Here is a 115343-nt window from a genome sequence, read left to right as displayed (position 1 = left end):
GCAATAATGGGAGAAGCAAAGGCAATTAACGTTGCAATCGTTGCAACGGTCATAGCTGGCACAATACTGACAGACTCATGATGTGTATTACTTACATCATCGAATCCTGATTCTAATTGTTCAAGATTTTGTTTATGTGTACCAGTAAAACCGCTTACTTTTTTTGCCATGCATAAACCAGCATCTAAAGCAGTGGCCAACACGGATGCATGTGGTAAATCACCACCATGACAATATTGATATTGTGAGAGTCCAACTTTAATCGCATTATCAACATCTGCTGCACTATCAAAGCCAACAATATTTAAAATTTCATTTAATGCAGTTGGTCGAGTCTCAGCCATATGATTCACACTGTCAAAACCAGCTTCACCATTTTTATAAAAATAGTTTTGGCATTGTGTAGTAGCTGCTAATTGCGCTTGATAAAGTGCACTTTGAGGATCAGATAAAACTGACATTTTTTTCACCTTTGAAATAGGTTTTTGAAAATTGATAACCTAATTTCGCATGTTGAAAAATGTCGAATTTATGGAGTTCCAATAGCAAATTAAGAAATGATAAAAATAAAAAAAGTCCATCATGATTGATGGACTCATATAAGTAGTAATTTGTTGATTATCCAGACACACCACTAGAAACATAAATTTCTACATCGGTACCAGCCATGACGACAAATCGCAATTTATCCCACGCATGTTGCCGAAAAGGTTCCGTATCTGGAACACCTGCGGTAATTGTTACTATTGGGGACCAGTGTTCCTCATTATCAATACTTGGACTAGGATGATTACTACCGAAAAAATCAACCACTGCACCAGCACCAAGCACCTGGTAATTAAAAATGGCTGACGTACATTGTCCAACCATTTCCTTATCACCTGTACTTTTCCCTGTTTCATTGAAAACTAAATAGGTCATTGTCTTTATTACTTCAAACGATTTGATATGGATATTTTCAAAGAAAAATCTAATTTTATTCTTATCAGTTCCGAAACACTATTAAGGATTAACTAAACGCCCAATTGGGGTTGGATTAAATGCAATCCATCCACCAAATGAATTAAATGTAACGGGCAGCTTTAAATATAAGTCAGTATTTAACACATAGAACATTGCCAATGAATTTGTGTTAGTAGGAGCATTACCTGGATTACTCCAATAAATATTAGCGTTGCATACTGCAACTTGTGACTCAGCTCCAAAAATATTAGTCAAGTGTTGTTCAACCATATAGCCAGCATTTGAAATATTGAAAAACTTAGTTGATGGCTGCGTTGTACCTGAAACATATAAGCAGCCACAAATCCAAAGCATCCCATCTTTTTTTGCAAATTTTAATGATCTGTGCTGAACCGGTGCCGTCAAAGTGAGTCCAGATATTTGATCCGCATTGACCCAATTAAAACCACTGCTTCCATTCCCTATATTCTTAATTTGTGCTTGGATTTTTCCAAGCATTTGCCCAAGCGTATCCGAAGCAGATATTTCAGCATTCGAACCTAAGGCGTAAGTATTGAATATCACATCAAAGATTTTGTTTTGACTTGCTAAGCTGGAAAATAGCCCTGTTAATGCGACTGTTGCGACATCTGCACTCTGTAAAGCACTATCAGCTTTTGAACCTTGGGCAGCTGTAGCTGCGCCTAAGCTTTGTGCTGTGATTTGACTAACCAGTTCCTGAGCTGTCCCAAGCTTTTCTGCACCAATATTTGTACGCGCATTTTGCTTTTGAAGTTCAGTTAGCGCTTGCGTCGCAATATCAAATCGAATGCGATTCGCTACTGATAGATTGAGTGTATCAATTATGCTTTGATTATTTTGTATAGCAGCTGCAAGCTCGTAAACTGTGTTTAAAGCTTCTGGAGCTGACCCAACTAGATCAGCAATCTGCTGATTAACATATGCTTGATCTGCTTTTGTATCAACTAATTGAGTCAGTAACGCTAAAGCTTGAATATCAGCTTTCGTGAGTATAGCTAAACGATTATTTTCAATTTGAACTTGTGTCGTTTCTAAATCAATTTGATCTGCTTTTGTACCAATTTTTAGCTCGTTCGTTTGAGCCAAAGCTTGTACTTGATTTAAGTTTTCAGCTAATGCAGTTGTTTCTTCTTGACCTGTTTTGCCTTGTAAGGCTTCCTTTAAATCTGTCTGATCAGATAAATTGCCTTTCACTGCCCCCCAACGATTCGGACGATCACCAGATAAATTAATATGAGCTGCTGTTTTCATGGTTACACCACTTTGAAAGGCAATATATGTTCGCCTATGACGACATCATTTTGCTTAATTGTGACTTCTAACTGGGCATAATCTAACGGCCATTGGCTACTATCTGCTATTGATTCCACCCAAACACGCCCGATTTGATCACTATCTTTTTGAACATCCAACGTAGCAATCAGTTGACCAGCATTTGATTTCACTTGAGCTGTGATCTGCATATCATCAGTAAGTTCAAGACTTTGATTATTTTCTTTGTCAGTAAAGCTAATTCCTGTGTTAAAAACTTCGCCTCGTCTGAACTCTATTAGATCTCTTAACACTTTGATGGCCACCCTTAACTCTACTTCGCTCTGAATCGGATCAATACCTAACTCATCACGGCGGTTTAAAACATACTTTTTACCAAAGTCTGACATCAAGGTTTGCCCAGTAATTCCAACGATTTCAAACCATACAATGAATCCTTCATAGATCATCAAAGCCAGCAAATCACCCTCTTGAAATTGCGTATCTGGTATCTCATTAATCTGCTCTGTCAAAGTATCTAAATCAGCATTGTAAGCAGCAATTTGAACAATTAAGGTCAAATCACTTGGGTTATTCATACTGTTATTTTTATGAATCATCCCCCCGTTAAACTTGTCTGCAAGAACATAGGCAAAACCTAAATGATCATATTCATAATTGGGTTCATCTTGGATTGATAAGGCATTCGCTTCGAATGAAAGCGGATCTACAGGTAGACCAGCATCTGCTGGATTGCTATACACAATTCGCTTACGCCATACTTGGCTTGGAATACTCCCTAGCGTATTCATGACAACACGTCTTGCAGCTAAATGACGGCCATTTGCTACTCGATTGACTGCACTATTTAGCATTAGTTTTTACCTCGTTGAGCCATCATGTTTGTAATGTATGCCTCTACTGCTACAAGTTCTTGTTCAGATAACCCTTTTCCTAAAGCTTGCTGCCTTGCTTGTAACTGCTTGGATTGCATATCAGTAACATCAGATAATTTATCAGTGAGTTTTTTGAGTTCTTTTAAATCCTTAGCCCAATGTTTTTTTGCCATCTCTTGTGATTTACGCATCATTCGCCGCTCAGCAGCAGCATGATCTGCTTTGATTGTTCGAGGGCTACCTTGTTGATCAAGCTGATCTTGAATCTGTACATCGGTTGAATATTGACGTTCTTCATCTTGTTTTGTTGTTTTCTTAATTCGCGCCTTTTCTATTTGTTTTGATATATAAGCAATACCCATTGGTGAGCGAATATAGTCCATTACACGCAATACATGCTTACATGCAACGCCAACTAAAAGCTCGTTACGGATTTTGGGATAGCCATGTTCTGGTCGACCATAGCCATAACCACCAATCGTTGCAATATAGCGATATCCAAAAAAATCATGTCGCTCACAATCACATTCAAATTTTAATCGACCAAAATTAAGTAAGTTTTTGGCATTTTGTGCTGTATATCCTATTGTGTTTTTTAAATTTTGAAACGCAAGAAATTCAACATGCACATGATGATTTTGAACTTTGCTTTGTGGACCAGCATTTGTTAAAAAATGAACTACACCATTTTTTTGACTTAATGGCGCAGCTATATAAATCTGTTTATTTGCACGATCTACATCATCAGGATGACTAGCATCAATAATTTGCTTGGCTGTGATTCCTTTACTAACAACACCTTTTTTACCCTTCTTTTTATATAGGGATTCAATAAATTCAATATTCTGCTTAAATGCACGTAAATCCTGAGTATCCAACTCAATGATGCCACCTTGATTACCAAGGGTCAGTCTTAGGATTTGTCCTGCATCATAGTTCTTAACATCATCAATATCATTAGTGGTTAGAAACTTTGGAGCTGGTCGTTTAAAATCGCGATTAAACTCCTTATTTCGTTGCGATTCATTGCGACTAAACTGATTATTAGCATATCGACGCAATTTGCCGTTTTTAAGTGCTTCTTGCATTTGATTGTATGCATCTTGAAATACTTCATTATTCGACATGCTGACACCTACATCTGGTATTCACGGCGTAAGCGCATTACGTCAGAGATTAAAGGTACTGCAATTCGTTTTTCAGGTAACTTTTCCCAAATTCCAGACACACCACAAGCGACCTGAATCACATCTGTGTGATTACGTGAACCATAAATCCTGAAGCTCAATAATGTTGGATCTTGTGCTTCATCTGATTTGACATCCCAGACAATAAGACTATTCAGCTTTCCCTGCTGAATGTTCTTATTGATTAGGTCTCTGATCGCATTTCGATATTCATTAATCATTGTAGATTACCTGTAATACACGTAATTAAATGAGTTCAGGCTATTCGTAGCCACATACCTACAACCTTAGAAGGTTGAACGTTATTGTGAGGTTGATCTCCACCAGCGGAACTCGTTTTAAATCTATTCCCATTATCGCTCGTATTAGTTACCGCTGAGTTATCGTAGTTATCTTGTTGTTGTGATGGGAACTCATGCTCATGCTTTGGCATTTCATCAATTGTTAGCTTGTGTGTATATTCACCATATTCTGTACCAACAATTCTTGTCCAACTAGGATCACTTAGGTTAGTTGACAAACCGACTAAGGTCTTACCTTCAGCAATTCGTCCCCATTTTCCATACTTTTTGTGCGCTGCAACTTCATCACTATTAGCAAAATTGTTCGTTGTTACGTAAATATCCCCAATTTTAATATCTTCTACAATTCTATTTTCTAATACTTCTATACGGTCTAATGCATTCTTTAATGCTGAAATAAGAGCATATTGAGGATGTGGATTATTATGTTCTAAGTGCTGATTCATTAAGGCGACCATGATCGGCGTAGATGGATCAATACTTATCTTTAAATTTGAAATATCAATATTCGTTAGTAACATTCCAAGCGAAATTATTGAAACAATATTCGCAACTAATCGAATTAATGGAGTATTGAAAGTTGTAGCTGCAATAGCAAATAAAACACCCTGATCAGTAATTAGCCCTATTTCATAACCATCTGCTGTTTGAGATGGTTCAATATTTGCAATAAATCTTAAAGTTTGAGAATTAGGCTCTACACTTCCTCCATTTAAAGGATAGCGCTCAATTTCAGATACAAGTGCCGTATTGGTTAATGACATAGGATTTGAAGGATCATATTTACCTGAACCAATAGCGATATGCCTCAATGAAACATTTAAACCTATACTAGCAGCATTGAGAACTGCGTTTTTCCCTGCATTAGTTAAATAAAACTGAATAGCCATAGATCACCTATTTATCACTATAGCTATTTTGGTATTTTAGAATTGCTTCTTAGGTATTCAGTTCCAATCAATCAATGTTCTTCGCTGCCTCTTTCAACTTGTCAAACCTAGATTTACGCTCTGCACGTTCCTGTGCTTCAGGACTATCATCTGCAATGACGACATTCTCAAAGGCTTCTGTATAGAACACATTTTCTAAGAATAAGAATGCAAAAACATCACCAAGATCGGGCGATTTAATCCCTTTCCGTTTCATTTCATCTTTACTTAGAATCTTGTAACGACTGTGCTCATCAAAAGTGTAAGGTATCTTGATAATCTGCTCTTGAACCTTCACTAAGAATTTCTTAGTTTTGACTTTGAAACGACCAGTTTCAATCGCGCGTTTCAGACAAACATAAGCCAATGCACGTTTGTTCACATACTCTTTTCGATTGTCATTATTGAAGCAAGCACCGCCCCAATAAACAGGCATGTACCAAATACCATGCTTCTTAAGCAGTTGCCCTAAACCTTTACCAGCGCCATTATCATCAACAACCAAGGTTGCGTTCGGATATTTCAAAATACATTCATTGATTTTGGCAAATAGCTCTGTGATGTCATCCTTGTTCTTACAGAGTGGAACATCTACAACCTCAACACGGCGTGCTCTATCTCCCCATTGAGCCTCACCCCAAACTTTAGACACTGCAATAACAGAATCATCTCGACCAACACCACCGCCCACGTCGACCGTAATCACGTATCCAAAAATGTGTTCCTCAAAAATCGATGCACCGACATACATTTCTTCGGCTTGTCGTTTTGTGATCAGGAATTCATCGGCACGGTCTGGGAATTGTCCTAAAACACGGATTTGGTATTGTGGATCGTCACGGCTCCCGTATTTTTGTCGTTGTTCTCCTAATGATTGCTTACTTACAAGTGGTGATTCTTCACCATTGAACGTTAAAGCAATCCATATTCCACCAGCTCTATGGCTTAATTTATGATGCGTTTCATAGAATAAACCTGCGTTACGTGTCGGCTGTGAAGTTAAAACAGCTCTGTTATCCTCATGCGTCAATGCGCCAAGGACAACATCCATAACCTCATCAGGAATACCACTTGCCTCATCACCCCAAAGCAAGTAATTATCAGCATGGTTCCCTGCCAAGTTAGTTGGCTGATGCTTAGGTGCTGTTTTGGCAAAGACATACCACTTTTCTTTATAGCCTTTGATATAGACCAATTCAGACTGATAACCGACATAATCTGCAAGCCAACCAAGTGGGCCAGCCTTAAGACGTGACAGGTTTATACTGATTTCTTTCCAGACTTGTTTTTTTAACTGCCCGATTTGAGGAGCAGTGAACATCGTAATGGATTCATCAAAGAACAATAGATGCCATAAAGCAACGATACCAGCCGATGCAGTTTTACCCGTGTTATGGTGAACCATGCCATCCGCGGTTAGAAAAGTTGCATCACCATCAAGGACAAAGCCGTAATAATCACCCTCTCCCAAGGCTGTGACATTGTTAATTTTTACAGGCTGGAATTTTCTATGTTTTAGTTCATATGCAGCAAATTGGCGCTTGGTTTCTTCAGGCCATTCAAGGTATTTCGATACCAGGACTTCAATGGTATCGCCAGCTTTCCAACCGTTTTTTGTTTCAAGAGAAACTAAACAAAGAATGTGAGATTTGTTATAGATATGCTTTGAACCATTGGCATATTCAAACTGGTAAAGCTCTTGGTATCCCTGAACAACTTTAATGACCTCCCGTGGTGAGAAGCCATCCGTGCCCATAACCGCATCATTTATTGTTATTTCTTCAACACGTTTCCACTTTCCATTGGCTAAACGTATTTTTGTGCCTTTACCAAAGCAACCATGACCTGAAGCTACAGATGTTCGACTACCATCAAACTGGATTGATTCGAAAAGTAACTCTTGCTGCCATGTCGGTGTAACACCTAATGCCTCTACTGCAAAGGCATAAATGTCATAACGATAACGTGCGCAGAGTTCCCACCATTCTGGGATGTCTTTAAGCGGTTTTAAGGCCATTAAACTAGATGAAATTGGATTTTATTTTTCATTCTAAGTTTCTAAATTTATTGTTATTTTGAATTGTTCCAATTATTTGTCAAATTTAAAACAACCTCATATGAGGAGTATTATTTTTATCTTCAACTCATATAATATTTATTTGGAGTTAGTTTTAGGAGACACATTATGGGATTTTTTAAACAATTAATTTTAGGTGCGTTATCTACTTTAATTTTCTTTAGTCCAGCTGCTCAAGCAGAAGTCCGAGGTGCACCTGGTAGTGTTGTTAAACTGATCGATATAGAGAGAATGAATAGCTGGAATGATGGTTATAGATATTGGAATGTTATCGTTAAAAACCCAAATAACTTTAAAGCAGCCTGTTATGTACCATTTTTAACAACTAAAGATGATGATAGTACGCCTACTGCACGACATGGTACACCAGTCTATATCAATGCTAATGATACAAATGTTGGGATCGTTACCATTAAGAAAACTTTCAAGTTTGACTCGTTAGGTGATGTTAAGTGTGATGAATTAAGACCAGATGCTATTATCGAACAAAAAAAGCTAGCTTAAGAAACGCTTCAATTTAACAAGGTATGAGTGCCTTGTTAAATACTAAAAGGCAACATGGTTCTATCGATGTATTCTTCTTTAACTTCCTCTTTTGATGTGACTGCATGAGAAATAGCGATTTTATGACTTGCCCATATCGAAATCAGTGCAGCAATATGTCCGTTATCTAGTGAGCTACTATCAAACTCTTGCTGTGGTCCGTTTTTATCAATCTTACGCACCTGTAAAATATTCATTGGGTTATAACGTTCTAATGACTTCTCAAACTCAACCAAACCAGCTCTAAAGCTTGCCTGATAGACCTTGATCACTTCTTCTAAATGCTGCTGTGCGTCAAATTTTAATTGCCAATTTTGGATTAAATTCGGTGAATCCGTCACTACGATCGTGTCTGCTTGTTGATCTGGACGTAAAGGTAAAGCCGTGAAAATATCTGTTTTTTGGACAAGTATTTGACCAGAATCTGCAAAACAAAGACTAATCAATCGTATTTCATCATTAGAGAATCCAGTTACACGCGCATCAATCTTAATAATTTCAGTCATCGATACGCTCCACTGTAATATCGCCAGTTTCACGATCTGCTAAAACACGTGCATGGCCATCACTTGAGAATTGATCAGCCTGAATGACAACTAGATCCTGAATTGGCTTATCAACTACTGAACCGTCCGGATTGTAGCCGTTGTCCGTCGTATTATCGTTAGGACCACCAAGTCCTATAATTTGTGGTGCATAGCCTACTAATTGAGCATCAATCGTGAAGATAGACAGGTTAATTGCTTCGCTAGGCACAGGCGAAGGAAACAATTGATTCTCAACTATGGTAAATGTGCTTTTTTCAATATGATTCATGCCCATATCAAAAGGCACTTGGAAACGGCGTTTATCTTCATCTTGTACATAAGTGCAAAATTGATCGCATACAGAACGCGCATCGTGTGCATTGGTTGCGTAGAAAGCTAGTTGTGCTCTAACTGTTTTGGCGATGAGTCGGATTTTTACTTGCTTATCGCCGATCACTACAGGCACAAAATAAGGCATTGGTAAAAGCTGCATCGTATCAGGCGGTTGATCTAACATCGCTGTAGCAGTCAACATAATAGGCATGAATGCCGTTGCTCCAGCTACAACTTCTGCATTTTGGCTTTTGCGATATTCTGCAAGCATTGCTTCTGAGTCATCCATCATTCGAGACGGGCAACTCTTGATTGCTGTTCGAATATCTCGCTTTTTCCATTCTTCTGTCTGAATGGTTTCAGGCATATACCATGCCCGAAAATCGACTAAAAGCTTATACCAAGCATCTTGAATACATTTGAGTGAGTCTTTAGGTAATGACATAAGTGATTACCCTCCAAATCCAAACATACTCTTAAAAATGCGTGGTCTTGCTTTGTTGTTTTTAGGTGTTTCACCGCTGATTCGCATACGTGCTAAATCACTTGCTGTAAGACGTTCTTCAGCTTCAGCGCAAACAGAATCAAATGATCGTACTTCACCAACTAAGCCAGAACATAAATCTTGTTCCCGTTGATCTTGAATCGCTTGTCGTTTCTCTTTACGTGCTATTTGATCAGCTAATTCCTCAATTTGGTCTAGTGCTTGACCATTCATTTGTAAAAGCTGTAGTTGAGCGTGGATATTGTCAAAGTCACGTACAATTTGCTGTTCTAGTAAATGAGCAATCATTGCCTCTGACGGCGAAAGTAAATTAACGTCCGTGGTGCTATCAAACGCTGCAATTAATCCATCCTGTTCAACTGGAATGGCTAAGCCATCAAATAATTGACCATCACCAACATTGGTTGTGTAGTTCGGCTGTGTCACATAATCAAAGCCATAAAACCCCACGGGGATTAAACCTAAGCCAGCTCGCTTATAGTTTTGTGCCGAACTAAATCCACCTACACGCGCAAGATATTGTTTCCGCGCATATTCACCCGATTCGTTATCTAAGAACTCAGTAACATGAGTAACATTGCCGTTTTTATCTGCATGAGCTTCGATTGTTCTAAATGAGCGTTCTAAATAAACCACCTTGCCATCAATAATGACTGAATCAGGCGGATTCATCCCATAACGTTTGCGAATTTCATGACCGTTATAGCCGTACAAAGTCCCTGTTTTAACCATTTCTTGTACTTGTGGACTATTGATCTGTCTGATCATTTCATTCATATCAACATTGCTGCGGTCCTTCCCCAAATGACTGCGACCACGTTCATGAAGATTGTATGTAATCCTTTTCGTTTTTCGACCCGTTTCAGACATGAAAAAGCCCCAATAGATTATGTATTAGGGCCATTTTTGCAGTCTGGTTAAGGCTAAATTTTGTTGTGTTCCAACACTAAAAGCTTTTCAATATCTGCGGTTTTAATTGTCATATTTAAAGAATGACCACTTTTGAGTCCAATCATTACACTGGAATATTCACTTTTTCCATATGTATAACCACCACGGCCATAATCTGAGTCTGAAACTTCGATTGAATCAATTTCCGCTAAATCTACATATTGCGAGGTTTGGTGTTTACTACAGTAAATTCTAGTTAGCATTATCTTCACCACCTAAAAGATCAAATTTCTCATCAAAATCAGATTGTTTAATAACTTCCAATGAGTTATTGCAATGATTCAAAATTACGTGTTCCACTCTTGCCCAATGATTAAATCCTTTAGCACTGACCAATATCTCTTTAGCACCTATTAGAATATTTCCTTGCTGGAAGTGTTTTTTAAACCATCCAGGTAATTTACTCCAATCATTTTTAGACAACTCAAGTGCGTTCAATACGCTAATAGCTTGTACAGTAATTTGTTTAGATTGATATTGATTCATTTAAAATTACCTCTATTACCTAACTTTAATAATAGGAAGTTCATTAGAAGCTTTAACCTTCGGCAGTTCAGTAAAAGGATGGATCTTCACAGGCTCCATATTTTTAAGTGCTTCTGCCAGTAAAGGTTTAAACTCTTTGGTTATTTCCTCATCAATTACTATTTCTTCAATGTCCAAATAATTTTGAACTTGATATGAAGCAATAATGGCAACGATCCAAATGCTACAAGTTGCTATAAATACAAGACCTAATAAAAATGAAACTATCCAACTCATCCTTATACCCCTTTATTTATGCCCCTTACGGCGTGCATTCATACGGCGTTTCTTTTGACTAACTTTGTTTGGTTTGCTGCCGACTGCTTTAGTCTCAAACATGAATGGAGAAACAGAACCTCCTAATAAAGGAGTCGCTTCAACTGCCGAACCAATCCTACTTGCCATCATTCCAATAGCACTAGCTATCATTATTCTGCTCATACGCATTTCAATATCCTCAGTAAGAAAAAAAAGCCCTAAGCAAATTTGCAAAGGGCTGAGTTCAAACGGTTATTCGACTGGTTGCCCTTCAACACCACGCGCTTGACGTTCTGCTGTGCGTGCATCAAATGCATCCAAAGCCGATTGCATAGCAGCAATAGCTTGTTTGTTCTGGTCTGATGGGAATTTACTGTCTAGGTATTGGGTGCGATGAATCAGGATCTTTAATAACGATTCATTAGTCGCGCCATTAATACCATCAACAAATGTTGGACCATCTTGGAAATGGAGATGAATATCAAAAGGTTCGTTATAGTCAGTAGAGCTAGGATCGGCTGAAATTCTGTAATAGGTTGCTGGTTTATAGGCTGTTACGCCTTCTACCGTTTGACCAGCCATTAATTTTTCAAATTCTTCGTCGCCAATATCTTTATCTGCGAACCCTAAGAATTGCTCCACAAGAAGATCACCATCACTACCCACATCGGTTGTTAGTGCAATTTCTTCATTATTGTCTTGAGTCATGTATAAATCCTAACAATGGTTTATGTTGTTTCATCAAACAAATACATAAAAACATTGTTAGGTGAACTTCATTTTCTTGAGTTCCAATTATTAATGGACAATTAATTTTGTGTTATCCCATCACTTTCATCATAAATCAAATAGCTTTTGCCAATTACAGCTATGCTTAGGTCCGTATGACTTTCTAGGTCTGTTTCTAATCCTGTTGCAATCACTTTTACTACAATATTAGCTGGTACTAATCTTCTTAAAATTGGTGACAATTCAATAATTTCAGAAAGCTCTATTGAATCATCAATTGATATTTGAATACGGCTAGTTAGAAAATGATCAGGTTTTTCTTCATCAGTTAAATACAACGGGTAGCTATTAATTAAATTAATTGGATGCCACATTCTTTTTATTTGCCATCTATCTGTCCAGATCATTCTCAATACAAATTCAAGGAACCCTAATCCACGCTCACTTGCCAAACTTGACCAATTCGCATAAATCACTTGCATTAACGTATCTGAAGTAATTGGACGGCGCAAAACTACTAATCCGTCCTTTTTTGTAAAACGATCTACAACCGTTCGACTGCCTAAATGTGGCGCTCCATAGTCCAAAACATCCTGTAATCTTTGCTGATAAACGTCTGCAAAGACCTGTTTAAAAGCCTTTGACATTGCTGTTTCTAAGCCTGTGTGGTTGTTTGGCTGCTCATCAATTGGTCGAGTAAAACTTACAGGAACCATGCTTCACCTGTCTCTGCTGTTCGCTCAATATTAAGTGTAATACTCTCATTAGTAACAAAGACCCATTCATGTGGTTTATTCAAAATCTTTGGAACATTTACAGAGAAATCACTAATGTTATCTTGAAAGGCGACAATATTTTTTCTGAGTTGTGTAGAAATTTCTTGTGTATTAAAGCCATTCATTAACCAACGATTTGATCTTAATTGCGTCCGACCATAGCGTTCAATCAATAACCCTTTAATCTGGCTTTTCACTCCATCTAAGTCATGTACAGAAGCTAAACGGCCATTAAGAGTGATAATAAATGGTTTTTCTTCCACGATATGAACACGTACTCTCTCTTTATAAAGACTATCAAGTTGACCAATATATTGAATGATTTCTTGCTCTAAGCTTGCTTGCTCTAAATTATTCTTTGCAACTATGGCGATATGTAAATGGTTAATATCTTGGTAAGTAACACCGTAATATCGATTCTGTTCGTTCTCATTCCATACGGCGATATAGTGGCATCGGGCCATATACTTTTGCCGTACTAAGTAATCAAAATTACCTAAGAAAACTGCATTTTCATCATAGAGTGCAGGATATGTCGAAAGCACTTTTAACTGTGAAATATTAAGTGGGTCTGCACCTTGCCGAACTACAGCTCCTTGTTTAAAACGTACTGATACTTTAGTTTCATCTAAAGTTAAAACCTCAGCTAAGGAGGCATCTTTTAGCCTTGAAACGTCAACGTCACCATAGGTCTCAAGAATACCAAAAGTAAACGTCTGGTTTGCTGCAGCTGTTCGACCTGCTCTGTCATCATCCCCAAACTCAATAAATATACGGCGTAGGCTGTCCGTTGTAAGATTAAATGCATATTCCAAAGGTGCTACATTCATCCAACGTTTTTTTTGAATATAGTTCTGATTTGTATTATCACGAACAGTCAATCCAGCTAATGCCAGATCATCTTGCAACTTTAGTTCGACACGATGAAAAGTCTCTGAATTTGCGACGGTGTATTGCACTTCTCTGTATTCACTTTGTTCTACTGTTACTTCCCCAGTAGACCCAGCTTGAACTGTGACTGGTTGTAATAATCTCCAATACCGCCCACCACTATTGTCCTCAATTAATCGTCCTTGGCTGAGTGTAATACTATTCGCTGATCGATTGATAACCTCCAAAATATGCTGTGTTGGCATCCCAATAGGTAGAATACCCTTATTCGTCGCATCCGCTATAACTGAACGATCACGAGTTTTTACAAATGGTTCAAGTTCTGAGATTTCAAATTCTTGACCGAATAATGCTAGATATGCACCTAAAGAGCGTAAGAACTTTAGGACGATTGGATCTTGTGCGTTATACCGTTCCAGTATTTCAAAATCATCTATATTGGCAATCAATCGTGCTTCAAAATCAGCTTGCGTCAACATCGAAGGTTTCTCCATTTCGCGCTAATTGCTTCTCGCGCACTTCATTTAAATTAATTACGATCTGTTGACCAATTCTTAAATAGATAATTTTGGTCTCAAAACCTTCGTCTTGTGCCCACATCTGAAATTGATCTGCGCTTAACTGTTTTAGGATTGGAATATCGTTTTTCATTTTTTGAATAAAGGTATTGGCGACTGGTGCGCTGAGTGGTGCTAAAAATAAGCTATTAAAGTCTGGGCCATAATCTGAACCAATATATCCATTGATCTCTGACTCTAACCAATGCGCAATCATTGCTAAGATTTTGTTGTAATCGATCATAAGCCTGACCTTTGTGCTGTCATCAACAACAATTTACAGAAAGTGAATGCTGCTAAAATTGCAAAGCTATAGAGTAAAAAAGTGCTTAAAAGAATATAAAGTCCATAGCCATTCACATTCAGGAATAAAAGCAATTCATAGCTTCGCCAAGTAACAAGACAAGAAAGACAAAAACAGAGAAATGACAAACCAAAAATCAATCGTTTTACTTTCTTAAAAATTACATCCGTAACACCCTTATTTAACAAAGCTGATAAAGGTCCAGACATTGTTTTAATGCTGCCAAATGCTAGAAATACGTGCAAAATGAATGAAGTAATAATGAAAATATCGACAATCACAGATTGATAATTAAGATACATGGCTGACTCCAAAGCTTTATGTTTAGGTTATTGCTTCAGAGCTACTAATTTTTATTCTTGTTCCAATAAAAAAGACTACCGAAGTAGCCTTTTTTTGAAAGAATTAGTTTAATTTTTTGTTAGTTAAGTTGCATCATAATTGCATGAGCTTCACGTTTGTTTTGACGCAATGATTCGATCTCTGACTTGGTTAGAACTTTTACCGTTGGACAGGCTTTCCCAAACTAACACCCTCACTTAGCATACTTGCAAGTGTTTTGGCTAAGTCCTTGCGAAAATCTGAAAGTAAATCTTCTTGAATTGCTTCTGATACAGGCCCATCAAACTCAGCAGCAAAACCCTGTTTTTTTAACTCCTGATTGCGTTGTTCATAGAGTTTTTCAATTTGTTCATGAGTCATCATGATCGCTCTCTCCCATAATTCAAGTTTAGGCGATCAGCCACCTTAACCCAAATATAGTGCAAATATTCTGCTTCTGCAAATTGAGGATTGATTTCGCCTAGCCGTACTTGTTCATTTACAAATTTATTAGCATCTAAACTCACATCATTAATTGTAGCAATTAATGCAGCTTTACTACACCATTGATTCTTAGGATACATGGAATATCTCAAATATGGTGTTACCGCGCGTATTTCCTTGATGTTATATGTAATCGCCATACGAATATCAGCAATAGAAAAAGGCATGCCTTTAGGGTGATTGTGACTAAAAACTGCATTATTCAATAAACTTAACTCATGATCAGTTAAAGTAACCTGATCAGGCAATCCTTGTCTTTTAAACAAAATCACACCATCTGAATTGAAAGCAGCGCCTGTTTCTAATTCATTATTTCTAATCCCATTTTCCACATCAATAATTGCTTTTTTCAGTGGTGTTGAAGTATCAGGCTCCATTAATGGCACACCAGCGTCATAAATGCTAAAGGTTTCACTTGGCTGTTTAAAATGCTTTTCAGTCACAGAAGCATCCAAAGATTTAGAATGGCTTGATCTTACACTAAATTTCCCATTTTCATCTCTAGGGTGCTGTTCTTCATCCCAATCGACTGAATCAAAAGCTGAGGATTTTCCCTCAGCTATCTGCTTTCCCTGAGTGGCTTCACCACCCTCCTTTTGTGCTTTTGCCTGCTTCAATTGCTCAAGTAATTGATCACGCTGTGCTGTCAGATTAGATAACTCTTGATCAAGTTGTGTTTCTTCTTCGCGCTTATCACTGATTTGCTGCTGGATACTACGATTTTTTCGTGGTGGCAATTTGACCTTTTCTTTTTGGTTTAGTTGCTCAACTTTGGCTTGTGATTCACGAATCAACTTAGCCATTCCAGAAACGGCGTTATCAAAAGTCTGTTGGTAATCGTCACTGAAATCACCTGGTAAAACGATCTCTTTTCCGTTCAATTCAGATTTGAAGACATCTGCACTTGCACGAGCAAATAGTGTTAGCTCTTGTCCACCAGCAAAGACGAAAAAGATAGGTACAACGCTTACACCACCTTTACGCTGAACCTTTTTAATTTCAACCAGTGGAATGCTTTGACCTGTTGCCTTTTCCAAAGCTGATTTGATTTTTTTGATATACGGCGTATCAGGTGTGACTGCCGTTAAGTTTAAAGTACCCATATAAGAATAGCCCTATAAAATATAGAGCTATTCTCACTTAATATCAAAAACTGTTAATTTAGAAGTTCCAACAACTTAGTGTTTCATTTTATATCATTACTTTTTAGAGGCTTTGCTTTTCATCGAATTGCTAAACATTCAAATTCTATAAACAAGATATCTTTCTTATAAGAAAAAATAGGCTGATAAATAAGACATCAATATGGTACTACTTCATAGATCGAATTATAATCAATTTTTTAATATAAAATTTGGATAGAAGCGTGACTTTACCTAGTTTCTCAGAATTGTTCTCAATTGCTTTAAAAAAGACTCTGAGCATCAATAACAATGAATATTATTTTTTAGAAGAGATTGTCGAGAAACTTGGTTCCTTTAGTAAAGTTGAAATTAAAAAAGGAAAACCGCCAAAATTTAGCAAAAAAATATATAACATTCCTACTGCTGTTCACGAAATTTGTTATCAATGGATGCTGTATTTAAAACTATTTACTTTTACTGAAAGTGGTGGACGCGTACCTAATATAGAAGAAATCAACTTTTTACTGCAAGAAGAGATAACGTTTCAACGACTAAAAGCTTTAAAAAATTATCATAATTTCATAGTTTTTTTTAGTTCTTATTATTCTTGCAATCAATTCAATTTTCATAGCCGTGAAATCCAAATTGGACAATATTTAGAGCTTGAAGAAAGCTTGAATACTGTACTATATGGAAAATCAGGTGATCCTTTACTGAATGATTTTATTAGTGAACTTCATAATCGACTTACATTTAATTTAACTAATTATGATAGATTTTCGAAAATCTCTCAGTTTAACTCAGGTGATTTGAGCCCAATTGATAAAATTAGCATTGCGATAGAAATTAGGAAGTTGGTTAATTTACTGGAAGAATCGAAAAAAACATTAAATGAAGAACTATTAGTAAAATTAAAATCTCTCACACCATTTCAATTTGAATTATTCTCTTTGCATCTTATTGCTAGTATCGCTAAAACTGAATTTGATGAAATTAAAGATATGATTACTCATAATGGTAAAGTAGGTGATGGTGGTGTCGATGGTATTGTAAAAATAAGAAGAGCTATAGGAGGTTTTGAACAACACTTTATTCAGTGTAAACGTTATGATCAAACTTCAATCGGAAGTCCAGACGTTCAATCATTTGTTGGTGCAATGGTAGGTAATAATGCAAATAATGGAATATTTATGACCACTTCTAAGTTTTCTAATGCAGCTATTAAATACTCTAGAAATCTTAAAAATCAAAATATTATTTTGATTGATGGAGAGGACATAGTTGCAAGAATGATTGAAACGAAATTAGGTGTAAAAGTACAACAGACAAAAGCGACTTTAGTAATAGATGAAGATTTTTTTAATCAATTTATAAATCTTGATTCACAGATTCAATTGCTGACTTAAACTACATAGAAAGCCATGTAATTTAAGTCAAATATTATTTTATTTAATCACATTAATTTTTTCAATTTCGCACATAACATCAGTATAGATATGTGCACTTTGTGAATTAATACAGTTTTGTGATAAAAGATTTACTTTCTTACCTTTAAACTTTATTAGATCTCCTTTCCATCCGACTTGAACTATTGTCACATTTTTAAATAGTTTTTTTTCATCAGTATCCTCACTGTATACGTTCATAGGGATTGGTTTATCCAAAACTAATCCCAAATATTTATGTGGTTTTTCGTCAATAGTTAGCTCAGGTGGTGCAATTTGTTCTTTAATCACACCACTTAAGCTGAAATATTGGGCTTGAGCCGTACTATAAAAAAGTAGTGATAAAGTTATTAAAATTAACCGTTCCATTTATCCCCCATCCCAAGTCCACCTGTAATCGCATGAGCTAACATTCTATTGCTCACATTTTGATTGATATTACCACTATTTTGATTGGTAACAATAACCTCCTGTGGTGTAGGTGATGTTAAAAATTCTTTTGCTGGAAGCACATTTGTATCAACTTTTGGAGGTCTATAACTAGCTTCCCAAGTGTTTGTGCGTGCAGCTAGAGGTTTAATTGAAGATTGCATATTCAATACTGGTACATTGTCTTTTGCCTTTTGTACGATTGATTCTGCATTTTTCGAAATCTCTGAATGTGCTAATGGCGATGACTTTTTGGTTGAAATTACACTATTTTGAGGTGTTACTTTTGCGTTTTGGATTATCTGAGTTTTCCCAATCGAAAAACCTTCTTCTTTTTCCATTGCATCCATAATTTTTTTTCTATCCGCAGCAGAGTATTCTGACATTTTCTTATTTTGTCCATCAACCGCGGCCAATATATTCCGTTGATATTTTAATGTATCGTTATTATCTTCAATGGGCGCATATGAAGCTATTGTTTGCTTTAAAGTTTTATCTTTATATCCTAAGCCTTGCCCATAATCTAATCTAGTAGACAAACTTTTTGCCCTGTTACTCTCAAAGATTAAATGCTCTTTTGCATTTCGACCAGAATCATAATCTGGAAAAATTGCGAATCTACCATCAGAACCTATTGCTCCATATTTTTTTGCTAATTCGCCATATTCAATATTGCCAGGATTATTATTTCTCCAGTTCCTATTACCAGTGCGCTTAACCACCGAACCATCAGCTAATTCAACTATATTTGACCTACCACTTCTAGGAGTCACAATCTTCGTAATAGCTGAGCTATTTGTATTATTTGCAGCAGCTCCAAACTTAACTGGTTCCCCACCATTTTCACCTTTCCCACCATACTGGCTTCTTAACAGGTAAGTTGGATTAGGTTGTCCATTAAATTTTTCATTCCATTTTTCTTTACCCCAGTCATACAGTGACTTAGCCATTCCAGCAGGTGTAAGTTTCAAAGCAACTTTTACAAGATTTGAAATCATTGACGGTATATCAGCGTCAATCAAAGAATCCGTCCATTCTTTTACATACGGCGCAACGATACCACCTAGCTTCTCACCCACCCATGAACCTATTGCAGCCCCTGCAATTGTTCCAACGGGACCAAAGATACTTCCTATCGCACCACCAGCAACTCCACCGACAGCCGAACCTACAGTACCGCCCTTTTCTTTAGTTGATTTAGTACCCCAATCACTAAATGACATAGCAGTGAGTAATGCACCAATTACAGGTAAACCTTTACCAAATTTGAGGATTTTAGCTAGACCTTTACCTAAACCTTTACCCTTGCCAAGTAGACCACCCAAAAGGCCCCCCAGTAAACCTCCACCAGCACCAAGTAGCTTTCCTAATCCACCTAGTAGACCGCCCCTAGATTGCAAATTATCAGCAATTCGCTGAAGTAACTTTACTTGTTTACGGTTATGGTCACTTTGTTCTTTAGGCAAGGGTTCATTGCGTTTGCGTGACTTCATCCAACCAGTAAGCGGACGTAGCATAAATCCAGCAGCTCGCTTTACTGGTGATAGTACAGTCGCAACTTCATTAATTGCGTCAAGTGTAGGGTCAACACCTTGGGGATTCGAAGGCATTACACCTTTAATCGCTGTACCAATCGTTTGAGCAACTTTACCCAATGTTGATTGTTCTGAATTAGCTCCTATGAAACGCCCATTAGCATCACGTCGACGTTCACCAGTATTGCCAAATTCTCTTATAACGTCCTCAGTGCTATTGATTTCAATCGCACGGCGTTTAGGCTTTGCTTTAGGCTGTGGTTTGCTATCTTCGGTTTTAGTTGATTCAGCTATTAAGTCCTCAATAGACTTAGCAACTCGATCTAAAGCTAGTGAAGATTGAACTAAAGGATTTGCCTGTTCGCGGATTAGATCAGAAAAATCAGCTGGTTTAATCTGGGCATCAATGAGTGCTTGTTCTAACGCGCTTAATTTTGGTTTTGGTTGGTTCTCTTGTCGCGAATATTGGTTCTCAATATCTTTGTGCAAACCAATTAAAATATCGCGGATTACTTCCACGTTTTTATCAATTTTGGATACGTCTTTTCCTGTTTGCTTCAGGCCAATAAGAAACCCAAGTTCATCATACTGTAAGCCACTTGCTGAATTAGACATAAAAAAATCACCCTATTTTTACATAGAGTGATTTTGCGCCATACCTAGCTCTAACATTTTATATGGTTCCAGCTTGTTTTCCTTTAATTGTGTTGAGACCAAAAGCATCTCGAATGCTCTCGATTTTCCACTTTGGCCAACGCTTTACTTGTTCCTCACATCTGTTTAAATACTCTAACAAAGATTCATTTTTTGATTGCTTGATTTGTCTATCCATAGTGAAAGACTTTCGAGAATAGTTATTTAAATTACAAACCCTTATTGCTTGACCGTTGTTTGATTCTAACCTATGCCCTACGGCGACTTCTTCTTTAGTCGCTTTCCTGTAGTTGGTACCATACTGACTTATAACTTCACCAGACTCAGTATTTTTGATCATGTATTTCTTTCTATTAAGATATTCATCGTCCTCAATACCAATGACCTCATCAACTAAATTAAACTCATTGCCATAAATACCTAAATATAAAATTTTTTCTCCTATTTCAAACTGATTCATGGCAAACCTCATCATCGCAAAGTGATTGGTCTATATCACCTGTTAAAGCTTCAATAATATCGTTTGGATTAACTACCTGCTGGCAACCAAATAAACTCATTACATGATTGATTCGATTCTGCAATTTCTGAGTTTTTCTGGTTTCCATATCAATAATGTTGTGAAGTATTTGACTATCTTGACTCAGCTTTTGCTCCAAGCTTTCATTTAGTTTTAATTGAGTCTGCAATTCTACTTCTAAAAACTGAACATATAACAATTCTTGCATGTTGTTATATATCTGAGTGATGTAGTAATCACTCAAACCTTCATGTTTTGAATGACAATATTGAATAAATTTTTCTAACATTTTATTTCTCATCCATTCCGTTAGGCTCACCGATATGGTTTGTGCCTGTAAGTGCTTGCTCTAAATAAAATACGAAATCATCTGACTCTCTATAACTATGTTGGTGATACTCATTGATAAGTTGTTTGATCGCATCAAAGCGTTTCTGAATATCATCAACTTTTGACTGTTGGTGCTGCCAAGCTATCAACTTACCTAAAACAATCCCTCTTGCGGTACGACCTTGACCACTTGGCATAACAAACTCATCACCATCAAACCAACAAGTTATTGAATCTTTGGCAATATGCTCAATAAATTCGGCTTTAGACTTCTCATTTAATTGAACTTTCATCTACTCACCTGTTCAAACTCAAATTTCTTATCTTCTGGAACCCAGCCACAATAACCGCAAACTAAACCACCTTTTGATCTACCGCATAATGGACACATGATTAATCCCCTATAACCTTGTATTGTGGTTGACTATGTCTGAGTCTGTTCCCAATCCGTTAGGCTCACCGATATGGTCTATTCTATGACCTGCTGCGATTTCATCTTCTGTTGCTAATCGCATATCGGCAAAGTAAACAAAGCACTCCTTCCCATCTTCCACAGCTATTGCAACTGCATCCACATCATCAATAATTTTGAACAGGCAGTTTTTGTATTTATTTTGGTCTTTATAGACAAGAAAATCCCCGTCCTTAAACATGCTCACCTCCCAACGTTTCGATATTTCCGAATAGTTGATCGTGGTCAGAAAGAGCTTGTTCTAACTTATCAATATTTAAACATCCCATAACAATTGATCCATTCAATTCAATTGGAATAGAAAATGTTGAATATCCATATTCTTTGGCTTGTTTTACTTGGGCTTTAGCAGATTTTGGTCCACCTACTTTATTTACTAAATCTATATTTTCAAAAAGACGTTTTAGCTCGGCAATATCTATCATTCCCATAATCATTTCATTCGTATGATGAAATCTAGGTAAACACCACTTAAGCTCTAAATCACACCACTCTAGGTGATCTTTAGAATTAAAATATAAGTCTATATTCTCTGCTGTAACTAAATCATGATGTGTTGAACCTTCGGGTGCATTCTTTAATACTTCCATAGCCTTTAATAGACCATATTCAGCAATAAAACTTTTCACTATCTGGATTTGAGATGCTATTCCACTTGTAATTTCATCACCTGTAGCATGTCTCCATCTAGTAGGTAAATAGGATTTAACAATAAAGCCCCACCCACCAGACTTAGTTTTATATTTAAAGTCATAACCCAAATCTTCAGTTAGTTCACAAACCTGATTTGTATATTTAAGTGAAACAGGTAAAACAAAATCACCTACTTTGTATTCATTTTTTTCGTTGGTTTTCATAAACTTTGCACCTTAATTTTTTCTATGTTCTGTAAGCAATTATTGAGATTTGCATCTTGTTGTAGCTTCTGAATTTCATGCGCTTGTCTTTGGCATTCCATTTCTAACCGAGTGAAATTTCTTTGCATGTAAAGGATCTTTTCAGGATCTCTTAATCGAGCTAAAGCCATCGTCAATAAATTGAACTCGTTCTGTACGTTTCGATCATTAAATGCAAAATCAATAAAGCTTTGTTCTAATGCTTTACCATTGCGCCAATATTGAGAATTTTGATTCCATTCATTGTCATACTTCTCTTTAGGTACAGCCATTGCGCCTTTAATGTATTTGCAGCGTTTACCATTAGAAACGTAGATCAATCCCCATCGCTCTGGTAATTCTTCAGGTTGAATTAGGTCTGTCGGGCAAATGAAATAACGCCATTTACCAACACCCGTTGCTGGTTCAATACGATGTGGTTTTTTCTTATCAGCCAAGAAATCAGAACGGCTTGTTTTAGCTTCTAATAGAATTGTACCGACATCGTATCCATTACCGTGGCGAACACCGAATACATCGGGATTCTCTCCATAGCACGACGGCTCAACGATTGAAAAATGGCAACCATGTCCATTAGCAGATTCAGGTTTTCTCAACAACGCAGCGCCGACTTCACACAATTCTCTATGAGTTAAATTTGTTTTGATCATGCAATTGCCTCTTGTTCTTCATCTTGATCAGGTTCTGGATCCCCTGCCTCAATCATTGCTAACTTACGTGCAAAGGCTGCTTTTTTATCAGTGGCCATTTTCTCTTTTGCAAGTCTCATTCGTTCTTCAGCTCCAGCCACAACAGCAGAGCGTTTCGCCTGTATTTCCGATTGGTCTTTCAGGTCCTCTTCCGTTAATCCCCAAAACATGGCATCTATTTTCGCTACATTCGCAATACTGATACTTTGTTTTAAGTTTTGTTCGATAAATTGAGACGTAACTGCCATCTTGAACTTAATCATTCCTATGTCATCTTCAGTTGCAGTTTTTAAATCCAATTCCTGAAAGTCTTTTCTTACACTCACCAAACTATCTAATGATGAATCAATTAAGCTTGCTAACTTCACAGAACGAAGTCGATTTTCACGAATGATTCTTGTCGCTGTGAGCTTATTTGTATCTGCAACTTTGCTACGTTGGGCATTTCTTGCAAATTCATCATCATACACACTTACTTTTGACGGATTTTTGACGGATTTTTGACTACCATTTTCCTCTTTATTTTCATAATCTTGGGCTTCTTTCTGACTAGTCATTTTACTAGTCAAATTTTTAATCTCATCATTGATCTGTTTAGCATTCTTTTTGACTAGATTTTTCGCGCACTTTTTCCATTTTTCAGCGATTGCTTTACGGCGCACAACTGAAGGAGAAGGCATTTCACAGCCTAACTCCTCACCGACTTGATCAACTAGTTTTTGCCATGTGATCTTAGGGGATGACTCATAAACTAATTTGAGTCGATCCCATATTTCTTGTGAATATGATTGCACTGCCATAGTTAATTACTCAGTGCATCACCTGAAAAGAAATCGAACTGAGCTTCATCTTTCTCATCAGTAAGTAAAGTTGTTTGAGTGAAACGTGTTTTACGTTGACTCTTTAAGTCTTGAAGTATTTTCTCTTGAATTTCACCCTCATCACGATCTGAAATATCTTCCAAACCTTTGGCAATATGATTGAATTGAACTGCACGCTCTTTATCACATTCCTGAATTGTTTGGATTAAATCCATCATTACAGGTTGTAATTTCTCTTGTTGAACGCGATCAAGTTGCAAAAATTGTTTTGCGACTATTTTTGATTGCTCTAATAGCTGTACCTGTAGCGCCTTGGGAAACGAGCTGATATGTCTTGCACATAACAAAGAAATCTGTGCTGTAATCGCATTTAGGTTATCTGCCAAAATATCGCCAACACTATTGAACAGAACACCTGCGACAGATTCAGTTTCGTTTAATTCAGGATTAATCGTAAAACCTAATACCCAATCGACAGAGACCCGATACATACTGCACATGACTTGCAGTAACTCAGCATCTGGTAATGTCTTACCGTTCTCCATTTCACTAATTCGGTTCTTTTGCTCAACACCAAACAATTCAATAGCAACTTCGTGTTGAAGCATCCCACGGCGTTCTCTTGCAAGTGCAAGTTTACGACCGATCAAGACTCGTTTTTCTAAATCAGTTCTTTTAGCCATTATGCAACTCTCCCAGCAAGCCAGTCGAAGTTCACTTTCTTATCAAGCCAATTTGTTTCGTTGATAAATACACATGAAAGCCATACACAACCATCTTCAGTAGGTTCTGCAAATTCAATTTTTTCTTTCACAAAAATGTTGTCATCTTTAAAAAGTAACTCTGTACCTTTAAGCGAATCGATTAGCAGTTTTGGATAGTTATCAATATCAAAGCGCGGATATGTGCTCGCACTGTAACTACGATTTTTTCGTGGTGGCTGTATAACTAATCGAATCTCACATTGTTGTGAAATGGCTTTCCACTTCATTGCTTTAAAGATTGGTGCATAGATTTCAACTACACGGCGTTTAAATTTCTTTGCACCCATTGATAAGCTATTGCGTTGTTTACCTGTACTTTCATCAATAGTTGCACGCCAAATGTCATTAGCACTGATGCCATATGGCAGTTTCACTGTGACAAAATCCTTGCCTGTAATGACCAATCCGCCTGTACTGCCTTGGTGTAACTGATCTCCATTTAGTTCTTGTGTTGTCACGGCGCAAGGTAAAATCACTTTCTTATCTAGTGCTCTACGTGCGCGTGCATGTCGATTCGTTTTTGTTTCAACGAGTGGATTCATTGCAAAAAAATCAGCCTTACCCTTTTTCGCCCATTGATCCCATAAAACACGACTTTTACCCATGATGTTCACCGCCTTTATTAGCCAAAGCAGTCGTAGCAATATGGAGTTTTTTAAGTAAAACCTTATTCGTTTCACAGCAAAGATGGAATTTTTTCCAAAGTTCAAAAGCTACTGCAACTGCTAACTTTTCATAGCCATGGATAGAATCAAAATTAAATAAGTCTGCTCCATGTTGATTAATTAAAATCGAATATTGCTTTTGTTCTTTTAACCATGCTTCAAATTCTGCGCGAATTTGTTTGATATGCTCTTGTGGAGTGAGCTGTACAAATTTTTCAGGGCACATAAATGGGGTGCCTTGTTCCAATTGTCCATAGACATAACCATCTTCATGACGATCTACAATCGCATCACCTTTAATATGCTTGCCTGAAAACTCAGTGCTTGAATCACTTACAAAATCTACGTGAACTCTTGCACCTTTCTTAAATTTCGTATTTTCTGCTGTTGGCTCATTTGCTTGTGTTGCGGTCTGATTCATGCTGTACCACCATTAATATGCTTAATAAGGGTTTTAGGGACATTCAGCCCGTCACGCTCACATGCTTCTAAATACTCGTCTGGTTGATCAAATGGATCAGGCCATGGTTCTTGTACTGCTGGACTTGCCAAGTTCTCTTTTTGCTCAAGTTTTTGCGGTTGTAGAACTGTACGATTCTTAATATTTAGCTTCTGCTTCAATGCGTTAAGGCGCTGTACAGCTTCATCATTAGACACTGGTGCATGGCTTTTTTTCTTGTGTTCCAATTGCTTTGGCGGTACATACATTTCTTGGGTGCGTCCCACTTGTTGTGCCTTTGCCACAAATGCATTGTATGTATTAATAAATTGCTCGCGTGCAGGTTTCATATATCCATCGAAGATCATTGGCAAAACCTCATCCAATGCAACTTTTGTTATTTGAGTGATTTGCACACTTTTGTCAGCTGTAAAACGACATGCACGCGCCCATGCTTCATCTGCTGACATCCACGTCTCACCAATGCACCAATCACGGAAATCAGAGAAAGACGGCATAAACTTTCCACCCGATTTAAGTAATCTGTTCCGTGCGCGTTCAAACTGATCTACATTGACATCACAAAGGCATTCCATCGCTTTAGATTCAACAAACTCCATTGGTACGGCGTTATCCCCCGTTGTTGGAAAATTCTTGTTGAATTGCGCAGCGTGAATTACACGTAAATCTGAAATTAGGATGCGGATATCCTGAATCGTAATTTTATGCATGTCCGTACTCCACACTAGCTATCAGCTTTTTTTGTGGAGTTACGTCCACAATGACGTTTGCGCTTTGTTCTTCATCAAGAATGCGCTCAAAATAGCCCCTAGCTGGTTGATTAGTATTTACAGGTTGATTTGCTTTGGTTTGTTTTTGACGGCGTTTAATCACGTCTTGAATATTGTTTTGAATCCAAGTAAGCCATTTCACAAACCAGATGCTTGGCGTGTTTTTATCGTTTTTCGCTGCAAAGAAATCACAATAATCTTGTAGCAAGGTTTGAAAATCAGTTGATGAAATTGATTCATGTCTTGGTACAGCTAGATCAATGAAGTCCATTTGAAATTGCGAATGCTCGCTTGCAAGTTCAAGTAACGAATAAAATTCTTTGTCATGTGCCTGGTAGGTTGCAAACTGAATCGGGACAAAACCAACTTTTTCCTCGCTCGCGTTATTACCATTACTATTACTATCTTGGTTATTGGTTAGTGGTTCTTGGTTAATGGTTATTGGTTTAGGCTTTTGTTGGCTTTCATCTGGGTTTTTTTGGGTTAGCGGTGGGTTTATTTCGCTTTCCGTTGGGTTTTCTTGGGTTTGTTCAGTTGGTTGTTCTCCCTGTTGAGATTCACTAGAATCATCACCTGTTTTCGGTTTGTTTTTAGAACCTTTTGGACGACCACCTTGCTTACCGTTGTCTGACTGTTTTGTTTTAAATGCTTTATATGCAATCAAATCTTCTTGGATATGGTTTTGAATATAAATGCCTTCCTCATTCATAACGAAGAATTTTTTCAACACAAACTTAACTGCTGCAATTTCTTCATCAGTTTCAGCCCATACCCAGTCAATTGCCTGTGTCTCAGTTGGAAATGCTTCACGGTCATAACAAGCATCCATAAGCAAGTTATAAACACCGTGTTGTAAAATGTTAAGGCGACCTGCTTTACGATGGTAATCACCAATTTTCTTTTCGTAGTAATGCATTAGAGCGCCTCCATAAATAAATCTTGCTGATCTGGCATTTTTGAACTAACGCCTTCTTTGACAAACTGACATCTAGCATTAGCAATTGCGAAATACTCTGCTTCACGCTCAATACCCACAAAGCTAAAGCCTTCTAATATGGCTGCTTTACCTGTACTACCCGACCCCATAAACGGATCAAGCACTACACCACCTTTAGGCGTAACTAATCTGCACAAATAGCGCATTAATTCAGTTGGTTTTACAGTTGGATGAAAATTTCCATTTCGCTTAGACCAATCAACATTTTCACAATCTCGCATTGTTGAATTCATCTGCAGCATTGGCTTATTTGAGCTTTCAGTACCTTCATTTCGATCTGTGCGATTTGCTTTAGCACAATAGAAAAATCTTGCTGCTGAACCTGAGTCACCATAAGAAATTGTTTCAGTGCCATAAGGACGGCTCTCTTTTCCAAATGAACTACTGGTATTACCGTTTTGGTCCTTACTTGAAGCTTTTATTTTGTTATTACTTCCACTAGAGGTATTTGGGAAATTTGCCAATACTTCTTTACTACCATCGTGGATTAGATTAGTAGGCCAACGACCTACTGTATCTGGCTGATTTGCGCATGAAGAAATATAATTATCTGGTTGTCCAGTCTGAGATGGACGACCATTTGCCTTAGATTTATATCCGCCATTTAACGGAATACGGCACTCATCGATATTTATTGCGCCTGTTCCATGAAGTTGCACATTTTGTATAACCGTGGCAATCAATGGTTTTCGAGCAAATGTAATTGGCTCGAGCGCTGGTTTTAATGCAGTACCCCAACCTTGCCATTCACCGTCGAGATTATGAGATTTTGGAAAGCCTGAACCATAGATCCAAGCGATCATGTCTCTTATCTCAAAACCTGCATCTTCAATATTGCAAGCCATACGATGCTGTGTACGAGTACCAGCAAATGCTAGTAAGTGCCCACCTGGTTTAAGAACGCGAATACATTCTTGCCAAATTTCAATGCTTGGTACTTCACAATCCCATTTTTTACCCATGAACTTAAGTCCATAAGGCGGATCAGTAACAATGCTGTCTATTGAGTTATCAGAAAGTTCTTTCAAAACCTGTAAACAATCACCTTGATATAAATTGAATGGCTGAGTCATGCTGCAATCTCCTCAACCATAGGAATACGCTGTCTGTTAAATTTGATTATTGAAATTTGGCTCACCAAATCTAAATTCTCAGAAAGTAGTGAGTAATCTGGTTCAATCCCTGTAATTGTTGGCAAGGTTTTCATGCTCATATGCATTGAATAACCTGTGATTTTTTCGAAGAAACAATAAAGCGCAAATAGTTCAGGCCGTTTCTTTGCTCCAAGGATTAGGTCATTTGGGCTTGCCATAATGCAGTACACACAGCTCAGTCTTTCATTACCTAATTGATATGCAAAATGTGGCTTTTGATTTGCATTACTTATTGTTTGAAAAACTTCATCTGTGGTAAGTGAATGAATAGGCAACCAGTCGAACCAAGACCGCCCAGCACGTCCATGTTCAAAGTGTTCCTTCCAAACAGGCTTTTTTGCACGGCCACTTGATTCTTGAGCACGTAAACCCATGCAATTCACAATCCTGGTATATCCATTTTCTTTTGCATATCTACGCACTTCACGGGTGATTGGTCCACGCTTTAGGTCACTAGTACATTGCCGATTTGCAGATGACGGAAAAGAAGGAACATTTGGACGTACATTGAAACGGTGCATCACCATATCTAATAAAGATTTCTTTGCACGGGCAACAATGAAAGGTACATTTGCTAACAAAGCCTGTTCTTGTGCCAATTCCAAAGCACCATGCCATTCCATATCTCCCAATGATGCATGAACTACAACAACATTATTTCTAGGGAGTACTTCAAGCAGCTTTATCATCATCGCTTGACTATCTTTTCCACCAGAATGGTTAATTACGAATAACGCACCTTTTTGAATTTCATCTAGTGCAGATGGGATTATCATACTGCACCGCCTTGGATAACCTTAAATTCGAGAACCCATACCCAAGGATTTTTATTCCACTCATTTTGTCCGTAGATTTGTTCCCATGTAACACGGAAATTAGTTTTTGCACCAATTGCATAGCCCATTTGAATTGCTGATGGGTGTGTTGAATAGTCAAATCCTTCTGCTTTGGCATCCTCTGAAGTAATATCATTCAGGCGCTCAATACGTATATTTGTTATTTCTAAAAATAATCGAGCTGCTTTACGTGGCATGTGGATTGATGGTTTCCACTTTTCACCATTACCACAATCATGAGAAGCTTTATATAAAGGTGTGCCATTTTTTGGACATCCACATGGAAAATCAGCATGTGGACATTCATCTGAATCATATAAGCGGAAAGTCTCACGAACCCAAAGCCGATCACCGATCTGACCAAACGGACAAACCATTGGATTATCGATTTCACGATGCATAGTAGGAACTATACCTTGTTGATCAACTTGCCAACTCCAACCGTTATCTAGGGCAATTAACCGATGATTTATTTCAGTTGTAGGTGCTTTATTTACAATTCGACGTGTCTGAGTCTTTTGACCAGATAAAATCGCTTGAACCATTGGGGTATTAAATAAAATCGGACGCTCTTTCACACCATCACCTCATCTAATTTTTTAAATTCGGCAATGACATCTTTCAGAATATCTAATAGAAATACATAGTGGCTATTGGGTAAGCTAGGATTTTTATCCCACCACCAATCATCCCCAAGTAAATTACTTAATAACTCTAATGAATCGCTATCAAGCAAATCGTAGAGGTGTGCAGCTCCATTAAACTGTTTATCTGAAATATCTTCATAAGCGGAACGCAATTTCTTTTTAGTAATTTCACCAGACTTACGTGCATCTTTAAGATCATCAAGATAGCTTGTTGCAAACCATTCAAAAAATTCCTCACCACTTTGAACAGGAACGGTTTCCATCAATTTAGGGAAAAGTTTTTTTATCAAATAATATTCATCACATTGTGCAATGAACTTTTTAAAAGAGGCTTGACCTACATGACCAAAAAAACTACTTCCAGCGAAATCATCACAAACTAATGTAATTCGTCCACCGCCAAGGCTATAGGTAGAATTAAGTTCAATATAGACAATTGCCCAATGATCTTTGTATGGGCCAATACTTGACAGAACTATCTTCTCAATAGGCTGGATTTTTTCTTCAGGCAAACGCTTATTCGCCTCAGCCTCTTTAATCGTTGCTTTACGTTCGATCTGTGATTCAAGATGTGCTGTTTCAGACGATGTAGAGAGGTTGAGTAACCGATACTTACTCGTTCTTTTTCCTATATTGAAAACCTTAACGACCTGAAAAACATGATTAGATTTCTTTTTCAAAATTAAATCATTGATTTGAAACTTAGGTGTTTTTTTCATGCAGCACCTGCCCGTGCTTCATCAGCAACTACAACAAAAACGCTTTCACCATTAAAATTGATTAAGTTCGAAGCAAATAACGATGATTCAATTTGCTCACAAACGTCATCTTTTAATTGATGCTCAAAAGCCAAACGTGCTTTCCAGTCCTCACGCCAAACTTGATCGTCTGGAGAAGATGCCTGAATTGCTTCTTGCTGCATTTCTAACAAAAGTGAAATTGCCGACTTATGGAAATTGAATACACATTGGAGGTGTGGCCGATTATTTTTGTTTGATTTCATTATCGAGCACCTACCAATTTTTGTAGGCGATCAAGATCAAATTTGCTTTGACATGACTTTGTTAAATGAAACCACAATAGATATGCACCGTCGGCTTGATTATCAAATGAATCAGCTTCTGAATGATTTCCATCTTCCAGAGCTACTTCTTTTTGCAAATTAAAATACTGAATACGTTCAACTGTGCTTTGTGTAATTTGCTCATATGTCAAATTACTATCTGCAAAAGTAGGAATCACTGGCGATTGCATAGTCTCTAAAGTATTTCTTAAATCATTAAGAGCAACACTATCTGCAATAGCTTTGTTGAATCCCATGATTCTTAATTCTTGTTGTGACCATGCCCCATCTACCCAGATAAAGATTTCTTTAGTTCGAAAATCAATCTTTTCAAAATAACGATCAAAATGAGTCGCACCTACTGGAGCATTTTCAACAATGTATTGAATTGCTTTGATGCCACCAAAAACCGTGACAAAGTATTGATTACAAGCTTGTTGAAGTTGATCTAAAGAAATTAGATTTTCATTAGATCGAGTACCGTAGTAGTAATTTTTTTCTAATGAGTACCAGTCAAATGCATCAGGATTGCCGTTAAGAATTTTAAGAGCTGCTTTTATGCCTCCCACACGATTTAAAATATCTTGGGTATCTTGCCCTTTTCCAGAATCCGTTTCTTGTTGCTTAACTAAACAATGGCTACATTGTTCACCAGTTTTTTTAAATTCCGTACATTTGTTTGCACAGCTATGTTCTGTTAAAGTTATTGAGTTCATTTTTTCCTCGAAGTTAAATGAATAAAATTTTTTGACCGCTTCTTGTTGGCGCAAGAGGCGGTTAAACCAAACCTTCACTGGTTAATTTTTCGATTACCCAAGCTTCTCCTTTTGTTGTGAACATTGGCTGTGAAAAGCCAAGCTCTGTTTGTTTCACTTCTCCAAAACCTTTATCGATAAACCACTGTTGGAATAAACGCGCACGTTTAACGCCTTTGTGATAAACATCAAAAATGTCTAAAAGCTTGTTTAGTTTTACTGCTGAAATTTTTATTTTCTGAGCGACCTGTGAAGCATTAAGCAGTGTTGAACGCTCAACGATCTTGTCGTAATACTCAACTTTAGGCGCTGCAAGTTCTAATTGACGTGCTTGATTAGCTGCTAGTTGCAAAGCTTCAGCATATGTTTGAGGAATTTGTGCTTGTTGCTGTTTTAGAATTTCTAAAACCTTTCTGCGAACACCCTTAGACTCACGCATTGCAACTAAGATGCACTGATCATGATTAAGAAATGCTGCAACTGTGACCGTATTATTATGATTATTCACAACGAAGGTTTCGTAGTGCTCACCTTCTAATTCATCAAAAACACGAGGATGAAAATCATTAAGTCGAATTTGAGACTCACCAAATTGATTACGAACCTGGTTAATGATTTTTAATAGTTCAATACTTGAAAACTGATTAGCTGACGCTTGATTTAAAACAATTTGATTCATAGTTTTTCAACCTCTCCCTTTTCTAGTAACTCAATCCCAAAAGTGTTTTTTTGTTTTTCTATTCTTGAAATACAATTGGATCTAATTTGCTCTTAGCAATTCCTGTAACTTCTGAAATAACGGGAATATATTTAGGAGGGATACGGTCTTGAGAAATCCAAGATTGAACAGATTGATATGAATAATTCTTTCCATTTTTTTTAGTAATTAAACGAGCGACAGCACTAACGCCTCCTGCTTTTTGGATCGCGTTCTTGACTAAGTTTTCGTTATTTACTTCAACATTGGTTTGATTGTTATTCATTACAATATAAGCCCTACTTGCTAATTACAAGTATTACTTTAAAGAATACAAGAATTACTTGCAATGACTTTTTTAAAGAATTGCTTTATATTTAGTACAAGATTTTCTTGTGTGCATTGAGATGAACAAGCTTGAAATGGGTAAGCGAATCGCGAAAAAGCGTGAAGCTAAAGGTTTAGACCAGACAGAATTAGCGCATTTACTTGAAATTACACCTCAAGCAGTGCAGCAATGGGAAGCTGGTCAAACTTCACCTCGCGGAAAAAATCTTGAAGCTTTAACAAATACTTTAGGGTGTACAAAAGCATATCTGTTTGGTGAAGAAGATGAATTAAAACCAATAAACCGAGCGCGATATGTTCCTCTGATTGATTGGGTTGCAGCTGGTAATTGGAATGATCGCCACCTCGAAATATTAGATAAATATCCAAAGATTCTTTGTATGTTTAATGTCGGACCTAATGGCTATGCCCTTGAAGTTAAAGGTGAAAGCATGAAGGATGAGTACAAACCAAAAGATATTATCTTTGTAAATCCTGATCTTAAGCCTGAGATTGGTGATGATGTTATCGCTTGGTGTTCAAATGGTTCTACCTTCAAAAGACTAATCGAAAATGATAATGGTTCTTTCCTTTTGAAAGCTCTAAATACTGAGTGGGTACCAAGGTATATGCCTCTTGATGAAACTTGTTATTTGACTGGTACCGTGGTTGGTTCTATAAGCTCTAAAACCAATCAAGATTTAAGTCAGTTATTACTTATGTAATTTTTTGCAAATAGAAAGCCTGCATAATGCAGGCTTTTTTTTGTTCAAATATAAAAATACAAGAATTTCTTTAAATAAATATTGAATACAAGAATTACTTGTAATAAGATCATTTCACCAACAACAAAAACCTAAAATTTAGGTGGTGAAAAATGTCAAACAAACCAACCGATGCACAGCAATTTATCGAAGATATTGGCGCTGGTGTATTTTCAAAACAATTTGGCGTAGCCATTACAGAAGTCGCAAATAGTGTTGTTTCAACTGGCAAAGTCGGTGAAATCAATATCAAACTTAAAGTTAGCAAACTTGCAGACTCTCAAGTCCAAGTAGAAAGCAAACTCTCATTTAATGAACCCCTTGCAAAAGGCAAACGTGTTGAAGAACACAACGAAAAAACACCTATGCACGTCAATTTAGGTGGTGACGTTTCCCTTTTCGCCAAGCACACCGAATCCCTTTTTAAAGACGAAGTTTAATACTTCACCATAGCTCCCCCTGTACTTACTAGGATTTTAAATCTCATGTCACTAGAAAAAACCGAAGTTGCTTCTGTAGTTGAATTATGCTCTCCGTTCAAACAATTTGACCGTGGTTCGTTAATTGCTTTGCACCAAAACTTCAATATCCATGATACTGAAGAATATCAAGCTGGTCGAAATCGTGCTCGCGGTTCTTTCAAAACACCTTCATTTGTTGATTTTAAAAGTTTTGTTTTGGATAGCAATCCTCATAAGCATGATGATGAAATTATTATTCCACACGCTGCACCTATTTTTGTCGATCATAAAAATATCACCGCTGTTTCTGTGTTGAATTTTGATGAAGCTAAACTACCGCAAGGTCATTGCGACTATACGGCTACCTTAGAACTTGAACCAACAGTTCTTTGGAAAAAGCTTAATGAGTTAAAAGACAAAAAGTTAAATCAAAAATCTTTCGCTGTTTTACTTGAAGATTGGGCAGATGTAATTATTGCTTACTCTGCAAATGATGAGCAAATTGCAAGTGGCGCAGCAATTCATGCTGTTCGAAATATGACAATTGGTAGTAGCGTTAAATCTGACTCAGTAGTTAATAACACTAGTGAATCACGTTCTAAACTTGAACAAGTTGAGATTAATGCTACTGAAAATTCCCTGCCAGCATATTTCAAAGTTACAGACCCCGCTTACATTGGTTTAACCCCAAAAGTAATCCGTTTACGTCTAATCGTAAATGCTGGTGATCAAGATCCAGTTTTTGCGATTCAAATTGTTCGTGAAGAATTATTGAAAAATGAAATCATTCAGGATTTCAAAGAAAAAGTAATTGAATTATTACCTGACAACCCAGTTCGTATCGGAACATTTAAAGCATAACCTTTAAATTTTAAACAAAAGAAAGCCCAGAAATTTTGGTAGAGGACGGGGCATTCTTAAGGTCAATCTTCTTTGCGATTAGCAAAGAAATTACGGAACGAGAGCATTATGGAACAAAAGCTATCTCAAAACAATATTACATTTAGTTTCCCAAATGTAATGTTTATTTCGGCAGTTATCGCGTTAATAGTGATTGTTGGAATCACAATCGCATTTTCTCAACCTGTAAGCTCTAAAGCTGATGAAACATTTATTCCTGATACACGCCCTTCTAGCTTGGGCGTAATCTATATTTCAATTACGTCAAAAGATACTGGTGTCGGAACAGTTAATCTTGATGGTTATCTAGTCCCGGTGGAATTCAAGTTTGAAGCAAAATTAAGGGATTATGGTGTAACTGAAAGCCAATATCCTGATGTAACTATTACACGTTTGGGTATCGGCAAAATTAAAAATAGTGCTACTGGCGAATACGTGGATGACTTCACAATTTACCAAGACCATAAACAGATCAACGAAGCAATTAAAAACTTTATTGAATCTAATAAATTGGTGGAGGTTCGCTAATGTCTACAGCAGCCAAACACCTAAATCAAGATCCATTCGAAGCTTTCAATCAAACGATTAGCCCTGCTCAAATGCTTGAATCTTTAAGCAAAGGCATCGGTATTGAATATGCAGAAGTTGATACAAAAGACTGGACCTTCATAGAAAAGAATTGCCCAATTTCAATTGCAGATATTTTTAGCGGTTGTCTTAAGTTTCGCTTTTCAATGAAAACTTATGAGACTCAAAAGCATAAGGAAAAATCTTCAAAATATTTCTGCGAATACTTAAATAACGATGGTGATGGTAATGAACGTTATCGCGTGGGATTCGAGAATTACTCTGTGTATGTACTTAAGCGCAATCCTGATTCTAAATTGCCTATTGGTTTAAGCAAATACTTAACTTGGGGAACTAAGTTAAACGGTTTTGATTTTTATATTGAACGAAATGGTCAATTAATTGCTATTACACCGTCCGAAAAAGTCACACCTCATCTATATAAAGCTAGACAAGCAAAAGAGTTAGTACGTCGTACTAAATATCTTGATGAAAAAGGTTTTTTCAAAAGTGATCCTAAACAACGCAAGATTTTAGGTTAGGAGGTTGCGATCATGGGAAATGGTAACAACCAAAACATGGATTTATGGCATTCAGTTTGTATTACTGATCCGACACAAACAAAAAAGATTGAAGGTAAACCGTATCAAGGAACTTCACCAAAAGCTTATTGGTTAATTCAAAGAGCTACTGAGACCTTCGGACCTATAGGTCACGGTTGGGGCGTAGATGTTAAAGATCATGGATTCCAAAAAATTGATGATGTGACTATACATCACTGGATAGTAATCACACTTTGGTACATGAAAGATGGTCAAAAATGCTGTTTTGATCAAACTGCTGGTTCAAAGGCTTTATATAAAGCAAGCACCGGACTGATTTATGACGAAGACGCGATTAAGAAGTCAAAAACCAATGCAACTGTTAAAGCTTTAAGTCTCCTGGGGTTTGCTGGCGATATTCATGCTGGATACTGGAATGCACCAGGTTATCAGCAAAGAGCTTTTGACCATTATTACAGTAATTCTCAGACTGTAAATTCAAATCAGCAAGCTCACCAGCAACAGGCCACAGGCGTTAAAGAAACTAAAGACGTTCAACAAAATGTTAGTGAATCCAAGCCTAAGCGCACTGAAAACCAGCTTTTTAATGATGCAATTTCAGCAATTAACAAAGCTACTGATACTTCCGTTTTAGATGCTGCATATAACCGTTTTAAAGGCACTACTTTCGAAAAAGCCATCGTTGCAGCATGTAAGAACAAAAAAACTCATGAGCGATGGGGCCAAGCCTAAATTTTGGTGCCCTTCTCTAAAGCTATCTCTTAAATATTGGAAAAGTAAATGAATACAAAAGTTAATTTGCCTATTTACACCGAACAACAAGTCAAAACGATTGTTCGCTCAGTTATTGAATCAAAGCCTGACAATCTTTTTGCTGAGGTCTTGCAGGTATTTGAAAAGCCTTTGATCGAGGAGTTGCTACTTCAAGAGAGAGGAAACCAAACTCGTGTAGCAATGCGCTTAGGTTTAAATCGAGGTACGCTGCGTAAAAAATTACATGCACATGGCATTTTGAAGGAGGTTAATTAATATGGAAATATTAAACATCTCTGAAAATAAATTGCCCGGTGAATTTCAGTTTCACAGCCTTAAAGTTGATTTGAGAACTCAAAATAAAGCCGATGTATTGAAATGTTTTGCTCAATTAGGTTTCTACGTTACTTCAGCGACTTCAATAACCGAAAGTGATGAATTTCTTTTTGTCCAAGACAATGGTCGAGTTTTCTCTTGCGAAAATGCGATTAATTCAGATGGTTACTCATGGGTTGATCTTCAGCAATTAAAAGAAATGGTTATCCTCAGTCGTAACGATGTCAATGATGCAAACCATACAGATCAAGATGGTTGGAAATGGTTCGTGACCAGTACCCGTGAAGGTTATGTATTTGCTCTTGGCAATGCTCAGCAATTACCACGTTGGGATAAATCGCCATTAGATCATGTTGATTTAAAACCAATTGTCAAAACTAAAGATCAAATATCTATCTCTAAAAATGAGTATTTAGATCCATTGCGAGGTTTCCAATATATTCAACTCTCAGAAAATGAAATTAAGGGTGACAAGCTTGGTTCTGAAAAATGGATTCAAATACCGGAAGATGCACATCTATATTTTATGGAATGGTTCTATAAACTTGTAAACGGCATTTGGCTTGTTCAGGAAAGAAATAACGTCTGGATAGAAACAGAATATCAATTTAACTCAGAGACAGTAAATATTCATTGGTTACGTGAAGGTGTTGAGTTACCTAAACCTGTGAAAAAATTAATTATAAATAATTTTAATTATCAGTATGTAGATGGTATTGCAGCAGCTCAGTCATTAAAAAATGGGTTTGAAGTTGATTTTTCAGAAGATGAGGAAGAATGGGATAGTTTCAATCTTCAAACAGGTTTTCGAGTAGGCTGTTTACTTGGCGAACCAAACCAAAACAATCTAGTTGTAAAGTTTAGAGTTGTCCCTAAAACTTTAAAAATAATTGGAATAGATGGCAAAGAATATGAATTTCCTACCCCAATTCGCCAATACCCACCGAAAGGCACAGTCTGTTTTATTGCAACCTTAAGTGATCCTGATACACGGACCCCACAAGAAACAACCTTTTCAGGAAATGAAATTACAAAAATGTTGGTTGATCATCGACGTTTGCATTTAACGGCTGAAGCTGCACTTGCTCATATCAAAGCAGAAGTGCTTGCTTTAGGGGGTAATTTCTAATGGAAAATAAAATACTAGTTCCCCTTGCATTGCTTCGTGCTGCTTTAATTGCATCAAAAGATGAAGATGAATGGGATTTCAGAAATTTAGATTCAATTGCAATCAATAATGGACATATTGTCGCAACTGATGGAAGCATACTGTTTTATGCAAAATTGGATAATGTTGAAAATGATATTTCTTTCATTATTCCTAAATCTTATGCCCAAAGCTTTGTAAATAAAACTGAATGTTATTCTGGTTTGATTAATTGTCAGATTTCATATGATACGGAAACCAAAACAGGTTTAATTGAAATTCCAAATCATCATAATGCTTATGAAGGATTCAAAATATTTTTAAGCGAATCATACATTGATTGGCAGAAAGTTTTACCTACAAACGATGTCGAATACAAAGGCTTTGTTCGTTTTGGTGGGGATTACATTAAAAAACTTGAGGAAATTTCAGGCTTACTAGGCAGTATTTGTCGCCATAATTTGAAACCAACAGGATTAGCCAAAGCAGCGAATATTAATTTTACATTTAGTGATTTTGAAAATGTAAATGCTATTTTGATGCCTAGAAATAACAATCCTGATGCAGAACTATTTTGTGTAGCTATCTCAGATAGTCATGAAGATGAAGTATCACTGTTACCAGCTGCAACCGCAGAATTAGCATTTAAAGCTGCACAACGTCTGAGAAAATACTTTATCTTTAATCCAAGATTTTCAGATGACTATTCACCATTTAGTGATGGAGCAAGTTGGATTTATCCAACCGTTTGGAATGGTTCTAAAGACGCTCATGCAGATCAATTAGAAATTACAGAAGAATGGTTTTCTAAACCATTAAAACGTTATGACGATGCCGAATTAGCAATTAAATACATACAAGCAGTTAATGATTGTGTTGAATGTTATCTTGGTGATAAATCAATCGTAGCAACTACCGTAGAACAAATTACTAAGTTCTTTAATGAAAATAAATCATTAATCAAGGCAAAGCTTTGGAGTGTAAATATTCCTGAAGAACCTGATTCAGCGCCAATTTTACACCCTGTCCCTTCTCAGAAAATTGGAAAGCAATTAGTCCACAGACTAAAACAAGAAGCTTTAAAGCAATTCCCTACTGTTGGCCAATCTATTGCTGATGCAGTAACACTTGAAGAATGGGAAGGCACTGAAGCTGAACATGCTGAGTATTTAAAATCAAATCCAAAATGGTGGATTCACACTACATTTTTGGAGAATGGCAATGCTTAATATTGAAAAAGAAAGAGAAGCTTTAGATGAGAAAGTAATTCTTCCTGACTCAAGCGAAGCAGCGTGGCCAATTAATGTGACTGCTTGGCAATCAAAAACAGGACATATTTATCTTGATGAGCGAATTGCAAGATACGATGGTTCTACTCATAGTTTATGCAAACGCGGACATTTGTATCGTAAACAAAGTTATTGCGAAGAATGTATTCCTTATGAAAACAAGGAAAAATACGCATCATTCCCTACGCAACAATGGAAAGATGAACCATTATATTCCATGACATTGGACCAATGGTTTTTTGATAAAAAATCTGTTTTTGACGTTTTGCAGGAAACTGGTGAATCAGCACAAGAATTAATGCTTGTTATTTGTGTACCACAAATGGCTTATGAAATAGATCCAGAAGATTTCTATGATGAGCATTTACCAGATGGAATAAATGTGCCAGACGAAATCGCAGCAGCATTTGAATCGCTAAATAATGCTATTAGGAACTGTGGAAATCCATTGTGTTACTACCCCTCTAATATAGCAGCTACAGTAAAGGAGGAATAAGATGGCTCGACTAACCAAATTAGATCAAATGACTTCGGAAGAAAAAGCAGCAGAGGCAATTAAGTATTGGGCTGCTCCAAAAGATGCAACTTTCACCCCTGAAGTTTTGGCTATTGTGTACAAAAAATCTTTATCCTGGTTTCAGCTAAAACGTTGCGCTGGTGGAGGAATCCCATTCAGCAAAGAAGGACGTACCATCCTTTATAAGAAGCAAGATGCCATAGATTATTTCTCCAAACAGTTCCATGAAAGTACATCATCAGCCGCTTACATTTAGCGGCTTTTTTCTTTGTAGGCGTGTAGGCATTTTTGTAGGCGTTTTGTAGGCAGTCTACAAAAAAACTTGTAGGCAATTTGTAGGCATTTAGATTATTGCGAATTAGTGTATATTATTGCGAATTAGCGCAATTTTTAAAATATAGTGATTTAAATTAATGACTTAGAAAGGAAATTTATTGCGAATTATTGTTTGTTATTGTCTATTGTTGCGAGGTATTTTTTGTAACTTTTGAATTATGAGTCCGCTGCTCTAACCAACTGAGCTATAGGCCCTATACTTTATAACTGCTTGTATTCTCTACAATTCAGCTTGAATCCAATATTAGCGAAAATCATTTTTAATTACAAGTTTTTTCTTGAGTAGACCTATAGTAGACCGTAAAGAATATTGTAATATGATGCTAAATGTTGTGAAACAAGCGGATTCTAGCTTATGTCTGCAAACAGAGTAAAGCTTACTAAGTCATTTATTGATCAACTCGAATTAATTCCTGCGATTTATCGTGATAGTGAGTTAATTGGCTTTGCTGTGCGTGTAAATACTTCATATAAAACTTATATCGTTGAAAAAAAGGTTAATGGCAGGTCTACTCGGTCTACTCTAGGTATTCATGGCCAAATCACTCTGTCTCAAGCAAGAGTATTGGCTCAAGAAGCTCTTTTAGATATGACGATGGGTATAAAACCAATAGATAAGAAAAAGAAGAAAATTGCAGATGCTAAATCAATTTTTGATATTGAAAAGTCTCAGCCGACTTTAAATGAGGCATATCAGGTATATATCGAGGAACGCACATTAAAACCGCGTACGTTGGAAGATTACAGTGATGTGGTTAATGGCTACTTAAAAGACTGGAAGGATACTAAGCTTAAAGACATTACTAGAACAATGGTTCAAGAAAAACACAAAGACCTATCAGTTAACAGTAAAGCTCAAGCGAATATGTGTATGCGTGTATTTCGAGCTATTTATAACTTTTCGATCAAACACTATTTGGATGATGATGAACAACCTATCATTCCCCCACTCAACCCAGTTAAAACTTTAACAGCTAAAAAGTCTTGGAATAAGATTCGTAGACGAAGTTCATATATCAATGAGGACAAGCTGCCTGACTGGATCAATGCTGTATTAAATTTTGAAGATCGTGGACAGCAACTTGAGACCAACAAAGACTTTCTCATCACATTAATCCTAACTGGCTTTAGACGTGAAGAGTGTGAGTCGTTGGCATGGTCTGCTGTAGATTTAAAATATGGTTATATCACTTCAATAGATCCAAAGAATAATGAACCACATACGCTTCCTATGGGTGATTATCTTTGGAAGTTGATGAAAAAGCGTAGAAAGCAAATTACGTCAGAATGGGTTTTCCCTTCTGCAAAATCTGAATCTGGCCACATTACTAATATTTCTAAAGTTAGAGCTAAGATCAATAAAAGTTGTGGTATCCAATTTACGTTCCATGACCTAAGGAGAACGTATGGATCGATTGCAGAGAGTCTGGACTATGGTAAATATACAATTAAAAAGCTTCTGAACCACAAGAATGAAGATCAAAATGATGTCACTGCTGGTTATGTTAAAATTAGTGATAAGAAGTTAAGAGCTGCCATGAATGATATAGAAGAAATTGTTTTAGGTAAAAATAGAAATACGAATGAAATGTATAGTGGTGCAAAATGAAAAACTGGATCTACTTCTATATCGAGTACACAATCAAATATAGCGAGCCGTTATATAAGGAATCTGGCTGGTCATTGGCTTTGAAGAATAATTATGTAGTTGTGAGTACGATTTGAAGCTAATGAAAAGAATGAATTTGATAGAATGAGTCTATCAACAAAAAAAAGCTCACATAATGTGAGCTTTCCTGTTTTTCAATATTATATAGCTTGGATATAAGTAGCTTGAAGCCCTTTCTTTCCTTGACCAGAAACAAAAGAAACTCGTTGACCTTCATTAAGAACTTTAAATCCACTGCTTTGAATATCACTAAAATGAGCGAATAGATCTTCACCTGAATCAGCTTGAATAAAACCAAAACCTTTAGATTCATTGAACCACTTAACTGTACCAGTAGTTGTATTTGACATATTTAAAACCTTTAATAATTTATTGAAAGATAAAACCTAAGTTTTACTGTGATTTTATCTAATTAATCTTTTATAAAAAAAGAGACTACAAATGTGTTAATTATTTATGTTAATCGATAAAGCTGATTAACTTCAGTATAGAAGCTATTACCATCTAAATTAAAATCAATCTCTTGACCAGAATCTAAAAGTATCTTTTTTTCCGACTTCTACCCATTTAAATCCTTTCAAAGTATTTTTCTGGCGTTTAAGAGGGATAATTTGTACACAAATTTCTTTGCCGTTGCTGGCTTTGACTATATGCCATTCATTAATAATTTTTAGCACCAAGTTACTCATTTAAGAGCTCAAATGATTGATTTGATTTACTATAAGCTAGACAGATAAGAGAAAATAACTGGAATTCTAGAATTTAATAATTTATAGCTTTATTTAGGATTATCTAAGCTAAATTAATTGCTATTTGTTCTTTCCAGAATAGCAACTTTAAATATATCACTGAGCAAAATTAATATTGTCGGTTGGTAGCGGGAGCTGGATTTGAACCAACGACCTTCGGGTTATGAGCCCGACGAGCTACCAGACTGCTCCATCCCGGACCGACGAGTTAGCTTTATAGGCTCTTTAATATAAATAAGCAAGCTTAATATTGATTAAATCTTAAATACGGTCGATTTGGAGTTATTTTTATCCAATTTGAGAGCATTCAAATATATTTACTCAATTTTATAAATAACATCTTCATAGTGCTTAGCGTTTTCTAATGCTATTAAATGAGGCCAATCAAGATTCTGGTTCAACATAAAGTTGCATAAGTCATGAAACTACACAGCCGAGGAAATGTTCATTAAACACTAGTAGCAAGCATGTTGTTTAACTTACTTCCATTATGCTAGGCTGAACAAATTTCCTTAAAAAAGCCCCTATGACATATAAACAGCAATTGAAGACAGGAGAGTTTCACTGGTCATTTTTATTACCCAAATATTGGGGGATCTGGATATTTTTAATTCTTTTAATGATGTTTGCAATTCTTCCTTGGGCCATTCAATGGCGGCTTGCAAAAATCCTCTCAAAACTGGCTTGGAAAGCCCTCAAGTCTAGACGCAAAACAACTATCAGAAATCTAGAGCTATGTTTTCCCAATAAAAGTGAACAACAAATACTAGCTGACGCGAAACAAGTTTTTTTTAATATGATGTTGGGGTTATTTGAAGCATTAAATGCCTGGTACAGTCCTCACTGGTTCCAAAATAGGATGCACATTCAAGGTTTAGAGCATCTTAAAAATGCTAAAGAAAATGGTGTTCTACTACTAGGGACACATACAACTTTACTAGATGCCGGTGGTTTTGTATGTGGTCGTTTTTTTGATTTAGATGTTGTCTATCGTCCTCAAAACAATCCTCTCTTAGATATGCTTATTAGTCGATGCAGAGCTACAATTTATCAAAATCAGATTTCTAAAGATGATATGAAAGGTCTAATAGCGAATTTAAAGCATGGGCATGCTATCTGGTATAGCCCCGACCAAGACTTCGGACTTAAACAAGGTGTAATGGCTCCTTTCTTTGGTATACAGGCTGCTACAGTAACAGCACATAGACGATTAATTAAAATTACTAAAGCAGCAGCAATTCCATTGTTTTTTTATCGTGAGGGAGACATTCGTAATCCTCAATACCATATAAAACTAGAACCCGCTTTGACAAACTTTCCAAGCACTGATGAGGTGAAAGATGCAACACGAGTCAATTTGACAATAGAAAATCAGATAAAAATGCACCTTACACAATATATGTGGTTTCATCGTAGATTTAAAACCCGCCCTAAGGGAGAAAAAAGTCTTTATTGACTATTAATAATTAAAATGAACTTCTATTAATTTTTTTATTATTTATAATAATTTAGTATTATCAGTTGTTATAAAAGTGATGAATAAATGATTAAAAAACTTTTAAGTAAAATTGTGCTCTCCAGCCTACTTATAACCCCAGTAACAACTTTTGCATATGACGCAGCCAGTGAGGGGCATAGAATTTCTCAGCGTTTTGTAGACCAACAGCGTCTACAGAATCAGAGAGAAAGAGAAATTCAGGCTCAGCGCGAACGTGAGCGCCAACAACGTGCAATAGAAACACAACGTAAATTTCAACCATCAAGACAGCAATATAACGCCAAACCAGTTTCTGAGGCTGAAATTAGAAAAGATTTAAATGAATTAGCTGACTTTATAAATTCAAACGAGACAAGAGAATCAGTTGAATATATGAAGAATATGAAGCCAGATCCTGCCGTGCCTCCAAGAATAATGTATGAATATGCGGAAGGTGATTTTTACTCTGATTAGCGACATTGATCTATAATCAAAACAAAAGCGCTCACTATCAATGATGATAATGAGCGGTTTTATTTCAATGTAAAGAGTAAAAATGATGTCAGCATTTTTGATAATTATTGGATTCATCTTAACTTTCTTGGGAATGATATTTGGTCCACATATATTTCACAAACATATAAGAAACACCCAAGAAGTTAAAGCGATGGGCTTTTTATGTATGCTTCCTGGAATGTTTGCTGTGATGCTTGGCTTTTATTTGAAATAAGAAAATGTAGTATTTATTCATTGTTGAATTGAGCACTTCAAAAAGGGCTTTTTCTATTTCTTTAAAAATAATGCTCTCTCAGTCTCACGACGACGAACCAAACCTTTCATCACCTTTCCCCCACCTCTGTTCCACTTTAGGAACTCATCTGCTGCAGCTTTGAAATCTAAAGCATTCAGATACTTCACTAAGGTCGAAGTCTTAAAAGCATTCGTCCCGATGTTATAAGCCAAAGAAACCAAAGCATCGAATTGATTTTGTGAGAGTGGAACAGTCACAGCCCCATTTACAGCAGTTTGAAAGCGCCTCAAATCATGTTGAAAAAAGGACTTTGCTTGTTCTAAGGTACAACTTTCACCCCTCTTTACAGCAACACCATTTGGATAAGTCGTTGTCCCATAACCAATCGTCCAGACGCCTACACCATCATCATAAGCTTCCAATTTTAGATCTTCAAAACTGGTGATAAGTTGAATACCGACTGAACTTACACTCATGTCAGAATCAATTGCTATTCCAAGCATATCGTCAACATCATAGGCTGTAGCAACATTTATTAATTTATCTGTGGCATCGACTTGTTTTTGAGTCAGTTTTCCACCACTGATTTTACGTAAATAATCAATGATCGCTTTCATAAGTCATCACCTACTTTTTTACTAATCATTCGATCTATCCAAAGTGTGCCTTTGAAGCCCACAATACCACCCACAAAAATTGAAAGCTGTATAGGTAATGATCTTACGATCGCTACAATAGCGGATAGAATTACAGCGACTACTGTCAGATTATATGCATCTAACCAATCTATTACATATTTAAAATAATTTTGCATTCACTTTCCTCTAGACATAAAAAACCGCCCTAGGGCGGCATTAGATAAATCAGCGTTTGGATAATTTTTTCAAGCTATGAAATACATTACCTCATAGTTGAAAATGGCTATTTTAGAAATTGTATCGGATACCAGCTTTGTAAGTTAACCCATCAAAGTCTCCAATTGTGTAGTCATAGCTTGTATCTACACCACCATGCCATGAGCAAGTTCCAGAACCTGAGCTATTACTTGTAGTTCCATCATTGCAACGAGTTCGATTATCTTTAATTTCCCAGTTCCACTTATAACCAACGCCGCCAAATACAGAAAGGTTTGGTGCGAAGCTATAACCAGCCTCCAACCCAATTGGCAATGTTAAGTAAGCTGTATCGTCAAATCCATCAGCAGATCCAACACCTACCCCCATACCAGTAGTTGCTAATGTATAAAAACCATTTGAATTGATAATATTATAATGACCACCAAACGTAGCTTCATAATAATCTGCTGAATATTCAGTATTCTTTAGGTATTCAAATTCTACCCACCAACCACTTGAATATGGGGTTGTAGAAAATCCAATCGTTCCACCTTTTAGATCTACATCAATATCATTACTAAACTTCCCATTTTGTTGAGTGTAATGAGCATATAAAGATGAAGTGGTATTATTTGTTCGCTTGTTCGACCATTCAGAATATGATTTTTTTTCAGCTAATGGTATAGCCCTCTCGTTTGCAGATTGTCCACTTTCTAAAGCAGGCATTGAATATCCAGATTGAACATTTAAAGGTTTATCTGCATAAACGAATGTCGAGAATAAAACCCCAGATAAAACTATTGCTAATTTCTTCATATTTAAAACCATTTGTTATTTTGTTTACGCAATTTAACAAATGATTTAAAAAAAGTCATTAAAAACTCGAACATGGTTTAAACTCACCACTGTATAAAATACTTTAATCCACCTTTCACATATGAATCATAGGATTAGTATATTCAGGTCGGTTGAATTCTTTAGTCACAAGTGATATTGAGTTTTTTGCTGTAAGTTTCAGTGGTTTTACGCAAATCATCTAATAGCTGATCTTTTGGTTTAGCATCTATAATCTTTAACTTTGTCAGTCTTAATATAGATGGTAAATATTCATACTTATAAATTTTGGGATACATCAAACATAGAACGTTTTCCTGATCATTTTTATCCGCATTAGGATCATCAAGAATACTTAAAAACGTTCTAATTTTCTTGTTCGCTTCTTTCAGCTGATTTGTTGCTACTAATTCTCCAAATTTAGATTGCTGACACCCTACAATCATTGTTGCTAGGCAAATTAATAATATTTTTTTCATGTGTTTAACTTTTAACTTATTGGTAATAAAATGAATTTTGTTAAGGATATTTATAGCACGGATTAATTTTTTATTCAGAAATATATCTATGCATCTCTTCTTCCTCATATGAATTCGGATATTCCGATTTAGAATATTCTTTCATCCTCATTTCATGTTCAAGTCTTTCGGACTCAAGTCTAGCTTTTTGATTCTCTTTCATACGCTGTTGCGCTTTCTTTGCTTTCTCAGCTTCTTGTCGTTCCAATCTTCGTTGATACTCCAATTCCATTTGAGCCATTTTTTTCATGTGCTGTTGAAATTGTTGCTCACTTTCTTGTTCTCTTTTCAATCTGTCATGATTAGATTTCCATACAACAGCAGTCATCAAGAGAAGAATCAAAATAAAATAGATTTTATTCATTACTTAATACCATTCCAAAGATAACAACAAAAGGCCCCTGTAAAATCATTTGAGTTCTCTGATTTATTATTTGGTGCATTATATCTATTGAATGATATAGGTTTTTAAAATCAGATGGATGGAAAATTAAAAGCCACCCGAAGGCAGCATGGTTAAAATTGAATTATTTATTTAAAAATTGAGCTAAACGTCTCTTTTACTTCGACTATGATTTCAGCAGGTGACTTACCTTTCATAAGCTGTACAGCTTGATACAGGATACCGATACATAGCATTCCGAAAACTGCGAACATCAACATGACAAAACCTTGTGCCATATGCGAGTAATGCGCTGCTAATTCATAGTATTCAATGAAAGCTGAACCTCCATATAAACTAATAGCTACACTAAAAACGAATTTCATAATCACACTAACATTGATTTTAATTCGCCCCTCTTTGTCGATGTTCCCGGATAAAGTGAGTGCAAATATCGCCCCAACCACTGCAGCTAAAATTTTAATGAACCAAGGCAAAGCTTTAATTGAAAGTTGTTCATGCATTTCTGTTTCTCCAGATAATAAAAAACCGCCTAAACGGCGGATTCTTTTGTTTTAAAGTTACACTTCGATTTGATATACAACACCAGTGGGCGCACTTCGTTTTATTTCATTGCCACTGATATACACTCGGTCTCCCACACTAAAAACTGTTGAACTGGTACACAGTACAAGCCCTGTCCCATCAACGACTAAAACCTTGTAATTGGGATGATCAGCATTTTGCACAGTGGCTATAAATTCAGGCGTTTTCGGCAATAAATCTAAAAGTCTCGATAATACATTACTCACAATTCACCCTCTCTATAGATGTGGTTTGAGTGACTTTTTCATAACTAAATGATCCACTTACACCATCTGTAATACCCCACCAGTCACCATTAAAGACTGTTAATTCTACCGGTAAACACTGCCCAATTTCCTGAGTGATTGGCATCAATAAGCTATGTGTTTGAACCATGCCAGCTTTGGCCAGAACTTCTCGCCCTTTTTCATACATCGCACTAACAGACGTAAAAAGTGGGTCGTTGATCGGTTCAAGCTTTACATCGCCAGCCGTTCCAACCCGTTTCACTTGCCCAGTATTCCCATTGCGGTCATTGGTAAGGAAAACCCCGTTATAGTCGGGGTACATTATGTAATCCGTAGAGATATCCGTTACGACTGATTCAGGAATAATACGATCGTAATCATCAATCGCGATTGAATCCCACCATGTCTTTTTATAACGCGGCTTAATCGTCAATGTATTGCTGTTCGGCTCACTGTAAATAAAACCACCTGCTGCATCCGCTATCAATTTAATTGCGGCAATTGGTGTCAGGTTTGAATAGCTGATAAACAGATATGTTCCCATTCCTCACCATTGCCGCCGTCTAATAGCCAACCTGCCAGATCTTCTTCATGTAATCTTTGCATGATGACAATAATTGGGGTTTCTGGGGAGTTGGTGCGTGATTCAAGTGTATTTTGAAACTATTCAATAACACCCTCACGTATGGTTTTAGACTTGGCTTCACTGGCTTTGTGTGGGTCATCAATAATAATTGCACCACCGAAACTTTCACGAATCTTACCTACACCGAAACCTGTAATCGTTCCGCCAGTACCTTGGGCATAACAAACACCACCTGCTTTGGTTCGCCAGTCATCCTTAGCCTTGCTGTCATCACGTAACTCAAAATCAGGAAAAACTGATTTAAAAGATTGTTCTTGAACTAAGTTACGAGTCTGAAATGCATTATTGGCAGCCAATGTTGCTGAGTAGCTGATATGAATAAATTCACTATCTGGCACTTTCCCAAAACACCAAGCCATAAAATTAATCACAGCAAGTTCTGTTTTTGAGTATCTAGGCGGGATATTAATTATCAGGCGTTTAATTTCGCCGTTAAATACTTTCATTAATGCATCACAAACTACCCTGTGATGCCAGTTATGCCGCCATTTATACTTACGGCGTTCTTTGAACATATATCGTGAGAAGAAATAGAGATCTTGTTGTGCTTCGATCTGTATTGCTAACTTATGATCATCCTCAATACTCATCTAACGCCTTTTCCCTTGCCTTAAGATAATCTTCAACCGTTGTCTGTGATTGAACAGTTTCTACAGGACCGCCGTTTGCACCCGTTATCTCTTTACGGTTGGTAAATAAGCCACCGCTATCTTTTGCTGCCTGCTCCATAATCTTTAACGCTGTGACTGTATTTTTAGTCTTGTTCAGCAATTTATCGTATTGCTTCATACGGTAATGCTTATTAGCGATCGGTATATCGATCAAACCCTCGTCAAATTTCTTTCTAGTTTCCTCAAAAAGATCTCTGAATTTCTTACTTAGGTTTCGACCTGCTGCTTTAGTTGGATCGTATGATGCACACTGCATTCGATCCGTTATAATCCCAAACTCTTGTTTTACCAACTCAGCAACTTCTTGAGGTGTATCGCGGCATGCAAGAGCTTGAACTATAAATATTTTTACAGGCTCTTTTAAGGCTGCCATAAACACCTCTTTGTATGACTACGTATAACAAGATAGCCAAAAAAAAGAGCCGATTGGCTCAACTAATAACACATGTTCCACAACACTTTGTGATAGCTAAATCTGATACAAACGGCGCTTGCTTCGCTACTTCGACAAGTCGCTTAACGTTCTCGCTTGCGCCATGTCGTTTGACCACGCCTATAAATTCCTCAACATCGTGACCAGCTAAGAAATGCTTAGGTAGTCCAGTATTATCGCTATAGATGATCTCGCCCTCACTGTCACGCTCAACACCGATGTGATAAAGCTCATGCTCGATCAAAGCGCAAAACTCACGATCAGATGTTTGTTCGCAAAAGCTTGCATCGATAGTGATTAGATAAATGGGCACAAATCCAAACCAATCTCGCATTTGTTGCTCTTGTCTTGCCTTACGCCATCCACCAACGTTAAACATGACTTTTTCACACTGACCTAGCACCATTTTCTTTTTGAAATTATAAGCCTGTGATGCCCAAGCAAACGCCAAAAACTCTTCATTGTCGTGTAACAGCTCAGCGATGTAGTCATGATCTGGGTTGTATAGCTCAGCATCAACTGTGAGATAGTTAGCAACTACCCATTCCTTTAAATCTGGTGCAGGTGCCAAGCGCAAAGCTTCTTCTTCATCGGCTTGGTCAATCAGGTCAGTTGGTGGAAATGGTCGGATCTGGTTCATGTTCAATTCTCTCTAAAAGACCTTTAATCCAATCGATTGCATAACCAAATAAAATAGAATCAGGATGTAACCGTTCAATCTTAAAGCCTAGATCCTCAACCTGATCATATCGATCTAAACTCCAAGCCTTATTTGATAATTTTCCACTACGCCCACCAGACCAAGGACCGCCCTCAATCTCAATAAGTAAACGCAATTTCACGATATGGAAATCAAAACGCCAATGTTTAGTGTGAATCGGTTGGAATTTACTTTCAAAGCCGATTGCTAGATCCTGTAATTCTTCTTTTAATGTTTCAAAAGCTTCTGAATAGTTTTGTTTGGCTTTCGGCAACGGCGTATTTCTTGGCTTGGTTTTATGTTCGCGCTTCTTAGTGAGTTCGAAATATTTTGAAGTGTCCATACTCACCCTCAATAGTTCTTGCTGGCTAAATTGAATATCGTTTAAAATTGTATTGCAGGAGCAAGGACTTCCCGATGGTTGTATTATTACTTCACAGGGTTCCTGCCGTTGGGTCAGTAATTTATTACTCCTGTTACCAGAACCAGTAACCAGCCTGTGGGTAGCCGAAAGAACGAAGGACGCCATCCCAAAGACCTACCTCAAAGTGGGTCTTTACTTTTTAGAACTCAATAAAAAACCACCCGAAGGCGGTACGTAGGAAAGTGAAACTATTTCACCGATAAAAAAATCGCGAAAACATTTAATTCTATAATGAATTTTAGGAATTATTTTCCTTTAAGAATCTCTCAAAAACATAATTAAAATTAGAAACATCAAATTGTGCTGTTTTGACACCGTTATTCATTAAAGGTATATCAACTTTTAATTGTTTGCTTTTCTTAACGAGCTCAACAATTGTATCTCTATCTTTGGCATTTCTAATTTTAAATGAATGTCCGTCAAAATCATCTAATACAAACATTTTAACTTTTATAGGCTTTTCTTCATCGAATTTAAATGTGACTTCACAATCAGTTTCAGGACATTCAGCAAGTCCTCTTGTCACAGATAACAGAACACTATTATCATTAGGCGCTTGAGTATAAAGAAATACTAGATTAGAAGTACTAGAAAATGGTTCATTTTTAGTATTTAAATAATTACTTAGCGTTGCCATATTAAATGTAATCTTTCCGCTTCGTTCTTCAATATCTTTAGAAGCAAACCAGTTACTACCTTGTGCTGGTACATATTCAACCTCTTGATTATGTAATGCTCTTTTTTTTACTAATTTGTAGTCAACACAACCAGAAATAATGCTTATAAAAGTTAAAATAAGTAATGATTTTAGAAAGACTTTTTCCATTCAACTTAAATCCAATGATCTATTTTATGAGTAATATTAACATTACAATATTAAAATTCTAATACAATCAAAATTTTATAAGTGCATTCATTAGATATGAGAGTCTTTAAAAACCTTCTCATTCAACCTTAGTAACACATCTAAAACGATTAACTACCCTTCGAAATAAAACTTTCTTTATAGAGCTTATATCTTTTCGAACATAAACATTTTTGTGAATAGTAAATAATTCATATTCACCTCAAGTTCATAAGTTAATTTTTTCAAATACTTATAAATAAAAACCACCACTAGGGTAGCTTTTATCTATTCAGATGCAAATTTCTAATAGACTAATCTTTGTCCATATTAGACATTAAAGTTTCATAAAAATGATGCCTATCCTTAGACTTAGCTTCTTTCACAATTGATCGAATCTTCTCATCAGACCAATTTTTATTATTTCTAACATAATTGACAAATGTGGATAAAGTAACAAATGGGTGATCATTTTCTCTTAAGTATGGTTTTATCAAAGATTTACTTGCCTTAGCCATAACGATCATCAAATAATTTTTAAATGGAGTTTAAAAACATACACTTACATCTAAAAAAGAGAATGTAGATATTAAGTATTACTAAAGAAAGACTCGCTAATATTAAGTATATCAACAAGGCTTCATGCACTGTAATCTGTTTCGCAAAAATTAGATATTAAAGCGATTATTAAGTGTTTAAAAATTTACGCATTTGTCTCTGTCTTCTACTGAGTCCAAGTATCTCTTTTCGACTTTGAATCGTATCCTCATCAAAGGAAAGGTGTTTCTTTAACTCTTCAATTGGCAATTCGCTATTTTCAATCAAAAAGCAGTCTTGTTCAGTTGTCCAGTTTGAAGGTAAATATTCAGGTGTCTTACGTGATCTTTTCATGTTGGTATTAGATATCAACTTAATTGAATTATTGAATTGAGGAGCCCTGATATTGCCTACATGTCACATTTTCATGGCATTAGAAACGCTCACATTGCTGTGAGCGTTTTGCTTCATCTCGTCTTTCCGAGTGTCAGTCGTTAGCCTAGTTAGGCGTTGGAGAAACCCACCTAACCTAATAAAAAAATACTTAACTTGAGCTCTTAAATCAATCACTTTATTTCGTATTTTTTTGATAATTATCACATTTATTTCACGATTAATCTGATTTTTAAGAAACTAAAAAGTTTTGATATCCAGCATTCTTAAAGATGAATTAATAAAAAAGCTCGCTTTAAACAAGCTCATCAGGCAAATGAGAAACAACTACAAACGGAATCTGATTCACGCTTAGAGAGTGAATACAACCTTGCCCTGCAAGATATTCAGAAAGCGCCAAACATCAAAGCATTAAATAGACCTGCTGAATATTTCAGAGGGACTAAATTCGAACAAAATATTTTAAATGCCTGCCAAGCAAAGTCAGACATGGAAGGATGGTCAGCATGAACAATATCTTAAACGCACAAGAAGCTTTTGCAGCAATCCAACTAGGTAAAAATGTTCTTTGTAGATATGCAGGTAATGGAACTTTACCCGGTGATAAGGAGTTCATGACGCTTGACCAAGTGCCAGCTACGGTTTTTTATCAACCTCACTATGAGTTTTGCATAAAGATTGAAACAATTGAATTGGCTGGTATTACTTTCACTAAGCCACTTAGCATTGATGAATATCAAGATGGCCAAGAAGTTTTTGTAATATGTACATACTCTCCTTCTATCTATGTCATGAACTTCAAAACCAATGCACTTATTGAATCAATTAATGCTGGCTTTGTTCAACGTGATGATGAAAATGCCAAGCTTCAATTAAAGGCTATTTCTAAAGCACTTGGTCATGAGCTTAACAGTGAATTATCTATTGTTCGTCTTGGCAAAGAACCAAATTGAACACAACAAGGATTTAATCATTGATGCTATTACTACTTGTGTAACGGCTGAAGAAGTAAATACAACGTGCTTTGGTTTAGAGAAGAACGGATTTAATCAAGATCAACTTGATGCGATTAATAAAGCAAAAAATGAAAAGCTGGATCAGTTAGCACTTGAAAAAGCTACTGCTGAAAATGCTGCAGATGAATTGCTTAATCAATGCCAAGTCGATTCACCAGATCCAGAGCTTTCAGTTTTATGTGATGCATTTGTTGATGAGATAAATGCTGCTGTTTCATCAGAAGAATTGAAGGCTATTCGCACCCGCATCAATTCGAACGGCGATTTAACAGAAGTAGAAAGCGCCAAACTGGCAACACGTATCAATTTAAAAAGTGCTTTATTTGAAAAAGATCAATCTAATGTTTCATTTGACAATATAGCTGCTGCAGCTGTGGCACAAGCTCAAAAGGTTGATGTAGAGACACAGCAAAAAAATGAAAGTGGCCATTACTCTGATCAAGTGAAAAAAGAGACTGCAGCATGGAATGAGCAACTCCAAAAACTACTCAAAGATTTAGAAACCACTAATAACGCTGATGAAGCAAATTCTCTTGTAAGTCAAACAATGAAATGGACAGAAGAACAGCGCGAACCATTGCTACGTGCGATTAGTAGACGCTTACAACATTTCCAAAATCCACAAGCTAAAGAGAATCCATCAATTTCAGTTCAGATCCAAAACGCAACTGATCTAACGACACTGGATTCATTGGAAATTGATGTATCGACTTTAGATCCGATCATTCAACCAGACATGATGCGCTTAATTTCCACTCGCCGCTTGCAACTTGAAAGTGCTGCGAATGATGGGGGCCATACATCATGAAATTCAAATACTCAACTATTACCCGAACACTGACAGTGTTCGGGGGCAACATGACTCATATTTATGACAACGTGAATGAGTCGGAAGTGACAGATCTGGTGGCCAATGCCAAGTTTAAAGAATCGATTTGGAGAAGTTAAATGTCACGCTTAACTAAATTAGATCGTATGTCACCAGAAGAAAAAACAGCCGAATCGAACCGCTTTTGGGCAGCTAATGATTCAGCTCAATTTCCACCTGAGACGGTTGCGATTGTGCTAGGTCTATCTTTATCTTGGTTGCAGAACAAAAGGACCAATGGTGGTGGTATCCCCTTTTTCAAACCCAATGGACGAAAGATCATCTATTACTTGAAAGCAGATGTGATTGATTACATTAATAAGAATAAGCTTAAACATACGGCGTAAAGGGGTTTTATACCCCTTTAAATTTATATCATGAATAGACTTTTCGAGTAGACCGTGAGTAGACCCGAAAAGTAGACTCAGAGTAGACTTTAGAAAGATTGCGATAGATTGTTAAATGTTGCGAAAAGTAGTAAATAAGGATAATAGTGCAATTAAAACAGTGATTTAAGAGTGGATTTTGTTGCAAAAAGTGGTGAGGTGTTGCTATAAATTTTATTAGATTTTTTAATTATGAGTCCGCTGCTCTAACCAACTGAACTATAGGCCCTAAACTTAAATCATATTTTGTGTATGATTAATTAATGCTGCTTGATCTTAGTCAAATTTAACTTAAATTACAAGCAGATGATTTTATCAATTTACTGAAAATAATGTTAAAAATCATAAACTTCGCTGATTCTATATGATCTTTACGGCTTGAGTAAAGATCATATAGCACTATTTTGATCATTAATAAGACATCTAAATTTATTTTGATCTGGTATTTTCGGATATGTATTTTTCTGAAAAGTCGTATTACACTGCTGCGACTCAAAGCCTATGATGATAACCATGAAAAAATTTTTAGGAAAATCTATTTTTAAAGCAACAGGTTGGCAATACAATGTTAATCCAAAACTTCTAGAAAAAAAACAAGTTATTATTGGATTCGAGCATACATCAAACCTAGATACCATCCTTTCTCTGGCTTTATTTGAAATTTTAGAATTAAAAATACATACACTGATAAAAAAAGAACTATTCAAAGGTCCTCTCAAGCCTATTTTAGAAAAACTTGGTGGTATTCCTGTTGATCGCAAAGCCAATAAAGATATAGTGACTCAAATGGTTGATCTATTTAATCAAAATGATAATTTTAATTTGGTTATAGCCCCTGAAGCGACACGAGCAAAAGATGGTGAAGCACGAAAACCCATTCGCACTGGTTTTTGGCATATTGCAAAAGCAGCCAATGTACCCATCATCTTGATGTATGCAAATGCTCGAACCAAACAAGGTGGCATTTTAGGTAAAATTCACCCTACTGATCTGCAACAAGATTTAGAAAAAATCAAAGAACTATATGCCGAATATAATATTGATGTAAAAATTAACTAAATCGTCTGAACCATCTGATCATTTTTTGATGCTTAATCAAAATTTTAAATTTTGAATATGCGCTATGGCAGTTTTCAAGAAAACTATCGCTATGCTAATATTCACGCACTTTTTTGAGTTTTAATTTTTTGGAGTTACTTCCATGGCGGGTCATTCTAAATGGGCCAATATTAAGCATCGTAAAGCTAAACAAGATGCAAGTCGCGGTAAAGTTTTTACCAAATATATCCGTGAAATCGTAACCGCTTCTAGATTGGGCGGCCCAGATGCGGCGAGTAACCCTCGTTTACGTGCTGTTGTTGAAAAAGCACTTTCAGTGAATATGACACGCGACACGATTAATCGTGCAATTCAACGTGGCGCTGGCGGTGATGATAATGATGATTTAAAAGAAGTAACCTATGAAGGTTATGGCGTTGGTGGTGTTGCGGTTATCGTTGAAACCATGACAGACAACTTAAACCGTACTGTTCCAGATGTTCGCCACTGTTTCTCTAAAACCAATGGTAACTTGGGAACCAACGGTTCGGTGGCTTACCTGTTCACAAAACGTGGCGAAATTTCTTTTGAAGATGTTTCTTTAGAAGACAAAATCATGGAAGTTGCTTTAGAGGCAGGTGCTGATGACATCGAAATTGATGAAGATAGCATCTTAGTCATTACTAGCCCAGAAAGCTTTGGTGATGTTCAAGATGCACTTACCGCGGCAGGATTAAAATCTGACAATGCTGAAGTTGTGATGAGCCCATCGACTAAAGCTGAAATCAATGATATTGATCAAGCCAAACAAATCATGAAAATGATTGATATGCTTGAAGATCTTGATGATGTTCAAAACGTTTATACCAATGTTGAATTCTCTGAAGATGTATTAACGCAACTTGATGCTTAATTCATTCAGATCAGTAAAAAATGCATCTTTTTAGATGCATTTTTTATAACTTATTTAACAGTTTATAGCAGTTAAATACATTGTATTCTTTGATCACGAAACTAGAATGTAGTGCAACTACGCTGTCAATTTTACCAATACGGCGTAATAGAATTTCGCTATAGTCATCCATATTACGAGCCACCAATTCCAAAATAAAATCGGCGCTCTGCCCTGTCACTAAAAAGGCATTGGTGACTTCTGGAATATCTTCAATTTCTTGCAGGAATTTATCAAAGGTTTCACTGTCATGTTTACTCAAAGAAACCTGTAAAAGAATATGTAAGCTAAAGCCGAGCTTATTAAAATTAATTTCTCGTTTGAGCTGTCCCATTACTTGGGATTCAATCAGGTTTTTAATGCGGCGATGCACCGAACTCACTGAAAGATTAATACGCTCTGAAAGCTCATTTAGATTGACATCTTCATGGGTCAAAATTTCAAGAATTTGTTTATCAAAACGATCCAATTCCATTCTACAGTTCTCACTCTGAATTTATGCTTCTATCGGAACTGCTCACTCAGTAATTTTTAAGGGTCAAGGGAAAACATTCGTTTAACTTTTGACGATGCTGCATGGATAACGCAAACATGATTCCGATAAACTTTTGGTTTATCTTTGTCTCAAAGCCGAAACAAGACCTTTTGAGCAACTGTTCAACTCATCTCCCAATAATGAACAACTCGTTTCGATCCCTATCACACCCTGAAACATAAGATAGCAAAGCCTTTTTATAATTATTTCCCTCTTTTCAGTTTTTTTAAAGTAAATTTGGCAATAATTTCTAATATTTTCTGCTTAAAACGAATTTTCTTTTAATAATTAATTTTATTCACCGATAATTTTTTACTTTATTGACTATTTTGCTCTTTTCTTTCTCATAAAAAAGCCCCGATTACTTTCAATCAGGGCTTTGTCCATCAACAAATCTTATAAACCGCGCCAATCAACCCGTGCATTACGTTCAGTCGCATAAATACGCTGTACATATTGTCCAAGCGGTAAATCTAATAGGTAGTCATGATATTCCTTTAATTCACCCGTGAATTGTTCAATATCATCATTTTCCAATTCCCACGGCGTACCTTTAATCACGAGTAAAGGCGCAAGAATTGAACAAACTGCTATATCAGCTAAACCTAGACGATCGCCAACCAAATAACGCCCTTGATTATCAATCAGGCGCTGATTGAGGTCAGTAATCAACTCGGTCATTCTCAATTTAGATTTTGCGACTTTCTCAGGATTTAACTTATAGTTTGAAGAAACCAAACTCTTTAAAATTGGTTTAGAAATTTTTTCAAACTGGCGTAAATAACCTTGCTCACCCATCATAATTTCGAGTGGATGATCGCCAACAGATAACGCTTGCGCCAATGACCAACGTCGGACATGCACACCCAGCTCACCCGATAATTTATCAATTTCTAAAGCTTGCTCGCGTAACTGTTCATCACGTCTCAATAATGCATGTTCAGGATAAGTACTATCAAGATATAAAGCGATTTGTGTTGAATCAGCAACCCAGCGTTTATCATCTTTCAACATCGGCAATAGATATTGCCCAGATTTGAGATAGGTAAATGCGCGGTGAAAACCGGGAATTAAATTATGTGCCACATAGTCCAATTCCTTATGATCTAACAACCAGCGAGCTTTTTCACAATAATGAGACAAAGGAAATTGGTATAAAACCCGCATAAATTCTCCAAATTTATTTTTCTACTCGATCAAACCTAAGGTTTGCTCTACTTTAGAAGTAAAAGCTAATCAATACAATGTCCTTTTTGCTCGATCATTTTTAATTTTGGCAAAGTTTCTTTATCAATATTCGTGGTGAGAATATTCCTTTCTTTCATAGAAAAGAGCTTTTTATACTCATCAATAAACTTTCAATCTACATAAACTATTGTTTTATATTTAGATTAGATATGATTTTTTTTGTTATTTTTCTCATAAAAAATGCTTAGAAATTATTGTGATATACAAGGCATAACTACTAATTTAATGGAAAAGTAAAATTTTTATAAAGTATTTCTTAGCTATTCGAGGTACTCACATGTCCAGTAAACCATCAGCCATTAGAACTCAAATACAACTGATTTCAAATGATCAGCAGGCCATTAATGCTGCCTATCAAGTTGCTGACTTTGCATTAGAAGAACGAAATAAACGAGACCAAAATCGTATTTTGCCAATCGAACAAATCCATCAGTTCAGTCAAAAAGGCTTAGGCGGTATTCGTATTCCAAAACAATATGGCGGTACTTTTGTCTCCAATAAGACCTTGGCCCATGTATTTCGTATTTTAACTAAAGCCGATGCCAATGTCGGACAAATTCCACAAAATCAATTCGGCCTTTTAAATTTTATTAATATCACAGGTTCAGATGCGCAAAAGCAGTTTATCTATACTGAAATTTTAGCAGGCAAACGTATCGCCAATGGTGGACCTGAAAAAAATTCTAAGGATACCAAAGCCATTCAAACCACGTTAAGGTTAGAAAATGGGCAATACTTTTTAAATGGAGAAAAGTTTTACTCGACTGGGACCAGCTTTGCAGATTGGTTAGCGATCCGCGCACTACATCCTGAAGGTTATACCGTATTGGTAATCGTTGATCGTCATGCCGAAGGCGTGGAAGTGATTAATGACTGGAATGGCTTTGGGCAACGTACTACAGCCAGTGGCACAGTTAAATTAAACAATGTTGAAGTTGATCCTGCACTATTTTTTGATGAGCGCATTATTGCCGATACTCCCAATGTGCGCGGTGCGTATTCTCAGCTCTTACAAGTCGCCATTGATGTCGGTATTGCCGAAGCAGCCTTTGATGACAGCTTATCCAGCATTCGTAAAGCACGTCCCATTATTGATGCAGGTGTAGAAAAAGCCAGTGAAGAGCATTACACCCTACAAGAAGTTGGCAAACTCAATATCCTGCTCGATGCTGCCATTTTATTGCTGGATGATGCTGCCGAATATCTGGATGAACTTGATCAAATCGCTGAGATTTCTGCCGAGCAAGCCGCGCGCGCTTCTATTTTAGTAGCAGAAGCAAAAATTTATGCCAATGATGCTGCCCTGCATATCTCAGAGAAGCTACTCGAACTTGGTGGCAGCCGTGCCAGCCTGAGCCAACATAATCTTGATCAACACTGGCGCAATGCCCGTGTACATACCTTACATGATCCTGTGCGTTGGAAATTCCATGCCATCGGTAACTATTACCTCAATGGTACGCACCCTGCCCGCCATGCTTGGATTTAAGGAGTAAATCATGACCTCATACCAAGAATTACAAGGTTTTGCCAAAACCCATATTAAAGCAGCCCATATTATCCAAAGCGATGCCGAAGCATTGGACATTGCCACGCAACTGAGTCAGCAGTTTAAGCAAGCAGCGGTTGAACGTGATGCCAATCGAAACCTACCGTTTACTGAAATCGAAAGCTATAGCCAGTCTGGTTTATGGGCGATTACCGTACCTAAACAGTATGGCGGTGCAGAGGTTTCCAGCCTCACCGTTGCCAAAGTCATTGCGCTGTTTAGCGGTGCGGATGGTTCGATTGGGCAAATTCCACAAAATCACTTCTATGCATTGGAAGTATTACGCAATACTGGTACGGAAGCGCAAAAAAAACGTCTTTATCAAGAGGTTTTACATGGTGCACGCTTTGGTAATGCACTGGCTGAATTTAAAACGCGTACTTCAGCCCATAAGCAAACAACATTGATTCCAAATGAGAAAGGCTATCTGATTCAAGGAGAAAAGTTTTATTGCACGGGTAGCTTGTTTGCACATCGTATTCCTACTTTAGTGGTTGATGAAACGGGCAATGAGTTTCTGGCTTTTGTACAACTCGACAGCCAAGGCTTAGAACTGATTGATGACTGGTCTGGTTTTGGGCAACGCACCACGGGCAGCGGTACAGTTAAGTTTAATCAGGTCTTTGTTGCCAAAGAGGATGTCATTCCTTTTGATACTGCATTCAAGCAGTTGTCTTTGGTCGGACCATTTGCACAAATCATGCATGCTGCGATTGAAGTTGGGATTGCCCGTGCCGCATTTGAGGAAACACTACAACGCGTGCGTGTGGCTCGCCCTTGGATTGATGCCAATATTGAATCAGCAACTCAAGATCCATTAACTCTGTCTGAATTGGGGCGCGTGGCAACTGATGTTAAAGCCAGTGAGCTACTACTCAAACAAGCAGCTCAATCAGTTGATATCGCTAAACAGGAACTCAATGCAGAGAACTTAGCCAAAGCCTCAATTGATGTCGCCAAAGTTCGTGCGCATAGTACGGAAACTGCATTAAAAGCATCATCAAAACTCATTGAATTGGCTGGCAGCCGTGGCAGTCAACGTGCAGATGGTCTCGATCGTCATTGGCGTAATGCACGAGTACATACTTTGCACGATGCCGCACGCTGGAAATATTACTTTATTGGCAATTATGTCCTGAACGGTATCTTACCACCACGCCGAGGGACGCTGTGATGAGTCAAAATCTCCCGAAGAAAATTTTACTGAATGCTTTTGATATGAACTGTGTTGGTCATATCAATCACGGTTTATGGACCCATCCGCGTGATCAATCACATCGCTTTAATGAGCTGAATTATTGGACTGAATTGGCACAAACCTTAGAACAAGGCTTGTTTGATGGTTTATTTTTAGCTGATATTACGGGCGTTTATGATGTCTATCAAAATGGTATCGATCTGACCTTAAAAGAGTCGATCCAGTTACCAAGTCATGATCCTTCTACCTTGATTTCGGCCATGGCCTTGGTAACACAGAATTTAAGCTTTGGCGTGACCGTCAATCTAAGCTATGAACAGCCCTACCAATTTGCACGCCGTTTTGCCAGTCTTGATCATTTAACCCGAGGTCGTCTCGGTTGGAATATTGTCACAGGTTATCTGGATAGTGCCGAACGCCTGATTGGACAAAAAGGCTTAAAAGATCATGATGCGCGTTATGATCAGGCCGAGGAGTTTCTACAGCTTTGCTATCAATATTGGGAAGGTTCTTGGGAAAATGATGCCTTAAAGAAAGATAAGCAACAGCGTATTTTTACTGATCCAAACAAAGTCCACTCAATCAATCATCAAGGCCAGTATTACCAAAGCCAAGGTGTATTTCAGGTGGCGCCGTCGGTACAACGCACTCCAACTTTATTTCAGGCAGGTGCTTCGCCGAAGGGATTACAGTTCGCCACACGTCATGCAGAATGTATTTTTATTGGCGATGATCAACCTGAAAAGATTCGTCAGCAAGTCAATAAAATACGGCAACAGGCTACACAACAAGGTCGTGATGCACATGGCATTAAGATCTTTGTCGGGATTACCGTTATTGTGGCTGAAACACATGAACTTGCCCAGCAAAAGCTGGCTGAATATCGCCAGTATGCCAGCCCTGAAGCAGGTTTAGCCCATTATGCCAGTTCAGTCGGTATTGACCTTGCCAAGTTTGCTGACGATGAAGCGATTCCCTATCAAAAGAGCAACAGCATTGCTTCTGTCAATGAAAAATTTAAAGAACAGCGTATCAGTAAAAATGACCTGAAAGCCCAACATGTTCTCGGTGGACGTTATCCTCTCATCGTCGGCAGTGGTACTGAAGTTGCTGAATATCTGATTGAGCTGCTTGATCAGACAGGCATTGATGGTTTTAACCTGACCCGTACCGTTGCCCCTGAATCACATCATGATTTTATTCGATTGGTGATTCCGGAGTTACAACAACGTGGACGTTATAAAACTGAATATGCAACAGGTTCACTGCGTAACAAACTGTTTGCTCAAGGCGATCATTTAGCCGCAAGCCATCCTGCCGATCAGTTCCGATGTAGAACGCATAACAACACAGATGATCTAAAAAGAATTGAAGAAATTAGTGCTTAGCACTTACACGTTTAAGAATAGAATTGGAGAAATAAATGGCTCAAACTGCCTCAAAAAAATGGTTAGGTATTGGCCTTGTCGTTGTTATCGCAATTATCGCGTTATTCATTTGGAATAAACAAAGACACAATAACAGCAGTGAACTGGTGATTGGGATTAGTCCGTCTTTTGCACATCCGTTACAAGTCGCTGCGGATGAAGCCAAACAACAGGGGTTAAATGTCAAATTGGTGGAGTTTTCCGATTGGAATACGCCGAACATTACGCTAAATCATGGTGATATTGATGCCAACTTTTTCCAGCATCAGCCCTTCTTGGACAATGCCATTAAAGAAACTGGCTTTAAATTAAAATCATTTGCGGCAGGTGCAGCATCGCATGTCGGACTGTATTCAAAAAAATATAAAAGCTTTGAAGAACTACCAAATGGTGCAACGGTTGCCATTCCGAATGATCCTGTCAATCAAGGTCGTGCTTTATTGTTACTGCAACAAGCCAAGCTGATTGAACTTAAAGACAGCAATAATCACCTTTCTTCATTGAAAGACATTACGGCAAATCCGAAGAACCTGAAATTTACCGAAGTTGAAGGCCCACAAACTGCTCGTGCCATTGATGATGTTGATCTGGCGTTTGGCTATCCACATTATCTACGTTTAGCCAAAACAGCTGATCCTGAAAGTGCTTTATTGTTTGATGACAATACCAATAAACGTTATGCGATTTTATTTGTGGTGCGTGATGACTATCAGGATAAAGACAGCAAACTACAGAAGTTTGTCGAAATTTATCAAAACTCACCGAAAGTCAAAGCAGCCTTGGATAGTGATTTTGGTCCAACGTTGTGGTTCCCAGGCTGGAAATAAGGAGAACGATGATGGTGAGTTTTGGTGCACAAGTCGATTTTTCAGTCCCGCATCTGAAAATCCGTGGTTTAAATAAGTTTTATGAGGTACAGGGCCAACGCTTACATGCATTAAAAGACATTAATGTGGATATTCCTAAAGCACAGATTGTCGGGATTATCGGAAAAAGTGGTGCAGGTAAATCCTCCCTGCTGCGTACATTAAATGGTCTGGAGTCGATTGATACAGGCAGTATTTTGATTCATCAGCAAAATATTGCTGAACTCAGCCATGTCGAGTTGATTAAAACTCGGCAAAAAATTGGCATGATTTTTCAGCATTTTAATCTGATGTCTGCAAAAACCGTATGGGAAAATGTGGCGCTACCGCTACGTATTGCTGGTTATGACAAGACTGAAATTGAGCAGCGGGTCAGTGATGTACTGACGCTGGTGGGATTAGAAGCAAAGCGAAATGATTACCCGGCTCAACTTTCTGGTGGGCAGAAACAACGTGTAGGAATCGCACGTGCCTTGATTTCTCAGCCTGAAATCCTGCTCTGTGATGAAGCAACTTCCGCACTGGATCCTGAAAGTACCGCCAATATTCTGTCGCTATTAAAACAAATCAATCAGGACCTCGGTTTAACCATTGTCTTGATCACCCATGAGATGCAAGTCATTCAAGAAATTTGTGATCAGGTGATCGTGATTGATCATGGTGAGATTATCGAGTCTGGGCAAGTCTGGTCGGTATTTTCCGATCCGCAACAACAGATCACTCAGGAATTACTCAATTTTGGACAAGTGAATTTACCTTTTGAGTTGAGCCAAACCATTCTGCCTCAGAGCACCCATCAGATTTTAAAATTGAAATATATCAGTGAATCGAAATCGGTGCCCGATTTACATGGACTATTGGATGGCTTTAATAGTCCAGTTCAGGTGTATTACAGTCAAATTGATAGCATTCAGCAGCGTACCATAGGCTCATTAATCATCGGGATTCGCAATCTCGACTTTGATCTAAACCACTCACAATCTGAAAAACATCCTGCAATAACACAACTTGAGGTGATCGGTTATGTACAATCAACTCATTGATCTGTTACTCACTGGTACGACCGATACTTTAATCATGGTTGGTGTCTCTGCGATTCTCGCCTTTTTGATTGGTCTGCCGATTGCCTTGATTCTGGTCAGTACCGCAGATTTTGGGATTTACCCATCCAAGAAAATCAATCAATCATTAGGCTGGGTGATTAATATTACCCGTTCTGTACCCTTCCTGATTTTAATGGTGGCTCTGATTCCATTTACCCGATGGATCGTCGGTACCAGTTACGGCGTCTTGGCTGCGATTGTACCGTTGACCATCGCCGCGATTCCGTTCTTCGCCCGTATTGCCGAAGTCAGCCTACGTGAAGTCGATCAAGGGTTGATTGAAGCAGCGCAAGCCATAGGCTGTAATCGTAAACAGATTCTTTGGCATGTGTTACTCCCTGAAGCCTTGCCAGGTATTGTCGCAGGTTTTACCGTGACCATTGTGACCATGATCAGTTCCTCTGCCATTGCAGGTGCAATTGGTGCAGGTGGTTTGGGCGATATTGCTTACCGTTACGGCTATCAACGTTTTGATATGCAAGTCATGCTGGCGGTAATTTTAGTGCTGATTGTTTTGGTGATGTTGGTACAAGTCACAGGCGATAATATTGCCAAACAACTGGATAAACGCAAAGTTTAAGTCCGAAATAAAAATCCGCACGCGCCATGACCTGACTTTGTCATGGCTTTCATGTAAAATCAGCAGCAATTTTTAAATAACACATTTGTGAGTGGTTTCATGGGTTTTAATTGCGGTATTGTTGGTCTGCCAAACGTAGGTAAATCTACATTATTTAATGCATTAACAAAGGCAGCGATTGCGGCTGAAAACTTTCCGTTCTGTACCATTGAACCGAATACAGGGATTGTTCCTGTTCCAGATCCACGCCTAGATAAACTTACAGCAATTGTTAAACCGCAACGTGTAATTCCGACTACAATGGAGTTCGTTGATATCGCAGGTCTAGTTGCGGGTGCATCAAAAGGTGAAGGTTTGGGTAACCAATTCCTTGCCAACATCCGTGAAACTGATGCAATTGCACACGTAGTACGTTGTTTTGAAGATGAAAACGTGATTCACGTAAATGGTAAAATTGATCCATTAGATGACATCGCAACTATTAACACTGAACTTGCTCTTGCTGATCTTGATACTGTTGCAAAAGCATTATTACGCTTAACTAAAGCAGCAAAAGGTGGTGACAAAGATGCCATTGCAACTAAAGCAGCTTTAGAGAAAATTCAACCATTATTAGATGAAGGCAAACCAGCACGTGCCGCTGACCTTTCTGATGACGAACGTAAAGCGGTACGCGGTTTTGGTTTAATGACACTTAAACCAACTATGTATATTGCTAACGTTGCAGAAGATGGTTTTGAAAATAATCCACATCTTGACGCAGTAAAAAAACTTGCTGCTGAAGAAAATGCGATTGTTGTACCACTTTGTAACCAAATCGAAGCTGAAATTTCATTATTAGAAGATGAAGACCGCGCTGAATTCTTGGAAGCGATGGGTATGGAAGAACCTGGCTTAAACGTGGTAATTCGTGCAGGTTATAGCTTACTTGGCTTACAGACTTACTTCACTGCGGGCGTACAAGAAGTTCGTGCTTGGACGGTTAAAGTCGGTGCGACTGCGCCACAAGCAGCTGGTGTGATTCATACCGATTTCGAAAAAGGCTTTATCCGTGCTGAATGTGTTGCTTATGATGACTTCATTCAATACAACGGAGAAAGCGGTGCCAAAGAAGCAGGTAAATGGCGTCTAGAAGGTAAAACTTACGTCGTTCAAGACGGTGACGTATTACACTTCCGCTTTAACGTATAATTATTCGCATTAAGGCGCTATGGAAAGAACCTTAGAACGATTATTCGCTCATAATCCAGCAATACGACGGTTATTAATTATACTTATTACCACCGTGCTTGGGATAATTGACTTGGTAACAGGTTATGAATATTCGTTCTCTGTGTTTTACCTACTGCCTGTATCAATTGCAGCATGGTACGACCATGCTAAAGTTACCGTAGTTACAATTTTACTATCAGCAATTACATGGTTATTTGCTGATATTAATGCAGGTCATCTGTATTCAAACCCTATCATTCCCTTTTGGAATACGATCGTTCGTCTAGGTTTGTTCTCAATCGTTGCTTTCTTGCTCATAAATGTTAGAAGAAACTGGCAAGAAATGAAAAATTTAGCAATGAAAGATCAGCTCACCTCTCTCGATAATAGCCGTGCTCTCGATATTGAATATCGTATTTTGCGTAAATTAAACTTTCGTAAACAGTCGCTGTTTGCCGTTGGAATTATTGATCTCGACGGTTTTAAAGCAGTGAATGATACTCATGGACATCATCGTGGTGACGAAGTTTTATTGCAATTTTCACAAGTTCTAAAAAAATCATGTCGTTCTTCAGACATTGTTGCCCGTTTAGGTGGTGATGAATTTGCAATTATTTTATTAGATATTGATGAAACTCAAGCATATCTTTGTGATCATCACTTGCGAACATTATTTGCAGAAAGTGGCTTAAATCAAAAATATGGCGTCGACTTTAGTATGGGTTTAGCCATTTTATCTGAATTACCAGAAAACCTTGAAGATGCAACCAAGACTGCAGATCAGCTCATGTATCAATCAAAATCTTTAGGCAAATCACAAACCACAATTCAATCATTTATTTGACCCATTGCGTCGGTGTACAAGCTGTGACTTTTTTAAATATTCGAATAAAAAAACTTACATTTTCATAGCCCACTTCATAAGCAATTTGCTGAATATTCATATCTGTGGTTAATAATAACTTCTTGGCTTTATCAACTCTCACCTGTTGCAAATATTGATTGGGTGAGATCTGCGTCGCCAATTGAAAACGCCGTTTTAAATTTCGTTCACTAAAGTTAAATTGCTGAGCTAAATCGGCAATCCTGTTTTCCGCAGCACAATGTTCATCTAGCCAATCTTGTACTTGCAATACGGCTTCATCACAATGATTACGATACATCGGTAATACAGGATTTAGTAATTGCGGTGAGGTCATCAATAAATGGCTTGCACACAATTGTGCAAAATAATCCCCTTTATGCTGTGCAATAATGCCAAGTAAAGCATCAAATGTACCCATTAATGTCCCTGTACTATAGATCGATCCTGCGTGTAGATAATTTCGATTTTTAGTAAATGAACAGCTTGGAAATAAAGCATTCAGCTCACGAATAAAAGCCCAATGTGTTGCTAACAGTATGTGATCAGCAAGTTTAGTTGCTGCAATAAAATAAACACCCGTTGTAACCGCTAAAATAGCAATCTCGTGTTGTATTAAACTTCTAATCCACAACACTAAATCATGGCTTTGTAATGTTAATGTTGCTAACTGCTTGCCCTCAAAACTAGGAATAATCACCAAATCATAAATGCGATCTAGCATGATATGCCCATCTACATCGATCTGTGTTCCACTTGCACTCTGCTTCGCTAATCCGTCGATACTTAGAATTTCAACTTGGTAGGTTGCAACCTGACCCTGTCGCGCTTCCAACAAAGCAACGACATGAAAAAAATCTTTAATCATCATAAGGCTCATTGCCCAACATCCGTCATAAGCAACAATTGCAACTCTTTTCACTTTGATATGGCACGATCAGACTATTAGTCGTCATGATTATATCTATATCACACAATGGTTTTTAACTATTCTGATATTCAATTTATACATTTGGATTATGTTGTCATGCAACACTGTGAAACAGTTAAAAAAATCATCTCAACCCGACAGGGCAATCTCTTTGTAAAAATATGGCAGCCACAACAAACCGAGCTAAGCAAACAAATTCCGATTTTATTGTTCCATGACTCTTTAGGCTGCGTGCAGTTATGGCGCGACTTTCCTCAACAACTTTGCACCGAAACCCATCGCATGATTATTGCCTATGACCGTCGCGGCTTTGGTCAATCTGACGCAAGCGACGTTCAACTCTCTACCGATTTTATCCAACAAGAAGCTCTTGTTGCTGCTGAACTTTTAGATCAGCTTGGAATTTCACAAGTGATTGCGCTAGGTCATAGTGTTGGTGGTGGCATGGCGGTCAGCTTTGCATCACAATATCCATTCAAATGCGTTGCAGTGATTACGGAAGCAGCTCAGGCATATATTGAACAAAAGACCTTAGATGCCGTTTCTGCTGCAAAACAGATGTTCCAACAGCCTGAACAATTGCAAAAACTGAAAAAATATCATGCAGAAAAAGCACAATGGGTTTTGGATGCTTGGACTGAAACATGGCTTTCACCTGCATTTCGCAATTGGACTTTGGACAATGACCTCAAAGCCTTACAAACAAAATTGCTCGTCATTCATGGCCACAATGATGAATATGGCAGCTTAGCGCAACCTGAACGATTAGCTAAAGATGCGGATGCAGAATTACATTTGATTGAAGCGTGTGGGCATGTTCCTCATCGAGAAAAACCTCAACTGATTGTTCAAATCATCAAGGAATTTGTTGCAATCTACGCCTAAAATGACATAAAAAATCGATCATCCCATCTTACTGATTTTTTATTAATTTCTGTAATTGTTTGGTCACATGCTCTCTTGCCTTCTTCTGTTTAAAAATCGTCGGGATATGCAACAAAAAGAAGGAATGGCGATATTTTTTATGATCACGTAAATCTTCTTTTAAATAATCATAGAGATCTATCGCCGCTTCACGATGAAATGCCCATAGCGCTTGTTGTCTATACATCACCACATAATAGGCATCATTCGGCCAATTCAGTTCATGTTTTTGACGACAATCACAAGATTCACACACCACTCCGCCTTTATTCATTGAAGAATAAGGCACAGACCATTTTTGTACATCATAGGTCTCAGGTAAATCGCGAATCTGCTGAAGATCAACCGATAAATTGGGGTAGTAAAAAGCAGCATTCCAATAACCACCACAACTATCCTGAAAACGCTGATATTCAAAATCTGGATGTTGCTGAAAATAATCGATGTCTTTTTTGAGCTGAATCTTAGCAAATCGAGCAAATTCAAAACTCGCTTTGCGCTGACATGATGGACATTTAATGTTTAACTTGTGCGGTAATGACCAATATTCGTAAAGTCCTGTCATTAGCTTTTAAATATAAATCTTGGGTTAAAGACCATTAAGCATAACAAGCTGATCGCATATTTTAAATGATCTATTTATTGCAATAAAAAAACCGAAATCTAATGATCTCGGCTCTTTTAAAATTATCTGGGCTTAAGATGCAGTTTGGACTTTCATATCCATCGCGGCACGTTTGCTTTCAGCTTCTTTCAAAATACGTTGATGTAATGGTTTACGGAAACCTAGTAAAAATACGAACTCAGCTAAAACGAACAATGGGCCAATTGCCAAACCAATCAGATCATCAACAAATGCTGGTTTTTTCTTTTCAAAATAATGTCCTACAAACTGAAAAACCCAGCCTACAACAAAAATACCAACACTTGCACCTAACCAACTCCACATGGATAAAGCCGCAACTTTTAAAGCTAGAGGATAAGCCAATACCAATAAGATCAGCATCAATGCACCAAACAACTTATCAAGTGTAAGATAATAAATACTACTTAAAAGAATCAGTATCATAGCTAAGGTTATAGAGAAACCAGAGATTTCAATACCTGCTCGTGAAGTTAAACATAAGATAGAGAAAACGATTAAAGGAATGCCTACAAAATGAGTCATAATATTATTTCGATCTAAATGGTAAGCAGCATACTGACTGAGTTGTCGTTCCAAATTTGTCATTGCTCATTCCTCATATATTTAGTTTATGCTGTTAATCTATAAGAAATGAGTATGTGAAATTGTCATATAGCTGACAAATGGATTTATTTTTAACAAAGGAAATGTTGTGTTAGATGCAATTTATATTAAACATTTACATCAAAATGCTTGGTTCAGTCACCTAGATTTACCATTTCAAAACTTCATCATCGAGCATGGAAAAAAATATAGCATAGAAAAAAATGCTGCCGTATTTCATGCTCAAGACCTTTTTGATGGTGTTTATGGTGTACTTGAAGGATCGATTAGTTTGGGATACATCGATGTGAATGGGAATGAAGCGATTGCTGCAATTGCTGAACCCATCATGTGGTTTGGAGAAATTTCTCTTATTGACCAGCAACCACGCTCTCATGATGCTATTGCATTAAAGAAAAGTGTCGTTTTACAAATTCCAGCACAACCACTTAAAGCATTTCTACTCCAAAATCCCTATTACTGGTATTACTTTGCTTTGCTTACCAGTCAAAAACTCCGTTATGTCTTTTTAGAACAAATTGCAATTCAGACTCAAAGTATCAGCCAGCGTCTTGCACAACGTTTATTATTTATTCTTGAAGGCTATGGCAATCGCTCTTGTATCCAGGATTTCAATATTCAAATTTCACAAGATCAACTTGCTAATATGCTAACAATCTCAAGACAAACCGTTAATCAAGAATTAAATCTATTTGAAAAACAAGGAATCATACAACTTGGTTTTAAAAAAATTGAGGTGATTGATATTGAAAAGTTAAAGAAAGTCGCTGCTGTCGGTTATCTAAAGCAATAAAGTGTTACGGCGATAGTATGATCTTATTTAGAAAATTAGATCATCTATTATGCAATATCCACTTAATCTTAAACATAAATTAAAAGATAAACTCTCGCTATAAAACACTACGCTTCCATTTAAATTATTCACAAAATCATTCTGCTTTGTTGTTAAAAACTCGTCTAAATTAATCCTAAGCACTATCGCTTACCTGATTCAGATGACAATTATGAAAAAAGTCGCAACAATTCTAACAGCAGGCTTATTCACCGTATTAAGCGCAAGTGCATTTGCCTGCCCGAAAGGAACTCAATTACAGGGTGGCACAGGACCAAATCATAAAGGTGGCAAGTGCGTAGCAGCAAATGTCGTAAAAACCAAAAAAGAAACCACGAAAGCAAAAGATACAATGAAACATGACACCATGAAAATGTCATCGGATACTAAAAAAGCAGCAACGACATCAACCACACAAATCAAGCAGGAAGCCGCAAAAACAGGAAAAACGTCATAACCTGAAACTCATGATAGCTTTAACCAGCTGAAGCGAGATTTATCATCTCGCTTTTTTATTTAGGTGAGGTATTGCCTAAAGCTGGATTATCAATTGCATCTTTACACTGTGCCTTGTCTCGTTCGTAGTCCGCTTGCTTTTGCGTTGACGAACTCACATTATCTTTAACATCTCTTGCCCAAGTATCCAGACTGGTCAATGCTTTACGGCATAGCGCATATTTTCCTTCAGTCACAGAATCAGTCATTTTGACATTAATTCGCCAATCGGTACTGAGTTGTCGTAATGGTTTTCTGACCTTATCTTCGATCTCAGTAGATTGTTTATTGTAGACAATTGGATCAATTTCATTAATCAGCTTCCAAGCAGCTTGTGCGTAACTTGTTGCATCATTATTAAGTTTAGGTGCTGCTTTAATTTCCACTTTTTTTTCTGGCTGATTGCTTGAATGATCACATGCAGTCAATAAAAGGCTGCTAAACAACATTATTGTCGCTACATGAGTTTTTGTATTAAACATATCAAATCGCCAATGGAACATTTGCGCATTATGCTAGTCAATTCAGCAACAATACTCAATCGTTGTTACTTATTTATCCCATAGAACAATCTACGTTCTAAAGAATTGATTTAATGCCAATATCATTTAAAGTGGTGAAATAAAAATATCATGTGAATCAAAATTTCTAATCTTAATTTTGGAATAACTTATTTATGTCTCAAATCAAAATTTATGCACTACATCAAACGATTCAACAGTTTAGAAGTCAATTGTCAGATGCTATTCACCAAGCACTGGTCACAAGCCTCGATTATCCTGTAGAAAAAAAGTTTCAGCGCTTTATTGCTTTAGCCCCAGAAGATTTTATATATCCAAATGATCGCAGTGAACAATATTTGATTATTGAAATTTCAATGTTTGAAGGGCGAACAATTTCGGCAAAAAAACAATTCATTCAATCAATTTTTTCTAATATTCAGCAGCAATGTGGTATTTCCCCACAAGATATTGAAATTACAATTTTTGAAACCCCAAAATCAAATTGGGGAATCCGTGGTCAAAATGCAGATGACTTACGACTTAACTATCAAGTCAATGTCTAAACAGATCAACACGATGATAAGTCATATTTTTTGTCTAACAAAACCTTGTTTTTTTGTATCAGGCAAGCTTAATTCATCAAAAAGTTCTGCTATGCTTAACCACAAATTACTCAGGATAGGATTACACGCATGAGCGTCACTCTTGGAACTCCACTTCAATCTTCTGCATTTAAGGTTTTACTGTTAGGTTCTGGGGAGCTAGGTAAAGAGGTTGTGATTTCTTTACAACGCTTAGGTGTCGAAGTTCATGCCGCAGATCGTTATGATCATGCACCAGCCATGCAAGTTGCACATTTTTCTTATACATTGAATATGGCTGATCCAACCGAATTAAAACAATTAATTGAAAAAATTCAACCCAATTTGATTGTTCCTGAAATTGAAGCGATTGCAACTGAAGTGCTCGTAGAAATTGAACAAAGCCAAACAGCAACGGTTATTCCTTCAGCTAAAGCAGTCAATCTCACAATGAACCGCGAAGGAATTCGTCGTTTAGCTGCTGAAGAACTCGGTCTACCAACATCTGCTTATCGCTTTGCCAGTACTTTAGAAAGTTTCCGCGCGGCATGTGATGACATCGGTTATCCGAACTTTGTAAAGCCAGTGATGTCCTCATCAGGTAAAGGTCAGTCTCGCGTTAAAAGCTTTGATGAAGTTGATGCCGCTTGGGAATATGCGATGCAAGGCGGTCGTGTTAATCAAGGTACAGTGATTATCGAATCACAAATTGATTTTGATTTTGAAATCACCTTATTAACAGTTCGTGCAAAAAATCCTAAGACTGGCGAAATCGAAACCCACTTCTGTGATCCGATTGGACACCGTCAAGATGCGGGTGACTATGTCGAAAGCTGGCAACCTCAACCAATGACTGCTGCTGCCTTACAAGAAGCTAAACGTATCGCACACAAAGCAACAACTGCATTAGGTGGCTGTGGTATCTTTGGTGTAGAGCTATTTATCAAAGGCGATAAAGTTTGGTTCAGCGAAGTTTCCCCTCGCCCACATGATACGGGTCTCGTAACTTTAGCTTCTCAATACCAAAGCGAATTTGAATTGCATGCGCGTGCTATTTTAGGTTTACCTGTTAATACAGCTCGCCATAGTACTGCGGCAAGTGCCGTAATTTATGCAGGTGTAGATGCAAATAACCTCAGCTTTGATGGCTTGAATCTTGCTTTAGCCAATCCGAATACTGACTTACGTTTATTTGGTAAACCTGAAGGTTTTAAGCGTCGCCGTATGGGAGTTGCAACAGCACGCGCTGAAACAACAGACCAAGCACGTGAATTAGCGCAACAAGCTGCTGACCAAGTGAGCGTACACACAAACTCTTAACTTAAATTGAGTAGACCCATTTTCATGATCAATACATCTCCTTTGCTGAACTATGTCACCAATCATCATGATATTAAAGCCATTAATCAATGGCGAACAGATGTAGAAAAGCAATTACAAGAGAGTTATGAAAATGGGCAAGCTATTCGTGAAGTGATTAAGGCTCGTTCCAACTCAATTGATGAGGCCTTAGTCTTTTTATGGAATCATGCTGAATTAAATAAAACTGAATTAGGTTTATTTGCGGTCGGAGGATATGGTCGTCGCGAAATGCTGCCATATTCGGATACTGACATCATGATTTTATCTGAAGATGAAATCAGCGAAGAACAAGAAAAACTGATCTCAACTTTTATTTCATCCTTATGGGATGTTGGTAATTTTAAACCTGGAATTAGCGTTCGTACGATTCAAAACTGTGTTGAACAAGCAGCAAATGATTTAACTGTTGCTTCAACTTTAATCGAGGCACGTTTAATTACAGGCAATGAACAACTGGCTAAATGGCCACGTCGTATTGTCGCCCAAACATGGACAGATAAAACGTTCTATGATGCCAAAATGGCGGAACAGACCAAGCGCTATGCTCAACACAATAATACTGAAAGTAATTTAGAGCCAGATATCAAAAATGCACCTGGCGGTATTCGTGATATTAATCAAATTGGTTGGATTGCCAAACGTCACTTCCGTGTCAATCGTATTTATGATTTAGTTCACTTAGGCTTTATTACTGAATTTGAATTAGGTGTACTGGAAGAAGCTGAAAGTTTCTTATGGGAGATTAGAACCCATTTGCATCGTATCGCTAAACGAGATGAAAACCGTTTATTATTTGAATATCAAAGGGATATAGCAGCAAAATTTGGTTATGTTCGCGAAGAAGGTCAACCTGTGAACTTTGCAGTTGAACAATTCATGAAGCGTTATTATCGAACAGCGCAACAAGTTTCAACGCTGAATGAGATGTTACTTGCTTATTTCAATGAATCAGTCATTACCCCTCGCCTGTCTGATTATGAACGCCAAATTATCGACATTAATGACCGATTTAAAATTGTAGACGGCAAACTCGCTGTTCAGCATCACAAGGTATTTTCTGAAGAGCCGAGTGCAATTTTAGAACTATTCTATCTGTTAGCCAATCGACCAGAAATTACAGGTATTCGTGCTCGTACCTTGCGTCTTCTTGTGCTCGCAGCAAAACGAATTGATCAACGTTTCAGGGACAATCCAGAACATCAAGCATTATTCATGTCAATTATTCGCTCGCCGCACTTATATGACACGATGGTGGCGATGAAACGTTATGGCGTACTAGGGAACTACATTCCTTCGTTTGGACAGATTACAGGATTAATGCAGTACGATCTGTTCCATATCTACACTGTAGATGCGCACACCTTATTATTGCTCAGAAACTTAAGTCGCTTTAAAGAACCTGAATTTGCTAAAGAATTCCCTGTGGTGAGTTCAGTATTCCAACGTATTGCACGTCACGATATTGTCTATATGGCAGCAATTTTCCATGATATTGCGAAAGGTCGTGGCGGTGATCATAGTGAATTAGGGGCATTAGATGCCATCGAGTTCTGTCGCACGCATGGTTTTACTGAACGTGAATGTAAACTTGTAGCATGGTTGATTAACAATCATCTACTCATGTCCCTTACTGCACAGAAAAAAGATATTTCTGATCCAGATGAAGTTAAAGAGTTTGCCGAAAAAGTCGGTGATATGGAACATTTGGACTATCTATACACTTTAACGGTCGCTGATATTAATGCCACGAATCCTAAACTTTGGAATACGTGGCGTGCTTCCCTTATGCGCCAGTTATATACCTATGCGCGAGATGTCATTCGTTCAGGCTTAGGTCGTCCTGTTGACTATCAAATGTTAATTGAAGACACCAAATTTGCTGCCAGTGAATTATTGGTCAATGACTTTTCTCTCGCCGAAGTCGAAAAAGTTTGGCAAGAACTCGGTGATGAATACTTCGTTAAAGAATCAGCCAATGAAATTGCATGGCATACTCAAGCGATTTTACAGCATGGCGATAACCCAGAGCCTTTGGTTTTATTACGCGCACATCGAAATGCTGCGGATGACGCCGTTCAAATCTTTATTTACACCCGTGATCAACCGAACTTATTTGCAACAACGGTTGCTGTCTTAGATCGCATGAATCTTGACGTTCAAGATGCAAGAATTATTACTGCAACTACATCATTTAGTTTAGATACGTATTTAGTTCTTGATCGTTTTGGTACATTACTGACTGATCCAGAGCGTGAACGCAAAGTCAAAGCTGCGCTTGTAGATGCGCTCAGTCATTCAGATCAATATCCAGGGATTATGCAACGCCGTATTCCACGCCATTTACGCCATTTCGATGTGCAAAACACCGTGGATATCGTACTCAACCCTACTTTACAGCAACATATGGTTGAAATCTCAACGCTCGATCAACCGGGTCTCTTAGCTCGGATTGGCGCATTGTTTATGCTACAAGGATTGGATATTCACTCTGCTAGAATTGCAACACTGGGTGAAAGAGCAGAAGATATTTTCTTTGTGACCAAGAAAAACGGTATATTACTCACCCATGAAGAGGTGAAAGCTTTTGCGGAAACGCTTAAAGCAGCTTTAGATGAAGCATCGAATCAAATTTGTAATCCATCTTAAAATCCCCTGAATCCCCCTTGGGTATGATGATTATGTCATATCTTTGGGGACTTATAACGCTTATTTTGGGTAATTGTTTAAATGAACTCCAGCTTGTCTTTATTGCATCCCTATCCTTTTGAAAAGTTAAATCAACTTTTTAAAGATGTGCAACCTGCCAATTTACCATTGATTCCATTATCAATTGGTGAACCAAAACATCCTGCACCAGAGTTCGTTAAACAAGCTATTATTGATAATTTTGCACATTTGTCGACTTATCCTAATAGTAAAGGGCAACCCGAACTGCGCCAAAGTATTGCACAATGGCTTAGTAATCGTTTCAAACTGAATCATATTAGTGCAGAAGAACATATTTTGCCTGTTTCTGGTACACGTGAAGGTATCTTTTCTTTTGTGCAAGCCTTAATTAAACGCGAAGATGCACCGTATATCGTGATGCCAAATCCGTTCTATCAAATTTATGAAGGTGCTGCATTATTGGCAGGTGCAAAGCCTTACTTTATCAACTGCACCGAGGAAAATGGTTATTTAGGCGACTTTGATGCCGTTCCTGCAGAAGTATGGGAAAACACAGCATTATTATTCGTTTGCACACCGGGTAATCCAACAGGTACTGTACTTTCAAAAGAGCAATTCAAAAAGTTGATTGCACTTTCTGATCAATATGGTTTTGTGATTGCTTCTGATGAATGTTATTCAGAGTTATGGTTTGATGAAGCACCGATTGGGCTTTTAGAAGTTTGTGCTGAAATAGGACGTGATGATTATAAAAATTGTATCGTGTTCCATTCCCTTTCTAAACGTTCAAACCTCCCAGGAATGCGTTCTGGATTTGTTGCGGGTGATGCAGCATTATTAAAACCTTATTTGCAATATCGTACCTATCACGGCGCTGCGATGCCTGTTCAACATCAATTGGCTTCGATTGCGGCATGGAATGATGAAGCACATGTAGAAGAAAATCGTCAACAATACCGTGCTAAATTTGATTTATTCCAAACAGAGTTAGGACATTTACTACCTTTACAAAAACCTGATGCAGGTTTTTATTATTGGTTAAAAGTTGATAATGATGAAAATTTTGCGAAAATATTGATGGAAAAAGCCCATATTAAGGTGTTACCAGGTCGCTATTTATCTCGTGATACCGAACAAGGTAATCCGGGCGAAGGACACGTTAGGATGGCACTAGTCGCAGATTTAGCACAGTGTGAAGAAGTGGTAAAACGACTAAAAGCAATTCTTTAATCCATGAAATAGCTGAAGAATCTATGCCAAAGTATAGATTCTTCAGTAGCTCATGAAAGCTGTCCAATCATCAATATGGTGGCAATCAAAATCATTAAGCTCCCCGAAATACGACTGACTATTTTTACAGCCTGAGGTCGTGTACTTAATAATTTCTTCGCTGCGATTCCAACCAAAATATAAACTACAGCACAACTTAGCAAATGAATCATTCCTAACACAATAATTTGTGCTGTTGGGGAAAGTGCGACTTTGGGATGGATAAATGGGGGTAATAAAGCAAAGAACAACAACAGCACTTTAGGGTTTAATCCACTAATCCCCACGCCCTTAATTAGCCATGATTGAGCAGATTCAAGTGACTGATTTTGTTTAGTCTCATTTGAAATCACCGCGGGGCGAATCAATAGACTTATACCCATCCAAAATAAGTAACAAGCACCTGCAATCGTCATGGTACTTAAAAGAATAGGATAATGGTTAAGCAAAGTGCCAACTCCAGCTGCAACACATAAAATAGCCATGAAGTGTCCCAACACTAAGCCCATCACCGCAGTCATAACAAACTGCCCCTTTATGCCAGCTAGAATCGCATAAGCCCAATCTGCACCTGGTGTTAAAACAAATAAAATTGAAACACACCAAAAAGCAAAAATTACACTTAGATCCATATCAGACACCTACTCGTCATCATTATTATTTTTCACCATTTGGTGAAAATAGATTTGAGAGAATAGGCTTTAATGCTTAAAATGTTATTCCAAATGTTTGCTTGTTTTTAAAACTAAAAGGTAGATTATTCCAAATGGATCGCATTGATAAGAAAATTATTGCTGAACTACAAGCAAATGGGCGATTATCTATCACCGAATTGGCTGAAAGAATAGGGTTAAGTCTATCCCCTTGCCATCGCCGAGTGAAAGCTTTAGAAGAATCTGGGGTCATTAAAGGCTATCATGCCGACCTTGAAGCCTCTCAAATTGGCTTTAATTTTGCGGCAATTATTTTTGTGACTTTAAAAGATGGTGATAAGCGGGCTTTGTCTAGCTTTGAAGAAAAGGTCAGTGAAATTGCCAATGTGATTCAAGCACAGCGACTGTTTGGCAATCCTGATTATTTGTTGCATGTAGTGACCAAAGATCTGGCAAGTTTTCAAAAACTTTATGACGACAGTCTGTCTGCTTTACCGAATGTACAGCGCCTTACCTCCACGATTGTAATGAAAAGCGTGGTGACTAATCGCTTACTTCCTTTATAGCAATCTGAAATTATAGCGAGTGATCACTTTATAAGCCGTATCCTATTATATTGTGTTGAAACTCACCCTTTATTAATTTTTTCATCTGTCAGTTTACTATTGACCATCTGTTGAAATCTTCGTCTATACTTAGGTCATCAATATTTGGCGATTATGGAAAGATGGCTTCTCAAACTCCCCAGAAAACTAAGAAAAAAATTTGGTTTATTTTAGCGATCATTGTTGTTTTTTTAATTATTGCAATCATGTTTTGGCAAACAAATAAAGCCAAAAACTCAGCAAATATGGAAAAGCGCAAAGGGGCAAATTCAGCAGAACAAAAAGCAGCCCTGACGGTGACGGTTGTTCAACCTGAACAGCAAAATTGGAAACAAAGCTTTACCGCAAATGGAAACATTGCAGCGTGGCAGGAAGTTGTCATTGGGAGCGAGCTATCAGGTCAACGGCTTACTCGTGTCAATGTGAATGTTGGTGATGAGGTGAAACGCGGTCAAGTTTTAGCTGAAATCAACAGTGAAACAATACGTGCTGACCTCGCAGCAGCTCAGGCAAGTTATGCTGAAGCACAAGCTGTTTTAGCTGATGCGATTACCAATAACAAACGTATTCAACAGCTTAAAAATACGGGTGCAATTTCTGCTCAAGAATCCACGCAATATCAAACCTCACAAGCGACTGCACAAGCTCGTCTTGATGCAGCTAAAGCTCAAATTGAAAGTAATCAATTACGCTTAGCTCAAACTCAAGTGGTTTCACCTGATAATGGTGTTATTTCAGCACGAACTGCCACGGTTGGATCTTTAGCACAAACAGGGCAAGAATTATTCCGTTTGATTCGTGACCATCGACTCGAATGGCGTGCCGAAGTCACTTCTTCTGATTTATATAAACTTAAACAAGGGATGACTGCACGAATCATTTCTCCTGATCCTGCCCAAGCGACGGTTACAGGCAAGGTTCGAATGATAGCACCTGTGATTGACCCACAAACTCGTTATGGTCTGGTTTATGTCGATATTCCAACGACTCAAGCTGTTCGTATGGGAATGTTTGTGAAAGGTGAATTTGATTTAGGTGAGAAACCAGCATTAACCATTCCACAAACAGCATTATTGCTGCGGGATGGTTTTTCTTATGTTTTTATTGTTGATCAAAATAATCGTGTAACACAACAAAAAGTCACTATAGGTCGCCGTCTAGGTGATCGTGTAGAAATCATGGATTTACCAACACAAGTAAAATTGGTTTCCTCTGGAACAGGTTTCTTAACTGATGGAGATTTAGTTACTGTTGCCAAAGACATACCTGATACCCCACTGACCAAACAACTTGTGAATACACAGGAGAAATAAAATGAATTTCTCTGCTTGGTCAATCCGCAATCCAATTCCGGGCATTTTATTATTTATCATGCTCGGTTTGGCAGGATTGTTATGTTTTCACTGGATGAAAATACAACAATTCCCGGACATTGAACTTCCGATGGTCACAGTAACTGCGGCATTACCCGGCGCAGCCCCCCCTCAACTTGAGACCGAAGTTGCACGTAAGATTGAAAACTCCATTGCGACTTTGCAAGGTTTAAGAAATCAATACACCAATATTCAAGATGGTGTTGTTACGGTTACAGCAGAATTTCAACTCGAAAAACCGCTACAAGAAGCGGTTGATGATGTTCGTAATGCTGTATCACAGGTGAGATCCGATTTACCTGCTGATTTGAGAGATCCGATTGTTAGTAAAATCAATTTATCAGGCTCGCCAATTCTCACCTACACCATTCAATCACCGAAAATGGATGAAGAAGCACTGTCATGGTTCGTTGACTATGATATTGCACGTGCCATGTTACAAGTGAAAGGTGTGGGTGCCGTTGCCCGTGTAGGTGGTGTGACTCGTCAAGTTGAAGTTGAACTCGACCCTGAAAAATTACTGGCATTAAATGCAACTGCTACCGATATTACTCGTCAATTACGCTTGATTCAGCAAGATGCCTCAGGCGGTCAAACCAAAATTGGGGGCAGCGAACAATCAATTCGTACTATTGCAACCGTCAAAACGGCTGCAGAGATTGGTGCAATGGATCTTGCGCTCAGTGATGGTCGCCATATTCGCCTTGATCAAGTTGCATCTATTCGTGATGGAATTGCAGAACGACGCTCTGCTGCGCTATTGAATGGTAAACCTGTCATTGGTTTTGAAATTACTCGTAGCAAAGGTGCCAGTGAAGTCGATGTTGAAAAAGGTGTAGCTCAAGCACTAGAAAAACTGAAAGCCTCACATCCTGATATTAAAATTACAGAAGCTTTTAACTTTGTTAAACCAGTTGCCGATAACTATAAAGGTTCGATGTCGCTTCTTTATGAAGGGGCAATTTTAGCAATCTTGGTGGTTTGGCTATTTTTACGTGATTGGCGTGCAACAATTATCGCTGCAACTGCCCTACCACTGTCTATATTACCCGCCCTGATTGGGATGTATTACTTCGGATTTACCCTAAATACAGTGACCTTACTCGCCATGTCATTAGTGGTTGGTATCCTAGTTGATGATGCGATTGTAGAAATTGAAAATATTATTCGGCATTTGCGAATGGGAAAAACCCCGTATGAAGCAGCAATGGAAGCAGCGGATGAAATTGGTCTAGCGGTCATTGCAACCACCTTCACGTTAATTGCAGTATTTTTACCAACAGCGTTTATGAGTGGAATTGCAGGTAAGTTCTTTGTTCAATTCGGTTGGACGGCTGCATTGGCAATTTTTGCTTCTCTATTAGTTGCACGCCTGCTTACACCAATGATGTCTGCTTACATTTTAAAACCATGGATTGGTCAAGTTGAAAAGCAAGATGAAACTTTAGATAAGCAATCAAAACTAGATCATGGTACAACAAAATTAGCTAAAGATCGCGCCAACGATGGACGTGTCATGCGTGGCTATATGCGTTTAGTCACATGGTGTTTAAATCATCGTTGGGTCACTTTATTTGGAGCAATTGCCTTTTTTGTTGGCTCAGTGATGCTAATTCCTTTACTACCTACGGGTTTCGTTCCACCACCAGATACAGGACAGACTCAAGTTCGTTTAGAGCTTGCACCCGGTTCGCAATTTGTTGATACCTTAAAAACAGCAGAATACGCACGCAATCTGATTAAAGATCATCCTGAAATCAAAAGTATATACACAACAATTGGTGGTGGTGCAGCAGGAACAGATCCTTTTTCAGGTGGCGCTTCCAGCGAACCAAGAAAAGCAACATTAACCATTCAGATTACTGGACGTTCTGATCGTAGTGCAAGTTTACAAGAGATTGAAAATCAGATTCGTCAGCGTTTAGCTCCATTGCCGGGTGCTCGAATACAAGTTGGTTTAGCTGGAAATAATAGCCAGTACCAACTTGCTCTTTCAGGTGATGATCCTGAAGCTTTAATGTCTACAGCACGTAAGCTTGAACGAGAATTACGTACTATTCCAAATATTGGGAGTATTACTTCAAGCGCGGCTTTAATTCGCCCTGAACTGGTAATTCGTCCTGATTTTGCGAAAGCTGCAGATTTAGGTGTGACCACCTACGATATTGCTGAAACTTTGCGTATCGCCACGGCTGGCGATTTTGATCAAAACTTGGCTAAATTAAACTTATCTCAACGTCAGGTTCCTGTTGTGATTAAACTGCCTTTGGCTGCTCGCCAAGATCAAGAGTTAATGAAACGCTTAATGATCAAAGGCAGTCACGGTCCTGTTATGTTAGGGACGATTGCAGATGTCAATATTGAAAGTGGACCATCGCAAATTGATCGCTTCAATCGTTTGCGTAATATCAATTTTAATATCGAACTGAATAATCAACCATTAGGTGATATTGCTGCTAAAGTTGACCAACTCCCAACCATGAAAAATCTACCGCCAACGGTTAAACGCACCAATATTGGTGATGCTGAAGTCATGCAAGAGTTATTCTCAAGCTTTGGTTTAGCAATGTTGACAGGTGTATTGTGTATCTACGTTGTTCTTGTTCTTTTATTTAAAGACTTCCTACAACCGATCACTATTCTGGTCGCTCTACCTCTATCACTCGGTGGAGCATTCGTACTATTACTTTTAGCAAAAAGTAGCTTCTCGATGCCAAGTTTGATCGGTTTGATTATGTTAATGGGAATTGCAAGTAAAAACTCGATTCTATTGGTCGATTACGCAATTATCGCGAGAAAGGAAAAAGATTATTCTCGGTTGAATGCGTTGTTGGATGCCTGTCATAAGCGAGCACGCCCAATTATCATGACAACTCTAGCGATGGGTGCAGGTATGTTACCGATTGCGTTGGGTATCGGAACAGATCCGAGTTTCCGTGCACCAATGGCAATTTCTGTTATTGGCGGGTTAATTACCAGTACCTTCTTATCGTTATTGGTTATTCCTGTAGTCTATACGTTCATTGATGATATCAATCGTAAACTACACAGCTTTAGAAAAACAAAGCCCACATCAATTGAACAGGCTTAAGCAATATTCAACAAAAAAGACGGTCAAATGACCGTCTTTTTTGTTGCTCAATATTATTTTTTTGCTAATGCTTTTTCAATATCTGCTTCTAAGGCATCTGGTTTAGTCGTCGGAGCATAACGCCCTAAAACTTCGCCATTACGCCCAACAAGAAACTTGGTAAAGTTCCATTTGATATTGCGACTACCTAAGATGCCTTTCGCTTCACGCGTTAGAAATCGAAAAATAACATGTGCTTCAGGACCTTTTACATCGACCTTTGCAAACATTGGAAAACTTACACCATAATTTCTTTGACAGAATGCGCCAATTTCTTTATTCGTGCCGGGATCCTGACCACCAAATTGGTTACAAGGAAATCCTAATACTTCTAAGCCTTGGGCTTTATATTTTTCATGCAACTTTTCAAGTCCTGCAAATTGTGGTGTAAAACCACACTTACTTGCAGTATTTACAATCAGCATGACCTTGCCTTTATAATCAGCGAGCGCTTTTGTTTCTCCCTCTAACAATTCAGCTTCAAACTGATAAATGTTACTCATGGATAGGTTTCCTCGTCATTCTTTTCTTCTGTTTTAAGTTGTAATGATGCCGAATTCACGCAATAACGCAGTCCTGTCGGCTGTGGGCCATCCTCAAACACATGACCCAAATGTGCATCGCAATCATGGCAGACAATTTCCGTTCTGACCATACCATGCGATAAATCTTCATGTTCTTCTATTGCAATGCCATCAATTGGTCTATAAAAACTTGGCCATCCGCAACCGCTATCGTATTTCGTTTCAGATGAAAAGAGTTCTGCACCACAACATCGGCAGACATAAATACCATGCTGTTTGTTATTCCAATATTGTCCTGTAAATGCTGGTTCTGTGCCTTTCTGACGAGTAATGCGATATTCTTCTGGTGATAGTTCTCTTTGCCATTCCCGGTCTGTTTTATTGACTTTTCCCATAACCTACACCTTTTATTCTGATGTTAAAAATATCTCGATGATCAGGTTTTATATTTACGCCATTCATAACAAAAACTCTAGTCTCATAACGTACAATTTAGTGAAATTTAAGCATTAATTTTTAATAGCAAAAAGATAGCAATTTAAAATTTAAAGGTAAGCAAATTTTAACAAAACTATCTTTCTCGTAAGCAAAGATAGTGTTATTCTTGTTTGGCACGGTTGTATAGGACAAAAAATGTCTCAGAAAAAAAGTGTGGTTTTTCAAAAACTCTTACCAACAATCAAACAATATCAACAATCAGGTTTTACCTATGAAAAAATTGTTGAATTACTTAGAGATCAACATGATCTAGATTTGGTAAGTGTCGAAACCTTTAAAAGTTATTTATACCGATATGCAAAAGTGAATCCAGATATGTCTAAAAATACTGTTACACCCCACTCTGCTCAATCAAGTCGTGAAATTAAGAAATCATCGAAACTTGAGCATGTTTGCTACGACATTCGTGGACCAGTATTACGCGCCGCCAATGAAATGGAGGAGCAAGGACACAAAATCATTAAGCTCAATATCGGCAACCCTGCACCTTTTGGTTTTGAAGCTCCACAAGAAATTATTAATGATGTTGCATTAAACCTACCGAATGCGATTGGTTATACAGACTCCAAAGGGATTTTCCCTGCGCGTAAAGCCATTTGCCAGTATTATCAGCAAAAAGGCGTTTTTGATATGCACGTTAATGATGTGTATGTTGGAAATGGCGTGTCGGAACTGATTGTGATGGCAATGCAAGGTTTATTGAACGACGGCGATGAAATGCTCGTTCCTATGCCTGACTATCCATTATGGACGGCAGCAGTCAATCTGTCTGGCGGTAAAGCTGTTCATTATAAATGTGATGAAGAAAACTATTGGTATCCAGATCTTGCGGATATGGAAAGCAAAATCACAGCAAATACGCGTGGTATTGTTATTATCAATCCAAACAATCCAACAGGTTCTGTTTACCCTCGTCATGTATTGGAGCAAATTGTTGCTTTAGCTAAAAAGCATGACTTAATTTTGTTTGCAGATGAAATCTACGACAAAATTGTTTATGACGGCATTGAGCATGTTGCAGTTGCAGCTTTAGCTGGCGATCAACTTTGCATTTCATTTAATGGTTTATCAAAAGCCTATCGTATTGCTGGTTATCGTGCAGGTTGGATGGCGATCACAGGTGATAAATCACGTGCTGCAGACTATATTGAAGGTTTAGACATGCTTGCTTCAATGCGTTTGTGTGCAAATCATCAAGCACAATATGCAATTCAAACTGCACTCGGTGGTTATCAGTCTATCAATGATTTAATTCGTCCAGGCGGTCGTCTGTATGAACAGCGTAATATTGCATGGGAAATGTTAAATGAGATTCCTGGTGTAAGTTGTGTTAAGCCTGACGGAGCAATGTACTGTTTCCCAAAACTTGATCCTGAGATTTATCCAGTTGAAGATGATGAAAAACTGATGTTAGATCTATTAAAAGCTGAAAAAGTTTTATTGGTTCAAGGCACAGGTTTTAATTGGCCAACACCAGATCATTTCCGTGTAGTGTTCTTACCTGCTGAAAATGAGCTACGTGAAGCAATTAATCGTTTAAGCCGTTTCTTGGCAAAGATGCGTTAAGCAAAATTAGTAATAAAAAAGGAAGCAAATCGCTTCCTTTTTTAAGAGACATAATCAAGTTAATGGCTTAGAGTAATTTAATTAGAATTTACTATATTAACCACTATTTAGCTAGTTTACTTAAAATTTAACAAGGATAAAAATATAAACTATTTTCATCTTTACAGATAGTTTGACCAACTTTAATATTAAGACTCGAACTTAGATAAATAGTTAACATTTTCATATTATCACCCTTATCATAATATACAAACAAATATGTTGGATTGATCTTCAACATATTATCAACATCACCTATAACCATAATATCATATGCATATATTTCTCTATCCTCTATAAAATTTATTTCTTTTACCTTTCCTTTTATCTTAGCCTTGGAGAAATATTTAACTCCTAGTAAATTTCGTTGCTCAGACTCTCTTTTGGCTGATTCTGAAAATTTATTCAAATAACATGAAGCAATAATGCATACTATACTAAATAGTACCAACCCTATTTTAATAAATTTAATATTCACTTAACTATCCTTGTAAAATTTTATTTAATTAAATATCACAATTCTATCTATAATTTTAATCCGCTTTAACCATTAACTTCATTCATCTCTTATATTTAATTAATAAATAATATTATTAAAATTTATCATTGAATAGGAATTTCTTTTGGATGATCTAATATAGAATTATCTATTACAGAAATAAGTTTATCATCTTTAGAAAAGATAAGCATCATCGATAATTCATCGACAACCAGCTTGTTCATCTTATTGGGTTGGCGAGAAAAAATATAACTCATAATTAAGTGATGAGATGAAGATTTAAGACTCTTATTTGGTGCTATAAAATATGTATCAGGTTGATAACCTATTTTTTAACAACTGTAGAGCTACTGTCTCCAGATCTTAAAGTTGATATTTTTTTTATAACTTTCTTCATTTTTATCGTATTTATAGGAATTATAGTATCGTCAATATTCTGAGTTGCTGATAAAGGATATGAAGTAGCTAAAAAATCTTTTTTAAAGTCTATTCCATAACAAAAAGAACTTACCAAACATAGAAGTAAAATTTCTATAAAAATTAACATTTAAACTCCTCTCCTCCATTTAGCTTAAAATCCAATATTAATATAGGTGAAAAATAAAAAATCTAGCAACTTATTATTCTAGCAATTTTATTTTCATCTATATAAAAACAAGATATAGCAGAAAATGGGCCTAGTGTCATTGAACCATCTATTGACACAGTATATATAGTATCAACGTTTAAGTTGTGTGCTTTTCTATTTTCTGAAAAACCTTTTGGTAGAAATCCATATTTAAATTCATCTATCTTTTGTCCATCACTTGTTATGCTCCATACATTTTCCACCAAGCCCAAATTATTTCTTTTCTCAGTAGTTACATCAATCTGATAGATTTTAAATAAACTTAAAAAACTTTCATTCCTTGGAATAACTTTAAAAAACACCCCTTGGTTTAAATTTCCATAAACATTTATTTCACCAACATAACTACATGAACTAATTAGAATAGCAGCTACAAAAATAAGGAAATTCTAATATATTTCATTTTCTGTTCACCTCCCTAGAATAATATTTTGAATTTTCCCATAATAAACCTCTCTAGCTGCATCTCCTTGCTGCTCCAAATTATATGCTCGAAATGCTTTTCTGGTATATATGAAAATTTATTCTACTCAAGTGTCTTAATAGACTGAATAATTTATCAATTTTTTCATTTCTAGATAAATATAAAAGCAAAGAGTCACCTATACTTCTTTGCTTTTATAACATTTTAAAAATTAATTTTTCTCAGTTTGCAACTCATCCCACTGCGCTTCATACTCTTTCGACTTCTTTAAATTCTTAGCTAAGCCAAAACCGCCATTTTCATATAAACGCGCCAAATCCAACAATGCTTCATTTTCACCCTGCTCTACCGCAAGCGCATAATATTCTGCAGCTTTTTTATAATTTTTTTCAACACCCTTACCTTCTTCATAAACATAAGCAATATTAGACGAACCTAAGCCATTTTCGGCTTTAGAGGCTAACGTAAACAGACGTAAAGCTTCTTTATAATCTTGCTTTAAGCCTGCTTTGCCTTCCAAATAGAAAATACCAAGATTGTTAATTGCTGAAGATTCATCTTGCTTTACAGCTAACTGATAGTAATGTAATGCTTTTTTAAGGTCCTGAGCGACTTCATCATTCCCATCACTATATAAATGACCTAATTCAGCTTGTGCAAGATCCAATCCCGCATCAGCAGATTTTGTCATCCATTCCAACCCCTTTTTAGTATTAATACTAACGCCATCATCACCATAGAGGTATAAAAAACCTAAATAATACTGCGCGTATAATTGCCCTTTTTGTGCCGCCTGTGTATACCACTTTAACGCTGTGGGATTATCTTCTTCAGTCCCTTCGCCATAATCATACATATACCCTACGGAAAAAATTGCATCAGCATTTCCCTTTGCAGCCGCCTTTTTGAACCACTCTAATGCTTTACCAAAATCTTGATCGACATCATTTCCATAATAATAAGCATCTCCAAGATTATTTTGGGCAATCGCATCACCACTTTTTGCTTGTTGAACGAGTTCTTGACTAAAAGATACATCCTCAGCTTGAGCTAAAGAAATTGCGCTCATACTTAATAATATTGAAAATACGATATTCTTTAATTTCATTCTTGAACCTGCTTTGGTACATTTTTATGCAGATACATTCTAGCGGTTAAACAACTTAAGTAAATGTATATTTATATTTCCATATAAATCAAAAGTTAATTTTTATTAATTTATAAAAAGCACAACACAAATAGACAGTTTGCCAAAATATTAAGCATGCCATTTTCGGTTTGCATGCTAAACTATGCATTGCTTTGAAAAAGGATAGTCCTTCTATGCGGTTTGTTCATCTCGGTATCCATACAGAATTTTCGATTACGGAATCGATTGTTCGCATACCTGATTTGGTCAAAGCTGCCGTTAAAGATGACATGCCTGCGCTTGCATTAACAGACTTATCCAACTTGCACGCTGCGGTGAAATTTTATGAAGCTTGTTTAAAAAAAGGCATTAAACCTGTTTTAGGCAGTGTAATTCGACTGAATGACGCAGAGCATCGCGCAACCTTATTAGCTATGAGCAGTAAAGGTTGGCGAAATCTAACCGAAATCGTATCTCGGGGCTTTATTGAAGGACAACAACTTAGTATCCCATGCGTACAAAAAGAATGGATACTTGAACAATCAGAAGATTTAATTGTATTGCTTGGACAGCATAGTGATGTTGGCAAAATGCTTTGTTCATCCAATCCACAAAAAGCAGAACCTTTATTAGAAGCATGGATTGAAAAGTTTGGTAATCGTGTTTATTTAGCATTAACACGTACTGAACGTGTTGGTGAAGAAGATTTTATTCAACAAGCCGTTAAACTCGCTGCTAAATATCAAATTGGTGTCGTTGCACATAATGATGTTCACTTTGTTGAACAAGATGATTTTGAAGCACATGAAGCACGTGTGTGTATTGCCGATGGTTATGTACTTGGCGACGATAAACGTCCTAAAAATTATAGTTCTGAACAGTATTTTAAAACTGGTGAGCAAATGTCTGAACTATTTTCAGACATCCCAAGTGCAATTGAAAATACTTATCAGATTGCCAAACGTTGTAATGTTGCCTTACAGCTCGGTACTTATTTCTTACCTGATTTCCCGATCCCAGATGGTTATACCATCGACACCTATTTCGAACATTTATCTCGTACAGGTTTAGAGGAACGCTTAAATCACCTTTACCCTATTGCTGAACGTGATAAAGATTGGGCTGAAATTCGTAAACCTTATGATGATCGTATCAAGTACGAAGTTGATATTATTTTAAAAATGGGTTTCCCGGGTTACTTCCTGATTGTCATGGACTTTATTCAATGGGCCAAAAATAATGGTGTGCCAGTAGGTCCTGGTCGTGGTTCTGGTGCTGGTTCATTAGTTGCCTACAGTTTAAAAATTACCGATCTTGATCCATTACGTTATGATTTGCTTTTCGAACGTTTCTTAAACCCTGAACGTGTCTCAATGCCCGATTTTGACGTCGATTTCTGTATTGCAGGTCGTGACCGAGTGATCGAATATGTCGCACAAAACTACGGTCGTGAAGCCGTTTCACAGATTGCGACTTTTGGTACGATGGCTGCAAAAGGTGCAATCCGAGATGTTGCACGAGTTCTAGGCAAATCTTACGGTCTGGCTGACCGTATTTCCAAAATGATTCCAACCAAGCCGCTTGGCGTTGATCTAGTCACTGCGATTGATATGGAACCACAGCTCAAAGACATCGTGACCAACCCATCAAATCCTGATAATGATGATGCTGCTGAAATTTGGGAAATGGCACTTAAGCTCGAAGGCATTACACGAAATACCGGGAAACACGCAGGTGGTGTAGTCATTGCACCTGGAAAAATTACCGATTATTCAGCGGTACTGTGTGAAGCAGATGGAACAAGTCGTGTTGCTCAATACGATAAAGATGATGTTGAAGCTGCAGGTCTGGTTAAATTTGACTTCTTAGGTTTGCGTAACCTCACAGTTATTGAAGATGCAGTTCAAAATATTAATAAAAGAATCAAATCTGAAATTCCTCTCGAAATTGCAAATGTTCCATTAGATGACAAGGACGCTTATTTAGTCTTTGCGGACGCAAATACAACTGCGGTGTTCCAGTTTGAATCCGTTGGCATGAAAAAAATGCTCAAGGAAGCAAGACCGAGTAAATTTGAAGAAATTATTGCCTTCGTTTCTTTATACCGTCCTGGTCCAATGGATCTAATTCCAGACTTTATCCATCGTATGCATGGTGGTGAGTTCGAATATTTACATCCATTGCTTGAAGGTGTATTGGAACCTACCTATGGGATTATGGTTTACCAAGAACAGGTGATGCAGGCAGCACAGTTCTGCGCAGGCTATACGCTTGGTGGTGCAGATTTACTTCGCCGTGCCATGGGTAAAAAGAAACCTGAAGAAATGGTTAAACAGCGCCAAATCTTTATTGAAGGTGCTGCAAAAAAAGAGATTGATGAAGCAACAGCAAACCATATCTTCGACTATATGGAAAAGTTCGCAGGTTATGGATTTAACAAATCACATGCCGCAGCCTATGCCCTTGTTGCCTATCACACTGCATGGCTAAAAGCACATTATCCATCAGAATTTATGGCAGCGGTTTTATCATCAGAAATGCAGAATACTGACAGTATCGTATTCTTAATTGATGACTGCCGTAATAATAAATTAGAAGTGCTACCGCCTTCCGTAAATATGTCTTTGTATCATTTCCATGCCAGTGATGAGAAAACTATTGTTTATGGTCTCGGTGCAATTAAAGGTGTCGGCGAACAAGCGATGCAATCAGTCATCGACTCACGTATTAATGAAGGTCCATACAAGGATTTATTCGATTTCTGTCATCGAATCGACCTGAAAAAGATCAATAAGCGTACCTTAGAAGCCTTAATTCGTGCGGGTGCGTTGGATTGTTTAGGTATTGAACGCTCAAGCTTAATGGCTCAATTACCTGAAGCTGTTCAAGCGGCTGAACAAGCACGAAGTAACCGCGAAACGGGTATCATGGATTTATTTGGTGAAGTGGAAGAGGTTCAACGCAAACCTGCTAAACCTGTGAAACCGTGGTCAGACGAAGTTCGTCTCAAAGGTGAAAAAGATACGCTTGGATTGTATCTCACTGGTCATCCGATTGATGTCTATCGTCCAGAATTAAAATCGTTTATTCCAGCAAAATTAAATGAACTAACACCTACTCGTCGTGGTGTCACGACCGTCTTTGCTGGTTTAGTCGTTGATATTGCCAACTTCCCGAACCGTATCATGATTACACTAGATGATGGCACTGCTCGTGTTGAAATCAGCTGCAATCATGAACGTTTTCAACGTTATAAAGAAATCGTTCGTCTAGAACAAGTAATTGTTATCGAAGGCGAAATCTACGAACGTGAAGACTTTGACCGCCCAATGGCACGTTTAAGTAAAGCGTTTAATTTAAATGAAATCCGCCAAAAGCGTGCCCAAAGTATTCAAATTCGTCTTCCTCAAGATTTAATGACCAAATCTTTAGCCAAAGATCTACAGGCAATTTTATTACCTTATTGCAATGTCGATATGTGTCAGCATATTGCTTTACAAATCCAACTTGAACAAAGCTTTGCGACAGCAGAGTTGCATCTAGGTCCGCAATGGAAAGTCGCACCTTTAGATGAATTGCTAGGCAAGCTACGTGATTATTTTGGTAAGGACGCGATTTTTATTGAATATCAAGTGAAGTCAAAAGCTGCAAAGGTAGCAGAAGCACCTAAAGTAACGACAGTTGCACCACCACCCGAAAACATGTCTATGGATGAAGCGCTTGATCTGTATCAAGCTGAAATCTCTCAATACTCTTAATTTTGGATGATATATGAATCTGTTTGACTCAAATAACGTGTCCAAACACTTGGATCATGTGCGCATTGTTATGGTCAATACTACCCTACCAGCCAATATTGGTAGTGCCTTACGCGCAATGAAAACTATGGGTTTATCTCAACTCGTTTTAGTTGCGCCTAAAACCTATCCACACCCTGATATTGATGCTTTAGCCGCGGGTGCACAGGATTTAGTTGAAAAAATTGAGATCGTTGATACTTTAGAGCAAGCTATTCAAGACTGTCATCTCGTGTTTGGAACTAGCGCACGTAGCCGTACCATTCCATGGCCGTTACTGGACGTACGTCCTGCAGCAAAAGAAGCATTACAAGCCGCAACTCAACAACAAAATATCGCTATTGTTTTTGGTCGTGAAGACCGTGGTCTCACCAATGAAGAACTTGCTTTAGCCAATTATCACTTAACCATCCCAGTTAATCCTGAGTATGGTGTTTTAAATGTCGCACAAGCGATTCAAGTCATCTGTTATGAGTTGAGAATGGCTGCACTCGAACAAAATACGCAACAAACGACTGTTGTTCCAGATGATCACATGCAACTTAAACAACAACAGAGCATGGAATGGGATGAGCCATTAGTAACACAAAAACAAATGGAAGAATTCTATCCTCATCTAGAAAAAATGCTGACTGAAATCGAATTTTTAGATCCAAATAATCCTCGTTTACTTCCATTACGCTTGCGTCGATTATTCGGAAGGATACAATTAGATCGTATGGAATATCATTTATTGCGCGGAATTTTCAGCCGCGTGCAGGCTTTAGCCAAAGGCTCATGGAAACAAACCAATTCGGAGGATCATGCCAATGATTAAACAGCTTAAAGAAGATATCGAGGCTGTATTTGCACGTGATCCTGCTGCTCGAAATACACTCGAAGTTCTAACTACCTATCCAGGTATTCATGCTTTGATCATGCATCGTATGGCACATGAGCTTTGGAAAAAAGAGTACAAAGGTACAGCACGTTTACTCTCATCATTTAGCCGCTTTGCAACAGGAGTTGAAATCCATCCTGGCGCAAAAATTGGTAAACGCTTTTTTATCGATCATGGCATGGGTGTTGTCATTGGTGAAACAGCTGAAATTGGTGATGATGTCACGCTTTATCATGGCGTGACTCTAGGTGGCACAACATGGAATAAAGGAAAACGTCACCCGACACTCGAGGATGGGGTCGTTGTTGGGGCTGGAGCAAAGATTCTAGGACCATTTACCGTACATAAAGGTGCTAAAGTTGGCTCAAATGCAGTCATCACCAAAGAGGTTCCTGAGGGTGTAACGGCTGTTGGCAACCCTGCACGCTATATATTTAAAGACAAGAATCAGATTGAACCAGATGAAGTAAGTCGTCGTGATTATGCTGAAAGTATTGGTTTCCAACCCTATGCAACCACGCAAGACCAATCTGATCCAATCTTAGAAGGGATTCGAGTTTTATTGGATCGTATGCAAAAAAATGAAAAGCGTATGAATATCTTATGTCAGCGACTCTCAGAATTAGATCCGACTTTTAAACCACAAACTTCAAAAAATCAGCCATTAAGTAAAGAAGAACTTAAAATTATTGAAGAAGTTAGACGTGAGTGTGAAGCTCAGAACAAAACTTCTTCGATCTAATCCAATTTATAAAAAATGTAACAAGCTTCTCATTGCAAGTTGGTTTTGCTTCTCCTAAACTGGTAAAACCAACGATCTACTTCTCATTTAACTAAAATTAATGGATATAAAGCATGAATTTTAAGCCTTTGGCACTTCTTGTACTTTCAACTTCTTTTTTAACAGCTTGTGGTACTACGCCAATAAAAAAAGAAAAAGCTGCTGAACCTTTTGTATTCAAAGAACCTGATCCAACTCCCCCATTTTATGCTTTAAATCCAGTTAAATATGATGCCCCGCCAAGCTTTGAAGTTGCAATTAAAGATGCATCGGCTCAACCTGTAACAAAAATGGTTGTTTCACTTCAAGGTGACCCATCAAAATCAACCACCCTTGAGGTGAATAAATTAATTATCCCTACGACTGATCAAAAGCAACGTAATATGAAATATGCGGTACTTGCTGGTGATAATGAAGTAGATGTCACTGAAATTGATGATTTTCTTCAATTGGTTGAAGGTAAAGCGCGTCACTACCCACCACGTTTTACGGAACGCCAAGAACGCAAAGGTTATGAGGCAAAACTTCGTGAAATTACACAGAAACTTGATGCTTTAGCAGAAAAGCCAAATGCTTCTCTGGATGTACTTACTCGTGCATTTAAAGCAAGTGTGATGGCACGTAATATGGACTTAGGTACAGCTTATACAACCAAATCACTCAACTACGCACAGCGTATTCTTGCGATTAGCCCAAATGACCCTGAAACTAATTTCTGGTTTGGCTTTGGTCTATCTGAAGGTGGTGGTCAACGTGAAGCGATTCCATATCTAGATAAAGCGATTAAAGGCGGTGTACAAGAAGCTTATCTTTCTGCTGCAAATAACTATCTCTGGTTAGAGCAAAAGAAAAATGCCATTCAAACACTCAAAAATTATAAAATTAATTATCCTGATGAAGCCGAAGTTGCAGATCAACTCATCAAAGAAGTTGAATCTGGGAAACGTTGGAATGTTTGGCAAGTCCTAAATTAAAGATTTGTGATTTTGTAAAAATAGACTGTTCAGAACAGTCTATTTTTTTAAGTTGATTGAAAAAACATCTTTTTTTCGTATTATAGCTAGAATCTTCCGGCTAAATTTGCTCCTTGATAATGCAAGCATCTAATTCAAACAAATATCTATTTGCCTTCACGCTGTTATCAACTATTGCTTTAAATGGCTGTCAGGTCGTTAGCCTCAAGCAACAAGCGGTTGATGTCACCATAGCCAATGAACGTAATAGCATACTAACTCAGAAAAAGTTAAGTGAAGCGAGCCTGAACGTCTTATCGATGTCAGGTAAAGAAGCAAAAATTTGTATGCAATCCCCGAATGAATGCATTGCAGATCTACACAAAATTCCTCAGATTCAAGACGAACAATTATTGTCGACAGCCAGTGAACTATATCTTGCTAAAGCCATGTCACTGTCGGACTCATCAGAATGTAAAATCAGTAAATTGTCTAAATACAAACCTGCTGATGAACAAAAGCTAATTCAGCAAAATTATGAAAGTTGTTTAGATCAGAAGCTTGAAGCTTTGGATAAAAGTATTCGTTATAGTTATGCTTATTTATTCAAAACATCACGTCAGCCACAAGAACGACTTTTTGATAACCGCCAAGTACAAATTCGAGATTTCTACAATCAGGCACTTACTCAATTGGTGAATGGTCATAGTTTAAGGAATCCATCGACCAATCTTACCCCAACAATTAAAATTGGGAAAAGTACTTATACAATTGATATTCAAGCATATCAACGCCTACAAAATATGAAACTGGAAAAATTTATTTCTAGTTACAACATGAATTTTTCTGGATTAAGAGCGATTAACCGCCGTGATGGTTTCGGTTCTGATTTTGTTGCAGTTTTTCCATCGACCGACTCATCATCACAAGAAAATAAATATATTCTTAATCCTTTAACTCATGATTATCCTAAAGGGATAAATCCGAATATTCATAAAGCACGCTATTTAGCAGCCACAATTATTGCTCAACCTAAAAAATCGAATGCAACGATAGAAGATGTTTTAACAAATCCGAATTTTGAAATTAAGGTTTATGATCCTTATAGCGTTGAGAAAGTAGAGATTGCAGGTAAACCATATTCATTAGCAGCAAATTTTTCTGCACCCTATGGTTTATGGCTAGCAGAAAACAATTTAGGTGCGGCTGCATATTTGACCTTAATTGACCGCGATCAGCATTTGGCAATGCCACATCTCTATATGCTGGAACCCTATAACCCAAATAAGAAAATCATTGTATTAGTTCATGGTCTAGCAAGTAGCCCTGAAGCATGGATTGCGGTAACTAATGACATTATGGGTGATGCAATATTAAGAGAACATTATCAAGTTTGGCAAATTTTTTACTCTACCAATATGCCAATTTTGGAAAGCCGTTTTCAAATTTATGCTTTATTAAAACAAGCATTTGGTTCGCTTAGTCCCAAAGATGCAGCGGCTCAAGATGCAGTTTTAATTGGGCATAGTATGGGTGGAATTATTAGTCGGCTTTTAGTGAGTGATGCAGATATTTCTAAACAAGCTTTAGAATTGATGAATAATCGCCAACAAACACGTCTAAGAAAACACCCTGTCATTGGTGAAAGACTCAAAATGAAACCAATTGAAAATTTTGATCGAGCTATTTTTCTCGCAGCACCACACCGAGGTACAGATTATGCAGACCGATGGTTTACTCTAGCAGCAAGAAAAATTATTAAACTTCCTGCAACTTTCTTAACAACCCTTGCAGATACACTGACCAGTGATGATGTTGATTTAAAAGATTTTGTCAAAACACTGACTAATGATGTCATTCAAAATGGACCAAGCGATTTAAGTAAAAAATCTAAATTTATGGAACTGACAGCTAGTATCCCACCTGAAAAAGGCTTAGTTTTCCATTCTATTATGGGCAATATTACTAAAAGTGATGATCCGAATGTAATTACAGATGGCATCGTTCCATATAAGAGCGCACATTTAGATGGAGCAGTTTCTGAGAAAATTTTTACGGGTGGTCACTCGATTCAAGAAACACCAGAAGCGGTATTGGAGTTACGTCGTATCTTACGTGAACACCTTGTCGATCATGGTTTATATAAGCAGAAGAACTAAAGACAATAAAAAAGCCCCAAATCATTGGGGCTTTTTTAGATTAAATCATTTACACGCCAGAACGAATCATATAATCAAAAGCGGATAGAGAAGCTTTGGCACCTTCACCTGTCGCAATAATGATTTGCTTGTACGGTACGGTGGTACAGTCACCCGCAGCAAATACACCTTTGACATTGGTTTCATTACGATCATTGATCACAATCTCACCACGATTGCTGAGTTCAACCGCACTGTTCTTCAAGAAATCCGTGTTTGGTAATAAACCAATCTGAACAAAGATTCCTGCGAGTTCAACTGTATGTTCAACATCAGTCGCACGATCTTTGTATTTCAATGCCGTCACTTGTGAACCATCTCCCACAACTTCAGTACTGAGTGCATTTAAGATTACAGTGGTATTTGGCAAGCTGTTTAACTTGTCTTGCAACACTTGATCTGCGCGAAGTTTGGTATCAAACTCAACTAAAGTCACATGCTCAACAATTCCTGCAAGGTCAATCGCTGCTTCTACACCAGAGTTACCACCACCAATCACCGCAACACGTTTGCCTTTGAATAATGGGCCATCACAGTGGGGGCAGTACGCCACACCACGTGTACGGTATTCTGCTTCACCCGGTACATTCATTTCTCTCCAACGTGCACCTGTTGAAAGAATAATGGTTTTCGATTCAAGCTTAGCTCCATTTTCCAATTCAACCTCAACCAGACCATTGGTCGTTTGATCTGCACCTGTGATCTTGCTGACACGTTGCAAATTCATGATGTCCACACCGTACTCACGTACGTGTGCTTCCATATCTTGAGCGAACTTCGGACCTACAGTTTTTTGTACTGTGGTGAAGTTTTCAATGTCCATCGTATCCATGACCTGACCACCAAAACGTTCAGCGACGATACCTGTTTTGATACCTTTACGCGCTGCGTAGATCGCTGCTGTACCACCCGCAGGACCACCACCAATCACCAATACATCAAAAGCATCTTTGGCATTAAGTGCTGCGGCATCTTTCTCAGCAGAATTAGTGTCTAGCTTCGCCACGATTTCTTCCAAAGTCATACGACCTTGTCCAATATGTTCATTGTCTTGAAACACCATCGGTACAGCTAAGATTTTGCGTTCTTCAACTTCTTCTTGGAAAAAACCACCATCAATCATGGTTGCAGTTGCATTCTGGTTATAGATTGCAATCAAGTTGAGTGCTTGAACCACATCTGGACAGTTATGGCAACTCAATGAAACAAACACATCAAAGTTTGATTTCAAGTTTAAGCCTTTGATCTGGTTCAAGACTTCATCAGAGACTTTAGGTGCGTAACCTGATACTTGTAATAATGCCAAGATCAAAGAAGTAAACTCATGTCCCATCGGTAAGCCAGCAAAGAACACACGTGGTTGTTCACCTGCTTTAGCTACACCGAAACTAGGACGGCGAGCGTTTGAACCGTCAAAACGCGCCGTAACTTGGTCAGATAGTTCCGCAATTTCAGTCACGAGTTCTTTGATTTTTGCGGCTTTGTCTGATTCATCTAGAGCCGCAACTAACTCGATTGGACTTTCTAAACGTTCTAAGTAAGCTTTTAATTGCGTTTTAATATTTTGATCTAACATGTATTTCTCCAAATTCTAAGCAGTTCAAATCAGCTAAATTCATTCAATAAAGCTATAGTACGCAAAATATATAAATAGGTAAAACAGTATGTTTTTATAAAATTAATCGGATAAACCGAATTAAGATTTAAGAGACATCAAGCTTTTGATTAATGCGGAAACGGCGATTTTTCAATTGTTTAGCAAGTACATATAAAATGCTGCTTAAAGCAACAACCAACACAATCAAGCCCCATAAAATTACATTCACAATCTGAGAAATACGTTCGGCTTGTTGTGCACGCAGATCTAAGGGCTGCGTAATTGAGGTGATACTTTTACCATATAGTTGCTGCTGCATGACCCATAACTGTTCAGGCTTAAAATCATATTGTTTAAACTGAATCGGGTTATTCTTCTCAGCGACAATCAATTGATTCACATAGACATTGGCAGTTTTACGATCGACAGGCTGATGTAGTAAAGCCACTTGTGCCAACACATAGGCTTTTTCCGTCGATGAAATGTTGGCCTGCTGTAAATCTTGAGCAATTTGACTTTCAACAATATTATTTTGATAGCTCATCCATTGTTGATACGCCTGTTTGGTTTCATCTTTCCAATCGTATTGAATGTAGCTTAGACCAGACCAAAGCAAAATAAAGGCAATAATCCAAGCTAAAACTCGTTGTGTCCATGCTTGGAAACGTGGCTGAAAAAACTTAAATTTCTTCATCCAACTGAGCAGTAAAAATGCCCCAATAAACGAAACCAAAATTTTTAGAAACAACCAACCAAACCATGATAATAAATTAAAAAAATAATCAACTGGTTGTTTAAATGGCACCAATTCTTGAACATGATAAGGCAAATCTAATGCCTGAACATGCGTGGAAAGATCAAAAAACCGATAGATAAATTCTTTTTGCAAAAATAACGATGCAACTGTAATAACGACCAATGTACAGGCTAAAATAAACCAGATCATTAAATGACGTTGACGTTTTTTTAATGCATCTAAACGTTGGTCAATCGGTTGTACACTAAAATCGTTTATGGGTGACAATGATTTTTCCTTCAAAAATTAACAATATCAAGATTTGGGTGGCTGGCTATGCTCAAGCACTAAATGATTTAAATTCTCTTGCAAAGCACGTAAACGTGTTGTCGCTTCCGCACGCTTTTGCATCCCTTCTTTCTGAATCTGAATCACATCATTTACAGTTTTAATGAGGGTATTTTGTACATGTTCAAGTGTTTCCACATCAATCACTGAACGTTGATTCGCTTTCGCAGTATCGACTGAATTTTGATGTAATAATTCAGCATTGCGACGTAATAATTCATTCGTTGTGTCATCAATAGCCTTGGCAAGCTGAACACTATTCTTTTGCTCTTGTAATGAAATCGCCAGACTAATCTGATTTTTCCATGCTGGTAGCGTAATGTTCTTAATGGCATAGAACTTATCTACCAACATTAAATTATTCGACTGGATAATCCGAATCATCGGTAAGGTTTGCATCGCAGACTGTTGTAAAACCTGCAAATCACTGACTCTTTTCTCAAGATTATTCGCTAAATGATTAAGATCATAGATCTGTTGTGTCGTTTGTTGATCCTGCTCTTGTGATGTGAGCATTGAGATCTGTTGCTGAATATCCTGCTGTTTTAATTGCCCTGCAGCAATATAAACACCAAGCTGTTTATATTCATCCTGTACTGCATCGAACATTTTATCTAACGTTCCAACCCGAGCTTTCAACCCTGATTGAGAACTTTCAATTTCTTTAACCAATACATCAATCTGCTCTTTAGTGGTATTAAAATGCTGATCAAAATTTTGTTTAGCACTTTTAAATTTACTCAGTAAACTGCCAAAAAACCCAGAGCTTTTTGATTTATTCAAAATACTTGAAGTATTCAATTGCTGTGCGACTTGCACTACCTCATTAAGTTTTTGTCCAGTCGTATCCAAATCTTTATTCTGAACCAGATTTAACAGCTCATCAGTATAAGTCGAAGTTTTACTGGCAATATTTTTGCCATATTCAGCCACCACTGTCGTGCTAATATCTGCCAGTTCTTTATGTGCATCCATTACTTCTGCAAGATCTTGTCGTTGCAATCCTAAATCTTTTAAGTTCAACTGCTCAAAACGTTGCTCAGGCTTCATTTCAAGCTCATGAGATAATTTGCTAAGTTCTGAATCTGACATCTTTTTTCCCTCTTATTTCTGTAATGATTTTTTCAAATTTTTAATTAAATCTTCTCGACTTTTATCAAGCTGATCAAGTGTATTTGTTGAAGTCGATGCTGTACTTTGTTTAACGTGATATTGCCATGCAGGAATCAAAACCTGTTGTGCTTCTTTAAATCGATCTAGCAAGCCAAAAGATAACTCTTGTGATAACTGCATTTGTTTCATCGCAATATCATTACTCGTTTGTAAGGTTTGTAAGGTATTTATTTTTTTCGAGAGCCGTTCAACAAAATGGTCAAGCTTTTGCTGTTGAGTAAATTGAGGATATTCTATTAAAAACTCATCAGCGGCGCGGATATAAGCAGCCATCTGTTCTCTTAAACCTAAAGCTTGCTGTAATCGTGATTGCGATTTTTGGATTTCGATCTGTAATCGCTGGCTTAAATGATTTGCTTCATTGATTAAACGCTCAAGATCTTTGACAAACTTTACTTGACCAGCATCGTATTCAACATCTATACCTAACCATTTTTGCAACGCGTTAAAACGACGGCCACCTAAATGTTTTTTGGAAATTGAAAGTTGCTGAATAATCTGGGTAATCACTTCACTCAATTGCTGATTCAATCTAGGGTCAACACCATTCAGTAATACACTTTGAGCTTGAACTAAATGGTCTGCATAATGATTCAAACGATGTGGATCATTTAGTAGAGGAAGTAAATCATTACGTTTAATCGCTAAAATATGTTCTTGATTTGATTCAATTTGCGATAAGGGTATGAAGTCGAACGATTGCGTCATATTAGCCGAGTATAGTAAGAACAAATAAATTTGAACATAGTTAGTTTTAGCATGTTCTTACTCTTTCGCATACTTAAATGTTGTTATGTTTTTTAAAATTTAAAATTTTGGAATCAATAAAAAACCTCTTAATTACAATGAATAAAGAGGTTTTCAGAATTGTAAACTATGCTTTATTCATCATTAAGGGCGCATTCAAAACTATTTGGGTTTTGCTTACAACGCACTTTTTTCAGAAAGTTCATCATTTTTGGATCATAAATACCCGCTTTGGTTAAAGAAATACGAGCTTCGCGCATCATTTTCATATAATTAAGCTGTTCTTCTGGGGGGATGTTCATCCAATATTTTTCAGGAATTTCTTTTTCATATTTTGCGATTATATTAAATGTACGACCAAGTTGACCCGCTACCCATTCACGAGACTTTTGCCCAAATCCTTCAGGAAACTTATCCTTTCGAATAATAAAATTTGCTGAAATTTGTGTTAATGGAAATTTTACGATTCCACCTTTATCCCCCAAACCTTTATAGAGTTCAAAGGGTTTATAAGCAACGATCGGTGCTGGGACAATATCAATTTGATGGTTATTAAATTTTGCACCAGCATTGGTGACATCAACAGAAACCGCTTGAGCACCAACTTGAGCAACAAGTTTAGGTTGAGCTTCATCATATGCAAATACTCCAACCTTCTTTCCAGCAGCTTTGGCTAAAGTATTAATACTACGATCAGCTACAAAGAGGTAAGCAGGACCAATCGTTCCTAAACCAGCAATTTCATAAGGACCATTAAGCATACTTTTTGCTGCTTGTGGCTTAGATAGCAATTGATAGGCAAGTATTGCTGTTTTTAAGTCTGTTAATGCACCAATTGCATCCAATGATCCTACATATTTATTGAATTGGCGACCACGCAAACCACTAATAATCGCACCATCACATTGTCCAACTTTCAAATCTTCTGCTGCGACTCGCTCATCAACATAAGCGCGTAAATCAATATCTGCACCCCACTTTTTAGCTTCAAGTGCATAATCCTTTGCTAATGCAAATGCATCCCCCGATTTGCCGACTGGATCAAAAACACAAACGGTCTGTTTAGCTTGAGTTGATATAGCACATCCAAATAATGCTAACCCAATTAAACTTTTTTTAATTATCATTTATTCTTGCTCGATAAGATTGATTTCTTTATCACACCCGATCAATGATCATTATCCTATGACAAGGTTTATTTTTTTAGGAATTTCCAGTCAATTACTCTCTAAACAAGATCGTTTTAAACAATTCTAATTAGCCAAATAATTACTGAGCTATTCGCGGTGGAAGCGCATATGTTCCAATCACATGCGCAACTGGTTCTTCATCATCCAAAGAATATAACCACACTTCACCTGTAACTAATGTTTTACCAACTTTGATTAATTTACACTCAGCTTTAATATCTTGATTTCCATTAGGTTTACGGAAAAAATTAATGGTCATGTTGGTTGTAACAGCCATAGTAATTAGACCTAAATGTCCCATAATCGCAACATATAGAGCGAAATCAGCCACCAACATCAAGGTTGGACCTGATACGGTTTGACCTGGGCGTAAATCGTTCTGATCGATTTTATAAAGTAACTGTGCGCCTTTAGGACTAATCTCTTCGATAGTTGTTTTTTCGAGTGCTTGAGGAAATTCCTGTGCCAAAAAATGAGTAATTTCATGCTTACTAAGCGCCATAACAATACATCCCAAATGACTTAGATTATTTTTAAATTATGCCTAAAACTATAAACAAACATTTAATCAGCTTGATCTGAAAGTTCATTTAAGACTTGCCAATAACTAGGAGGCTCAGGAACATGTCCACGCTCTAATAACATCTGGTGCATTTTAGGTAACTTAAAATATGGAACTGTTGCCATTAAGTGATGTTCTTTATGGAAATTGACATGGATGGGCGCAACTAAAGCACGAGCAATATAACCTGCTTTTGTAGACCGTGTATTCGTTAATGCACTATTACTGGTTGGCATACCTGCATGTTCTGCCATCGAACGAACACGTAAAAATAATGGAAATGGTGTTAAATATGTTAAGATCCAAAGTGCATATAGTTTAGGATGACCAGCTGCCCATAATATTGAAAACAAAGCAGCATTTGTTGCTATTGCACCACCACTATTTTTTAGAAATGCTTTTGGATAGTCGACCCAATGGCGTCCCTCTTGAGAAATCCAACGACGGTCGTTTGATACCGTCCACTCCATTTTCTCAACATCCATAAGCACTCGTCCAAGCGCGAATTTTAATCCAGTTATTCCAGAAACATCACGGAAAAACTTACGCATTAACGATTTCTTCGAAGTTGGGAAACCCTCAACCAAAGACAAATCAGGATCCTCTACGGTAGAAGTTTTACTGTGATGGCGTAAATGATGAGCACGATATTTCTTTAGATCATTCCAGATTGGACGAGCACAGAGCCAATCAGTGGCAATATCATTCAGCCATTTGGTTTTAAATAAGCTTTGGTGTGAAGCGTCATGCATAATGATTGCAAGCGCAAGTTGACGACCCGCTAATATTACCAATGCAGCTATACACATCAGTAATTTGCCCCAAACAGGTAAATACTCCCATGTACTGGCAACCGCAGCAAAGGTTCCACCAATGACTGCCCAAGTTGATAAAACAGCCCAACTACCGTGTAAATCTGACTTTGTTGTCAATTCTGTGATTTCTTCTCTTGTGAACAAATCACTTATTGATGTCCGTGTATTCATATCCCTACCCTACAATTTTTCTATTTCTATAGATACATAAATATAATTTTTATTTTAGATTAAGTAATATTTCTGTCAATACATTAAAATTAATTTTTCAGTAATATTTATACTAAACTGATTTCATAGAATCGTTGCCACAATTCCAGTCCAGTCTGATCCAATTGCTGAACACTTAATGCAAATTGATCACGTAAATGAACATCAACAAAATCCTCAGGTAATAATGGATCATTCATCAGCAAAGAAATGGTCTGCCGACCAAGCAGTAGCGATTCTTTAGCAGCAATATCTAAGCTTAATTGCTCAACTGTCTCCAACCACTTTTGAATCATTTGACTATATTTTTTATAGTTTTGGTTAAGCGTTTGAGTGGGCCAAAGCTTCGGAATTTTATTTAATGTTGTGGTGTCGAAATGATTAATTTGGCAAATTTTGGCGCTTTTTTCTAAGCCAGAAGCTTGTAATGCCAAAAATACCTCTTTAAAAGAAATGGCTAAATTATCAGGGCGAATATAAATGCCTTGTTCTAACTCTTTAAAACCGAAGTGCTTTAATGCGCGTTCTCGGCGGTTTAAAGCTGTACGATCGACTCGCCCTAATTCACCCGTAAAGACAGCTAAGTATTGGTGATCCCATTGTTTTGTTTGTTTAATTCCGTTTTTACGGTTCAACATCACATCCGCCCATTCGTGTGATTTAGCCGTAAATTGATATATACCTCGCTCAATTGCCTCAATCACCCCATCACTAGATAATCGGGTTACTGCGACACGAATACTATTTTCGCTAATCTCAAAAAGCTTCGCTGCGATAATAATTTGTTTAATCGAGATCTCACGACCTTGCAGCCCTAAAAGTAAATCAATGATTAAATCTCGGGCATTCATTTTAGCTATTGTCATCTTACAATCGAACCAGTTCTAAACATGAAAAAAGAAATAAAGAATAAGAATTTTAACTTAGAATCTCTCCCTTTTAGTAATTTTTCTAAAAGGGAGATTTTATTTTTATAGAAAAACAAATAATAAAATAATACCCAGTACAATCCGATACCAAGCAAATACGCGTAAAGTGTGGCGTTCAACAAATTTAACTAATGCGCTCACCACCAATAATGCCGAAATAAAAGCAGCAACAAAACCAACTCCAATATTCAACATATTATCTTGTGTCAATACATCCGCATTACGAATAAGATCAAAAGTTGCAGCCCCCAACATCGTTGGCATCGCAAGAAAGAAAGAAAATTCTGTTGCCGCTTTACGAGACAAGCCTGAGAACATTCCTCCCACAATGGTAGCACCAGAACGAGAAGTCCCTGGAATCATTGCAACGCATTGTGCACAACCGACTAAAAAAGCTTGCTTATAAGTAATTTTTGTCGCTTCAGTTGTTTTATGATCAAAATTTTTGGACTCAACCCAGAAAATAATCAGACCACCAACAATCAATGCGATTGCGACCACAAGTGGACTAAATAAGACACTTTTAATAAAATCGACTGCGAAAATACCAATCACGACAGCAGGAAAGAAAGCAATCAAAACGCTAAAAGCAAAATGACGCGCTTCTGAATCGCCACTAAAAAAACCTTTAACCAACTCAAAAATCTTTTGTCGGTATAACCAACAAACAGCCAAAATTGCACCGAGCTGAATGACAACTTCAAATACACGCCCATCGTCAGAATGGAAGTCGATCATGTGACCAAATAAAATCAAATGACCCGTACTTGAAATCGGTAAAAATTCGGTCAAGCCCTCAATAAACCCTAAAAATAAAGCCTTTAAAATTTCAATATGTTGCATAACTTACTCAAAAAATGCGTAATTCAAGATTAAAATAAAGGGCAAGCTTACCTTGAAATTAAATCATTTTATGTGATTGTCACGTAACGTTTTAACCTTGATCTTTCTAGCTCTAATACGAGTTTATTATTAAATAATCATCAAACTATTTTTCTTTTGCATTTGTTCAACAACTTCACGTGTATCGAATCCTAAACGCCAATAAAGCAACTCTAAAACATCTAATTCATCTTGCGTGATGATACGATCGCTCCATAAACATCGCTCTGCAATCGCTAAAATATTGAGACGATCACGTAATAATAAGCCTGAGACATCATTTAAAATTTCTGCTAAATCAAGTGGTTCATCAGAAATATCTGCGTAAATCTGCATTTCTTCGGGTGCTAAAATCTGTTGAAGAATTCGCTCACGCACCTCAAGCTGATTTGGACTATTAATTTGCTGTACATGTAATAAAGCATCAATTAAATGCACAATTTGTGCTTTCACATCTTCAAATGATGTTGGTAAATGTGCAGGCATAAGATTAAGTTCACGCTTTACTCGCTCCAACAATAAAGCATCAAGCAAACCCACTTCACCATCTTCTTGAATAATACAAGCCAATTTAGTCAAAAATTGACGAGCAATACTTGTCGGCATATGTCCAATATTTTTACAGGCATCATGGAAGATTTGAACATGAATACGACCATCTAAATTCAATAAAGAATCTACGATTGCATGACTTACCGCAGCTTCTTGAGGAATAAACTCACGATATTGACGAATCATCAAAATCGCAACCATCACTTCCCTTGAACCGGTCGCCGTTTGCATCGCTCTTTGTATTAATTCTGGGCGCTTTTTATTCTTCCGCATTTCAGAGTTTAAAGGCTTAATTGCATCATTCAAAGCAAAACTGATCGGCGATAAACGCAATAAAGGTAAAGGCTGTGGCGAGCTCCAAGGTAAGGTCATATCTGTCATTTCCTCTTCCAAAGAACGAAACAGACTGAATAAAGGACGATTGCGTAGCTTTTTTAAATTTTCTAATTGCAAATCCTGTAACAAAGTAGGATTTAGTTCATAAATTCGATCTTTGATACTTGGATGAATATTCATCCAACTTTGTGGACTAAGAGAATTTGCGAAACACATATGTGAAATCGACTCTGAATACGCACTATGAATTTGCGAACCTGAATGGTGGACATAGATACGTAACAAGGTTTGAATATTGGCATTATTATTCATCAAACGCATAGTTTTCAGGTCATTACGAAAGGTTCGCCCACTTAAGGTCAAATATTTAATTAAACGCGTAATTAAAATTCCTAAACTCCCAATTAGCCAAATCACTCCACCAATTGCAACAAAAATAGTTTCGAATTTGTTTCGATAAGACGTGGCATAAGGATTGTAGCCTGCTTGAGCTAATTTACTTCCCCATTGACTAAAGGTGGTTAAACCACTGTATAAGATTTTTAATTTAGTATTTTCAACTGCTTCACCTGATAAAATCTGGTTGAATTCATAACTTAATAAACCATATAGCTCTAGTTCATCTAAATTTTGTAAAGCACCCCAAGTTAAAATAATTACGATGTCTTGAGATCTGAAGCCTGCGGTTAACGCATTCACACCAACTTCATCTGGGAGCACATAAACAGCGGGGGTATCAATCGCAAAACTTTGAGCAACTTGCTCTACGACTTTTAATGCTGTGCTTTCTTCGGGCGTACTTTCGTCAAAAACAAGGCGTCTTGCTTTAAGTTGTTTTGCAAGTGAATGGCCGCCTTCACGTAAGACATAAAGTTCAGCACCAACCGACCAAACCAAAACAAAGAATAAAAGAAATATAAAATATGGGCTAAGAACATGCCACCAAATGAGTTGAGTATAGTCAAAGAAGTGAACAACTAAACCCAAAATCAAATTGAGAATAAAAACCGTCAATAACATAGCGAGCAAGCAAAAACTTACCGACCATGCAATATTTTTATTTTCAATTAAATAATGGCTCATTTCTTTCAATGTAAATTTTCCTGATTACATTGTTGATCTTAGAGGCTTCGAAACCTTAAGTATCATAAAATAAAAAAGCGGGAATTTCCCGCTTTTCTATAGATTTAAATGATTACTCTTCTTTAATACCTGTTAAATCAACAGAAGAAGCATCGATATTTACATCAATATAACCATCTGCTTTCTTTTTTGCTGAATCATTACGTTTCTGCTCGAGATTTATCAGATAGTCATTATCAATCCCACCAGCCACATAGATCCCGTCAAATACAGAACAATCAAATTCTCTTAAATCAGGTACTTTGCTGGTACGCACTGCGTTCTTTAAATCTTCCAAATCTTGGAAAACTAAACGATCTGCACCAATAATCTCACGAATTTCTTCAACTGTACGATCTGAAGCAATTAATTCAGATTTTGCTGGCATATCGATACCATACACGTTTGGATATTTCACCATAGGTGCAGCCGAAGCAAAGAATACTTTCTTCGCGCCAGAATCACGTGCCATTTGAATAATTTCATTGCACGTTGTACCACGTACAATCGAGTCATCCACTAACAGTACATTTTTATCTTTAAATTCAAGCTCAACTGGGTTTAGCTTTTGACGAACTGATTTTTTGCGCTGCTGTTGACCTGGCATAATGAAGGTACGTCCGATGTAACGGTTTTTCATAAAACCTTCACGGAATTTCACGCCCAAAATATTAGCCAATTCTAATGCTGAAGTACGACTGGTATCTGGAATTGGAATGACCACATCAATATCGTGCTCTTCACCCCATTCCTTCAAAATTTTATAAGCCAGTTTTTCACCCATTTTTAAACGAGCTTTATAAACTGAGATACCATCAATTGTTGCATCTGGACGAGCAAAGTACACATATTCAAAAATACATGGACGATATTCTGGATTTACTGCACATTGTTTAGTAAACAATTCGCCATTTGAATTAATGAAAACTGCCTCACCTGGTGCAATATCACGCTCAACTTTAAAACCTAGCGCTGTAATCGCAACGGATTCAGAGGCAATGATATATTCAATGCCTTGCTCAGTTTCACGAGAACCATAAACTAAAGGACGAATCCCGTTTGGATCACGGAAACCAACAAGCCCATGACCTGTGATCATCGCAACAACCCCATAAGCACCTTTACAACGCTCATGAACACGAGATACGGTATGGAAGATATTTTCTGGCGTTGGATTAAGTGTACCGATCTTCTGTAACTCATGTGCAAACACGTTGAGTAAAACTTCAGAATCAGAATCAGTATTCATGTGACGTAAATCTGTTTTAAACAGATCATCATGAATTTCTGCGGCGTTGGTCAAGTTACCATTGTGTGCAAGGGTAATACCATATGGAGAGTTTACATAAAACGGCTGTGCTTCAGCACTACTTGATGAACCTGCTGTTGGATAACGAACATGTCCTATCCCATAGTTACCAAGCAAAGCACGCATGTGACGGGTATGGAATACATCACGCACCATACCATTATCTTTGCGGAGGAATAAACGCCCTTGATGGCAAGTTACAATCCCTGCTGCATCTTGTCCTCGATGTTGTAACATCGTCAAGGCATCAAATAACATTTGGTTTACTGGCGATTTACCAGCAATCCCAACAACTCCACACATAGCAACCTCGCGACAAGCTAGGAACGGGGTTTAACCCCAATTAATAAAAAGGATTTTTCGTTGAATGATCAGAACGTTGATCTACTGAAGCGCGTTCTGACTCCTCCATTTCAGTCGAAGGGCGATGTAATAACGCACCTTCAGATGTCATTTGATGTATCGCTTCATTTGCAGCATCTTTTGATATTTCGGTCGCTAATGGCGCGTATGGCAACAAGATCTGTACAAATTTTGATTGTTTCCAATGCGATGAACTATTCACCCAAGGACCGACACCCTGCATCGCAATCAAGACAATTAATAAACCTTTTAGTGAACCAAATGCACCGCCTGCTAGACGATTTAATGGGCCCAATTTTAAACTTTTCAAGAGCCCATTCAGGAATGCGGTAATAACCCATGTGCAAATCACGATGGCTAATACAATAAAAGCAAAAGCAGCAATTTTTTGCACAACTGGGTCTTGGCTTAGACTGCTCATCGCAGGTGCCCAAATGACGGCGTATTTAGCCCCAATGACCAATGCGAATATCCACCCGATCAAGTTCGCAAAGGCTTTAATAAATCCTTGACGCAAACCGTTCAACCCTCCAATGAGCAAGATGATCAGGATGATGATATCAAGTGTGTTCATGTCACACAGTCATCGCGTTAACACAATCTTTTACTAGTGTTGGACCTGTATAAATAAGGCCACTGTATACTTGAACGAGACTCGCACCCGCCTCTTGTTTTGCTACGGCCTGCTCACCTGAAACAATTCCCCCGACACCAATTAAAGGAATTTTTCCATCTAAAACATCGGCGAACTGACGTAAACATTCGGTGCTTTTCTCAAAAACAGGTGCGCCCGACAAACCACCAGCTTCATTACCATTCGGCAAATTTTCAACACCTTCTCGCCCTAATGTCGTATTGGTAACAATCAAGCCATCAATCTTAAATTTCAATAATTGTTTAGCGATAAATGTAATATCTTCAGGCGTTAAATCTGGCGCTACTTTGAGTACTAAAGGAACATAATGATTATTTTCTTTAGCAAGTTCTAGTTGACGTTGTTTCAAAGTTTGTAATAGCTCTGTAAGTGCATCGCCACTTTGTAAACTACGTAAATTCTTTGTATTCGGTGAGGAAATATTAACTGTAATATATGATGCGTAATTATAAACTTTTTCTAAACAAATCAAATAATCAGAAACCGCATCTTCAACGGCAGTATCTGCATTTTTACCAATGTTAATTCCTAAAACGCCTTTAAACTTAGCAGCTTTAACATTTTCAATCAGTTGATCAACACCGTCATTATTGAATCCCATGCGATTGATGATTGCTTTCGCTTCTGGAATACGAAATAAACGTGGTTGAGGATTACCTGCTTGTGGACGTGGTGTAATGGTACCAATTTCAATAAAACCGAAACCTAAAGCAGCTAGAGCATCAATGTGTGCACCATTTTTATCTAAACCAGCAGCAAGACCAACAGGGTTTGGAAACTCGATACCCATACAGCTCACCGGTTTATGTGCAGTTTTCTGATGCATCAATCCAAATTTATGCGCTGTATCGAGCATAGAAAGTGTGAGTTCATGTGCACGCTCTGGTGCTAAAGTAAACAACAAAGGGCGAGCCAATGAATATAACATACCAATCACAGTCTACTGATTTTTCAAGTAGCCGTATTATAGGCATAGGCTCAACAAAACACCATGCTTGACATATGCTTATTTTGTAGAGTCTTTGCTTTAGTGCTTCTTGATTAAACAATTTTCTGGTTTTATTCAGATTTTTAATCTTAGTCAGTTTATTTGCAATTGATTCAAATTAACATTTCGCAGTTCAATAAAAAAAGGAACTAAGCTCATTTAAAGCTTAGTTCCTTTCACTAAATTGTAGAAATGTTACTTATTTCCAAGAATAAGACACACCAGCACCTACAGCAGTTGTATTACCATTATTAAAGCCTGTTGAGAATGCTCCTTTGATTGCAACGCCATTATCGAAGTAATGACTTGCTCCCACAGCGATAGCAGACTGACTATCATAATACCCCATACCCATACCGACAGTAGAAGCACCTTGTTCAGCTGGCATTGGAATATTTGTCATCGCAGTAATACCAGCAATACCTTGCGCGGCAATTTCTCGGTTTTTACGAACATCTTGATTCGTTTGATCCACACGGCTTGATACATCTCTAAAGTTATTTTCTAGATCCATAACTTTGGTATCAGTATAAGCTTTCGAATCAGAAAGCACTTTTGCATCAGCAGTTTTATATTCTTGACGCATTACCACTTCACGACTATCTGTATATCCTTTTGCACTTGTTAATGTTGCCTGATCACCTGCATCTGCATAAGTTTTAGCATCAGTTAAAGTTTTGGTATTGGCATCTTTCATCTGCTTAACATTTACAGCATCAGTATCTTGTACACCAGCTGCAACATGAATAATCTGACGTTCTTTACCAGCAGCACCAACTGAAACAGTATTATCTCTGTCAGACGCTGAATCATTACCCAAAACAACAGCATTTTTGGCAGCAGTATTTACGTTATTGCCAACAACAAAACTGTTATCACCAGTGATCGTATTATCATTACCAACAGCATAACTTCCATTTGCTTGAATGACGTTTGGATCACCAAAGGCACCTGAACGCTCACCTTCAACTTTATTGCCTTTACCGACTACAGTATTTGATTTTCCTTTTGCTGAAGCTCCAGAACCCACAACCGTATTATTTTCACCATCGGCAACAGCACCATCTCCAAGAGCCGTAGCTCCAGAGCCTGTGGCTTTAGCACCAAAACTCGTTACATTTGGATTAGCATCAAGGTAAGGATTGTTACCACCACCACCTTGAGATGCAAGCCACTCTTGTTCCGTACCTGTATAGCCATTGTCAACGGCTATTTCAAATGCACTCTTACCATTTGCTCCTGTATCTCCTTTAGATCCTTGAGCACCTGTAGCTCCAGTTGCACCGATATCACCTTTGTCGCCCTTAGCTCCAGTTGCGCCCGTAGCACCTACGTCACCTTTATCGCCCTTGTCACCTTGAGCGCCTGTAGCTCCTGTTGCACCAGTTGCACCAGTTGCGCCGATATCACCTTTGTCACCCTTAGCTCCAGTTGCGCCGATATCACCTTTGTCACCCTTAGCTCCAGTTGCGCCCGTAGCACCGACATCACCTTTATCGCCCTTGTCACCTTGAGAGCCTGTAGCTCCTGTTGCACCAGTTGCGCCGATATCACCTTTATCGCCCTTGTCACCTTGAGCGCCTGTTGCACCAGTCGCGCCGATATCACCTTTGTCGCCTTTTGCTCCAGTTGCACCTGTAGCACCGATATCACCTTTATCGCCCTTGTCACCTTGAGCGCCTGTAGCTCCTGTTGCACCCGTAGCACCTACGTCACCTTTATCGCCCTTGTCACCTTGAGCGCCTGTGGCTCCTGTTGCACCCGTAGCG

At 37.6% G+C, this 115343-nt stretch carries 128 protein-coding genes, 1 tRNA gene and 5 pseudogenes (1 of these 134 cut by a window edge); 45 read left to right on the top strand and 89 right to left on the bottom strand.

What is annotated here, in order from left to right:
• The 8 genes and pseudogenes from IEV17_RS06970 to IEV17_RS06935 all read right to left on the bottom strand — a co-directional run.
• Nucleotides 1-461, bottom strand: partial view of a hypothetical protein gene (locus IEV17_RS06970; protein WP_004661734.1) — the beginning only. It extends 1303 nt beyond the left edge of the window; only the first 461 of its 1764 coding nucleotides appear in the window; the start codon lies at nt 459-461; its stop codon lies beyond the left edge, outside the window.
• 157 nt (nt 462-618) lie between these two features.
• On the bottom strand, nt 619-921 hold the full coding sequence (locus IEV17_RS06965; protein ID WP_004661733.1) for a hypothetical protein: 303 nt from the start codon (nt 919-921) through the stop codon (nt 619-621).
• Nucleotides 922-1002: 81 nt separating this feature from the next.
• Nucleotides 1003-2235, bottom strand: a complete 1233-nt coding sequence (locus IEV17_RS06960) for a hypothetical protein (protein ID WP_004661731.1) — start codon at nt 2233-2235, stop codon at nt 1003-1005.
• Nucleotides 2236-2582: 347 nt separating this feature from the next.
• A pseudogene (locus tag IEV17_RS06955) lies at nt 2583-3110 on the bottom strand (hypothetical protein); the annotation flags it as partial.
• On the bottom strand, nt 3110-4258 hold the full coding sequence (locus IEV17_RS06950) for a hypothetical protein (protein WP_004661729.1): 1149 nt from the start codon (nt 4256-4258) through the stop codon (nt 3110-3112). The gene IEV17_RS06950 and the pseudogene IEV17_RS06955, both read right to left, overlap by 1 nt.
• 8 nt (nt 4259-4266) lie before the next feature.
• Nucleotides 4267-4539 carry a hypothetical protein gene (locus IEV17_RS06945; RefSeq protein ID WP_004661728.1) on the bottom strand — a complete coding sequence of 91 codons (273 nt, stop codon included), beginning with the start codon at nt 4537-4539 and terminating at the stop codon, nt 4267-4269.
• 35 nt (nt 4540-4574) lie between these two features.
• Nucleotides 4575-5510 (bottom strand): phage baseplate protein, encoded by a 936-nt coding sequence (locus IEV17_RS06940; protein WP_004661726.1) that lies wholly within the window; start codon nt 5508-5510, stop codon nt 4575-4577.
• Between the two features lie 67 nt (nt 5511-5577).
• Complete coding sequence (locus IEV17_RS06935) at nt 5578-7566, bottom strand: Hint domain-containing protein (RefSeq protein ID WP_004661724.1); 1989 nt, start codon at nt 7564-7566, stop codon at nt 5578-5580.
• A gap of 168 nt (nt 7567-7734) precedes the next feature.
• On the opposite strand from IEV17_RS06935, the gene IEV17_RS06930 reads away from it, so the two are divergent.
• Nucleotides 7735-8130, top strand: coding sequence for a hypothetical protein (locus IEV17_RS06930; protein ID WP_004661721.1), 396 nt, complete (start codon nt 7735-7737; stop codon nt 8128-8130).
• 35 nt (nt 8131-8165) lie between these two features.
• Here the strand turns inward: IEV17_RS06930 and IEV17_RS06925 are convergent, their stop codons facing one another.
• The 14 genes from IEV17_RS06925 to IEV17_RS17160 all read right to left on the bottom strand — a co-directional run bounded on the left by IEV17_RS06925 (nt 8166) and on the right by IEV17_RS17160 (nt 16453).
• The gene (locus tag IEV17_RS06925; protein WP_004661719.1) at nt 8166-8675 is read right to left on the bottom strand and encodes a hypothetical protein; all 510 of its coding nucleotides are present in this window, start codon (nt 8673-8675) and stop codon (nt 8166-8168) included.
• Nucleotides 8668-9474 (bottom strand): hypothetical protein, encoded by an 807-nt coding sequence (locus IEV17_RS06920; RefSeq protein ID WP_004661718.1) that lies wholly within the window; start codon nt 9472-9474, stop codon nt 8668-8670. The genes IEV17_RS06925 and IEV17_RS06920 overlap by 8 nt, the downstream gene beginning before the upstream one ends.
• A 6-nt stretch (nt 9475-9480) precedes the next feature.
• The gene (locus tag IEV17_RS06915; protein WP_004661717.1) at nt 9481-10404 is read right to left on the bottom strand and encodes a hypothetical protein; all 924 of its coding nucleotides are present in this window, start codon (nt 10402-10404) and stop codon (nt 9481-9483) included.
• 53 nt (nt 10405-10457) lie between these two features.
• Nucleotides 10458-10688, bottom strand: a complete 231-nt coding sequence (locus tag IEV17_RS06910; RefSeq protein WP_004661716.1) for a hypothetical protein — start codon at nt 10686-10688, stop codon at nt 10458-10460.
• Nucleotides 10678-10971, bottom strand: a complete 294-nt coding sequence (locus IEV17_RS06905; protein WP_004661715.1) for a hypothetical protein — start codon at nt 10969-10971, stop codon at nt 10678-10680. Before IEV17_RS06905 ends, IEV17_RS06910 begins: the two co-directional genes overlap by 11 nt.
• Before the next feature lie 15 nt (nt 10972-10986).
• Nucleotides 10987-11247: a hypothetical protein gene (locus IEV17_RS06900; RefSeq protein ID WP_004661713.1), complete on the bottom strand. Its 261-nt coding sequence runs from the start codon at nt 11245-11247 to the stop codon at nt 10987-10989.
• Between the two features lie 12 nt (nt 11248-11259).
• Nucleotides 11260-11439, bottom strand: a complete 180-nt coding sequence (locus IEV17_RS06895; RefSeq protein WP_051063522.1) for a hypothetical protein — start codon at nt 11437-11439, stop codon at nt 11260-11262.
• An 81-nt stretch (nt 11440-11520) separates the two neighbouring features.
• Nucleotides 11521-11976, bottom strand: a complete 456-nt coding sequence (locus IEV17_RS06890) for a hypothetical protein (protein WP_004661709.1) — start codon at nt 11974-11976, stop codon at nt 11521-11523.
• A 101-nt stretch (nt 11977-12077) separates the two neighbouring features.
• Complete coding sequence (locus IEV17_RS06885; protein WP_004661708.1) at nt 12078-12713, bottom strand: hypothetical protein; 636 nt, start codon at nt 12711-12713, stop codon at nt 12078-12080.
• A complete protein-coding gene (locus IEV17_RS06880) occupies nt 12701-14143 on the bottom strand; it encodes a hypothetical protein (protein ID WP_004661707.1) in 1443 nt (480 codons plus the stop codon). Before IEV17_RS06880 ends, IEV17_RS06885 begins: the two co-directional genes overlap by 13 nt.
• Nucleotides 14127-14465 carry a hypothetical protein gene (locus IEV17_RS06875; RefSeq protein WP_004661706.1) on the bottom strand — a complete coding sequence of 113 codons (339 nt, stop codon included), beginning with the start codon at nt 14463-14465 and terminating at the stop codon, nt 14127-14129. Before IEV17_RS06875 ends, IEV17_RS06880 begins: the two co-directional genes overlap by 17 nt.
• Nucleotides 14462-14827 carry a hypothetical protein gene (locus tag IEV17_RS06870; RefSeq protein WP_004661705.1) on the bottom strand — a complete coding sequence of 122 codons (366 nt, stop codon included), beginning with the start codon at nt 14825-14827 and terminating at the stop codon, nt 14462-14464. Before IEV17_RS06870 ends, IEV17_RS06875 begins: the two co-directional genes overlap by 4 nt.
• 199 nt (nt 14828-15026) lie before the next feature.
• Nucleotides 15027-15230, bottom strand: a complete 204-nt coding sequence (locus tag IEV17_RS06865; protein WP_004661704.1) for a hypothetical protein — start codon at nt 15228-15230, stop codon at nt 15027-15029.
• Nucleotides 15227-16453: a restriction endonuclease subunit S domain-containing protein gene (locus tag IEV17_RS17160; RefSeq protein ID WP_004661699.1), complete on the bottom strand. Its 1227-nt coding sequence runs from the start codon at nt 16451-16453 to the stop codon at nt 15227-15229. The genes IEV17_RS06865 and IEV17_RS17160 overlap by 4 nt, the downstream gene beginning before the upstream one ends.
• A gap of 263 nt (nt 16454-16716) precedes the next feature.
• Between IEV17_RS17160 and IEV17_RS06855 the strand changes: the two genes are divergently transcribed.
• A complete protein-coding gene (locus tag IEV17_RS06855) occupies nt 16717-17880 on the top strand; it encodes a restriction endonuclease (protein WP_004661697.1) in 1164 nt (387 codons plus the stop codon).
• Between the two features lie 39 nt (nt 17881-17919).
• Here IEV17_RS06855 and IEV17_RS06850 read toward each other — a convergent pair whose 3' ends face one another.
• The 22 genes from IEV17_RS06850 to IEV17_RS06745 form a co-directional block, all read right to left on the bottom strand.
• Nucleotides 17920-18288 (bottom strand): hypothetical protein, encoded by a 369-nt coding sequence (locus IEV17_RS06850; RefSeq protein ID WP_004661695.1) that lies wholly within the window; start codon nt 18286-18288, stop codon nt 17920-17922.
• Nucleotides 18276-20498: a hypothetical protein gene (locus IEV17_RS06845; protein WP_004661693.1), complete on the bottom strand. Its 2223-nt coding sequence runs from the start codon at nt 20496-20498 to the stop codon at nt 18276-18278. The genes IEV17_RS06850 and IEV17_RS06845 overlap by 13 nt, the downstream gene beginning before the upstream one ends.
• Before the next feature lie 58 nt (nt 20499-20556).
• Nucleotides 20557-20997, bottom strand: a complete 441-nt coding sequence (locus tag IEV17_RS06840) for a hypothetical protein (protein WP_004661691.1) — start codon at nt 20995-20997, stop codon at nt 20557-20559.
• Nucleotides 20984-21346, bottom strand: a complete 363-nt coding sequence (locus IEV17_RS06835; RefSeq protein WP_004661689.1) for a hypothetical protein — start codon at nt 21344-21346, stop codon at nt 20984-20986. Before IEV17_RS06835 ends, IEV17_RS06840 begins: the two co-directional genes overlap by 14 nt.
• 1 nt (nt 21347) lies before the next feature.
• The gene (locus tag IEV17_RS06830) at nt 21348-21680 is read right to left on the bottom strand and encodes a hypothetical protein (protein WP_004661688.1); all 333 of its coding nucleotides are present in this window, start codon (nt 21678-21680) and stop codon (nt 21348-21350) included.
• A gap of 108 nt (nt 21681-21788) precedes the next feature.
• The gene (locus IEV17_RS06825) at nt 21789-22040 is read right to left on the bottom strand and encodes a hypothetical protein (protein WP_004661686.1); all 252 of its coding nucleotides are present in this window, start codon (nt 22038-22040) and stop codon (nt 21789-21791) included.
• Nucleotides 22033-22716: a hypothetical protein gene (locus IEV17_RS06820; protein WP_004661685.1), complete on the bottom strand. Its 684-nt coding sequence runs from the start codon at nt 22714-22716 to the stop codon at nt 22033-22035. Before IEV17_RS06820 ends, IEV17_RS06825 begins: the two co-directional genes overlap by 8 nt.
• Nucleotides 22713-23405: a hypothetical protein gene (locus IEV17_RS06815; RefSeq protein ID WP_004661683.1), complete on the bottom strand. Its 693-nt coding sequence runs from the start codon at nt 23403-23405 to the stop codon at nt 22713-22715. The genes IEV17_RS06820 and IEV17_RS06815 overlap by 4 nt, the downstream gene beginning before the upstream one ends.
• Nucleotides 23402-24244: a hypothetical protein gene (locus tag IEV17_RS06810; protein WP_004661681.1), complete on the bottom strand. Its 843-nt coding sequence runs from the start codon at nt 24242-24244 to the stop codon at nt 23402-23404. The genes IEV17_RS06815 and IEV17_RS06810 overlap by 4 nt, the downstream gene beginning before the upstream one ends.
• A 2-nt stretch (nt 24245-24246) precedes the next feature.
• A complete protein-coding gene (locus IEV17_RS06805) occupies nt 24247-24948 on the bottom strand; it encodes a helix-turn-helix domain-containing protein (RefSeq protein ID WP_004661677.1) in 702 nt (233 codons plus the stop codon).
• Nucleotides 24948-25634: a RusA family crossover junction endodeoxyribonuclease gene (locus IEV17_RS06800; protein ID WP_004661675.1), complete on the bottom strand. Its 687-nt coding sequence runs from the start codon at nt 25632-25634 to the stop codon at nt 24948-24950. The genes IEV17_RS06805 and IEV17_RS06800 overlap by 1 nt, the downstream gene beginning before the upstream one ends.
• The gene (locus IEV17_RS06795; protein ID WP_004661673.1) at nt 25627-26115 is read right to left on the bottom strand and encodes a hypothetical protein; all 489 of its coding nucleotides are present in this window, start codon (nt 26113-26115) and stop codon (nt 25627-25629) included. The genes IEV17_RS06800 and IEV17_RS06795 overlap by 8 nt, the downstream gene beginning before the upstream one ends.
• The gene (locus IEV17_RS06790; protein WP_004661670.1) at nt 26112-26864 is read right to left on the bottom strand and encodes a hypothetical protein; all 753 of its coding nucleotides are present in this window, start codon (nt 26862-26864) and stop codon (nt 26112-26114) included. Before IEV17_RS06790 ends, IEV17_RS06795 begins: the two co-directional genes overlap by 4 nt.
• On the bottom strand, nt 26857-27840 hold the full coding sequence (locus IEV17_RS06785; protein ID WP_004661669.1) for a YdaU family protein: 984 nt from the start codon (nt 27838-27840) through the stop codon (nt 26857-26859). The genes IEV17_RS06790 and IEV17_RS06785 overlap by 8 nt, the downstream gene beginning before the upstream one ends.
• Nucleotides 27840-28994, bottom strand: a complete 1155-nt coding sequence (locus tag IEV17_RS06780) for a DNA-methyltransferase (protein ID WP_004661668.1) — start codon at nt 28992-28994, stop codon at nt 27840-27842. The genes IEV17_RS06785 and IEV17_RS06780 overlap by 1 nt, the downstream gene beginning before the upstream one ends.
• Complete coding sequence (locus tag IEV17_RS06775; RefSeq protein ID WP_004661667.1) at nt 28991-29851, bottom strand: phosphoadenosine phosphosulfate reductase domain-containing protein; 861 nt, start codon at nt 29849-29851, stop codon at nt 28991-28993. Before IEV17_RS06775 ends, IEV17_RS06780 begins: the two co-directional genes overlap by 4 nt.
• Nucleotides 29848-30489, bottom strand: a complete 642-nt coding sequence (locus IEV17_RS06770; RefSeq protein WP_004661666.1) for an ASCH domain-containing protein — start codon at nt 30487-30489, stop codon at nt 29848-29850. The genes IEV17_RS06775 and IEV17_RS06770 overlap by 4 nt, the downstream gene beginning before the upstream one ends.
• Nucleotides 30486-31277 (bottom strand): phiTE_072 family protein, encoded by a 792-nt coding sequence (locus tag IEV17_RS06765; RefSeq protein WP_004661665.1) that lies wholly within the window; start codon nt 31275-31277, stop codon nt 30486-30488. The genes IEV17_RS06770 and IEV17_RS06765 overlap by 4 nt, the downstream gene beginning before the upstream one ends.
• Nucleotides 31274-31561, bottom strand: a complete 288-nt coding sequence (locus IEV17_RS06760; protein ID WP_004661664.1) for a hypothetical protein — start codon at nt 31559-31561, stop codon at nt 31274-31276. The genes IEV17_RS06765 and IEV17_RS06760 overlap by 4 nt, the downstream gene beginning before the upstream one ends.
• Complete coding sequence (locus IEV17_RS06755) at nt 31561-32337, bottom strand: hypothetical protein (RefSeq protein WP_004661663.1); 777 nt, start codon at nt 32335-32337, stop codon at nt 31561-31563. Before IEV17_RS06755 ends, IEV17_RS06760 begins: the two co-directional genes overlap by 1 nt.
• 61 nt (nt 32338-32398) lie before the next feature.
• A complete protein-coding gene (locus IEV17_RS06750; protein ID WP_004661662.1) occupies nt 32399-33055 on the bottom strand; it encodes a phage antirepressor KilAC domain-containing protein in 657 nt (218 codons plus the stop codon).
• 58 nt (nt 33056-33113) lie between these two features.
• Entirely contained in the window at nt 33114-33359 is a 246-nt protein-coding gene (locus IEV17_RS06745; protein WP_004661660.1) for a helix-turn-helix domain-containing protein, read from the bottom strand.
• Between the two features lie 121 nt (nt 33360-33480).
• Between IEV17_RS06745 and IEV17_RS06740 the strand changes: the two genes are divergently transcribed.
• From IEV17_RS06740 to IEV17_RS06685, 12 genes are all read left to right on the top strand, one after another.
• On the top strand, nt 33481-34125 hold the full coding sequence (locus tag IEV17_RS06740; protein WP_051063521.1) for a LexA family protein: 645 nt from the start codon (nt 33481-33483) through the stop codon (nt 34123-34125).
• Nucleotides 34126-34277: 152 nt separating this feature from the next.
• Nucleotides 34278-34604 (top strand): YfdP family phage-associated protein, encoded by a 327-nt coding sequence (locus tag IEV17_RS06735; protein ID WP_004661656.1) that lies wholly within the window; start codon nt 34278-34280, stop codon nt 34602-34604.
• 45 nt (nt 34605-34649) lie between these two features.
• Nucleotides 34650-35486, top strand: coding sequence for a DUF2303 family protein (locus IEV17_RS06730; protein WP_004661653.1), 837 nt, complete (start codon nt 34650-34652; stop codon nt 35484-35486).
• A 108-nt stretch (nt 35487-35594) separates the two neighbouring features.
• Nucleotides 35595-36053: a hypothetical protein gene (locus tag IEV17_RS06725; RefSeq protein WP_004661652.1), complete on the top strand. Its 459-nt coding sequence runs from the start codon at nt 35595-35597 to the stop codon at nt 36051-36053.
• The gene (locus IEV17_RS06720; RefSeq protein ID WP_004661650.1) at nt 36053-36634 is read left to right on the top strand and encodes a hypothetical protein; all 582 of its coding nucleotides are present in this window, start codon (nt 36053-36055) and stop codon (nt 36632-36634) included. Before IEV17_RS06725 ends, IEV17_RS06720 begins: the two co-directional genes overlap by 1 nt.
• A 12-nt stretch (nt 36635-36646) precedes the next feature.
• Nucleotides 36647-37387 carry a hypothetical protein gene (locus IEV17_RS06715; protein ID WP_004661648.1) on the top strand — a complete coding sequence of 247 codons (741 nt, stop codon included), beginning with the start codon at nt 36647-36649 and terminating at the stop codon, nt 37385-37387.
• A 48-nt stretch (nt 37388-37435) separates the two neighbouring features.
• Nucleotides 37436-37684 carry a helix-turn-helix domain-containing protein gene (locus tag IEV17_RS06710; protein WP_004661647.1) on the top strand — a complete coding sequence of 83 codons (249 nt, stop codon included), beginning with the start codon at nt 37436-37438 and terminating at the stop codon, nt 37682-37684.
• Between the two features lies 1 nt (nt 37685).
• Nucleotides 37686-38873, top strand: a complete 1188-nt coding sequence (locus IEV17_RS06705) for a hypothetical protein (protein WP_004661646.1) — start codon at nt 37686-37688, stop codon at nt 38871-38873.
• Entirely contained in the window at nt 38873-40120 is a 1248-nt protein-coding gene (locus tag IEV17_RS17155; protein WP_004661645.1) for a hypothetical protein, read from the top strand. The genes IEV17_RS06705 and IEV17_RS17155 overlap by 1 nt, the downstream gene beginning before the upstream one ends.
• Nucleotides 40113-40676 carry a hypothetical protein gene (locus tag IEV17_RS06695; RefSeq protein ID WP_004661644.1) on the top strand — a complete coding sequence of 188 codons (564 nt, stop codon included), beginning with the start codon at nt 40113-40115 and terminating at the stop codon, nt 40674-40676. Before IEV17_RS17155 ends, IEV17_RS06695 begins: the two co-directional genes overlap by 8 nt.
• Before the next feature lies 1 nt (nt 40677).
• Nucleotides 40678-40953: a hypothetical protein gene (locus IEV17_RS06690; RefSeq protein ID WP_004661643.1), complete on the top strand. Its 276-nt coding sequence runs from the start codon at nt 40678-40680 to the stop codon at nt 40951-40953.
• 435 nt (nt 40954-41388) lie between these two features.
• Nucleotides 41389-42642 (top strand): site-specific integrase, encoded by a 1254-nt coding sequence (locus IEV17_RS06685; RefSeq protein WP_004661642.1) that lies wholly within the window; start codon nt 41389-41391, stop codon nt 42640-42642.
• A gap of 200 nt (nt 42643-42842) precedes the next feature.
• Here IEV17_RS06685 and IEV17_RS06680 read toward each other — a convergent pair whose 3' ends face one another.
• The 3 genes and pseudogenes from IEV17_RS06680 to IEV17_RS06670 form a co-directional block, all read right to left on the bottom strand.
• Nucleotides 42843-43052: a cold-shock protein gene (locus tag IEV17_RS06680; RefSeq protein ID WP_004661641.1), complete on the bottom strand. Its 210-nt coding sequence runs from the start codon at nt 43050-43052 to the stop codon at nt 42843-42845.
• 104 nt (nt 43053-43156) lie between these two features.
• Nucleotides 43157-43391, bottom strand: a pseudogene (locus IEV17_RS06675) (transposase).
• A gap of 183 nt (nt 43392-43574) precedes the next feature.
• Nucleotides 43575-43650, bottom strand: a tRNA-Met gene (locus IEV17_RS06670).
• Between the two features lie 327 nt (nt 43651-43977).
• Here IEV17_RS06670 and IEV17_RS06665 point away from each other — a divergent pair.
• Together IEV17_RS06665 and IEV17_RS06660 are read left to right on the top strand one after the other, a co-directional pair.
• Nucleotides 43978-44907 carry an LpxL/LpxP family acyltransferase gene (locus IEV17_RS06665; protein WP_004661637.1) on the top strand — a complete coding sequence of 310 codons (930 nt, stop codon included), beginning with the start codon at nt 43978-43980 and terminating at the stop codon, nt 44905-44907.
• An 87-nt stretch (nt 44908-44994) separates the two neighbouring features.
• On the top strand, nt 44995-45402 hold the full coding sequence (locus IEV17_RS06660; RefSeq protein ID WP_004661636.1) for a hypothetical protein: 408 nt from the start codon (nt 44995-44997) through the stop codon (nt 45400-45402).
• Between the two features lie 309 nt (nt 45403-45711).
• Here the strand turns inward: IEV17_RS06660 and IEV17_RS06655 are convergent, their stop codons facing one another.
• From IEV17_RS06655 to IEV17_RS06585, 15 genes and pseudogenes are all read right to left on the bottom strand, one after another.
• Entirely contained in the window at nt 45712-46296 is a 585-nt protein-coding gene (locus IEV17_RS06655; protein ID WP_004661634.1) for a lysozyme, read from the bottom strand.
• A complete protein-coding gene (locus IEV17_RS06650) occupies nt 46293-46493 on the bottom strand; it encodes a hypothetical protein (RefSeq protein ID WP_004661632.1) in 201 nt (66 codons plus the stop codon). The genes IEV17_RS06655 and IEV17_RS06650 overlap by 4 nt, the downstream gene beginning before the upstream one ends.
• A gap of 112 nt (nt 46494-46605) precedes the next feature.
• Nucleotides 46606-47331, bottom strand: coding sequence for a DUF3761 domain-containing protein (locus tag IEV17_RS06645; protein ID WP_051063520.1), 726 nt, complete (start codon nt 47329-47331; stop codon nt 46606-46608).
• A 161-nt stretch (nt 47332-47492) separates the two neighbouring features.
• Entirely contained in the window at nt 47493-47828 is a 336-nt protein-coding gene (locus IEV17_RS06640; RefSeq protein ID WP_034601714.1) for a hypothetical protein, read from the bottom strand.
• A 70-nt stretch (nt 47829-47898) separates the two neighbouring features.
• Nucleotides 47899-48231 (bottom strand): hypothetical protein, encoded by a 333-nt coding sequence (locus IEV17_RS06635; RefSeq protein ID WP_034601269.1) that lies wholly within the window; start codon nt 48229-48231, stop codon nt 47899-47901.
• A 167-nt stretch (nt 48232-48398) separates the two neighbouring features.
• Nucleotides 48399-48773, bottom strand: coding sequence for a hypothetical protein (locus tag IEV17_RS06630; RefSeq protein ID WP_004661620.1), 375 nt, complete (start codon nt 48771-48773; stop codon nt 48399-48401).
• Between the two features lie 57 nt (nt 48774-48830).
• The gene (locus IEV17_RS06625; protein WP_004661619.1) at nt 48831-49061 is read right to left on the bottom strand and encodes a hypothetical protein; all 231 of its coding nucleotides are present in this window, start codon (nt 49059-49061) and stop codon (nt 48831-48833) included.
• Nucleotides 49054-49608 (bottom strand): annotated as a pseudogene (locus tag IEV17_RS06620) (hypothetical protein); the annotation flags it as partial. The pseudogene IEV17_RS06620 and the gene IEV17_RS06625, both read right to left, overlap by 8 nt.
• Nucleotides 49596-50318 (bottom strand): annotated as a pseudogene (locus IEV17_RS06615) (phage terminase large subunit); the annotation flags it as partial. The pseudogenes IEV17_RS06620 and IEV17_RS06615, both read right to left, overlap by 13 nt.
• Nucleotides 50308-50772 carry a DUF2280 domain-containing protein gene (locus IEV17_RS06610; RefSeq protein WP_004661615.1) on the bottom strand — a complete coding sequence of 155 codons (465 nt, stop codon included), beginning with the start codon at nt 50770-50772 and terminating at the stop codon, nt 50308-50310. The pseudogene IEV17_RS06615 and the gene IEV17_RS06610, both read right to left, overlap by 11 nt.
• A 58-nt stretch (nt 50773-50830) precedes the next feature.
• Entirely contained in the window at nt 50831-51472 is a 642-nt protein-coding gene (locus tag IEV17_RS06605) for a putative metallopeptidase (RefSeq protein ID WP_004661614.1), read from the bottom strand.
• Nucleotides 51441-51875, bottom strand: a complete 435-nt coding sequence (locus IEV17_RS06600) for a hypothetical protein (protein WP_004661613.1) — start codon at nt 51873-51875, stop codon at nt 51441-51443. Before IEV17_RS06600 ends, IEV17_RS06605 begins: the two co-directional genes overlap by 32 nt.
• Before the next feature lie 319 nt (nt 51876-52194).
• Nucleotides 52195-52782 carry a hypothetical protein gene (locus IEV17_RS06595; protein WP_004661612.1) on the bottom strand — a complete coding sequence of 196 codons (588 nt, stop codon included), beginning with the start codon at nt 52780-52782 and terminating at the stop codon, nt 52195-52197.
• A gap of 332 nt (nt 52783-53114) precedes the next feature.
• On the bottom strand, nt 53115-53318 hold the full coding sequence (locus IEV17_RS06590; RefSeq protein WP_227554455.1) for a hypothetical protein: 204 nt from the start codon (nt 53316-53318) through the stop codon (nt 53115-53117).
• Nucleotides 53319-53487: 169 nt separating this feature from the next.
• The gene (locus IEV17_RS06585) at nt 53488-53691 is read right to left on the bottom strand and encodes an acyl-CoA thioesterase (RefSeq protein ID WP_081399784.1); all 204 of its coding nucleotides are present in this window, start codon (nt 53689-53691) and stop codon (nt 53488-53490) included.
• Nucleotides 53692-54236: 545 nt separating this feature from the next.
• Between IEV17_RS06585 and IEV17_RS17150 the strand changes: the two are divergent.
• From IEV17_RS17150 to IEV17_RS06565, 5 genes and pseudogenes are all read left to right on the top strand, one after another.
• Nucleotides 54237-54677: pseudogene (locus tag IEV17_RS17150) on the top strand (hypothetical protein); the annotation flags it as partial.
• Complete coding sequence (locus tag IEV17_RS06580; protein WP_227554454.1) at nt 54631-55554, top strand: hypothetical protein; 924 nt, start codon at nt 54631-54633, stop codon at nt 55552-55554. The pseudogene IEV17_RS17150 and the gene IEV17_RS06580, both read left to right, overlap by 47 nt.
• Nucleotides 55555-55694: 140 nt before the next feature.
• Nucleotides 55695-55961 (top strand): DNA-binding protein, encoded by a 267-nt coding sequence (locus IEV17_RS06575; protein ID WP_004661607.1) that lies wholly within the window; start codon nt 55695-55697, stop codon nt 55959-55961.
• Nucleotides 55962-56501: 540 nt separating this feature from the next.
• Complete coding sequence (locus tag IEV17_RS06570) at nt 56502-57059, top strand: 1-acyl-sn-glycerol-3-phosphate acyltransferase (protein ID WP_004661604.1); 558 nt, start codon at nt 56502-56504, stop codon at nt 57057-57059.
• A 142-nt stretch (nt 57060-57201) separates the two neighbouring features.
• Entirely contained in the window at nt 57202-57951 is a 750-nt protein-coding gene (locus IEV17_RS06565) for a YebC/PmpR family DNA-binding transcriptional regulator (RefSeq protein WP_004661603.1), read from the top strand.
• Nucleotides 57952-57994: 43 nt separating this feature from the next.
• Here the strand turns inward: IEV17_RS06565 and IEV17_RS06560 are convergent, their stop codons facing one another.
• Together IEV17_RS06560 and IEV17_RS06555 are read right to left on the bottom strand one after the other, a co-directional pair.
• Nucleotides 57995-58465, bottom strand: coding sequence for an Lrp/AsnC family transcriptional regulator (locus IEV17_RS06560; protein ID WP_004661600.1), 471 nt, complete (start codon nt 58463-58465; stop codon nt 57995-57997).
• Nucleotides 58466-58921: 456 nt separating this feature from the next.
• Nucleotides 58922-59692 carry a glutathione S-transferase family protein gene (locus IEV17_RS06555; RefSeq protein ID WP_004661598.1) on the bottom strand — a complete coding sequence of 257 codons (771 nt, stop codon included), beginning with the start codon at nt 59690-59692 and terminating at the stop codon, nt 58922-58924.
• Nucleotides 59693-60050: 358 nt separating this feature from the next.
• Here IEV17_RS06555 and IEV17_RS06550 point away from each other — a divergent pair, with 358 nt between their 5' ends.
• The 8 genes from IEV17_RS06550 (at nt 60051) to IEV17_RS06515 (ending at nt 68552) form a co-directional block, all read left to right on the top strand.
• A complete protein-coding gene (locus IEV17_RS06550; protein ID WP_004661596.1) occupies nt 60051-61262 on the top strand; it encodes an SfnB family sulfur acquisition oxidoreductase in 1212 nt (403 codons plus the stop codon).
• A 10-nt stretch (nt 61263-61272) separates the two neighbouring features.
• Complete coding sequence (locus tag IEV17_RS06545; protein WP_004661595.1) at nt 61273-62496, top strand: SfnB family sulfur acquisition oxidoreductase; 1224 nt, start codon at nt 61273-61275, stop codon at nt 62494-62496.
• Nucleotides 62496-63908, top strand: a complete 1413-nt coding sequence (locus IEV17_RS06540) for an LLM class flavin-dependent oxidoreductase (protein ID WP_004661593.1) — start codon at nt 62496-62498, stop codon at nt 63906-63908. Before IEV17_RS06545 ends, IEV17_RS06540 begins: the two co-directional genes overlap by 1 nt.
• Before the next feature lie 35 nt (nt 63909-63943).
• Entirely contained in the window at nt 63944-64774 is an 831-nt protein-coding gene (locus IEV17_RS06535) for a MetQ/NlpA family ABC transporter substrate-binding protein (RefSeq protein WP_004661592.1), read from the top strand.
• 11 nt (nt 64775-64785) lie between these two features.
• A complete protein-coding gene (locus IEV17_RS06530; protein ID WP_004661590.1) occupies nt 64786-65856 on the top strand; it encodes a methionine ABC transporter ATP-binding protein in 1071 nt (356 codons plus the stop codon).
• Nucleotides 65837-66496 carry a methionine ABC transporter permease gene (locus tag IEV17_RS06525; protein ID WP_004661589.1) on the top strand — a complete coding sequence of 220 codons (660 nt, stop codon included), beginning with the start codon at nt 65837-65839 and terminating at the stop codon, nt 66494-66496. Before IEV17_RS06530 ends, IEV17_RS06525 begins: the two co-directional genes overlap by 20 nt.
• Nucleotides 66497-66595: 99 nt before the next feature.
• On the top strand, nt 66596-67687 hold the full coding sequence (ychF, locus tag IEV17_RS06520) for a redox-regulated ATPase YchF (protein WP_004661588.1): 1092 nt from the start codon (nt 66596-66598) through the stop codon (nt 67685-67687).
• Between the two features lie 19 nt (nt 67688-67706).
• Nucleotides 67707-68552: a GGDEF domain-containing protein gene (locus IEV17_RS06515; protein WP_004661587.1), complete on the top strand. Its 846-nt coding sequence runs from the start codon at nt 67707-67709 to the stop codon at nt 68550-68552.
• Here the strand turns inward: IEV17_RS06515 and IEV17_RS06510 are convergent.
• The gene (locus tag IEV17_RS06510; protein WP_004661586.1) at nt 68545-69450 is read right to left on the bottom strand and encodes a GlxA family transcriptional regulator; all 906 of its coding nucleotides are present in this window, start codon (nt 69448-69450) and stop codon (nt 68545-68547) included. The genes IEV17_RS06515 and IEV17_RS06510 overlap by 8 nt on opposite strands.
• Before the next feature lie 147 nt (nt 69451-69597).
• Between IEV17_RS06510 and IEV17_RS06505 the strand changes: the two genes are divergently transcribed.
• Nucleotides 69598-70386 carry an alpha/beta fold hydrolase gene (locus tag IEV17_RS06505; protein ID WP_004661584.1) on the top strand — a complete coding sequence of 263 codons (789 nt, stop codon included), beginning with the start codon at nt 69598-69600 and terminating at the stop codon, nt 70384-70386.
• A 28-nt stretch (nt 70387-70414) separates the two neighbouring features.
• Here IEV17_RS06505 and IEV17_RS06500 read toward each other — a convergent pair whose 3' ends face one another.
• Together IEV17_RS06500 and IEV17_RS06495 are read right to left on the bottom strand one after the other, a co-directional pair.
• A complete protein-coding gene (locus tag IEV17_RS06500; protein ID WP_004661582.1) occupies nt 70415-70990 on the bottom strand; it encodes a hypothetical protein in 576 nt (191 codons plus the stop codon).
• 132 nt (nt 70991-71122) lie between these two features.
• Nucleotides 71123-71656 (bottom strand): Mpo1 family 2-hydroxy fatty acid dioxygenase, encoded by a 534-nt coding sequence (locus tag IEV17_RS06495; RefSeq protein WP_004661581.1) that lies wholly within the window; start codon nt 71654-71656, stop codon nt 71123-71125.
• 106 nt (nt 71657-71762) lie between these two features.
• Here IEV17_RS06495 and IEV17_RS06490 point away from each other — a divergent pair, with 106 nt between their 5' ends.
• Both IEV17_RS06490 and IEV17_RS06485 read left to right on the top strand, forming a co-directional pair.
• Nucleotides 71763-72467 carry a Crp/Fnr family transcriptional regulator gene (locus IEV17_RS06490; protein WP_004661578.1) on the top strand — a complete coding sequence of 235 codons (705 nt, stop codon included), beginning with the start codon at nt 71763-71765 and terminating at the stop codon, nt 72465-72467.
• A gap of 211 nt (nt 72468-72678) precedes the next feature.
• Complete coding sequence (locus IEV17_RS06485; RefSeq protein WP_034601257.1) at nt 72679-72963, top strand: hypothetical protein; 285 nt, start codon at nt 72679-72681, stop codon at nt 72961-72963.
• Nucleotides 72964-73018: 55 nt separating this feature from the next.
• Here IEV17_RS06485 and IEV17_RS06480 read toward each other — a convergent pair whose 3' ends face one another.
• Complete coding sequence (locus IEV17_RS06480; protein ID WP_034601254.1) at nt 73019-73483, bottom strand: hypothetical protein; 465 nt, start codon at nt 73481-73483, stop codon at nt 73019-73021.
• A gap of 194 nt (nt 73484-73677) precedes the next feature.
• Here IEV17_RS06480 and IEV17_RS06475 point away from each other — a divergent pair, with 194 nt between their 5' ends.
• The 4 genes from IEV17_RS06475 (at nt 73678) to dapC (ending at nt 79344) form a co-directional block, all read left to right on the top strand.
• Nucleotides 73678-74067, top strand: coding sequence for a tautomerase family protein (locus IEV17_RS06475; protein ID WP_004661573.1), 390 nt, complete (start codon nt 73678-73680; stop codon nt 74065-74067).
• 120 nt (nt 74068-74187) lie between these two features.
• A complete protein-coding gene (purT, locus tag IEV17_RS06470) occupies nt 74188-75405 on the top strand; it encodes a formate-dependent phosphoribosylglycinamide formyltransferase (RefSeq protein ID WP_171062433.1) in 1218 nt (405 codons plus the stop codon).
• Nucleotides 75406-75429: 24 nt separating this feature from the next.
• Complete coding sequence (gene glnD, locus IEV17_RS06465; RefSeq protein WP_004661569.1) at nt 75430-78093, top strand: [protein-PII] uridylyltransferase; 2664 nt, start codon at nt 75430-75432, stop codon at nt 78091-78093.
• An 81-nt stretch (nt 78094-78174) separates the two neighbouring features.
• Nucleotides 78175-79344, top strand: coding sequence for a succinyldiaminopimelate transaminase (gene dapC, locus IEV17_RS06460; protein ID WP_004661568.1), 1170 nt, complete (start codon nt 78175-78177; stop codon nt 79342-79344).
• Nucleotides 79345-79394: 50 nt separating this feature from the next.
• Here dapC and IEV17_RS06455 read toward each other — a convergent pair whose 3' ends face one another.
• Nucleotides 79395-80015 (bottom strand): LysE family translocator, encoded by a 621-nt coding sequence (locus IEV17_RS06455; protein WP_004661567.1) that lies wholly within the window; start codon nt 80013-80015, stop codon nt 79395-79397.
• A 134-nt stretch (nt 80016-80149) separates the two neighbouring features.
• On the opposite strand from IEV17_RS06455, the gene IEV17_RS06450 reads away from it, so the two are divergent.
• The 3 genes from IEV17_RS06450 to IEV17_RS06440 all read left to right on the top strand — a co-directional run bounded on the left by IEV17_RS06450 (nt 80150) and on the right by IEV17_RS06440 (nt 85105).
• Nucleotides 80150-80602, top strand: coding sequence for an Lrp/AsnC family transcriptional regulator (locus IEV17_RS06450; RefSeq protein ID WP_004661566.1), 453 nt, complete (start codon nt 80150-80152; stop codon nt 80600-80602).
• A 161-nt stretch (nt 80603-80763) separates the two neighbouring features.
• On the top strand, nt 80764-81954 hold the full coding sequence (locus IEV17_RS06445; RefSeq protein WP_004661565.1) for an efflux RND transporter periplasmic adaptor subunit: 1191 nt from the start codon (nt 80764-80766) through the stop codon (nt 81952-81954).
• Between the two features lies 1 nt (nt 81955).
• On the top strand, nt 81956-85105 hold the full coding sequence (locus IEV17_RS06440) for an efflux RND transporter permease subunit (protein ID WP_004661564.1): 3150 nt from the start codon (nt 81956-81958) through the stop codon (nt 85103-85105).
• A 53-nt stretch (nt 85106-85158) separates the two neighbouring features.
• On the opposite strand, the gene IEV17_RS06435 is transcribed toward IEV17_RS06440, so the two are convergent.
• Both IEV17_RS06435 and msrB read right to left on the bottom strand, forming a co-directional pair.
• Entirely contained in the window at nt 85159-85647 is a 489-nt protein-coding gene (locus IEV17_RS06435) for a glutathione peroxidase (RefSeq protein ID WP_004661561.1), read from the bottom strand.
• A complete protein-coding gene (msrB, locus tag IEV17_RS06430; protein ID WP_004661560.1) occupies nt 85644-86063 on the bottom strand; it encodes a peptide-methionine (R)-S-oxide reductase MsrB in 420 nt (139 codons plus the stop codon). The genes IEV17_RS06435 and msrB overlap by 4 nt, the downstream gene beginning before the upstream one ends.
• A 238-nt stretch (nt 86064-86301) precedes the next feature.
• On the opposite strand from msrB, the gene IEV17_RS06425 reads away from it, so the two are divergent.
• On the top strand, nt 86302-87732 hold the full coding sequence (locus tag IEV17_RS06425; RefSeq protein WP_004661557.1) for a pyridoxal phosphate-dependent aminotransferase: 1431 nt from the start codon (nt 86302-86304) through the stop codon (nt 87730-87732).
• 127 nt (nt 87733-87859) lie between these two features.
• Here IEV17_RS06425 and IEV17_RS06420 read toward each other — a convergent pair whose 3' ends face one another.
• The 4 genes from IEV17_RS06420 to IEV17_RS06405 form a co-directional block, all read right to left on the bottom strand.
• Nucleotides 87860-88249 (bottom strand): hypothetical protein, encoded by a 390-nt coding sequence (locus tag IEV17_RS06420; protein ID WP_004661555.1) that lies wholly within the window; start codon nt 88247-88249, stop codon nt 87860-87862.
• A 346-nt stretch (nt 88250-88595) separates the two neighbouring features.
• Nucleotides 88596-88817 (bottom strand): hypothetical protein, encoded by a 222-nt coding sequence (locus tag IEV17_RS06415; protein ID WP_004661554.1) that lies wholly within the window; start codon nt 88815-88817, stop codon nt 88596-88598.
• Between the two features lie 62 nt (nt 88818-88879).
• On the bottom strand, nt 88880-89200 hold the full coding sequence (locus tag IEV17_RS06410; protein WP_034601249.1) for a hypothetical protein: 321 nt from the start codon (nt 89198-89200) through the stop codon (nt 88880-88882).
• A 333-nt stretch (nt 89201-89533) separates the two neighbouring features.
• A complete protein-coding gene (locus IEV17_RS06405; RefSeq protein WP_004661552.1) occupies nt 89534-90430 on the bottom strand; it encodes an SEL1-like repeat protein in 897 nt (298 codons plus the stop codon).
• A 215-nt stretch (nt 90431-90645) separates the two neighbouring features.
• Between IEV17_RS06405 and dnaE the strand changes: the two genes are divergently transcribed.
• From dnaE to IEV17_RS06380, 5 genes are all read left to right on the top strand, one after another.
• A complete protein-coding gene (gene dnaE / locus IEV17_RS06400) occupies nt 90646-94209 on the top strand; it encodes a DNA polymerase III subunit alpha (RefSeq protein ID WP_004661551.1) in 3564 nt (1187 codons plus the stop codon).
• A 13-nt stretch (nt 94210-94222) separates the two neighbouring features.
• Nucleotides 94223-95065: an RNA methyltransferase gene (locus IEV17_RS06395; protein ID WP_004661549.1), complete on the top strand. Its 843-nt coding sequence runs from the start codon at nt 94223-94225 to the stop codon at nt 95063-95065.
• Entirely contained in the window at nt 95058-95870 is an 813-nt protein-coding gene (gene cysE / locus IEV17_RS06390) for a serine O-acetyltransferase (protein ID WP_004661548.1), read from the top strand. Before IEV17_RS06395 ends, cysE begins: the two co-directional genes overlap by 8 nt.
• A 113-nt stretch (nt 95871-95983) precedes the next feature.
• A complete protein-coding gene (locus IEV17_RS06385) occupies nt 95984-96883 on the top strand; it encodes an ABUW_2363 family tetratricopeptide repeat lipoprotein (RefSeq protein ID WP_004661546.1) in 900 nt (299 codons plus the stop codon).
• 119 nt (nt 96884-97002) lie between these two features.
• A complete protein-coding gene (locus IEV17_RS06380; protein ID WP_004661545.1) occupies nt 97003-99021 on the top strand; it encodes an esterase/lipase family protein in 2019 nt (672 codons plus the stop codon).
• Nucleotides 99022-99070: 49 nt separating this feature from the next.
• Here the strand turns inward: IEV17_RS06380 and ahpF are convergent, their stop codons facing one another.
• The 14 genes from ahpF to IEV17_RS06310 all read right to left on the bottom strand — a co-directional run.
• Nucleotides 99071-100636 (bottom strand): alkyl hydroperoxide reductase subunit F, encoded by a 1566-nt coding sequence (ahpF, locus tag IEV17_RS06375; RefSeq protein WP_004661542.1) that lies wholly within the window; start codon nt 100634-100636, stop codon nt 99071-99073.
• Between the two features lie 127 nt (nt 100637-100763).
• On the bottom strand, nt 100764-101681 hold the full coding sequence (locus IEV17_RS06370) for a hypothetical protein (protein ID WP_004661541.1): 918 nt from the start codon (nt 101679-101681) through the stop codon (nt 100764-100766).
• Between the two features lie 27 nt (nt 101682-101708).
• Complete coding sequence (locus tag IEV17_RS06365; protein WP_004661538.1) at nt 101709-102833, bottom strand: toxic anion resistance protein; 1125 nt, start codon at nt 102831-102833, stop codon at nt 101709-101711.
• 12 nt (nt 102834-102845) lie between these two features.
• Nucleotides 102846-103622, bottom strand: coding sequence for a hypothetical protein (locus IEV17_RS06360; RefSeq protein WP_004661537.1), 777 nt, complete (start codon nt 103620-103622; stop codon nt 102846-102848).
• A gap of 173 nt (nt 103623-103795) precedes the next feature.
• Complete coding sequence (locus tag IEV17_RS06355; protein ID WP_004661536.1) at nt 103796-104788, bottom strand: putative solute-binding protein; 993 nt, start codon at nt 104786-104788, stop codon at nt 103796-103798.
• 142 nt (nt 104789-104930) lie between these two features.
• Nucleotides 104931-105353, bottom strand: a complete 423-nt coding sequence (locus IEV17_RS06350) for a PaaI family thioesterase (RefSeq protein ID WP_004661535.1) — start codon at nt 105351-105353, stop codon at nt 104931-104933.
• Between the two features lie 62 nt (nt 105354-105415).
• On the bottom strand, nt 105416-106399 hold the full coding sequence (locus IEV17_RS06345) for a fatty acid desaturase family protein (RefSeq protein ID WP_004661534.1): 984 nt from the start codon (nt 106397-106399) through the stop codon (nt 105416-105418).
• A 107-nt stretch (nt 106400-106506) separates the two neighbouring features.
• Entirely contained in the window at nt 106507-107304 is a 798-nt protein-coding gene (locus IEV17_RS06340; RefSeq protein ID WP_004661533.1) for a PaaX family transcriptional regulator C-terminal domain-containing protein, read from the bottom strand.
• Between the two features lie 105 nt (nt 107305-107409).
• Nucleotides 107410-108210 (bottom strand): undecaprenyl-diphosphate phosphatase, encoded by an 801-nt coding sequence (locus IEV17_RS06335; RefSeq protein WP_004661532.1) that lies wholly within the window; start codon nt 108208-108210, stop codon nt 107410-107412.
• Nucleotides 108211-108339: 129 nt separating this feature from the next.
• Entirely contained in the window at nt 108340-110229 is a 1890-nt protein-coding gene (locus IEV17_RS06330; protein WP_004661531.1) for a M48 family metalloprotease, read from the bottom strand.
• 103 nt (nt 110230-110332) lie between these two features.
• A complete protein-coding gene (gene purF / locus IEV17_RS06325) occupies nt 110333-111871 on the bottom strand; it encodes an amidophosphoribosyltransferase (RefSeq protein ID WP_004661530.1) in 1539 nt (512 codons plus the stop codon).
• A gap of 40 nt (nt 111872-111911) precedes the next feature.
• Nucleotides 111912-112505: a CvpA family protein gene (locus tag IEV17_RS06320; RefSeq protein ID WP_004661529.1), complete on the bottom strand. Its 594-nt coding sequence runs from the start codon at nt 112503-112505 to the stop codon at nt 111912-111914.
• A 1-nt stretch (nt 112506) separates the two neighbouring features.
• Nucleotides 112507-113514 (bottom strand): quinone-dependent dihydroorotate dehydrogenase, encoded by a 1008-nt coding sequence (locus IEV17_RS06315; RefSeq protein WP_004661528.1) that lies wholly within the window; start codon nt 113512-113514, stop codon nt 112507-112509.
• 259 nt (nt 113515-113773) lie between these two features.
• Nucleotides 113774-115343: YadA family autotransporter adhesin (locus IEV17_RS06310; RefSeq protein WP_194423763.1), on the bottom strand; the 1570-nt coding region annotated here is incomplete at its 5' end.

Source organism: Acinetobacter modestus (genome assembly GCF_014636095.1).
GTDB lineage: Bacteria > Pseudomonadota > Gammaproteobacteria > Pseudomonadales > Moraxellaceae > Acinetobacter > Acinetobacter modestus.
This window is presented reverse-complemented; position numbering and strand designations above follow the sequence as displayed.

Coding starts and splice junctions, on each gene's coding strand:
- IEV17_RS06965 (WP_004661733.1), bottom strand. CDS start 921: ATGACCTATTTAGTTTTCAATGAAACAGGGAAAAGTACAGGTGATAAG.
- IEV17_RS06960 (WP_004661731.1), bottom strand. CDS start 2,235: ATGAAAACAGCAGCTCATATTAATTTATCTGGTGATCGTCCGAATCGT.
- IEV17_RS06950 (WP_004661729.1), bottom strand. CDS start 4,258: ATGTCGAATAATGAAGTATTTCAAGATGCATACAATCAAATGCAAGAA.
- IEV17_RS06945 (WP_004661728.1), bottom strand. CDS start 4,539: ATGATTAATGAATATCGAAATGCGATCAGAGACCTAATCAATAAGAAC.
- IEV17_RS06940 (WP_004661726.1), bottom strand. CDS start 5,510: ATGGCTATTCAGTTTTATTTAACTAATGCAGGGAAAAACGCAGTTCTC.
- IEV17_RS06935 (WP_004661724.1), bottom strand. CDS start 7,566: ATGGCCTTAAAACCGCTTAAAGACATCCCAGAATGGTGGGAACTCTGC.
- IEV17_RS06930 (WP_004661721.1), top strand. CDS start 7,735: ATGGGATTTTTTAAACAATTAATTTTAGGTGCGTTATCTACTTTAATT.
- IEV17_RS06925 (WP_004661719.1), bottom strand. CDS start 8,675: ATGACTGAAATTATTAAGATTGATGCGCGTGTAACTGGATTCTCTAAT.
- IEV17_RS06920 (WP_004661718.1), bottom strand. CDS start 9,474: ATGTCATTACCTAAAGACTCACTCAAATGTATTCAAGATGCTTGGTAT.
- IEV17_RS06915 (WP_004661717.1), bottom strand. CDS start 10,404: ATGTCTGAAACGGGTCGAAAAACGAAAAGGATTACATACAATCTTCAT.
- IEV17_RS06910 (WP_004661716.1), bottom strand. CDS start 10,688: ATGCTAACTAGAATTTACTGTAGTAAACACCAAACCTCGCAATATGTA.
- IEV17_RS06905 (WP_004661715.1), bottom strand. CDS start 10,971: ATGAATCAATATCAATCTAAACAAATTACTGTACAAGCTATTAGCGTA.
- IEV17_RS06900 (WP_004661713.1), bottom strand. CDS start 11,247: ATGAGTTGGATAGTTTCATTTTTATTAGGTCTTGTATTTATAGCAACT.
- IEV17_RS06895 (WP_051063522.1), bottom strand. CDS start 11,439: ATGATAGCTAGTGCTATTGGAATGATGGCAAGTAGGATTGGTTCGGCA.
- IEV17_RS06890 (WP_004661709.1), bottom strand. CDS start 11,976: ATGACTCAAGACAATAATGAAGAAATTGCACTAACAACCGATGTGGGT.
- IEV17_RS06885 (WP_004661708.1), bottom strand. CDS start 12,713: ATGGTTCCTGTAAGTTTTACTCGACCAATTGATGAGCAGCCAAACAAC.
- IEV17_RS06880 (WP_004661707.1), bottom strand. CDS start 14,143: ATGTTGACGCAAGCTGATTTTGAAGCACGATTGATTGCCAATATAGAT.
- IEV17_RS06875 (WP_004661706.1), bottom strand. CDS start 14,465: ATGATCGATTACAACAAAATCTTAGCAATGATTGCGCATTGGTTAGAG.
- IEV17_RS06870 (WP_004661705.1), bottom strand. CDS start 14,827: ATGTATCTTAATTATCAATCTGTGATTGTCGATATTTTCATTATTACT.
- IEV17_RS06865 (WP_004661704.1), bottom strand. CDS start 15,230: ATGATGACTCATGAACAAATTGAAAAACTCTATGAACAACGCAATCAG.
- IEV17_RS17160 (WP_004661699.1), bottom strand. CDS start 16,453: ATGGGTACTTTAAACTTAACGGCAGTCACACCTGATACGCCGTATATC.
- IEV17_RS06850 (WP_004661695.1), bottom strand. CDS start 18,288: ATGGAACGGTTAATTTTAATAACTTTATCACTACTTTTTTATAGTACG.
- IEV17_RS06845 (WP_004661693.1), bottom strand. CDS start 20,498: ATGTCTAATTCAGCAAGTGGCTTACAGTATGATGAACTTGGGTTTCTT.
- IEV17_RS06840 (WP_004661691.1), bottom strand. CDS start 20,997: ATGAATCAGTTTGAAATAGGAGAAAAAATTTTATATTTAGGTATTTAT.
- IEV17_RS06835 (WP_004661689.1), bottom strand. CDS start 21,346: ATGTTAGAAAAATTTATTCAATATTGTCATTCAAAACATGAAGGTTTG.
- IEV17_RS06830 (WP_004661688.1), bottom strand. CDS start 21,680: ATGAAAGTTCAATTAAATGAGAAGTCTAAAGCCGAATTTATTGAGCAT.
- IEV17_RS06825 (WP_004661686.1), bottom strand. CDS start 22,040: ATGTTTAAGGACGGGGATTTTCTTGTCTATAAAGACCAAAATAAATAC.
- IEV17_RS06820 (WP_004661685.1), bottom strand. CDS start 22,716: ATGAAAACCAACGAAAAAAATGAATACAAAGTAGGTGATTTTGTTTTA.
- IEV17_RS06815 (WP_004661683.1), bottom strand. CDS start 23,405: ATGATCAAAACAAATTTAACTCATAGAGAATTGTGTGAAGTCGGCGCT.
- IEV17_RS06810 (WP_004661681.1), bottom strand. CDS start 24,244: ATGGCAGTGCAATCATATTCACAAGAAATATGGGATCGACTCAAATTA.
- IEV17_RS06805 (WP_004661677.1), bottom strand. CDS start 24,948: ATGGCTAAAAGAACTGATTTAGAAAAACGAGTCTTGATCGGTCGTAAA.
- IEV17_RS06800 (WP_004661675.1), bottom strand. CDS start 25,634: ATGGGTAAAAGTCGTGTTTTATGGGATCAATGGGCGAAAAAGGGTAAG.
- IEV17_RS06795 (WP_004661673.1), bottom strand. CDS start 26,115: ATGAATCAGACCGCAACACAAGCAAATGAGCCAACAGCAGAAAATACG.
- IEV17_RS06790 (WP_004661670.1), bottom strand. CDS start 26,864: ATGCATAAAATTACGATTCAGGATATCCGCATCCTAATTTCAGATTTA.
- IEV17_RS06785 (WP_004661669.1), bottom strand. CDS start 27,840: ATGCATTACTACGAAAAGAAAATTGGTGATTACCATCGTAAAGCAGGT.
- IEV17_RS06780 (WP_004661668.1), bottom strand. CDS start 28,994: ATGACTCAGCCATTCAATTTATATCAAGGTGATTGTTTACAGGTTTTG.
- IEV17_RS06775 (WP_004661667.1), bottom strand. CDS start 29,851: ATGATAATCCCATCTGCACTAGATGAAATTCAAAAAGGTGCGTTATTC.
- IEV17_RS06765 (WP_004661665.1), bottom strand. CDS start 31,277: ATGAAAAAAACACCTAAGTTTCAAATCAATGATTTAATTTTGAAAAAG.
- IEV17_RS06760 (WP_004661664.1), bottom strand. CDS start 31,561: ATGAAATCAAACAAAAATAATCGGCCACACCTCCAATGTGTATTCAAT.
- IEV17_RS06755 (WP_004661663.1), bottom strand. CDS start 32,337: ATGAACTCAATAACTTTAACAGAACATAGCTGTGCAAACAAATGTACG.
- IEV17_RS06750 (WP_004661662.1), bottom strand. CDS start 33,055: ATGAATCAAATTGTTTTAAATCAAGCGTCAGCTAATCAGTTTTCAAGT.
- IEV17_RS06745 (WP_004661660.1), bottom strand. CDS start 33,359: ATGAATAACAATCAAACCAATGTTGAAGTAAATAACGAAAACTTAGTC.
- IEV17_RS06740 (WP_051063521.1), top strand. CDS start 33,481: ATGAACAAGCTTGAAATGGGTAAGCGAATCGCGAAAAAGCGTGAAGCT.
- IEV17_RS06735 (WP_004661656.1), top strand. CDS start 34,278: ATGTCAAACAAACCAACCGATGCACAGCAATTTATCGAAGATATTGGC.
- IEV17_RS06730 (WP_004661653.1), top strand. CDS start 34,650: ATGTCACTAGAAAAAACCGAAGTTGCTTCTGTAGTTGAATTATGCTCT.
- IEV17_RS06725 (WP_004661652.1), top strand. CDS start 35,595: ATGGAACAAAAGCTATCTCAAAACAATATTACATTTAGTTTCCCAAAT.
- IEV17_RS06720 (WP_004661650.1), top strand. CDS start 36,053: ATGTCTACAGCAGCCAAACACCTAAATCAAGATCCATTCGAAGCTTTC.
- IEV17_RS06715 (WP_004661648.1), top strand. CDS start 36,647: ATGGGAAATGGTAACAACCAAAACATGGATTTATGGCATTCAGTTTGT.
- IEV17_RS06710 (WP_004661647.1), top strand. CDS start 37,436: ATGAATACAAAAGTTAATTTGCCTATTTACACCGAACAACAAGTCAAA.
- IEV17_RS06705 (WP_004661646.1), top strand. CDS start 37,686: ATGGAAATATTAAACATCTCTGAAAATAAATTGCCCGGTGAATTTCAG.
- IEV17_RS17155 (WP_004661645.1), top strand. CDS start 38,873: ATGGAAAATAAAATACTAGTTCCCCTTGCATTGCTTCGTGCTGCTTTA.
- IEV17_RS06695 (WP_004661644.1), top strand. CDS start 40,113: ATGCTTAATATTGAAAAAGAAAGAGAAGCTTTAGATGAGAAAGTAATT.
- IEV17_RS06690 (WP_004661643.1), top strand. CDS start 40,678: ATGGCTCGACTAACCAAATTAGATCAAATGACTTCGGAAGAAAAAGCA.
- IEV17_RS06685 (WP_004661642.1), top strand. CDS start 41,389: ATGTCTGCAAACAGAGTAAAGCTTACTAAGTCATTTATTGATCAACTC.
- IEV17_RS06680 (WP_004661641.1), bottom strand. CDS start 43,052: ATGTCAAATACAACTACTGGTACAGTTAAGTGGTTCAATGAATCTAAA.
- IEV17_RS06665 (WP_004661637.1), top strand. CDS start 43,978: ATGACATATAAACAGCAATTGAAGACAGGAGAGTTTCACTGGTCATTT.
- IEV17_RS06660 (WP_004661636.1), top strand. CDS start 44,995: ATGATTAAAAAACTTTTAAGTAAAATTGTGCTCTCCAGCCTACTTATA.
- IEV17_RS06655 (WP_004661634.1), bottom strand. CDS start 46,296: ATGAAAGCGATCATTGATTATTTACGTAAAATCAGTGGTGGAAAACTG.
- IEV17_RS06650 (WP_004661632.1), bottom strand. CDS start 46,493: ATGCAAAATTATTTTAAATATGTAATAGATTGGTTAGATGCATATAAT.
- IEV17_RS06645 (WP_051063520.1), bottom strand. CDS start 47,331: ATGAAGAAATTAGCAATAGTTTTATCTGGGGTTTTATTCTCGACATTC.
- IEV17_RS06640 (WP_034601714.1), bottom strand. CDS start 47,828: ATGAAAAAAATATTATTAATTTGCCTAGCAACAATGATTGTAGGGTGT.
- IEV17_RS06635 (WP_034601269.1), bottom strand. CDS start 48,231: ATGAATAAAATCTATTTTATTTTGATTCTTCTCTTGATGACTGCTGTT.
- IEV17_RS06630 (WP_004661620.1), bottom strand. CDS start 48,773: ATGCATGAACAACTTTCAATTAAAGCTTTGCCTTGGTTCATTAAAATT.
- IEV17_RS06610 (WP_004661615.1), bottom strand. CDS start 50,772: ATGGCAGCCTTAAAAGAGCCTGTAAAAATATTTATAGTTCAAGCTCTT.
- IEV17_RS06605 (WP_004661614.1), bottom strand. CDS start 51,472: ATGAACCAGATCCGACCATTTCCACCAACTGACCTGATTGACCAAGCC.
- IEV17_RS06600 (WP_004661613.1), bottom strand. CDS start 51,875: ATGGACACTTCAAAATATTTCGAACTCACTAAGAAGCGCGAACATAAA.
- IEV17_RS06595 (WP_004661612.1), bottom strand. CDS start 52,782: ATGGAAAAAGTCTTTCTAAAATCATTACTTATTTTAACTTTTATAAGC.
- IEV17_RS06590 (WP_227554455.1), bottom strand. CDS start 53,318: ATGGCTAAGGCAAGTAAATCTTTGATAAAACCATACTTAAGAGAAAAT.
- IEV17_RS06585 (WP_081399784.1), bottom strand. CDS start 53,691: ATGAAAAGATCACGTAAGACACCTGAATATTTACCTTCAAACTGGACA.
- IEV17_RS06580 (WP_227554454.1), top strand. CDS start 54,631: ATGAGCTTAACAGTGAATTATCTATTGTTCGTCTTGGCAAAGAACCAA.
- IEV17_RS06575 (WP_004661607.1), top strand. CDS start 55,695: ATGTCACGCTTAACTAAATTAGATCGTATGTCACCAGAAGAAAAAACA.
- IEV17_RS06570 (WP_004661604.1), top strand. CDS start 56,502: ATGATGATAACCATGAAAAAATTTTTAGGAAAATCTATTTTTAAAGCA.
- IEV17_RS06565 (WP_004661603.1), top strand. CDS start 57,202: ATGGCGGGTCATTCTAAATGGGCCAATATTAAGCATCGTAAAGCTAAA.
- IEV17_RS06560 (WP_004661600.1), bottom strand. CDS start 58,465: ATGGAATTGGATCGTTTTGATAAACAAATTCTTGAAATTTTGACCCAT.
- IEV17_RS06555 (WP_004661598.1), bottom strand. CDS start 59,692: ATGCGGGTTTTATACCAATTTCCTTTGTCTCATTATTGTGAAAAAGCT.
- IEV17_RS06550 (WP_004661596.1), top strand. CDS start 60,051: ATGTCCAGTAAACCATCAGCCATTAGAACTCAAATACAACTGATTTCA.
- IEV17_RS06545 (WP_004661595.1), top strand. CDS start 61,273: ATGACCTCATACCAAGAATTACAAGGTTTTGCCAAAACCCATATTAAA.
- IEV17_RS06540 (WP_004661593.1), top strand. CDS start 62,496: ATGAGTCAAAATCTCCCGAAGAAAATTTTACTGAATGCTTTTGATATG.
- IEV17_RS06535 (WP_004661592.1), top strand. CDS start 63,944: ATGGCTCAAACTGCCTCAAAAAAATGGTTAGGTATTGGCCTTGTCGTT.
- IEV17_RS06530 (WP_004661590.1), top strand. CDS start 64,786: ATGGTGAGTTTTGGTGCACAAGTCGATTTTTCAGTCCCGCATCTGAAA.
- IEV17_RS06525 (WP_004661589.1), top strand. CDS start 65,837: ATGTACAATCAACTCATTGATCTGTTACTCACTGGTACGACCGATACT.
- ychF (WP_004661588.1), top strand. CDS start 66,596: ATGGGTTTTAATTGCGGTATTGTTGGTCTGCCAAACGTAGGTAAATCT.
- IEV17_RS06515 (WP_004661587.1), top strand. CDS start 67,707: ATGGAAAGAACCTTAGAACGATTATTCGCTCATAATCCAGCAATACGA.
- IEV17_RS06510 (WP_004661586.1), bottom strand. CDS start 69,450: ATGAGCCTTATGATGATTAAAGATTTTTTTCATGTCGTTGCTTTGTTG.
- IEV17_RS06505 (WP_004661584.1), top strand. CDS start 69,598: ATGCAACACTGTGAAACAGTTAAAAAAATCATCTCAACCCGACAGGGC.
- IEV17_RS06500 (WP_004661582.1), bottom strand. CDS start 70,990: ATGACAGGACTTTACGAATATTGGTCATTACCGCACAAGTTAAACATT.
- IEV17_RS06495 (WP_004661581.1), bottom strand. CDS start 71,656: ATGACAAATTTGGAACGACAACTCAGTCAGTATGCTGCTTACCATTTA.
- IEV17_RS06485 (WP_034601257.1), top strand. CDS start 72,679: ATGAAAAAAGTCGCAACAATTCTAACAGCAGGCTTATTCACCGTATTA.
- IEV17_RS06480 (WP_034601254.1), bottom strand. CDS start 73,483: ATGTTTAATACAAAAACTCATGTAGCGACAATAATGTTGTTTAGCAGC.
- IEV17_RS06475 (WP_004661573.1), top strand. CDS start 73,678: ATGTCTCAAATCAAAATTTATGCACTACATCAAACGATTCAACAGTTT.
- glnD (WP_004661569.1), top strand. CDS start 75,430: ATGATCAATACATCTCCTTTGCTGAACTATGTCACCAATCATCATGAT.
- dapC (WP_004661568.1), top strand. CDS start 78,175: ATGAACTCCAGCTTGTCTTTATTGCATCCCTATCCTTTTGAAAAGTTA.
- IEV17_RS06455 (WP_004661567.1), bottom strand. CDS start 80,015: ATGGATCTAAGTGTAATTTTTGCTTTTTGGTGTGTTTCAATTTTATTT.
- IEV17_RS06450 (WP_004661566.1), top strand. CDS start 80,150: ATGGATCGCATTGATAAGAAAATTATTGCTGAACTACAAGCAAATGGG.
- IEV17_RS06445 (WP_004661565.1), top strand. CDS start 80,764: ATGGCTTCTCAAACTCCCCAGAAAACTAAGAAAAAAATTTGGTTTATT.
- IEV17_RS06440 (WP_004661564.1), top strand. CDS start 81,956: ATGAATTTCTCTGCTTGGTCAATCCGCAATCCAATTCCGGGCATTTTA.
- IEV17_RS06435 (WP_004661561.1), bottom strand. CDS start 85,647: ATGAGTAACATTTATCAGTTTGAAGCTGAATTGTTAGAGGGAGAAACA.
- msrB (WP_004661560.1), bottom strand. CDS start 86,063: ATGGGAAAAGTCAATAAAACAGACCGGGAATGGCAAAGAGAACTATCA.
- IEV17_RS06425 (WP_004661557.1), top strand. CDS start 86,302: ATGTCTCAGAAAAAAAGTGTGGTTTTTCAAAAACTCTTACCAACAATC.
- IEV17_RS06415 (WP_004661554.1), bottom strand. CDS start 88,817: ATGTTAATTTTTATAGAAATTTTACTTCTATGTTTGGTAAGTTCTTTT.
- IEV17_RS06405 (WP_004661552.1), bottom strand. CDS start 90,430: ATGAAATTAAAGAATATCGTATTTTCAATATTATTAAGTATGAGCGCA.
- dnaE (WP_004661551.1), top strand. CDS start 90,646: ATGCGGTTTGTTCATCTCGGTATCCATACAGAATTTTCGATTACGGAA.
- IEV17_RS06395 (WP_004661549.1), top strand. CDS start 94,223: ATGAATCTGTTTGACTCAAATAACGTGTCCAAACACTTGGATCATGTG.
- cysE (WP_004661548.1), top strand. CDS start 95,058: ATGATTAAACAGCTTAAAGAAGATATCGAGGCTGTATTTGCACGTGAT.
- IEV17_RS06385 (WP_004661546.1), top strand. CDS start 95,984: ATGAATTTTAAGCCTTTGGCACTTCTTGTACTTTCAACTTCTTTTTTA.
- IEV17_RS06380 (WP_004661545.1), top strand. CDS start 97,003: ATGCAAGCATCTAATTCAAACAAATATCTATTTGCCTTCACGCTGTTA.
- ahpF (WP_004661542.1), bottom strand. CDS start 100,636: ATGTTAGATCAAAATATTAAAACGCAATTAAAAGCTTACTTAGAACGT.
- IEV17_RS06365 (WP_004661538.1), bottom strand. CDS start 102,833: ATGTCAGATTCAGAACTTAGCAAATTATCTCATGAGCTTGAAATGAAG.
- IEV17_RS06360 (WP_004661537.1), bottom strand. CDS start 103,622: ATGACGCAATCGTTCGACTTCATACCCTTATCGCAAATTGAATCAAAT.
- IEV17_RS06355 (WP_004661536.1), bottom strand. CDS start 104,788: ATGATAATTAAAAAAAGTTTAATTGGGTTAGCATTATTTGGATGTGCT.
- IEV17_RS06350 (WP_004661535.1), bottom strand. CDS start 105,353: ATGGCGCTTAGTAAGCATGAAATTACTCATTTTTTGGCACAGGAATTT.
- IEV17_RS06345 (WP_004661534.1), bottom strand. CDS start 106,399: ATGAATACACGGACATCAATAAGTGATTTGTTCACAAGAGAAGAAATC.
- IEV17_RS06340 (WP_004661533.1), bottom strand. CDS start 107,304: ATGACAATAGCTAAAATGAATGCCCGAGATTTAATCATTGATTTACTT.
- IEV17_RS06335 (WP_004661532.1), bottom strand. CDS start 108,210: ATGCAACATATTGAAATTTTAAAGGCTTTATTTTTAGGGTTTATTGAG.
- purF (WP_004661530.1), bottom strand. CDS start 111,871: ATGTGTGGAGTTGTTGGGATTGCTGGTAAATCGCCAGTAAACCAAATG.
- IEV17_RS06320 (WP_004661529.1), bottom strand. CDS start 112,505: ATGAACACACTTGATATCATCATCCTGATCATCTTGCTCATTGGAGGG.
- IEV17_RS06315 (WP_004661528.1), bottom strand. CDS start 113,514: ATGTTATATTCATTGGCTCGCCCTTTGTTGTTTACTTTAGCACCAGAG.